Raw genomic sequence first — 114,197 nt, forward strand, 5'->3', positions numbered from 1 at the left:
GCTCGGTCGACCTCGAGGCCGACACCATCGGCCACGACCTGTCCTGGGGCACCTCGGTCTACAGCCGCGTGCGCCCGACGTCGGCGGAGCCCGCCTCGACCGCCGAGGAGTCGTTCCCCGACGCTCTGCCCGACGCGGGGGCGGAGGCCTTCTCGGCCCCGCCGCGCGAGCAGGAGCCGGTGCCGTTCTGACGACGTGGCCCGGGCGCCCGGCGGGCCGGACGCGTCGCGCACGGGCCCGGGATCCGCGCCCGATGCCTCAGCACGTTCTCAGCGGGGAGCGCCGGCCGACCGCATAGACTGCCGGAGATCCCCGCGCAGCACCGCACTCGAGAGGAACACGCGATGCCCATTCTCCGCAGCGGGGAGGCCCGTACGCCCACCAGGTCACGCCTGAGGATCGGGGCGCCCCTCGTCCTCGCCGCCGCCCTGGGCCTGGCGCTCGCCGGGTGCACGCCCGAGGCCGCCCCCTCGCCCACGCCGACCGCCGACGTCGCGACGCCCACGGCCACCGCGTCCGCACCGCCCGCGGCCGCCGTCTACGACCCGAACGCCGGCGCCGAGGCGAACAAGCCGGTCTTCGACCAGACGAACCAGGCGGTCATCGCGGCGAACCCGTCGGCGGGCGGCGCCGACTTCATCATCGCCCTGCGGAACGCCGGGTTCGACGGCAGCGCGATGCAGCTCACCCCCGACATCACCACCGTCGGCGTCAAGGCCGACTCGGTGCAGTTCTCGGTCCGGCTCTCCGACGGCTGCCTCGTGGGCCAGTACGGCCTGGGCAGCTACGAGAGCCAGGTCATGCCCGCGCTCGGCACGGGCGGGTGCCTGATCGGTCAGACCCGGCCGATAGACTTCTAGGCATGGCCGAATACATCTACTCGATGGTGCGCGCCCGCAAGTCTGTGGGCGACAAGGTGATCCTCGACGACGTGACCATGGCGTTCCTGCCTGGCGCGAAGATCGGTGTGGTCGGCCCGAACGGCGCCGGTAAGTCGACGATCCTGAAGATCATGGCGGGGCTCGACACCCCCAGCAACGGCGAGGCCAAGCTGACCCCCGGCTTCACGGTGGGCATCCTGATGCAGGAGCCCGAGCTCGACGAGTCGAAGACCGTGCTCGAGAACGTGCAGGAGGGCCTGGGCCCGATCAAGGGCAAGGTCGACCGCTTCAACGAGATCAGTGCGGCGATGGCCGAGCCCGACGCCGACTTCGACGCCCTGCTCGCCGAGATGGGCACCCTGCAGGAGGAGATCGACGCCGCCGACGCGTGGGACCTCGACTCGCAGCTCGAGCAGGCGATGGATGCGCTCCGCACTCCCCCGGGCGACGCCGAGGTCAAGAACCTCTCGGGTGGTGAGAAGCGCCGGGTGGCGCTCTGCCGTCTGCTGCTCCAGAAGCCCGACCTCCTCCTCCTCGACGAGCCCACGAACCACCTCGACGCCGAGAGCGTGCTCTGGCTCGAGCAGCACCTGTCGCAGTATCACGGCGCCGTGCTCGCCGTGACCCACGACCGGTATTTCCTCGACCACGTCGCGCAGTGGATCGCGGAGGTCGACCGCGGCCGCCTGTACCCCTACGAGGGCAACTACTCCACCTACCTCGAGAAGAAGCGCGAGCGCCTCGAGATTCAGGGCAAGAAGGACCAGAAGCTCGCGAAGCGCCTGTCCGACGAGCTCGAGTGGGTGCGCAGCAACGCCAAGGGCCGCCAGGCCAAGTCGAAGGCACGTCTGGCCCGCTACGAGGAGATGGCCGCCGAGGCCGAGCGCACCAGGAAGCTCGACTTCGAGGAGATCCAGATCCCGGCGGGGCCCCGCCTCGGCACGCAGGTGATCGACGCGAAGAAGCTCCACAAGGCATTCGGCGAGCGGGTCCTGATCGACGACCTCAGCTTCACCCTCCCCCGCAACGGCATCGTCGGCGTCATCGGCCCGAACGGCGTCGGCAAGACCACGCTCTTCAAGACCATCGTCGGCCTCGAGCCGCTCGACGGTGGCGAGCTTCAGGTCGGCGAATCGGTCGACATCTCGTACGTCGACCAGAGCCGCACGGGCATCGACCCGAACAAGACACTGTGGGAGGTCGTGTCCGACGGGCTCGACTACATCCAGGTCGGCAAGACCGAGATCCCGTCCCGCGCCTACGTCTCGACGTTCGGCTTCAAGGGGCCCGACCAGCAGAAGAAGGCCGGTGTGCTCTCCGGCGGTGAGCGCAACCGTCTGAACCTGGCGCTCACGCTCAAGCAGGGCGGCAACCTGCTCCTGCTCGACGAGCCGACCAACGACCTCGACGTCGAGACCCTCTCGAGCCTCGAGAACGCGCTCCTGGAGTTCCCGGGCTGCGCCGTCGTGATCACCCACGACCGGTGGTTCCTCGACCGCATCGCCACGCACATCCTGGCCTACGAGGGCACGGAGGCCGACCCGGCCAACTGGTACTGGTTCGAGGGCAACTTCGAGGCCTACGAGGAGAACAAGATCGAACGCCTCGGCCCCGAGGCGGCGACCCCCCACCGGGCGGTGTACCGCAAGCTGACGCGCGACTGATGCCCAGGCTGCACGTCCCCACGGCCCTCCGCTGGAGCGACCTCGACGCCTACGGTCACGTCAACAACGTGGCCGTGGCGCGCATCCTCGAGGAGGCGCGCATCGTCGTGTTCTGGGTCGACCCGGATGCGGGCGACTCCGCTGCCGACACCGCGGTGCTCGACGCGCTCCACGGGTCCGAGACGCAGAGCGTCCTCGCGCGTCAGGAGATCGAGTACCTCCAGCCGATCCCCTACCTGCGTCGACCGCTCGACGTGCAGCTCTGGTTCGCGCACATCGGGGGCGCGAGCATGGAGCTGTTCTACGAGATCCACAGCCCCGTGGGGTCGGAAGAGGACGTGCTGTTCGTGCGCGCCTCGACCACCCTGGTGCTCGTCGACGCGTCGACGGGTCGGCCCATCCGGGTCTCCGAGGAGGCTCGTGCCGCGTGGTCGGGGTACATGGACGAGCCGATCGCGTTCCGCCGACGCTTCTGATCGCCGGCCGGGCCGATCAATCGCCCCAGTGCGTGGGGCGCACGAACCCCTCCGGCAGGACGGTGGACGAATCGCCGCGGGCGCTGTTGACCTGCATCTGCGTCAGGTAGACGGCGCCGTCGAGATCGGCGCCGCTGAGGTCGGCGTCGCGCAGGTCGACACCGAGCACGTCGCACAGCCGCAGCTGAGTCCGGCTGAGGTCGGCGGCGATCGCGACGCTGCCCCGGATGCTCACGCCACGGAGGTCCGCGCCGGACAACGAGGCTCCCATCAGATCGCTGCCGGGTCCGAGCGGACGGCCTCGACGACGAGGCGCCGGGGGATGGTGCCGCCGCGCGATCTCGCTCGCCGTCACCAGCAGCGGCCGGACCGCGTCGTACTCGGCGTCCACATCCAGACCGGCGAGGGTGTCCGGATCCTCGTCGCTCAGCCGCAGGACGCGGTCGAACGCCGCGATCCACGGTGCCGCGTCCTGGTCGCCCTCGACCAGCGTGATCGCCTCGTCGAGGTACCAGAGCAGCTCGTGGAGCCGGCGGACGAGGGGGAACGCGGAGAACATCGCCGTGCGCGTCTCGGGGTCGTCGCGCCAGGAGCGCCCCGCGAACGTCCGTCGGGAGACCTTCTGCCCCGCACCGAAGCAGTCGAACACGGTGCAGCCCTTGAAGCCGCTGTCCCGCAGGTGCGGATGGATGCGGCAGCCGTCACCGTCGTCGAGGTTCACGCACGGGTCTCCGGCGGGCTTGTCGACCGGGAAGTCGGTCGACCTCGCGAACGCGAGAGCCACGCAGCAGAGCCCGAAGCACTCGCCGCAGTCGGCGCCGAGGTCCTCGCGACGACCGAGGGCGACCCGTGTCCGTCCTCCCACCGCTACGAGGGGCGCTTGCCCACGCGGATCATGCCCTCCTGGGCGACCGAGGCGATGAGACGCCCCTCACGGTCGAACATCCGCCCCAGCGCGAGCCCCCGCCCCCCGCCCGAGGTCGGCGACTCCTGCGTGTAGAGGATCCAGTCGTCGGCGCGGGCGAACCGGTGCCACCACATGCCGTGGTCGAGGCTCGCCATGGCGAAGTCGGGCCGGGCCCACGCGACGCCGTGCCGGCGCATCACCGGCTCGAGGATGGTGTAGTCGCTGACGTAGGCCAAGGCGGCACGGTGGATGGTCGGGTCGTCGGGCAGAGTCCCCAGCGCCTTCACCCACACGGCCTGACTCGCGACGTGATCCCCCTCGACCGTGACGTAGACCGGGGACGACACGTGGCGCATGTCGAACGCCCTCGTCTCCGCCCAGACCTTCGCGACCGGGTGATCGGTCGCGTCGAGCACCTCGCGCGCGCTCGGCAGCTCCTCGGGCTCCGGCATTCCGGTCGGCATCTCGATCTGGTGCTCGAGCCCCTCGTCCTCGGTCTGGAATGACATGATGCCGGAGAGGATGGGCACGCCGTTCTGGTAGGCCTGCGTCCTCCTGGTGGAGAAGGAGCGGCCGTCGTGGATCCGGTCGACCGCGAACGTGATCGGCTTCGTCGCGTCGCCCGGACGGAGGAAGTAGCCGTGCAGGGAGTGCACCGGCCGGTCGGGCTCGACGGTGCGCGCTGCGGCGACCACCGACTGCGCCAGGACCTGGCCGCCGAATACGCGACCACCCGGCATCTCCTGGCTCGGACCGGTGAAGATGTCCTCCGTGGTGCGGGCTCCGGTGTCGGCGAGATCGAGCGTCGTGAGGAATGCGGCCAATGGGTCGGGCAACAGGACCTCCAGGTGACGTGCCGGTGAGTCGTCTGTGAAGTAGTTTAGACAGCACTGATGGTCCAGAGTCTCTCCCTCGTCGATGCGCCGTCCCTCGGCGACCTCAAGGTCTTCCTCGGTCGCTCCGCACGCGTCGAGAACGGGTCGGTGAGGTTGATCGGCAGCCTCGGTGTGCTCGCCGTCTACACGCCCGTGCTCACCCCCAAGGGCCTGCTCGACTCGTCGCCCACCGTCCTGGGGCTGCGCACCTTCGCCCTCGCCTCGACCGAGGACTTCGACGTCGTGGTCTCGATCCGCGGGCTCCTCGACCGCCTCGCCATGCTCTCCCTCTCGGTCGATCGGGAGGGCGGCCCCATCGAGGTGCCGCTCCCGTTGCCCGACGCGGGCGTCGCCTGGGCGGGGATCAGCCCGCCGCGAGGCGGCTGGCGCCGGGTCGGCACGACCGACCCCCGGCAGCTGGAGGACATCGCGAAGGCCGGCATCTCCGAGATCGCCGACGCGGTCCCGTCGGAGGTCGGAGAGCAGGTCGTCCGGAAGCTCCGCGGTGCGGTGTGGACCCGCCTCATCCCCGACGTGGGCGCCCGCGTGCCTGCGGCGGCGGCCTTCGCCGCCTACAGCCTCGGCTTCCTCCGGCGCGATGACGACGCGGCCGTGTACGAGGCCTCGTCGTGGGTGCGCGTCTCGACCCGCCGGGGGCACGTGCTCGTGCACTGGTGACGCGCAGTCGACCGGCGCGCCGACTAGGTCGGCACCACGAGGGTGGCGAGCGACCGCGGGTCCTCCGCGGCGACGAACGCCGACCACTGGCCCTCCCACTCGTCCCAGTGCCGCTCGTACGCCTCGCCATCGCGCGCGATCGCCCTGCGCCGGCGCTCCACGTCGTCGGTCTCGACCCAGATCGCGAGGTCGCTGAGCGGTGCGCTCGCGCGGCTGAGCGCCCCGCACCCCTCCACGAGGAGGGGCCTCGACGGGTCGACCGAGTGCCACTCGGCGAACTCGTCGCGGTCCCAGTCCCAGCGCTGCCATCGGGGCACTCCCCCGTCGCGGAGCGGGCGCAGGAGCTCGGTCACGACGTGCTCGCTCGCGGCTCGCAGACCGCCCCAGCCGGGGTAGACGTCGTCGAGGTGGACGACCTGCGGCACGTCCGGCCCGGACCAGCGCCGCACGATGGTCGCCGCCAGGTCGGTCTTGCCCGAGCCGGAGGGCCCGTCGATCAGGATCACGACCATGCTCAGCGCACCACGAACGTGAAGGAGCCCACCGCGATCGAGACCAGGAGCGCCGTCGCCCCGACCAGCAGCGCACCGCCGAGGAGCAGCCAGTCCCGCGCGCGGAACCGGGAAGACCTGGCCCACGTCCGGTCCGCGCGGGCGCCGAATCCCCTGGCCTCCATCGCCGTCGCCAGCTTGCTGCCCCGGCGGATGGAGAGCACGAGCAGCGCGAACGCCTGACCGACGAACCGTCGGATCCTCCCGGTGTCGCCCAGGCCCCGCGCCCGTCGGGCCAGCTCGAGCTGGCGCCAGTCGTCGAGGAAGAGCCCGACGAGACGCATCCCCGCCAGCGCGCCGAGCACGAAGCGCGACGGGAGGTGCCAGACCTGCGCCAGGCCGTCGGCGAGATCGGTCGGGTCGATCGTGATGAAGAGCACCACCGCGGGGAGGCCGATGGCGAGGATGCGCAGCGCCGTCGCGATCGCCAGCGCGATCGACCCGTCGGAGACGTGGATCAGGCCCCACTGGACGTACGTCGTGCCGGACGCGACGCCGTACAGCGCGGTCGTCAGACCGGCGAGCGGTGCGGCGATCCAGATCGCGACCGTGCGGCGCAGCAGCACTCGGAAGCCGATGCCGCTCCACGCGATGAAGACGGCCTCGAGCGCGAGCGCGACGAGGGCGGACACCCAGTCGATCGTGACCAGCAGGAGCAGGCTCAACCCGAGACCGGCCGCGATCTTCGCGACCGCGTTGAACGCCGCGAGCCGGGGCGCCCGCACCGAGCCCAGGACCCCGCTCACGCCGCGACCCCCTTCGGCACGACGAGGGCGCCGCCGTCGCGGACCACGAGCTCCTGGTCGGCCAGCGCCCGGATGAAGGCGCGGTCGTGCGTGATGGCGATCACCGCGCATCCCTCGTCGAGGAGGTCGCCGAGCAGCAGCACCAGTTCGGCCCAGGTGCGCGAGTCCTGCCCGAAGGTGGGCTCGTCGAGCACGAGCACGCGCGGGCGCGCGATGAGGGCGGAGGCGACGGAGAGCCGCCGCTTCTGCCCGCCGGAGAGGGTGTACGGGTTGGCGCGCGCGAGCGGAGCGAGCCGCATCCGCTCGAGCATCGCGGAGACCCTGTCGCGGATCTCGGGCTTCGGGAGCCGGAGCGCCTTGAGCGACACCGTCAGCTCGTCCTCGACCGTGCCCGAGACGAACTGGTGCTCGGGATCCTGGAAGACCGTGCCGATGCGCGTGAGGAGCTCACGAGAACGCCAGCGGGCCGGATGCGGGCCGGCGCCCGTCGCCAGCTCGTCCGACGCCCGCACCTCGCCCGCCTCGGGCGGGATGAGCCCGGCGAGGGTGAGCGCGAGGGTCGACTTCCCCGCCCCGTTCGGACCGGTGACCACGAGGGCCCGGCCGGCGGAGAGGACGAGCTCGATGTCGGATGCCACGGGTCGGCCGGGCACGCGGGCCACCGCGAGCGCGCCGGCCGTGAGCAGCTCGGACCGCGCCGTGTCGGCTGCCGGTCGATCGTCGGCGTTCGTGGAGCGCGCCGCTCGTCCGCCGAGCGGGTCGATGCCCGGGACCCAGACGCCGGCGTCGGCGAGCCGCCGCCCCTCCGCGGCGATGACCTGCCGAGCGGGGCCGTCGGCGAGCACGCCGCCCTCGGCGTCCAGCACCACGATCCGCTCGACGACGTCGAGCCAGACGTCGACCCGGTGCTCGATGACGACCAGGGTCGCTCCTGTCGACCGCACCACCCTGTCGACCGTGTCGCGCACCTCGATCACCCCGTCGGGGTCGAGGTTGGCGGTGGGCTCGTCGAGGAGGATCAGGCCCGGCCTCATGGCGAGCACGCCGGCGAGCGCCACCCGCTGCTTCTGACCGCCCGAGAGCTCCGAGGTCGCGTGGTCGAGCGGCAGGTCGAGGCCGACCGCGTCGAGCGACTCCCCCACCCGACGCCAGATCTCGTCCCGCGGCACGCCGAGGTTCTCGCATCCGAAGGCGATGTCGTCTCCGACGCGAGCGAGCACGAGGTGGGCGTCCGGGTCCTGGAGCAGGAGCCCGGCGCGTCCGCGCACCTCCTCCGGACGCACGCCGTCGAGCAGGAGCTCGCCGACCTCGTCGCCCTCCTCCGCGCCGCCGAGCACCCCGGCCATCGCCTGCAGGAGCGTGGACTTGCCCGCTCCCGACGCCCCGAGCACGAGGACCCGCTCGCCCGGCTCGATGACGAGGTCGAGGTCGCGCACGGCCCACTCCTCGCGGCCGGCGTGGCGCCAGCCCCACCCGCGCGCCGACACCCGGGCGGCCGACGCGCGGACCGCGTCGGCGCTCACGCTCGGCGGACCGCCTCGCGTCCTGCGGCGAAGCGGTTGAGGGCGCCGGTGCGGGCGAGGCCCCGCACGATCAGCCACGACCCGAGGCCCGCGATGATCGCACCTCCGATGACGGAGCACACCGCGTACACGACCATGAACACGGTGTCGGCGCCGACGTACCAGGTGATGAGATCGTTCACCGCCATGCCGACGCCCGCGCCCGCGCCCGCCAGGACGGCCACGTAGACCCGGTAGTTGGCGTAGAGGAAGAGCGCGAACACGATCTCGGCCCCGAGCCCCTGAGCGAGGCCGGAGAGCAGAGTCGCGACGCCCCACTGGGTGCCGATGAGCGCCGAGACCACCGCGGCGACGAGCTCGGTGTAGAGCGCCGCTCCCGGCTTCCGGACGATGAGCCCGCCGAGGACCCCGGCGAAGAGCCAGACACCATAGAGGAGGGCCTGGGCACCGGGCAGGAGGGCCTCGAGCGGCGCCCCCACGGGGGCGTAGGCGAGGTTCCAGACCCAGAAGACGAGCCCGGCGGCGACTCCGACGACGCTCGCGACGACGATGTCGACGACTCGCCAGCGGAGCGAGCGGCGTCGACCCGAGCCGAGGCCGGGTCCGGTGGTGGAGGTGATGGTGGTGTGCACGTCGTGCCCCTTCGATCGCGTGATGCGTGGGCACGGGTCGCCGCATCCGCTCGTGTGCGGACACGGCGATGAGGAGAACTGCCTCCCTGCGCTGGCATGACCCAGATCAGGTTCGACGGTCGGAGGTTGAGAACCTCCCTCTCAGCCCGGCTCACCGGACTCCCGTGTTTTCCTGGCGATCCTAGCGCAGGATGCCGCCGACTACTTCTTGGCGGCCTTCACCAGCTTGGCGAGCACGTGGCCGGCGACGAGGACGAACGGGATGCCGACCGCGAGGAGCGCGATGAGGTTCGGCTGGAACCGCACGCCGAGCGACGTGGTGACGTACGCCCCGATCGGGACGCTCACGCCGCCGCCGCCGAAGCCCTCCCCCTCCGCGTCGGCGTCGGACTTCGCCCCCATGTTGCCGTTGCCGCCGCCGAAGCCGAACCACACCAGCGCGACGGGAACGATGGTCGCTCCGTCGATCTCGACCGGAGCCCCGTAGGACGCGTCCACGCCGAGGCGCTTGAGCGGCTCGGTGACCTTCTCGACCAGCTGAGTCATGCATCCACGCTACCGCTGAAGCACCCCGCACGCACGGGCACCCTGAAGCTGTGTGCGCCGTCGGCCGATCCCGGTACGGTGAGCACGCGAGACCCCGAATCCCCTGAGGAGATCAGATGCAGTCCTGGCCCGGTACGGCCTATCCGCTCGGCGCGACCTACGACGGGAGCGGCACCAACTTCGCCCTGTTCAGCGAGGTGGCCGAGAAGGTCGAGCTCTGCCTGTTCGACGAGCAGGGCGAGGAGACGCGGGTCGAGCTCATCGACGTCGACGCCTTCGTCTGGCACGCCTACCTCCCCCAGGTGCAGCCGGGCCAGCGCTACGGCTACCGCGTCTACGGGCCGTACGAGCCGGAGAAGGGGCTCCGCTGCAACCCCAACAAGATCCTGCTCGACCCGTACGCCAAGGCGACGAGCGGCGGCATCGACTGGGACCAGTCGTTGTTCTCCTACAACTTCGGCGACCCCGACTCGCGCAACGACGACGACTCGGCCGGCCACATGACCCATGGCGTGGTCATCAACCCGTTCTTCGACTGGTCGGGCGACCGACGGCTGCGCATCCCCTACAACCAGTCAGTGATCTACGAGGCCCACGTGAAGGGTCTCACAGAGCTGCACCCGGCCGTGCCGGAGGAGCAGCGCGGCACCTACGCGGGAGTCGCGCACCCCGCCGTGGTCGAGCACCTCCGGAAGCTCGGCGTCACCGCGATCGAGCTGATGCCGGTGCACCAGTTCGTCAACGACTCCACGCTCGTCGACAAGGGGCTGTCGAACTACTGGGGCTACAACACCATCGGCTTCTTCGCCCCGCACCACGCCTACTCGTCCACGGGCGATCACGGTCAGCAGGTGCAGGAGTTCAAGGGCATGGTGAAGACCCTGCACGCCGCCGGCATCGAGGTCATCCTCGACGTGGTCTACAACCACACCGCGGAGGGCAACCACCTCGGGCCGACGCTGTCGTTCCGAGGCATCGACAACGCGGCCTACTACCGCCTCGTCGACGACGACCCGAAGTACTACATGGACTACACGGGCACCGGCAACTCGCTGAACGTCCGACAGCCGCACTCCCTGCAGCTGATCATGGACTCGCTGCGCTACTGGGTCACCGAGATGCACGTCGACGGGTTCCGCTTCGACCTCGCCGCGACGCTCGCCCGCGAGTTCTACGAGGTCGACCGACTGTCGAGCTTCTTCGAGCTCGTGCAGCAGGATCCAGTGGTCTCGCAGGTCAAGCTCATCGCCGAGCCCTGGGACGTCGGCCCCGGCGGGTACCAGGTCGGCAACTTCCCTCCGCAGTGGACGGAGTGGAACGGCAAGTACCGCGACACCGTGCGCGACTTCTGGCGCGGCGAGCCGTCGACCCTCGGCGAGTTCGCCAGCCGGTTCACCGGCTCGGCCGACCTCTACGAGCGCGACGGCCGTCGCCCGGTGGCGTCGATCAACTTCGTCACCGCGCACGACGGCTTCACGCTGCGCGACCTCGTCTCGTACAACGAGAAGCACAACGAGGCCAACGGCGAGGACAACAACGACGGGGAGTCGTCGAACCGGTCCTGGAACTGCGGCGTCGAGGGTCCGACCGACGACCCCGCCGTGCTCGCCCTCCGTGCGCGCCAGCAGCGCAACTTCCTCGCCACGCTCCTGCTCTCCCAGGGTGTGCCGATGGTGCTCCACGGCGACGAGATGGGCCGCACGCAGGACGGCAACAACAACACCTACGCGCAGGACAACGAGCTCACCTGGATCCACTGGGAGACGGAGGACGCCCCGCTCGTCGAGTTCACCGCGGCCGTGACCCGGCTGCGCAAGGACCACCCGACCTTCCGCCGATCCACCTTCTTCGACGGACGTCCGGTGCGCCGCGGCGAGGGCGAGCCCCTGCCCGACATCGTGTGGCTGAACTCCGACGCCACCCCGATGGAGCCCGAGGAGTGGGATGCGCCGCTGTCGCGCTCGGTGGGCGTCTTCCTCAACGGGCAGGGCATCCGGGCGCGCGACTCCCGCGGCCAGGCCCTGGTCGACGAGAACTTCCTGCTCTACTTCAACGCCGACGACTCCGACGTCACGTTCACGATCCCGCAGGCCGAGTACAGCGAGGCCTGGGATGTCGTGATCGACACCGCCGGCGCCTCCGCCGACCTCCTCACGGTGCAGGCCGGGGAGACCATCACGGTCGAGCAGAAGTCGATGGTCGTGCTCATCGCCCACAGCGAGCCCGAGCTCGAGCCCGATCACTCCGTGGCGGCCTCGCTCACGGCTCAGGCGGATGCGGTGGTCACCTCCGCGATCACCCTGCCCAACCTCCAGTGAGGAGCACGATGAGCGACGAGGCCCGCATCCCGCGGTCGACGTACCGGCTGCAGATCACGCCGGAGTTCACTCTCACCGACGCCGCGGAGCTGGTGCCGTACCTGCGCCGGCTCGGCGTCGACTGGGTGTACGTGTCGCCGATCCTGCAGGCGGAGGCCGGCTCGCAGCACGGGTACGACGTCACCGACCACTCCCGCATCGACCGCGAGCGCGGCGGCGAGGAGGGCTTCGACGCGCTCGTCGCCGCGGCGCGCGAGGACGGCGTGGGGCTGCTCGTCGACATCGTGCCGAACCACGTCGGTGTCGCGACGCCCGCGCAGAACCCGTGGTGGTGGGACCTCCTCACCTACGGGCGGGAGTCGCGCTACGCCGAGGCGTTCGACGTCGACTGGGAGGCCGGCGACGGCCGCATCCTCATCCCCGTGCTCGGCGACTCCTCGACGGCCGACCTCGTCGTCGAGGGCGACGAGCTGGTGTACTTCGACAACCGGTACCCGATCGCACCGGGCACAGGTGGCGACGATGCCCAGGCGGTCCACGATCGGCAGCACTACCGTCTGGTCGACTGGCGGCTCGAGAGCACCGACCTCAACTACCGTCGCTTCTTCGCCGTCTCCACCCTCGCGGCGGTGCGCGTCGAGGTGCCGTGGGTGTTCGACGAGTCGCACGCCGAGATCCGGCGCTGGTTCGACGAGGGACTGGCCGACGGCCTCCGCGTCGACCACCCGGACGGGTTGGCCGACCCGGGTGGCTACATCAGCGACCTCGCGGAGCTCACCGGCGGCCGGTACGTCCTCATCGAGAAGATCCTCGAGGGCGACGAGCCCCTGCACCCCGACTGGCCCTCCGCGGGCACGACCGGCTACGACGCGCTCGCGATCCTCGACCGCGTGTTCGTCGACCCGGCGGGCGAGGCGCCGCTGACGGCGCTGGCCGACGAACTGCGCGGGCGCCCGCAGAGCTACGCCGACCTGATCCACGACACGAAGCGGGCCGTCGCAGACGGCATCCTGCAGTCCGAGGTGCGGCGACTGGCCCGCGACATCGTGCGGGCAGGCGGCATCGACGCGACCGACGACGAGGCGGTGCTGCACGACGGCATCGCGGAGCTGCTCACCTGCTTCCCCGTGTACCGCTCCTACCTGCCGCACGGCACGGAGGCGTGGACCCAGACGCTCGAGGCGGCGAAGCAGCGCCGCCCCGACCTCGCCGCCGTGCTCGACGACCTCGCCGCCGCCTTCCAGCGCACCGGGACGGCTCCGAGCATCCGCTTCCAGCAGACCTCGGGCATGGTGATGGCGAAGGGCGTCGAGGACTGCGCGTTCTACCGCTACACCCGCCTCACCAGCCTCACCGAGGTGGGAGCCGAGCCGCAGGAGTTCAGCGTCTCCCCCGCCCGCTTCCACGAGCTCCAGGCGCACCGCGCCTCGGTGCTGCCCGACTCGATGACCACGTTGTCCACCCACGACACGAAGCGGTCCGAGGACACCCGTGCCCGCATCAGTGCGCTCGCCGAGATCCCCGGCGAGTGGGCGGATGCGCTGGGTCGGCTCCGCGAAGCTGCTCCCGTGGGAGACGGGTCGTTCGAGAACCTTCTCTGGCAGGCCGTCGTCGGCGCGTGGCCGCTGTCGCGGGAGCGCGCCCACGCCTACGCCGAGAAGGCGGCCCGCGAGGCCGGCGACTCGACGGCGTGGCTCGACGTCGACGAGGAGTTCGAGGCGCGCATGCATGCCGCCGTCGACGCCGCGTACGACGACCCTGCGGTGCGGGAGATCGTCGAGGACGTGGTGGCGCGTCTGCGTGAGGCCGGCTGGTCGAACTCGCTCGGCGAGAAGCTCGTGCAGCTGACCGCCCCCGGAGTACCCGACGTGTACCAGGGCACCGAGCTCTGGGACCGCTCCCTCGTCGACCCCGACAACCGCCGCCCGGTCGACTACCGCGCGCGGGTGACGACGCTCGACCGCCTCGACGGCGGGTGGACGCCCCCGGTCGACGACGAGGGCGCCGCCAAGCTCCTCGTCGTGTCGCGTGCGCTGCGGCTGCGGCGCGACCGTCCCGAGCTCTTCACGGGGTACCGCCCGCTCGTCGCGGAGGGCGAGGCCGCCGACCACGTCCTCGCCTTCGACCGCGGCGGCGCGATCACCGTCGCGACGCGCCTGCCGATCGGGCTCGCCGCCCGCGGCGGCTGGGGCGACACCGAGATCGAGCTGCCGGGCGGCGAGCTCGTCGAGCTCCTCACCGGACGCCGCCTCGACGGCGGCCGCATCCGACTCGCCGACCTGCTCTCGACCTACCCGGTGGCCCTCGTCACCGAACCGGAGGACTGACCCGTGCTGCGCTGCGACTACGACGTGTGGGCTCCCCGCGCGTCCACCGTCTCGATCGTCCTCGACGGCGAGACGCACGAGATGACCCCCGCCGGCGACGGCTGGTGGACGACCGACGTGCCCTGGCGCGGCGGGGTCGACTACGGCTACCTGCTCGACGGCGAGGGCCCCTTCCCCGACCCGCGGTCCCGCCGCCAGCCGTCCGGAGTACACGGCCTGTCCCGAACCGATGATCCTCGCGGCTTCGAGTGGCACGACGCCGGCTTCACGCCGGTGCCGCTCGCCGACGCGGAGATCTACGAGCTGCACATCGGCACCTTCACGCCGGAGGGCACGCTCGAGGCTGCAGCCACCCGGTTCGACCATCTCCGGTCGATCGGTGTCACGCACATCGAGCTCCTGCCCGTCAACGACTTCAATGGCGAGTACAACTGGGGCTACGACGGGGTCGACTGGTACGCCGTGCACGAGCTGTACGGCGGCCCGGAGGGATACCGCCGCTTCGTCGACGCGGCCCACCAGGCCGGGCTGGCCGTCATCCAGGACGTGGTCTACAACCACCTCGGTCCGAGCGGCAACTACCTGCCGACGTTCGGTCCGTACCTCCATGACGCGTCGGCCAACACCTGGGGCGCCTCGATCAACCTCGACGGCGAGGGGTCGACCGAGGTGCGGTCGTTCATCATCGACAACGCACTCATGTGGCTCGACGACTACCGTGTCGACGGTCTGAGGCTCGACGCGGTCCACGCCCTGGTCGACCACGGCCCGGTGCACCTGCTGGCCGAGCTGTCGGCGGCCGTCGACGAGTTCGCGCAGTCGGAGGGGCGCTCGGTCTCCCTCATCGCCGAGTCCGACCTCAACGACCCCGTGATGTTCACGGAGCGCTCCGAGGGCGGCCACGGTCTCACCGGCCAGTGGAGCGACGACTTCCACCACGCCGTCCACGTCAACCTCACGGGCGAGACGATCGGCTACTACGCCGACTTCGAGTCGGTGGGAGCGCTGGCGAAGGTGCTGACCAAGGGGTTCTACCACGACGGCACGTACTCGAGCTTCCGCGAGCGCGACCACGGCGTCCCGATCGACCGCGAGAACACCGCGACCTGGCGGCTCGTGGTGGCCAACCAGAACCACGACCAGATCGGCAACCGCGCCATCGGCGACAGGCTCACGGCGACGCTCGACGCCGACCGCCTGGCGATCGCGGCCGCGCTGACCATGCTCGGGCCCTTCACACCCATGCTGTTCATGGGCGAGGAGTGGTCGGCGACGACGCCGTGGCAGTTCTTCACCTCGCATCCCGAGCCGGAGCTCGGGGAGGCGACGGCGAAGGGCCGCATCGCCGAGTTCGCAAAGATGGGCTGGGACGAGTCCTCGGTGCCCGACCCGCAGGATCCGGCCACCTTCGAGCGTTCGAAGCTCGACTGGTCCGAACCCGAGCAGCCCGAGCATGCCCGGATGCTGGCGCTGTACCAGCGGCTCGCCGAGCTGCGGCCCGACCTCGTCGAGCTGACGTTCGACGACGTGGCCGTCTCCTACGACGAGGACGCCCGCTGGCTGGTGCTGGATCGGGCGCCCTACGTGCTCGTGGTCAACCTCTCGGACTCGCCCGTCGACGTGACCGCGGTGGCTCCGCAGGCGGGCGAGCCTCTGCTCGACACCGCGGCGTTCCTCCGCTCCGCGCCGCTCGCGGCCGAGACGCTCGGCGCTCCGCACTCGGTCGTGGTCGCCCGCCGCGCCTGACCGCCCCGCCTGACCGCGGCTCGAACGGCGAGGAGCGGCCCTTCCCCACACTCCGGGAGGGCCGCTTCTCGCTGTTCGGCGGACTCATCCGGGGACCAACGCCTCCGATCGGCCCAGCGCAGCGCGCCACCCCCACACCTGGGTGGACGTGCCCACGCCGAAGTCCCGGAAGCTCGACGGCAGGCCGGTGGGAACGGGCTCGAACCAGCCGATGACCCGAGCGCCGCCCTCGGTGAAGATCCTGATGCCGGTCAGCCCCTGCTGGATGACCTTCACACCCGCCAGTTCCGCCATGCCCGGGAGACTGTCGCCCACCCAGGGAAGGACGCCGACGACCAGGTTCGTTCGCGAACCCGTGCCGCTGTCCTTCAGGTCGGTGACCTGCAGGCATCCCCATCGCCCGTCGCTCCGCGACACGGCGATCACGTCCCCGATCCGTAGCTGAGTCGCCGACGTCGGGGTGAAGGGGAACGTCGCCGGCCTGCCCATGGAGTCAGTATCGCGCGAGGGACGTCAGCGGCGGGTGCCGTTGCGGTCGGCGGTCTCGCCGGAGCGGGGCGCGCGGACGAGGGACGCCGGACGGACCGAGTCGATCCCGAAGCGCGCCGTGACCTGGTCGATGGTCTTCTCGGCGTCGTGCCACTCCTCGGCCGGCTCGTCGTCGCCGGGGAAGAGCGCGGGCTGCGAGGAGACGCGACCCGCGGGTGCCAGCTGCTCCATGCGCACCCCGATCAGCCGGACCGACCGCCCGGCGAGGTCGATCCCGGAGAACACCTCCCAGGCCTCGTCGAAGATGCGTCGACCGAGGTCGGTGGGTGTCGAGAGCGTGTGGGACCGGGTGATGGTGGTGAAGTCGGAGAACCGGAGCTTCAACGCCACCGTCCTCCCCTCCACGCCGGAGGCGCGCAGGCGGGCGGCGACCCGGCCGGCCTGGGCGAGCACCTCCCGCCTCAGCTCGTCGAGGTCGGACACGTCGGTGTCGAAGGTGCGCTCGTGCCCGACGCTCTTCTCGGTGCTCTCCGTCTCGACCGCCCTGTCGTCGTGACCGAGGGCGAGCTCGTGCAGCTTCGTGCCGGTCGCCTGCCCCACGGCGCGGACGACCGTGTCGAGCGGAGCGTCGGCGATGTCGCCCACCGTGCGCAGGCCCAGCCTCTCCAGCTGCTCCGCGGTGCGGGCTCCGACGCCCCAGAGCGCGCGCACAGGAAGGGGATGCAGGTAGGCGAGGGTCTCGGAGGCGCGGATCACGAGCATCCCGTCGGGCTTCGCCCGGCCGGAGGCGAGCTTGGCCATGAACTTGGTGGCCGCCACGCCGACGGAGCAGGTGAGCCCCGTCTCGGCCAGGACCCGGGCCCGCAGGTCGGCGGCGATCCGGTCGGACTCCCCCAGGAGCCTCCGGGCACCGGACACGTCGAGGAAGGCCTCGTCGATGCTGAGGGGCTCGACCAGGGGCGTCACCTCGCGGAAGAGCCCCATCACCACCCTGGAGTACTCCCGGTATCGGCTCATGTGCGGCTCGACCACGACCGCGTTCGGGCAGAGACGAAGGGCCGCCCCGACCGGCATGGCCGAGTGCACCCCGTACCGCCTGGCCTCGTAGGTGGCGCTCGTGACCACGCTGCGGGGCGAGCGGCCGCCCACGATCACCGGCTTCCCGCGCAGCTCGGGACGCGAGAGCAGCTCGACCGACGCGAAGAACGCATCCATGTCGACGTGCAGGATCGGCGGACTCGGCTCGGGAAGTCCGGACATGCGTCCGAGCATAGACGCCACCACCGACGCCGAGGCGTCCGCGAGCGCGGCATTCATCGCGGACTCAGCGCGGAACCGTGATACTGGAGGCTGCCCTCCCAGCGGGCAGCACGACCGACCGACGGGAACGGCATGACAGCGATCCTCGACCTGAGCATCATCTCAGGCCCTCTGGTGATCGTGGTCTACGCGGTGTCCGCCCTCGTCGCGCTGCTGCTGATCGCGGTGCGGCCGAGCCGCCGCTGGTCTCGGCGCCGCTGGCTGCTCGTAGCGGCCGTCGCCCTCGTCGCCGGCGCGGTCGTCGGGCTCGTCGCGACCTGGATCGTCAGCGACTGGGCGAACGTCTTCGGCGTGGTCCTCTCCGCCGTGGTGCACACCTGGATCGCGGTGGGCTTCGCCGGCATGGCCCTGGCCGCCGCGTCCTTCGTCCGGGCCACCTGGCGTCGCATCGTCGCCTCCGCGCTGGCTCTGCTGCTGTTCGCCGCGACCACCGCGATGAGCATCAACATCGACATCGGCCAGTACCCCACGGTGCGGAGCGCTCTGGGCCTCAGCGCCTATCAGGGCAACCCGCTCCCTCAGATCTCCGCACCTCCCGCCGGGACGGCACGCTCCACGATCGCCACCTGGACGGCCCCGAACGGGATGCCCGACCACGGCACGGTGGGCGAGGTCGAGATCCCCGCCACCGTCTCGGGCTTCCCGGCGCGCCCCGCCGACGTCTACCTCCCGCCCGCGGCGCTCACCGCCAACCCTCCGCTCCTGCCCGTCCTCATCGTGCTGTCCGGTCAGCCCGGCAACCCGGATGCGCCGCTCTCCGCCGCCAAGCTGCAGCGGAGCCTCGACGCCTACGCCGCCCAGCACCAGGGGCTCGCCCCCATCGTGGTCTCCCCCGACCAGCTGGGCAGCCCCCAGGCGAACCCGATGTGCATCGACTCGCCGCTGGGCAACTCGGCGACCTACCTCACGGTCGACGTGCCGACCTGGATCCGCTCGAACCTGCCCGTGCTCGACTCTCCCGACTACTGGGGCATCGGCGGATTGTCGCAGGGCGGGACCTGCTCCATCCAGCTCGGCGCCGCCCATCCCGAGCTGTTCAGCGCCATCCTCGACGCCTCCGGCGAGCTCGCCCCCTCCCTCGGCGACGAGCAGAAGACCATCGATCAGGGCTTCGGCGGCGACAGCGCCGCCTACGAGGCGGCCACCCCGGCAGCCATCATGGCCGCCAAGGCGCCCTATACGAACATGTACGCCGTCTTCGGCGTCGGGGCGAACGACTCGGGCTTCAAGCCGGGCGTACAGACCCTCTATCAGGATGCCCTCGCTGCCGGCATCGACGCCGTCTACGTCGAGGCGCCGGACAGCGCCCACGACGCCACGGCCTGGGCGTACACCTTCCAGCAGGGGCTCGGCCTGATCGCCGACCGCTGGGGGCTGAACCGATGAAGGCCCGCCTCGCCCACCGTCTCCGCGCCGCGGGCCGGTGGGCCCGATCGATCCCGGTGACCTGGACGATCGTCGGACTGGTGCTCGCGGCGACGATCGTGCGGCTGTCGTTGCACGCCGGGCGGATGACGGCTCAGCTCGACACGCTCGTCTCCACCGGCTTCGACACGGTCTTCCTGCGTCACGACTGGTTCTCCCTGCTGTCGTCGGTGTTCTTCGTGCGCACGCCGGGGCTGCTCGTCGTCGTCGCGATCGTGGCCGTGCTGTGCCTCGGCTGGTCGGAGCGCCGTCTCGGCCACTGGCGCACCGTCGTGGCCTTCGTCGTGGTCAGCGTCCTGGGCATCGTGCTCGGGCTCCTGCTCGACTCCCTCGGCGTCGCCGTCCACCTCTACCCGGCCGAGCAGTCCCGCGGCACGCGGACCCTCGATCCGATCATCGCCGTCGTCGGCGTGGTGATGACCGCGACGGCGTTCACGGGTCCGGTGCTCCGCCGCCGCATCCGGGTGATCGGGTTCGTCTCCCTGCTCACGTTCGTGCTGTACTCCGGGCAGCAGTCCGACATCTTCCGCCTCCTGGCGGCCGCGGTGGGGCTGCTCCTCGGGATGCTGCTGGCCGATCGGAGGGTGACCCTCCGCATCCCGCGATCGACCCACCGCGAGGCGAGGACGATCCTCGCGGCCGTGGTCGCCATCACCGGGCTCGGCCCGCTCATCACGCTCGCGGCCCCCGACTCGACCAGCCTGCTCAACCCGCTCGGGCAGCTCTTCCGCGACCCGCTCCGCGACTACCAGCGCGTCGCGGAGCACTGCGCCACGGGCGACTTCAGCCGCAAGTGCGTCGACGCCCTGGCGCTTTCGCGCCTGGACGGCCCGGGCGCCGTCGCCCTCTCGTTCCTCCCCCTCGTCGCCCTGGTGCTCGCGGCCTGGGGCATCCGGCACGGTCGCCGGATGGCGCTCTGGCTGGCCGTCGGGATCAACGTGATGCTCACCCTCCTCGCGGCGGTGTACTACGGCTTCTTCCCCCTGGTGGCGCCGACGGAGACCACGGTCTTCCAGACCTCCGCCGTCGAGCACTACGGCGTCTTCGTCGTCGTCTCGGTGCTGTTCCCGCTCGCGGTGGCGATCGCGCTCGTCGCGAGCCTCCGCCTCTTCCCCAGGGAGGCGGGGGTGCGCACCGCGCTCCGCTTCTTCGCGGTGGCTGCGGGCCTCTTCGTCGTCGTCGCGAGTGCGTACGTGAGCCTCTCGCTCGTCTTCCGCCACCAGTTCTCGCCGACCGCCTCGCTCTCCTCGCTGCTCCTCGATCTGCCGGAGCGGTTCATCCCCGCCAGCTTCCTCTCGTTCGAGCCGGTCGACGTCTTCCCGACGGGACCCGTCGCGATCGCGATGTACCAGTGGGTCGGCACCGTGTACTGGGTGGCCGTGATGGTACTGGCGGTGATCAGCATGCGCCGCGTCCGCCTCGTCCGCGAGAGCAGCGGCCCGGCGCGCATCCGCGAGCTGGTGAAGTCCGGTGCGGGTGGCGACCTGGCGTGGATGGCGACCTGGACGGGCAACGAGTACTGGTTCGCGGCGGACGGGTCGGCGGTGGCCTATCGGGTGGAGGGCAACGTCGCGATCACGACGGCGGAGCCCCTGGCCCCCGCCGGACGTCAGCACGCCGTCGCGCTCGAGTTCGAGCGCTTCTGCATCGAGCACGGCTGGACGTGCGCGTTCTACTCCGTCTCGGACGCCCTCCGCTCCGAGCTCGCGGCCGACGGATGGGAGTCGATGCGGGTCGCGGAGGAGACGGTGGTGCGACCGGGCGAGTTCACGCTGGAGGGCAAGCGGATGCAGGACATCCGGACGTCGATCAACCGGGCGGCCCGGGAGGGCGTGCACGACGTGTGGACGACGTACCCGGCTCTGACACCCGACCTGGCCGCGCAGGTGCGGGAGATCTCCGAGCTGTGGGTGGCCGAGAAGGGGCTCCCGGAGATGGGCTTCACGCTCGGCGGCATCGACGAGCTGGCGGACCCCGAGGTGGCCCTCATGCTCGCGGTCGACGATGACGGTCGCGTGCAGGGTGTGACGAGCTGGCTCCCCACGTTCCGGGACGGACGGCGCATCGGGCTCACGCTCGACTTCATGCGCCGCCATCCCGACAGCATCAACGGCGTGATGGAGTTCCTCATCGCCGAGACGATCCAGCGGGCGACGCAGGAGGACATCGAGTTCGTGAGCCTGTCGGCGGCTCCTCTCGCCGTCGCGAGCGGACCCGAGGCGGCACAGGGCGCCGCGGCGTCGGAGGCCCCGTCCGGCGCCACGGCGGCCTTCCTGGCGTTCGTGGCCCGGGCTCTCGAGCCCGTCTACGGCTTCCGGTCGCTGCTGCGCTTCAAGATGAAGTTCCGCCCGGAGCTCCGCGAGCTGGCGCTCTGCTACCGCGACCCGATCACCCTCCCGTCGATCGGAGCCGCGATCGCCCGCGCGTACCTGCCGACGCTCTCGGCCCGGCACGCGGTGCGACTGCTCGGTCAGATGCAGCGGCAGTAGAGGCGTCCGGCGAGGTCAGAGCGTCCGCTCGAGGAGCGCCACCTCCACGGTGCCGCCCTTCGTGGACTGCCGTCCGACCTCGGTGAAGCCGAGGCGGGCATGGAAGGCCATCGACTCCGGATTGGGCGGGAGCGTGTTGACCTCGCAGCAGACCCTCGCGCGCTCCCCCTCGGCCGCCACGAACGCCTGCTCGTACAGCCCCCGGCCGATGCCCCGGCCGTGCGCCGACGGATCGACGACGATCCGGTCCACGTAGAGGAAGTCGGTCGACCGCTCCGAGAACCAGCGGTAGTTCTCGCTCGCGTAGTCCGCGCCCGGCTCCAGCGCGAGGAGGAAGCCGAGCAGCTCGTCGTCCTCCAGCGCGGCGACGGCGAGGCCGCAGCGCCCGACGAGCGTCCGCAGCTCGGCGATCGTCAGATCGTTGACGGCGGGCACCGCGTCGGTGTTGAGAGCCGCCACGCGGGCGAGATCGTTCTCGGACAGCGGACGGAACACGATCGGCACGGGATCCGAGCGTACCGGGTGGAATACTCTCCCCTGGACTCGTCTTGACGTGATCGAGCCCCGATCGGAGGTCCCCATGTCCCTCACCCCCGCCTTGACCGATGAGACCACCACCTGGCTGCGTCACCAGCGCACCGCCCACCGCGAGTTCGCCACCCGACTCGCTGCGGTGACCGACTGGTCCGCGCCCACGCCCGACACCGAATGGGACGTGGCCGCCCTGGTCCGCCACGTCATCGAGGAGCAGCAGTGGGTGCCCTGGCTGCTCTCCGGTCTCACCACGAAGCAGGCCCGCTCGCGCCTGGACCGCATCGAGGACGACCTCCGGATGGAGTGGCATCGATACTCGCTCGCGGCGACCACGGCCTGGCGCGATGCCCAGCCCGGTTCGCGGGTCAACCTCTCGTACGACACGGTCGACGTCATCGACTACCTCAAGGAGCAGGTGGCCGACGTCACCATCCACTCCTGGGATCTCGCCCGCGCGGTCGGTGCGTCGGAGGAGCTCGACGAGGACCTCGTCGCCGCCGTCTGGACGGTGTTCGAGCCGCAGCGCGACACCCTCGAGGCGAGCGGGCTCTATGCCTCCCCGGTGGCGGTGCCCGACGACGCCCCGCTCCTCGTGCGTCTGCTCGCCGTGACGGGCCGCGACCCGCGATAGCGGCCCGTCACGGGCGCGCGCTCAGCGCGAGGCGTACGCCATCGATCCGGGGAGCCGGAGCTCCAGCGCGTCGGGGTACAGGGCCACGAGCCCGCGTACCGCCGCCTCGAGGCGGCTCCGGAGCCGGTCGACCTCGACGGCGAGATCCTGCGGATGCGCCTCCGTCGCCTCGATGAACACGTTGCAGGCCGCGACCATCTCGTCGAGCTCGCCCCACGCGGAGGAGGCCGCTCGGAGCTCCGCCCGGGCGGCCCGGACGTCCTTCCGCAGCAGGCGGATCGATCGGACAGCCGAGTTGAGGTCGGAGGACGGGTCGGCCCGGTCGAGCGTCAGCGGAGGCGCGGTGAAGTCGTGCGCGAGGGCCCGACGGGCGGCGATCTCGACGATGAGCAGGCGCAGCGCGCTCACCTCGGTGAGGCGCTCGCTGCGCCTGCCTCTCCAGCGCTCGACGGCGAGGGCGATGAGCGCTCCCCCGGCGACGCTGATGGTGGCGATCACGGCCTGGGCGATGAGGACCTGCATGGCTCCACGCTATCGCCGACCACCGACATCCGAGGGATACGAAAAGCGGCTCCCATCAGGTCAATCGATGGGAGCCGCTGATCGGATGCGGTGGGTCGCCTACTCGGCGGAGGCCCGCTCGAGGACGAGCTCGCGCACGCGAGCCGCGTCGGCCTGACCCCTCATCGCCTTCATCACGGCGCCGATGACCGCACCCGCGGCCTGCACCTTGCCGTCGCGGATCTTGGCGAGGACGTCGGGCTGCGCGGCGAGGGCCTCGTCGATCGCGGCGATCAGCGCGCCGTCGTCGGAGACCACGGCCAGGCCCCGCGCGTCGACGACCTCCTGGGGCGACCCCTCTCCGTCGACGACGCCCTCGAGCACCTGACGGGCGAGGCGGTCGGTGAGCGTCCCGGCGTCGACGAGCGCGACGAGCTGCGCGACGTGCTCGGGCGACACGAGCGTGGCGGCGTCGACCTCACGGGCGTTCGCCAGACGCGAGATCTCGCCCGACCACCACTTGCGGGCGGACTGCGGGGCGGATCCTGCGGCGATGGTCTGCTCGACGCTGGCGACGAGACCGGCGTTCGCGATGTCCTGGAACTCGAGGTCGGTGAACGCCCACTCGCTCTTGAGCCGTCGGCGACGGGCCGCGGGCGGCTCGGGCAGAGCGGCACGCAGCTCCTCGACGAGCGCCGCGGAGGGCACCACGGGCAGCAGGTCGGGCTCGGGGAAGTACCGGTAGTCGTCGGCGTCGGACTTGGGCCGGCCCGCGGAGGTGGCGCCGGTGTCCTCGTGCCAGTGCCGGGTCTCCTGGGTGATGGTGCCGCCCTTGGCGAGGATGGCGGCCTGCCGCTGGATCTCGTAGCGCACCGCCCGCTCGACCGAGCGCAGCGAGTTCACGTTCTTCGTCTCGGTGCGGGTGCCGAGCTTCTCCTGGCCGCGCGGCCGAAGGGAGACGTTGGCGTCGCAGCGGAGGTTGCCGCGCTCCATCCGAGCATCCGAGATGCCGAGGGCGATGACGATGTCGCGGATGGTCGCGACATAGGCCTTCGCGATCTCCGGGGCGTCCTTCTCGGCGCCGAAGATCGGGCGCGTGACGATCTCGACCAGCGGCACGCCCGCGCGGTTGTAGTCGACCAGCGAGTACTCGGCACCCTGGATGCGACCGGTCGCGCCGCCGACGTGCGTCAGCTTGCCGGCGTCCTCCTCCATGTGGGCGCGCTCGATGGGCACCGTGATGATCCGGCCGTCGGAGAGCTCCACGTCGACCTGGCCGTCGAAGGCGATCGGCTCGTCGTACTGCGAGATCTGGTAGTTCTTCGCCAGGTCGGGGTAGAAGTAGTTCTTCCGCGCGAACCGGCTCGACTCGGCGATGCTGCAGCCGAGCGCCAGCCCGAGCGAGATGCTGTACCGCACCGCCTGACCGTTGACCACGGGCAGCGATCCCGGGAGTCCGAGGTCGACCGGGGTGATGTTCGTGTTGGGCTCGCCGCCGAAGAAGTTGGGGGCGGAGGAGAACATCTTCGTCTTGGTGTTGAGCTCGACGTGCACCTCGAAGCCCAGCACGGGCTCGAAGCGCTCGAGGGCCTCGTCGAAGTCCATCAGTTCGTCGCGGGCCATCAGACCGCCCCTCCCTCTGCAGCAGCCATCTCGCCCGGGGTCAGGTCGGGCGCCTTCGTCAGGAGCGGAGCCCCCCAGCGCGACTCGAGCAGTCCCTCGACCACGGCGCCGACGCGGTAGAGCTGCGCGTCCTCCCTGGCAGGGGCGAGCAGCTGGAGGCCGACGGGCAGGCCGTCCTCGGCGGCGAGGCCCACCGGGACGGACATCCCCGGGATGCCCGCCAGGTTCGCGGGGATCGTGGCGATGTCACCGAGGTACATGGCCATCGGGTCCTCGGTCTTCTCGCCGAGCCGGAACGCGGTCGTGGGCGCGGTGGGCGACACGAGCACGTCGGCCTGCGCGAACGCCGCCGCGAAGTCGCGCTGGACGAGCGTGCGCACCTTCTGGGCGCTGCCGTAGTAGGCGTCGTAGTAGCCGGCGCTGAGCGCGTAGGTGCCCAGGATGATGCGGCGCTTGGCCTCGGCGCCGAAGCCCACCTCGCGGGTGGCCGACATGACGTCCTCCACGGTGCCGCCCCCGGGCGGGTTCACGCGCAGGCCGAACCTCACCGAGTCGAACTTCGCCAGGTTCGACGACGCCTCGGCGGGCATGATCAGGTAGTACGCCGAGATGGCGTACTCGAGGCTCGGCAGGCTGACCTCGACGATCTCCGCCCCGGCCGACTCGAGAGCGGCCACGGCCTCGCGGAAGCGCTCGAGCACACCGGGCTGGAAGCCCTCTCCGCTCAGCTGTGAGACGACGCCGATGCGCAGTCCCTTGACGTCGCCTCGACGGGCCGCCTCGGCCATCGACGGCCACGGGTCGGTGAGCGAGGTGGAGTCGCGGGGATCGTGACCGGCGATGACGTCGTGCAGCAGCGCGGAGTCGAGCACGGTGCGGCTGCACGGTCCGATCTGGTCGAGCGACGACGCCAGCGCGATCGCGCCGTAGCGGCTGACGCCGCCGTAGGTGGGCTTGACGCCCACCGTGCCGGTGAGGTGCGCGGGCTGGCGGATGGAGCCGCCCGTGTCGCTGCCGAGGGCGAGGGGCGCCTCGAAGGCCGCGACCGCGGCGGCGGAGCCTCCGCCCGATCCGCCGGGGATGCGCTCGAGGTCCCACGGGTTGCGGGTGGGACCGTAGGCGGAGTGCTCGGTGCTCGAGCCCATCGCGAACTCGTCCATGTTCGTCTTGCCGATCGGCACCAGGCCCGCTGCGCGCACCTTCGTCATGACGGTCGCGTCGTACGGCGGTCGCCAGCCCTCGAGGATGCGGCTGCCGCTCGTGGTGGGCATGTCGTTCGTGACGATGACGTCCTTCACGGCGAGCGGGACGCCCGCGAGGGCGTGGAGCTGCTCGCCCGCGGCGCGGCGGCGGTCGATCTCCTCCGCTGCCGCGAGGCTCAGCTCGGAATCGGTGTGCAGGAACGCGTGGACGTCGCCGTCGACGGCGCCGATGCGGTCGAGGTGCGCGCGCGTGGCCTCGACGCTCGACACCTCGCCCGCGGCGAGCTTCTCGGCCAGGGCCGAGGCGTCGAGGCGGATGATCTCGTGGGCGTGCTGCATCACTGCTCCTCACCGAGGATCGCGGTGACCCGGAACCGCGATCCGTCGTGGTCGGGGGCCCCGGCGAGCGCCTGCTCGGTGGTCAGCGTCTCGCCGGGCACGTCGTCGCGGAAGACGTTCTCGAGCGGGATGGGGTGGCTCGTCGCCGGCACGTCGGGCGTGGCGACCTCGGAGACCTTCGCGACGTCGTCGACGATCGAGCGCAGGTCGCTGGTGAGGCTCTGGATCTCGTCGGGTGTCAGCGCGATGCGAGCCAGACTCGCCAGATGGGCGACCTGCTCGGTGGTTATCTCGGACATGCTGCTCCGTGGTCGGGGACGGCTCGGGGACTGAACGATCCTACTCGGCGGGCCCGTCGTCCTCCTGTGCCGGAGCCTCCTCGTGGGCCTCGCCGGCCGCGTCGTCGGCGGGATCGCCGGCCGGGGCGAGCGCATCCGGGCCCTGGGTGACGAGGAGGTGGAACTCGGCCGCGTCGAGGATGCGCAGGCCCAGCTGCTCCGCCTTGGTGAGCTTGGAGCCGGCCCCCGGGCCGGCGGCCACGAAGTCGGTCTTCTTGCTCACGCTCGACGCCGCCTTGCCGCCCGCGTTGATGATCGCCTCCTGAGCCCCTTCGCGCGTGTAGCCCTCGAGCGATCCCGTGGCGACCACGGTGAGCCCCTCGAGCACGCCGCCCGCGCCCACCGAAGCCCCCGGACCCGGATGCCCGGGCGTGGCGAACTGCACGCCCGCGGCCGCCCAGCGGTCGAGGATCTCGACGTGCCAGTCGACCGTGAACCAGTCGATCAGCGCGTCGGCGATGATGCCGCCCACGCCCTCGACGGCGGCGAGCTCGTCGCGGGTGGCGGAGCGGATGGCGTCGAGGGAGCCGAACCAGTCGGCGAGCGCCCGCGCCGCCACAGGGCCGACGTGCCGGATGCTGAGGGCGACGAGGATGCGCCACAGCGGCTTGGTCTTCGCGGCCTCGATGTTGGCCAGCAGCTCGACGGCCGCCGACGAGGGCACGGACTGGGCGTCGCCCCAGAACTCGGGCGAGCCCGGCACGGCCATCTCGTCGAAGGCCGGATCCTTCTTCGTCCGGCGCCGACGGAACGGGGTGACGAGCTTCGGGTCACCGGACTCGGTGAGCTTCTCGAGACCGGTCTCGTTGTCGCGGACGACCGCACGGATGGGGAAGAGGTCGCTCATGGTGAGCGAGAACAGGCCCGCCTCGGTGACGAGCGGCGGGGTGGCCGGCTCGATCGGCTGCGTCAGCGCGGCCGCGGAGACCTCGCCGAGCCCCTCGATGTCGAGCGCGCCGCGCGAGCCCGCGTGCTCGACCCGCCCGCGCACCTGCGCGGGGCAGCTCCGCGAGTTCGGGCAGCGGAGGTCGATGTCGCCCTCCTTGGCGGGGGCGAGCCGGGTCCCGCACTCGGGGCAGAGCTCGGGCATCACGAACTCCCGCTCGGTGCCGTCGCGGAGCTCTACCACCGGGCCGAGCACCTCCGGGATGACGTCGCCCGCCTTGCGGAGCACGACCGTGTCGCCGATGAGCACGCCCTTGGCCTTCACGACGTCCTGGTTGTGGAGCGTGGCCTGGCGGACCTCCGACCCCGCCACCTCCACCTTCTCCATCACGGCGAAGGGCGTGGCCCTCCCCGTGCGGCCGACCGAGACGACGATGTCGAGGAGCTTGGTGTTGACCTCCTCGGGAGGGTACTTGTAGGCCGTGGCCCAGCGGGGGGCACGGCTGGTGGCGCCGAGCTCCGCGTGCAGCGCGAGGTCGTCGACCTTCACCACGATGCCGTCGATCTGGTGCTCGACGGCGGCGCGGTGCTCGCCGTAGTAGCGGATGAACCCGGCGACCTCGTCGATCGTGTCGAACACCCGGTAGTGCGTCGACGTCGGCAGACCCCATCCCTTGAGGAGGTCGTACACCTCGGACTGCGCCGCGACCGGCGGATCCGGCCAGGCGCCGATGCCGTGCACGAGCATCCGCAGCCGTGACAGCCGAGCGTGCATGAGCGCCAGCTGCCGGTCGTTCTTGCCCTCGCGCTTCTGCCTCAGCGATCCGCTGGCGGCGTTGCGGGGGTTGGCGAACACGCGCTCCCCGGCCTCGATCTGACCGCGGTTGAGCTCCTCGAAGGCCTCGACCGGGAAGAAGATCTCGCCCCTGACCTCGACGAGGGGCGGATGCCCCGTGCCCTGCAGCCTCGACGGGATCGACTCGATCTGCAGCACGTTCTGCGTCACGTCCTCGCCGACCACGCCATCGCCGCGGGTGGCCGCGGTGACGAGCACGCCGTCCTCATAGCGGAGGTTGATCGCGAGACCGTCGATCTTGAGCTCGCTGAGGTAGCGCACGGAGGCTCGCCCCGCGTCGCGCTCGACCTTGGCGGCCCACTCGTCGAGCTCCTCCTCGCTGAACACGTTGTCGAGGCTGAGCATCCGCTCGGCGTGGGTGACGGGGGCGAACAGGGTGGTCTCGGCGCGGCCGCCGACGGTCTGGGTGGGGCTGTCGGCGGACTGCAGCTCGGGGTGCAGCCGTTCGAGCTCGCCGAGGCGGCGCACCATCGCGTCGTACTCGGCGTCGGTGACGGTCGAGGCGTCGTTCTCGTAGTACTCGTCGCGCAGCTCGAGGATGCGGGTGGTGAGGCGGTCGGCCTCCGCCTTGGCCGCCGCGAGGTCGGGGGCGGACTCCTCCGGGAGGGCGTCGGTCGTCGTCGCGTCGCTCATCGAGCGGCCTTCCCGCCGACCAGAGCCGGCACGGCGCTGACCGTGCGGTCGATCGTGCACTGGCCGAGGACGCGCGTGCCTACGTACACGACGGCCGTCTGGCCCGGAGCGACGCCGTCGAGCGGGACGGCGGGAGTGATGACGAGCTCGTCGCCCTCCTCCCCCGCTGCGGGGCGGAGGCGGGCGGTCGCGTCGACCGGGTCGCCGTGGGCCCGGATCTGCACCTGGCAGGCGAACTCGGTGGTCGCGTCGGCGGGCGGACGGCCGGCCCAGGTGTAGCGGGACCCGGCCAGCTCGGCCACGGCGAGCGCCTCGCGCGGCCCGACGACCACCTCGTTGCTCACGGGCCGCACCTCGAGCACGAACCGCGGTCGCCCATCGGGCGCAGGGACGCCGAGGTTCAGACCGCGCCGCTGGCCGACGGTGAAGCGGTGGGCGCCCTCGTGGGCGCCCACGACCTCGCCCGCCGCGTCGACGATGGGACCGGGCTCGACGCCCACGCGGTCGGCGAGCCAGCCCGCCGTGTCGCCGTCGGGGATGAAGCAGATGTCGTGGCTGTCGGGCTTGGCCGCCACCGACAGACCGCGGGCGGCCGCCTCGGCACGGACCTCGGCCTTCGAGGGCGTGGACCCGAGCGGGAACATGCTGTGGGCCAGCTGCTCGGCCGTGAGCACGCCCAGCACGTAGGACTGGTCCTTCGCCCAGTCGGCGGCGCGGTGGAGCTCGCGGTCGCCGTTCTCGTCGACGACGATGCTGGCGTAGTGCCCGGTGCACACGGCGTCGAAGCCGAGGCTGCGCGCCTTGTCGAGCAGGGCGGCGAACTTGATGCGCTCGTTGCAGCGCATGCAGGGATTGGGCGTGCGGCCGGCGCGGTACTCGCTGACGAAGTCGTCGACGACGTCCTCCTTGAAGCGCTCCGAGAAGTCCCACACGTAGTACGGGATGCCGATGACGTTCGCGGCGCGCTGGGCGTCCATCGAGTCCTCGATGGTGCAGCAGCCGCGGCTGCCGGTGCGCAGGGTGCCGGGCATGCGCGACAGCGCGAGGTGCACCCCGACGACGTCGTGACCGGCGTCGACCGCACGCGCGGCGGCCACGGCGGAGTCGACCCCGCCCGACATGGCAGCAAGGACCTTCATGGCCTCGAGTCTACGGCGGGCATCCGACAGCGGCCCGGGCGTGTGCGCAGGCCCGTCGGCCCGCCCGGGAGCGCCTTCCGGGTCGTGACACTGCGGCTTTCGTCAGGTGTGTCGCGGCTCCTCTTCAGAGTCACCGGGCAGAATCGGAGTCGATGGCCACCCTGATCGACGAGCCCCGCCAGAGCATGCCCACCCGAGCCCCCCGCCGACGCCGCAGCCCGCGGGTCGGGCTCGCGGTCACGTGCGTCGTGCTCTCGTTGGCGCTGGCCCTGGTGCTCGTCGCGCATCGCTGGATCCCGGACGCCGGTGGCCTCCGGCTCGTGATCGAGTCGGGGCTGCCCTGGCTGGGGCTCGCGATCCCCGTGCTCCTGGTCTTCGCGCTGCTCTCGCACAGCAAGGGCGCGATCGCGGCGACGGTGGTGCCCGCGCTGGTCTGGGCCGTCGTCTTCATCCCGGCCATGCTCCCGCTGTCCTGGACCGGGTCGCCCGCCACCGCATCCGACACGCTCACCGTCGCGAGCCAGAACGTGGAGGCCGACTCGGGGACGGCGGCCGAGTCCGCGACGGCGCTCGCCGCGACGGGCGCTCAGGTGATCGCGCTCCAGGAGATGGACGACGACGCCCGCGCCGAGGTGGACGCGGTCCTCGACGACCGCTACGCCTACTCCTACGGGATCGGCACGGTCGGCCTGTGGAGCTCGTACCCCATCGAGAACGCGCAGATGCTCGACCTCGGGCTCGGCTGGCAGCGCGGCATCGCCGCCGACCTCTCGACGCCGGTCGGGCTGGTGTCGATCTACGTCATCCATGCCGCATCCGCCCGCCCCGACGACCACGCCGACCGCGACACGATGCTCGCGAACCTCGCCGACTACGCCCAGCGCGACCCGAACAGCCGCCTGATCATGATGGGCGACTTCAACGCGGGCGCCTCCGACCGCAACCTCTCGGCGCTCACGTCGCAGCTCTCCGAGCCCAACCAGTCCGGCGGCGGTCTCGGGTTCACCTGGCCCGCGAGCCTCCCGCTCACCCGTCCCGACCACGTCCTCGCCCGGGGCATGGAGGCCACGTCGAACACCACGACCCGCGCCGGCGCCAGCGACCACCTCGCCCTCATCACCACCTTCGCCCTCTGACCCCCGCCCCCGGCGCCGCCCGCGCTCCCGCCCCGCCCCGGGCCGCGCGTCCCGCGCCGCCCGCGCTCCCCGCGCTGAGCGCGCTGCCCGCGCCGAGCGCACTGAGCCAACTCCGGAGATCCGGCTCATCCTGAGGCAACTCCGGAGTTCCACCGGCGTGTCCCGCCGAGAGTCCGGAATTGGCTCGGCTGAACACGGCTGCGCGGCCGCAGACGCAGCTGCAACCCCTGCCCGAGCGAGCAGCGCAGAACCCGCAGCGCCCGCAGCGGGGAGCGGGAGCGGACGCTCAGCGGGGGCCGGCGGCGAGGCCCGCGGCGCGGGCGGAGGCGTACGCGGCGGGGAGCGCGGCGACGAGGGCGTCCACGTCGGCGGCGGTGGTGCCGTGGCCGAGGGTGAAGCGGAGCGCACCGCGGGCGTCGTCCTCCGGGACGCCCATCGCGAGGAGCACGTGCGAGGTCTCCGGCACGCCCGCCGTGCACGCGGAGCCGGTCGAGACGGAGAAGCCGGCCATGTCGAGCAGGAACAGCAGCGAGTCGCCCTCCGCTCCGGGGAAGGTCGCGTGGACGTTGCCCGGCAGGCGGTCGCCGTCGGCAGGATCCGGACCGCGGAGCACCGCATCCGGGACCGCAGCTCGCAGACCCGCGATCAACCGGTCGCGCAGCGCTGCCAGACCCTCGACGAACGAGGCGTGCGACGGCATCGCCAGGGCGCGAGCGGCGGCGGCGAAGCCCGCCGCGCCCACGACGTCCTGTGTGCCCGACCGCGCGCGCTGCTGGGCGCCGCCGTGGATGAGCGGCTCGACCTCCCAGCGCCGCGCCAGCAGCAGGGCGCCGACCCCGACGGGCCCGCCGATCTTGTGCGCCGACACGGAGATCGCCGCCGCACCCGAGGCGTGGAGTCCGACGGGCACGTACCCGTACGCCGAGACCGCGTCGACGTGTACGGGGACGTCGTGCGCGGCCGCCACCTCGACCAGGGCGCGCACGGGCTGGACCGTCCCCACCTCGTTGTTCGCCCAGAGGAAGGTCACGAGGGAGACACGCCCCTCGTGGCGGGCCAGCGCCTCCGCGAGGACCGACGGGGACAGGACGCCGGACGAGTCGATCGGCAGCCACTCCACCTCGGCGCCCTCGTGCCGCTCGAGCCACTCGACCGCGTCGGCGGTGGCGTGGTGCTCCCCCGTCGCCGCCAGCACGACCGGCCGCGGAGCGTCGGCCTGCCGCCGCCAGTGGAGCCCCTTCACCGCGAGGTTGATCGACTCCGTGCCCCCCGACGTGAACGTGACCTCGACCGGGTCTGCGTCGAGCGACGCGGCGACCGCCTCACGCGCCTCCTCGAGGACGCGCCGCGCATCCTGACCCTGGGAGTGGATCGACGACGGGTTGCCGACCAGGTCGAGCGCAGCGACGATCGCCTCCCTCGCCTCGGGGACGAGCGGGGTGGTCGCGGCGTGATCCAGATAGATCGGCATGGGTGCTCCTGACCTCGCCGCAGGGCCCGATTTCGGGCGGCGGCGAGCACCTCACTACTGTAAGTCCATGATCGCGGCCGACCCCCTGGCTCGACTCGGAGTGCGACAGACGTCCCACGGCGGCGAGATCCGCGTGTGGAGCGAGAACGCCACCTCCATCGAGCTCTGCCTCTACGACCACAAGGACCCGAACTGGGTCTTCAAGACCGTGCCGCTCACCCGCGGCGACGGCGGGGTCTGGAGCCGGCGCTCGCGGAGCCTCTCGCCCGGGCGGCGCTACTCCCTCCGCGTCGACGGACCCGAGGGCCCGACCCACGCCTTCGACCCGTCCCTTCCGCTCCTCGACCCCTACGCCCGCGCCATCGCCCGCTCCGGACGGGAGCAGTTCCGCAGCGTCGTGGTCGACGAGGAGTTCAACTGGAACGGGGTGGGCAAGCCGAACACACCGCTCGACCACACCGTCATCTACGAAGGGCACGTCAAAGGCATCTCACGGCTGAACACGCGCATCCCGGAGCACCTCCGCGGCAGCTACGCCGGTCTCGCCCACGACACCACGATCGGGTACCTCAAGAGCCTCGGCGTCACCGCGGTCGAGCTGCTCCCGGTGCACGCGTTCACCTCCGAGCAGCGCCTCCAGAAGCAGGGCCTGGTCAACTACTGGGGCTACAACACCCTCGGCTTCTTCGCCCCGCACGCCGCCTACGCCTCCAAGCAGGCCCAGGCCGAGGGCCCGGATGCGGTGCTCCGCGAGTTCAAGGGCATGGTGAAGCTCCTGCACGAGGCGGGCCTCGAGGTCATCCTCGACGTGGTCTACAACCACACCGCGGAGGAGGGTCGGCTGGGTCCGACCACGAGCCTGCGCGGCATCGACAACGCGAGCTACTACCGGCAGACCAGCCGCGGCGACTACATCGACGTCACCGGATGCGGGAACTCCGTCAACACCTCCGTTCCGGCCGTCTCGAGGATGGTGCTCGACTCGCTGCGCTACTGGGCGAACGAGGTGCAGATCGACGGGTTCCGCTTCGACCTGGCCGCCACCCTCGGCCGCAACGCCGACCACTACTACGACCACGCGCATCCGCTGCTCGAGGCGATCGTGCACGACCCGGCGCTCGCGGACGTGAAGATGATCGCCGAGCCCTGGGACGTGGGCATGGGCGGATGGCAGACGGGCAACTTCCCCGACGGGTGGTCGGAGTGGAACGACCGCTTCCGCGACCGGATGCGCAAGTTCTGGCTGCGCGACGTGAAGTCGATCCGCGAGAACGGCTCCCCCGGCGACGGTGTGGGGATGCTCGCCACCCGGATCGCCGGCTCCAGCAACACCTTCGCGCAGAACCGCGGACCCCTCGCCTCGATCGACTTCGTCACCGCCCACGACGGGTTCACGCTCGCCGACCTCACCGCGTACAACATCAAGCACAACGTGGGCAACGGCGAGAACAACCGCGACGGATCCGACGACAACATGTCGTACAACCACGGCATCGAGGGACCGACGTCGAGCCGCACGATCGAGCAGACCCGGCGGCGCGCGATGCGCAACCTCATGGGGACCCTCCTGCTCTCGGCCGGCGTGCCGATGATCACCGCGGGCGACGAGTTCGGACGCAGCCAGAAGGGCAACAACAACGCCTACTGCCACGACAGCGAGCTCACCTGGCTGAGCTGGGATCGCCGCACCTGGCAGAAGGAGCTGTGGCGCACCACGCAGCACCTGCTGCGCCTGCGCCGCGAGAACCCCGCGCTGCGACCCGTGCGCTACGGCGTCTTCGGCGAGCGGATGCCCGGCGCGAGCCAGATGGACTGGTACGACCTGCACGGCGAGTCGATGTCGGTGGCGGAGTGGAACGCGCCCGAGAACCGCACGTTGCAGTACGTCGCGGCCTCGACACCTGAGCACGAGGAGTTCAACCGCATCCTGCTCGTCATCCACGGCGTGGAGTCCCCCGTCGAGGTCACGCTCCCGCTGCACGAGGGGGTCGAGCACTACGAGCTGCTCTGGGACAGCGCCCAGGAGGCGCCGCCTCAGCACCACCACGACGAGGTGCTCCCCCGGTACGCCCCGGGCTCGGTGATCGAGGTCTCCCCCACGTCCCTGCAGCTCTTTCGCGCCCGCTGACCCCGCCCCGCCCGCTCTCCTCGCCCAACTCCTGATCCGTCACTTTCGGCTAGTCCGCGGCCCCCGCACTAGCCGAAAGTGACGGATCAGGCGGGGAGGGGTCAGTGGGCGGGGGCGAGGCGCTCGCGGCCGACGGGCAGGAGGAGCGCGAGGAGCGCCGCGAGCGCCAGGGCGCCCGCGCCGACCGCGACGGCGGGGATCGCGGCGTCGACGTACCCGGTCGGCGTGAACGACCCGCCCGCCCCGGTGAAGACCGCGGAGAGCACGGCGATGCCGAGCGCGACGCCCAGCTCGCGGAGCGTGGAGTTCGTGCCCGAGGCCTTCGCGTTGTCGGCCGGGCTCATGTTCGCGAGCACGGCCGTCGAGCTCGGCGCGAACACGAGGCTCATGCCCACCCCGGCGAAGAGGAACGCGGGGAGCAGGGTCGTGTACGCGACGTCGGCGCTCATCACGAGCGCCAGCCAGCCGATCCCGATCGCCTGCAGCGCGAGCCCTGCCACGATCAGCGCCCTGGTGCCCACGCGTGGTGCCAGGAGACCTGTGAGCGGCGCGACCACGACCGGGGCCAGCGTCCACGGGATCGTCTGTACGCCCGCCTCGAGCGGACTCGCCCCCTGCACGATCTGCAGGAACTGGATGAGGATGAACACCGAGCCGAAGGCTCCGAAGCTGAACACGAAGCCCACGATGTTCGCGACGCTGAAGCTGCGGTCGCGGAACAGGCGGAGCGGCAGCAGCGGGTTCGAGACCCGCGACTCCCACACCACGAACGCGGCGAGCAGCACGGCTCCCAGCCCCATCGACCCGAGCACCTCGAGGCTCGTCCACCCGGCCTCGTTGCCGCGGACGATCCCGTAGACCACACCCAGCACGCCGATGCCCGCGAGGAGGACGCCCACGACGTCGGCGCGGAGGCGAGCGCCGAACGAGTTCGGGAGCGCCCACAGCACGAGCGGGATCACGAGGACGCCGAAGGGCACGTTCAGCCAGAAGATCGCGTCCCAGCTCCATCCCTCGATCACGGCGCCGCCGATGAGCGGTCCGAGAGCCACGCCGAGGCCCGAGATGCCGCCCCAGATCCCGATCGCGAGCGGGCGCATCCGGTCGCTCACCGAGCCGACGAGCAGCGTCAGCGACAGCGGCATGAGGGCGGCCGCGCCCGCACCCTGGACCGCTCGAGCGGCGATGAGCATCCACGGCTCCGTCGCGACCGCGCAGAGGGCGGAGGCGACGGTGAAGAGCCCGATGCCGCCGAGGAAGACCGTGCGGCGACCGAAGCGGTCGCCGAGCGCGACCGCGAAGAGCATCAGGCCGGCGAAGCCCAAGGTGTAGGCGTTCACGATCCATTCGAGCTGCTCGATCGACGCCTCGAGCGACCGGCCGATGACCGGCAGGGCGCTCGTGACGACGAGGTTGTCGAGCGTCGCCATGAACATCGGCACGGATGCGGCGACGATCGCGAGCCAGACGGGCACGCGCCGCCGGGTCGGGGTCGTCGTGCTCTCGCGTCCTTCGAGCGCGACGTCGGTCGCGGCTTCGGTCGTCGACAAGGTCTTCCCCCTGTGGTGATCGGTCGTAAGTAATCGGATGATCACTTAGCTGAGGCCACAGTAGGTAATCGACTGATAACATGTCAAGCGTGATCGAGAAGCGCTCCAGGATGTCGTCCGACGACCGTCGGGATCTCGTGCTCGCGGCGGCGACCTCGGTGTTCGCGGAGGCCGGCTATCACGGCACGACCACCGACACCGTCGCCCGGGCCGCAGGCGTCAGCCAGCCCTACGTGGTGCGGATGTTCGGCACCAAGGAGAACCTGTTCATCACCGTGCTGACACGGGCGCTCGACCTCGTGATGGAGGCGTTCCGCAGCGCGCTCGCGTCACGCTCCCCCGAGACGAGCGTCGAGACGGCGCTGGGCGACTCGTACTACGAGCTCGCGCAGGACCGCGACGTGCTGCTCTGCCTCATGCACGCCTTCACGATGGGATCGCACCCGGTCATCGGCCCCTGCGCCCGCGACGGCTTCCTGTCGGTCTTCGAGTTCCTCCGCACCGACGGCGGCATGAGCGCCGCCGAGGCGCAGGAGTTCCTGGCGGGCGGCATGCTCATCAACACCGTGCTCGGGCTGCGGATCCCCGACAACGCCGGGGTGAACCCGTGCGCCGCCGAGGTGACGGACGTGGTGCTCGGCTCCTGACCGCGCCCCGGCTCAGTGCGCGACCGCGATGAGCCCGAGCTCGGCCTCCGAGGCGAGGTACGCGTGACGCGGCACGATGCGCACGGTGTAGCCGAAGGTGCCCGAGGACGCCAGCGGCACGGTCCCGGTGTAGACGCGCGCTGCGCCCTCGGCGGACTCGCCCGCCGGGGTCAGGGCGACCGTCGACGTCTCGGTGAGCTCGTCGGCGCTCGTCGCGTGCCCGTAGACGACCTCGACCGACACGTCGTCGGGGCTGAGCTCACCGAGCTGCACCTGCGCGCGCACGTGGAGCTCCTCGCCCACCTGAGGCGTCTCGTCGAGCCCGCCGGACTCGACGTGGACGACGGCGACACCCGGCCATCCGGCCCGGATGCGCTCCTTCCAGGCTGAGAGCTCGCGGGCGTGCTCGTAGTCGTCGGAGGTCATCTGCTCCTCGGCGACCGTCGCCGGCGCGTACAGACGCTCGACGTACTGCCGCACCATCCGCTCGGCCGACAGCTCGGGCGAGAGGGTGGCGAGGGTGTGCCGGATGGACGCCATCCAGTTCGCCGGGATCCCGTCGGCGTCGCGATCGTAGAACCGCGGGGCCACCTGGTGCTCGAGGAGGTCGTAGAGCGCCTCGGACTCGAGGCGGTCGCGCTCCTCGGCGTCGGGTGCCCCGTCGGCGGTGGGGATCGCCCATCCGTTGTCGCCGTCGTAGTACTCGTTCCACCAGCCGTCGAGGATGGAGAGGTTCAGACCGCCGTTCAGCGCCGCCTTCATGCCCGACGTCCCGCACGCCTCGAGGGGGCGGAGCGGGTTGTTGAGCCACACGTCGGTGCCCGGGTAGAGCGTCTGAGCCATGCCGATGTCGTAGTTGGGCAGGAACACGATGCGGTGGCGCACCTCCGGGTCGGAGGCGAACTGCACGAGCTTCTGGATGAGGCGCTTGCCCTCGTCGTCGGCGGGATGCGACTTGCCGGCCACCACGAGCTGGATCGGGCGCTCGGGGTTCAGGAGGATCGCCTTCAGCCGAGCCGGGTCGTGGAGCATCAGCGTGAGCCGCTTGTAGGTCGGCACCCGCCGCGCGAACCCGATGGTGAGGACGTCCGGGTCGAGGAGCCCGTTGAACCACGCCGGCGGGATCGACGCGGGGTTCTGGGCACGCCAGGCCTCCGTGACGCGACGTCGGGCGTCGAGCACGAGCTGGCGGCGCATGCGACCGCGCACGGCCCAGAGCTCGCCGTCGCCGACGGCGGGCGACATCCAGTCGGCGGCCGTCGTGTCCTGGGTGCCGAGCCGCTCGCGGGCGAGCTCCTGCAGAGCCGGGTCGACCCAGGTGGGCGCATGCACTCCGTTGGTGACCGACGTGATCGGCACCTCGGCCTTGTCGAAGCCCGGCCAGAGCCCGTTGAACATGCCCCGGCTCACGTCGCCGTGCAGCACCGACACCCCGTTGGCGCGCTGCGCCAGCCGCAGGCCCATGACGGCCATGTTGAAGACGTCGGGTGACCCGCCCTCGTAGTCCTCGGCGCCGAGGGCGAGGACACGATCGACCTCGAGCCCGGGCAGCATGTCGGTCGAGAAGTAGCGCTCGACGAGGGAGCGGTCGAAGCGGTCGATGCCGGCGGGCACGGGCGTGTGCGTGGTGAACACGGTGCCTGCCCTGACCACCTGGAGCGCCTCGTCGAACGTGAGGCCGTTGCCGATGAGGTCGGAGATGCGCTCGAGCCCCTGGAACCCGGCGTGCCCCTCGTTGGTGTGGAACACCTCCGGCGGCTCGGTGTCGGTGAGCTCGGCCAGGATGTTCAGCGCCCGCACCCCGCCGATGCCGAGGAGCATCTCCTGCAGCAGACGGTGCTCGCCGCCGCCGCCGTACAGGCGGTCGGTGACCGAGCGGAGGTCGTCGTCGTTGTCGGGGATGTCGGTGTCGAGCAGCAGGAGCTTGACCCGCCCGACCTGGGCCTGCCAGATGCGCGCGTAGAGGGCGCGGTCGTCGGGCAGGGCGAGCACGATCTGGGCGGGGCTCCCGTCGGCCTGGCGGAGCACCGACAGCGGCAGGCCGTCCGGGTCGAGGATCGGGTAGCTCTCGAGCTGCCAGCCCTCGCGGGAGATCGCCTGGTTGAAGTAGCCCGAGCGGTAGAACAGGCCCACGCCGATGATGGGCACCCCGAGGTCGCTGGCGGCCTTCAGGTGATCGCCCGCGAGGATGCCGAGGCCGCCGGAGTACTGCGGCAGAGCCGCCGCGATGCCGAACTCCGGCGAGAAGTAGCCGATCGAGGCGGGCTTCGGCCCCTCGAGCTGCTGGTACCAGCGGCCGCCGCCGAGGTAGGCATGCAGGTCGTCGCGGAGGCTGTTCGCCCAGGCGACGAAGCCCGGGTCGGCGGCGAGGCCCTCGAGGCGCTCGGTGCCGGCGGCGCCCAGCACGGCCACCGGGTCGCCCTCGGTGGCGGTCCAGACATCGGGTGAGATGTGGGCGAAGATCTGGCGGGTCGGCTCGTGCCACGCCCAGCGCAGGTTGACCGCGAGCTCGCCCAGAGCCGACAGCGACTCGGGCAGGACGCTCCTGACCGTGAACCTACGGATAGCCCTCACTCGAACCCCTCACTCCTGCGACGGCCAGGCGGCCGTCGGTCGTCGTCGTCGCCGCGCGTCGTGCGGCACCGCAACCCTACGACAGTCCCGTGACGGCGGTGTGAACGGCAGGTACCTGAGCGTTCCTTGCGAGCCCACCCGATGTTGGTACGGTCGGTCTCGTGGCACGAGTCTCAGAGTCGGAACAGCTCCCGTCGTTCTCGCCGGCGATCGGCCGGATCCCCATCCTCGACGAGCAGCCCGTCGTCGACGGCGGCCGCTGGCCCGCGAAGGCCTATGCCGGGGAGGTGCTCCCCTTCAGCGCGACCGTGTTCCGCGAGGGACACGACGCGGTGGGCGCCCACCTCGAGCTCGAGTCGCCCGCGGGCGTGCTGACGGACGTCCCGCTCGCCCGGGTCCACTCCTGGGACGACCGGTACCGGGCGCTCGCTCAGGTGACCTCCGAGGGTCCGTGGCGGTTCCGCATCCGCGCCTTCTCCGACGACTTCGCCACCTGGGAGCACAACGCGACGATCAAGATCGCGAACGGCGTCGACGTCGAGCTGATGTTCACGATCGGCGCCGAGCTGTTCAAGCGCCTCTCGAAGGAGAAGGGGCGTCCCGTCCCGACCAAGGCGCTGTTCAAGACGGTGTCGCAGACCCTCTCCGACAAGCGGCTCCCGGTCGAGGAGCGGCTGGCCCCCATCCACTCGGAGGAGGTCGCCTCCGCCCTCACCTCACGACCGGCCCAGAGCCTCGTGACGTACTCCGAGTGGCATCCCCTCGTCGTGGAGCGCGCCCGCGCGGGCGTCGGCGCCTGGTACGAGCTCTTCCCGCGGTCGGTCGGCGCCGAGCAGGCCGCCGACGGCACCTGGACCAGCGGCACCCTCCGCAGCGCCGCCGAGCGCCTCCCCGCCGTCGCGGCGATGGGGTTCGACGTCGTCTACCTCCCGCCCGTGCATCCGATCGGGTCGGCCTTCCGCAAGGGGCGCAACAACACCCTCGACCCGCAGCCCGGCGATCCGGGCTCGCCGTGGGCCATCGGCGGCGCGGCCGGCGGCCACGACGCCATCCACCCCGATCTCGGCACGCAGGCCGACTTCGCCGAGTTCGTGGCCGCGGCCGCACGCGAGGGGCTCGAGGTCGCGATGGACTTCGCCCTCCAGGCCTCGCCCGACCACCCGTGGGTGACCGAGCATCCGGAGTGGTTCACGACGTTGCCCGACGGGAGCATCGCCTACGCCGAGAACCCGCCGAAGAAGTACCAGGACATCTACCCGATCAACTTCGACAACGATCCGGAGGGCATCCGTCAGGAGGCACTGCGCATCCTGCTGCACTGGATCGCCTTCGGGGTGAGGATCTTCCGGGTCGACAACCCGCACACGAAGCCCGTCGACTTCTGGGAGTGGGTCATCCACGAGGTGAACCGCCGCCACCCCGACGTGGTGTTCCTCGCCGAGGCCTTCACGCGGCCCGCGATGATGCAGACGCTCGGCAAGGTGGGGTTCCAGCAGTCGTACTCGTACTTCACCTGGCGCAACACCAAGGAGGAGCTCACCGAGTTCTTCGAGATGCTCGGCGAGTGGGCGCCGTACTACCGGGCGAACCTGTTCGTGAACACGCCGGACATCCTCACCGAGTACCTCCAGTTCGGCGGACGTCCCGCATACGAGATCCGCGCGATCCTGGCCGCGACGGCATCGCCCTCCTGGGGCGTCTACTCGGGATACGAGCTCGTCGAGAACGTGGCGCGGCCGGGGTCCGAGGAGAACATCGACAACGAGAAGTACGAGTACAAGCCGCGCGACTTCGCCGCGGCCGAGGCCGCCGGTACGTCGCTCGCCCCCCTCATCACCCGGCTGAACGCCATCCGTCGTGAGCACGCCTCCCTGCGCGACGTCCGCACGATCGACGTGCACTGGAGCGACGACGACGCCGTCCTCGTCTACTCCAAGCACCTCGACGCGCGGTTCGCCCCGAGCGGCGAGAGCGACACCGTCCTCGTCGTCGTCAACACCGACCCGCACTCGGTCCGCGAGACCACCGTGCACCTCGACCCCACGCGCTTCGGGCTCGAGGCCGACAGCGAGTTCACCGTGCGCGACCTGCTCACCGGTCAGGAGTTCGTCTGGGGCCAGCACGACTACGTGCGGCTCGACTCGTTCACCCAGCCCGCCCACATCCTCCACGTCCAGCACGAGAGAGGGGACGACTGATGTCGACTCCGGATGCGTCCACCGCCCTCGACCTGCCCGCGATCGACGACGGCGTGCTCGCCGCCGTCGGCACGGGGTCCTACTACGACCCCCACTCGGTGCTCGGTCAGCACGAGGTGCACGCGCCGGGGCTCTCCGACCCGGTCACGGTCATCCGGACGCTCCGGCCGCTGGCCGAGGAGGTGTCGGCCGTGCTGTCGACCGGCGCGCGCGTGCAGCTGACGCACCTGGCGCATGGCATCTGGCAGGGGTTCACGCTCACCGGCCGCGACGACTACCGGATCGAGGCACGCTACGCCGACGGCGGCGTGTGGACGGCCGACGACCCGTATCGCTTCGCACCGTCGCTCGGGGAGGTCGACCTCCACCTGTTCGGCGAGGGACGGCACGAGAAGCTGTGGAAGGTCGTGGGCACCCACGTCCGCGCGCTCAGCGGCGTCCGCGAGGAGGTCGCCGGCACCACCTTCGTCGTCTGGGCGCCGCACGCCCGCGCGGTCCGCGTGATCGGCGACGTGAACGGCTGGGACGGCACGCTCCACGCCATGCGCAGCCTCGGCAGCACCGGCCTCTGGGAGCTCTTCATCCCCGACCTCGGCGAGGGCGGGGCCTACAAGTTCCAGATCCTCACCCAGCACGGCGGATGGGTCGAGCGCGCCGATCCGATGGCCCGCTACACCGAGGTGCCGCCGCTCACGGCGTCGAAGATCGGGCGCGCCCGGCACGAGTGGCAGGACGAGGAGTGGATGGCCACGCGCGCGGCCACCGATCCGCACAACTCGCCCATGAGCGTCTACGAGATGCACCTGGGCTCGTGGCGGCCGGGGCTCGACTACCGCACGCTCGCCGACGAGCTCATCCCCTACCTGACCCAGCTCGGCTACACGCACGTGGAGTTCCTGCCGCTCGCCGAGCACCCGTTCGGCGGGTCGTGGGGCTACCAGGTCACCTCGTACTACGCGCCGACCTCCCGGTTCGGCCACCCGGACGACCTGCGGTACCTCATCGACCGGCTCCACCAGGCCGGCATCGGCGTGCTCGTCGACTGGGTGCCCGCGCACTTCCCGAAGGACGAGTGGGCGCTGGCCCGGTTCGACGGCGAGGCGCTCTACGAGCATCCGGACCCCCGCCGCGGCGAACAGCCCGACTGGGGCACGCTGGTGTTCGACTTCGGGAACAGCCAGGTGCGCAACTTCCTCGTGGCGAACGCGCTGTACTGGCTCGAGGAGTTCCACGTCGACGGCCTCCGGGTCGACGCCGTGGCGAGCATGCTGTACCTCGACTACTCCCGCAAGGAAGGCGAGTGGCTGCCGAACATGTACGGCGGACGCGAGAACCTCGAGGCGATCAGCCTGCTACAGGAGGTCAACGCCACGGCCTACAAGCTCCACCCGGGCATCGTCATGATCGCCGAGGAGTCGACGAGCTGGCCGGGGGTCACGCATCCGACCAACCGGGGCGGTCTCGGGTTCGGCCTGAAGTGGAACATGGGCTGGATGCACGACACGCTCGACTACATCGAGCACGACCCGATGTACCGCCAGTACCACCACGGCGAGATCACGTTCTCGTTCCTCTACGCGTTCAGCGAGAACTTCATCCTGCCGATCTCGCACGACGAGGTCGTGCACGGCAAGGGCTCGCTGCTGTCGAAGATGCCGGGCGACCACTGGCAGAAGCTCGCGAACCTGCGGGCGTACCTCGGCTTCATGTGGGCGCACCCCGGCAAGCAGCTGCTGTTCATGGGGCAGGAGTTCGGACAGCCGTCGGAGTGGAGCGAGGAGCGCGGGCTCGACTGGTGGATCCTCGACCAGCCGGTGCACCAGGCCCTGCTCGGGCTCGTGGGGCAGCTGAACCGCGTCTACCGCGAGAACCCGCCGCTGTGGCGGCGCGACAATGAGCCGGGCGGCTTCGAGTGGATCGACGGCGGCTCGTCGAGCCAGAACCTCGTGTCGTTCCTGCGCTGGGACGACGAGGGCAACCCCGTCGCCGTGCTCATGAACTTCTCGGGCCAGCCGGTGGGACCGTACCGCGTCGCGCTCCCCGTGGAGGGCGTCTGGGACGAGCTCATCAACACCGACGCCGCGGAGTTCGGCGGCTCGGGCGTCGGCAACTTCGGCTCCGTCGTGGCCGAGCCCGTCCCCTGGCAGGGTCGCCCCTTCTCCGCCGAGCTCACCCTCCCCCCGCTCGCCGCCCTCTACCTCCGCCCCCGCCCCTCCCCCGCCGCCCCCTAGTAGCCCGTCGCGTAGCCCGTCGCGCCGGCGCTGCGCCGAACCGGGTCGTGAGCCAACTCCGGAGATTCGCGCCCCTGCGCGGCAACTCCGGACTTCTCCCGGCGTGGCGCGCGAGATCTCCGGAGTTAGCTCAGCCCGCGGGGGCGGGGGCGGGGACGCGGCGGCGGCGCGGAGAGAGGAGGCGATCACGGTCGCGGGAGGCGGCGGCGTGACGGCGCGTCCCGCGGTCGAGGGCGGCGCACACAGGAGTGGCCCACACTCCGCCGCATCTCGCCGCAGGGGCGGCGGCGATCACGCTCGCGGGAGGCGGCGGCGTGACGGCGCGTCCCGCGCCCGAGGGCGGCGCACGCAGGAGCCGCGCGCACTCCGCCGCGTCTCGCCGCAGGGGCGGCGGCGAGAAGAAGGGCTAGAACAGGAGCCCGGCCAGACGGGTGCGGGCCTTGGCGACGCGGGGGTCGTCGGTGCCCACGACCTCGAAGAGGTCGAGGAGGCGCGCACGGATGCGGTCCTTGCCGGCCTGGTCCTGCTTCGGGAAGAGGTCGAGGAGCCGTCCGAAGGCGTCGTCGATGTGACCGCCCGACACGTCGAGGTCGGCGACGAGGAGCTGCGCGTCGAGGTCATCGGGGTGCGCGGCGGCGTCGGAGCGCACGTCGTCGAGGGACACCCCGTCGAGGCGCTTGAGGAGCTGCACCTGCGCGAGCCCGGCCACGGCGAGGGAGTCGCGGGGGTTCTGCGCGATCGCGGTCTGGTACTCGGCGATGGCGGTGTCGTAGTCGCCGGTGGAGATCGCCTCGTACGCCTCCGCGTGGTGGGGCGGCAGCGGCTCCTCGACCGGCTCGGCAGCGTCGCCCTCGGCGGGCCCACCCTCCACGGGCACGGTGCCCGTGACGCCGTTCTGCTGCGCGAGCTGGAGCACCTGCTCGATCACGTCGCGGATCTGGTCCTCCGGGTACACGCCCGCGAAGAGCCCGACGGGGCGACCGCCGATGATCGCGGCGACCGTCGGGATCGACTGAGCCTGGAAGGCCTGCGCGATCTGCGGGCTGGCCTCCACGTCGACCCGCGCGAGGACCAGGCGCCCGCCGTAGGAGGCGACGACGCGGTCGAGCACGGCGGAGAGCTCCTGGCTGGGCTCGGCCCAGGGCGCGGCGAGGTCGACGAGGACCGGCACCGTGTTCGACAGCTCGACGATCTGCGGGAAGTTCGCGTCGGACGCGCTCACGATGAGCGAGGACGCTCCGCCGGCGCCCTCACCGGCGGGCCCGCCGGCCGTGGGAGCCGGAGCCTGTGCCCGCGACACCAGACTCGACAGGTCGACGGCGCCGCGGAGGTTGCCGGGCAACGGGGGCGTCATGCTCATGGGAGCTCCTTCGCGGAGAGAAGGCCCTGGGTGAACCCGAGCAGCTGAGCCTTGGCGTCGGGCGTCCCCTGGGGCGGGACGTAGAACAGCAGCTGGTAGTCGTAGGTGGCCTCGGTGCCCTTGCCGGTCTCGGTCACGTTCGAGAGCGCCTTCACCGCGCCTTCGGGCTTGATCGTGGCGCCCGCCTGGACGGGCTTGACCGTGGTGGTCTCGCCGATGTCGACCGCGACCAGCGCGCCGGAGTCGCTCGTGGCCAGGGCGATGCTCTCCCCCTGGGCCGCGACGGAGGCGAACTCGATCGCGGCCGTGGCGGAGAGCCCGGACTTGGTCGTGTTCTTGTAGTCCGCGCCGACCTGCGAACGCAACGTGTCGCCGGTCGGGTCGATCATCGACGCGTACTGGCTCGAGTCGCCGTTCAGCAGGATGTCGGAGTACGCCGTCTTGATCTGGTCGGGTGTCATCGCCAGGAGCTTCGACTCTGGGCCGAGCCGTGTGGTGCCCACGGTCGCCGCTGCGACCTCGGGCAGCGTCGTGTTCGGCTCGAGCGCGATCTCGTAGTAGACCTTGTAGTCGGCCCGCGGAGTGTCCTGGGTCAGGAAGAGCGCGACCGGCGGGACCGACGGGTCGTCTCCCCCGACGATCGCGAACGCGGTGCGCGGCCAGGAGTCGGTCGCCTGGGGCAGCAGGACCTGGACGGGGTTCGCGGGGATGGGCTGCGGTGCGGCGTACTCGGGGAAGCCGGCGCGGATCGCGTAGGTCGCCGCGCGGAGATCGAGCGCGGGGCCCTCGAAGCGCGAGGTGAGCAGGTCGCGGTTGGCCGAGGCGTCCGCCTCCGCGGCGACCGAGGACACGTCGGCCAGGATGGCCGCGAACTGGTCGCTCGTCACCACGGGCTCGGGGGTGTCGTCGTCCGGCACGGCGGTCGGCGCGGGCGTGGCGTCGATCGTCTCCACCGGGGTCGGAGCGGCCGCCTCGGGCTGGGGCCAGTAGTCGGGCGAGCATCCGCTCAGCACGAGGGCGGAGGCCAGCGCGATCGGGACGCCGACCGCCATGGGCGCCTTGAGCGAGCGCCGGCGTCGGGCGACGCTCGACTCGATCGCGTTGGTCCGCGACGAGGAGAAGCGCTTGCCCTTGGGCAGCGCCGGCGGCTTCCGCCGTGGCCCGTGCGAGCGGCGCATGTGGATGAGGCCGAGGATGAGCAGGACGATCCCGGCCAGGAGGAACACCAGTCCGGCGACCAGTGTCGGCCCGACCCACGGCGTCGCGTTGGAGACCGGCCACGAGATGGTGACCTCGGCAGGAGCCGGGTCGGTGCCGTTGGAGGCGAGGATCACGGAGTACCCCTCCGGCAGGTTGAGGGTGCGGTAGAGCGTCCCCTGCGAGGTGAAGCGCTCGAGCCAGAGATCGCTCGCGGCCGGGTCGGCGGATCCGCTCGCGACGTTCTCGGCACCGTCGGGGTCGGCGGCGACCGACTCGACGACGAGACCTCGACCGTCGGCGCCCGCGCCGATGCGGTCGTAGGCGGAGCCCTGCAGCCACGCCTCGACGTCTGCGGTGCGGCCGTAGGCGGCGAAGACCTGCCCGCCGTTCCCGCTGCTCACGGTGAGCGTCTGAGCGCCGTCGTGGGAGCGCAGGGCCTCCGAGTCGATGACGGCGTAGTTCACACCGTCATCGGTCTGCACGGTCGACTCGACGGTCGACGGAGGCAGGAACACCGTGCGCTGAGCGACGCCGTATCCGATCAGCGCCGTGGCGATGATGAAGGCGAGGATGGCCAGAATGAAACGCACGTATCAGCTCCCGAACGAGGACAATCCACGATAGCCGACGCCGGGGGCCTCCCCGCACAGGATGCACCCAGGATTCATGCAGGTCGATGCACCGTGGCGGGCCGCGCGTCCCCCCTAGGATTGAGCGACACTCGATGCATCGATCCGGCGGGAGCAACCGTGAAGATCCAGAACGCGTTCACGCTGGGCCTGGTCGCCACGCTGGGCGTGGGTGTCGGGCTGCTGATCATCGGGGCGGTCGCGTCGCTCGCGACCATCCTGACCTACGTCGGCGTCGCGCTCTTCATCGCCCTCGGCCTCGACCCGATCATCACCTGGCTGGAGCGCAAGAGGTGGCCCCGCTGGCTCGCGCTCGTGACGGTGCTCATCGTGGTGCTGGGGATCGTGACCGGGCTGGTCTTCGCCGTGGTGCCGATCATCGTCGAGCAGACATCGCAGCTGATCACCACGGTGCCCGAGGTCGTCAACCGCGTGCTCGACGAGCGCTGGCGCGAGAGCCTGACCCAGCAGCTCGGCGGATTCATCGACATCAACGAGGTCTACAACGCCGTCGTCAGCTACTTCCAGGACACGAGCAACATCACGGCGCTCGCGGGCGGCGCGCTCCAGGTGGGCATCGGCATCGCCAGCGGGGCCTTCGGCGTCGTCATCGTCCTCATCCTCACGCTGTACTTCACCGCCTCGCTCAACAGCATGAAGCGCGCCGCGTACCGGCTCGTCCCGGCGAGCCGGAGAGAGCGCTTCGCCGACCTCGCGGAGCAGATCACGCACTCGGTGGGCCGGTTCGTCGTCGGTCAGATCAGCCTCGGCCTCATCAACGGCATCCTGAGCTTCATCTTCCTGAGCATCATCGGTGCGCCGTTCCCCGCGGTGCTCGCCTTCCTCGCGGGCATGCTGTCGGTCATCCCGCTGGTGGGCACCATCTCGGGATCGGTCATCATCGTGCTGGTCTGCCTCATCCCCGGACTGTCCACCGGGAACGGGCTGATCCCCGGCCTCAGCACCCCGATCCTCGCCCTGGTCGCCGGCATCTACTACATCGTGTACATGCAGGTCGAGGCGTACGTGCTCAGCCCGCGCATCATGAACCGCGCGGTCTCGGTGCCGGGCGCCCTCGTCGTCATCGCGGCCCTCGCCGGCGGAACCCTCCTCGGCGTGCTCGGCGCCCTGGTGGCCATCCCGATCGCGGCCTCGATCCTGCTCATCATCAAGCAGGTCGTCATCCCCCTCCAGAACGAGCGCTGACAGGACGGGCACTTGCCCGAACGAGCGCGGGTCGCTCAGTCGGGCAGGTGGTAGACCGTCGGCAGCGGAAGCGGCACGGCGGGGTTCACCCGGGCGACGATCTCGTCGAGCACGCGCCGCGTCTGGTTCTCCCCCACCCAGAGGTGCTTCCCACCCTCCACCTCGACGAGCTCGATGTCGGAGACGCCGGAGAACCGCTCGCGCGCCTCGGGCGGGCGCAGGTAGTCGTCGAGCTCCGGGATGAGCGCCACCAGGCGCTTCCCGTTGCCGTCCCACGCCGCGACCTCCGCGGCCGACGTGCGGTGGAGCGGGGGCGAGAGCAGGATGGCGCCGTCGATCTCGTGTCGGGCACCGTACTTCAAGGCCAGCTCGGTGCCGAACGACCAGCCGACGAGCCACGGATGCGGGAGGCCGCGCTCACGGACGAAGGCCATCGCGGCGTCGAGGTCGTGTCGCTCGCCCTCCCCGTGGTCGAACGAGCCCTCGCTGGTCCCTCGGGGCGACGAGGTGCCCCGGGTGTTGAACCGGAGGACGGCGAGGTCGGCGAGGGCAGGAAGCCGGGCGGCCGCCTTCCGCAGGATGTGGGAGTCCATGAACCCGCCGCCCGTGGGCAGCGGGTGGAGGGTGACGAGAGTCGCCACGGGCGGGCGGCCGTCCGGGACCGCGAGCTCACCCACGAGCGTGAGCCCGTCGGCGGTGTGCAGCTCGACGTCCTCCCGCACGGCGGGGAGCAGCGTGGTGCTGCGGATCTCGATGTCGGCCACGTCAGACTCCGATCTTCCAGCAGTGGGCGTGCCAGTGGCGTCGTCCTGCGAGGTCGCTGGCGTCGCCGAGCACCCCGTCGGCCCGCCACGCGACGAGGTGCGCGGTGCCGGGCTCGACGGCCCTGCCGCATCCGGGACAGACGTACTCCTTGACGGCGGACGCACCCGAGACGGGTTGGACGTTCCACTCCACCCCGCGCCGGACCTCCACACGGCGCCATCCCGCGACGAGCCGCTCCAGCCGCTCGTCCGGATCGTCGCCGGTCGGGCGAGGACGGTGGCGGCGGGGCATGACCTCAGTCTACGAAGTCGGCGCCGGGTGCGGGCCGAGCGGCCCAGCCGGCCGCCGTCACTCGTCGTCGTCGCCGACAGCCTGGTAGAGGCGTGCCTCCTCCTGGTCGAGCATCGTCTGCGCCCGCGCGAGCACGCGAGAGGGGTAGTCGCCCCGTGAGCGGGCGTCGAGCAGTGCGCCGCGCTCGGCCTTCAGGACCTCGAGACGCAGCTCCCGGTACTGGCGATGCGGCGTGCTCGCGTCCTCGTCGCTCTCGCGGGCGTTCTCCCACACCGACTCGCTCCGCAGCTGCGCGTCGGTGCGGACGCGGTCGATGACGGTCGGGTCGACGGACTCGCCGCTCGGCAGCTGCACGCTCTCGGCCCGGAGCGTCTCCTCCCCGGCCTCGCGCAGCTCGTCGACGAGGGTGGCGAACGACTCCTCGTCGGCCGCCTTGTCGACACCCCGCACCCCAGACAGCCGGATGACGGCGGGGAGCGTCATCCCCTGACCCAGCAGGGTCACCACGGCCACGGTGAACGCGATGAGGATCAGCTGCGCCCGGAACGGGGTGTTCTCCGGAAGGCTCTGCGCCGCCGCCACCGTGACCACTCCGCGCATGCCCGCCCAGGTGAGGACGAGACTCCCCCGCATCCCCACCGGACCCTCGTGCGGCGGCCCGGCGGCGCGCCGACGACCGGCCCACCAGCGCTGGACGAACAACAGCGGGGCCACGAAGCCGAAGCGGATCCCGAGCAGGGCGAGCGCCGCCAGCACCCCGAAGAGGATGGCGCCCGTCGCGTCGAGCGACGCCGCGCCGTGGTCGCGCACGACGGCCGTCGTCACGATCTCCTTCAGGGCCAGGCCCATCAACAGGAAGACGCCGTTCTCGAGCAGGAAGTTGATGGTGCGCCAGTTGAGGCGCTCGCTGAGCCGCGTGACCGCGGTGAACCGTCTCGCGCCGTGATGGCCCGTGTAGAGCCCGGCGACGACGACGGCGAGCACCCCGGAGGCGTTGAGCACCTCGGTCGGCAGGTACGCCACGAACGGGATCGTGAACGACAGCGCCGTGTTGAGGACGCTGTCGCGGAGGCGGGAACGCACGAAGACGGCGAGGAACCCCACCACGAGTCCGATCGCCACGGCAATGCCCGCGGAGGTGAAGAAGTCGACGACCACTCCCCCGAAGGCGACGCCGCCGCTGATCGCGACCGTGGCCGAACGCAGGAGCACCAGGGCGGACGCGTCGTTGACGAGGCTCTCGCCCTCGAGCGTGGCGATGAGGCGGGGAGGCAGCCCGAGCCGCTTGCCGATCGAGGTGGCGGCCACCGCATCCGTGGGGCTGATCACCGCGCCGAGCGCGATCGCCGCGGGGAACCCGATCTCCGGGACGATCGCCCAGAGCCCGAGTCCGATGATGAACGCGCTCGCGAAGACGAGCACCACCGACAGGACGGTGATCGAGCCGATGTTCTTCCTGAAGTCGACCAGCGGGACGTTGATGGCCGAGGAGTAGAGCAGCGGCGGGAGGACGACCGCCAGCACCCACTCCGACGGGATGGTGATCGGCGGGACCCCGGGGATGAGGGAGACGCCGAGACCCACGATGACCACGACGAGCGGCGTGGCCAGCCGGAGCTTCGGCGCCAGCGCGGCGAGGGCGACGATGACGATCAGCCCGATCACTGCGATGATCTCCGGCCGCATGCCGCCACTCTAGCGAAGGGATGCGGTCGTCAGGCGACCCGGGCCGTCGTCAGTACCAGCCGCGCTCCTCCGACGAGGCCCACGCCTCGCAGGGGGTGCCGTACCGGCCGCTGATGTAGGACAGGCCCCAGGCGATCTGCGTGGCGGGATTGGTCTGCCAGTCGTCGCCGAACGCGGCCATCTTGCTGCCCGGGAGGGCCTGGGGGATGCCGTAGGCGCCACTCGAGGTGTTCTCGGCCGAGGGGTTCCAGCCCGACTCCCGGTTCCAGAGCGCGAGCAGGTAGTAGTACTCCTGAACGTCCCAGCCGTGGGCGAGCACGGCCTGATATCCCGCATCCTTCGGCGTGCCGGGCTCGGGCGGGCCGGGCTGCGGGACCGAGAGGGCACGGCAGTCGGCCGGTGCGCCACCGGACCCGGTGGAGGACGAGGAGCCGGAACCGCTCGTCACCGCCACCGGCGCGACCACGGGCTCGGGGGCCGGGGGCTCGGTGACCTGGTATCCGTCGCGCGACACGGTCGAGGAGGCGGATCCGCTCGTCGCGAGGGACTGCGACGCCGAGCTGCCGACGGCGTTGTCGGGGGCGTAGTAGGCGGCGTTGGCGAGGGATGCGGTGCGCGGCTGCAGCGCGAAGAGCCCGACGAAGGCGGCGGCGACGCCGAAGGCCACCACCTGCAGTCCGATCCTCACACCCGGATGCACGTCACGCTTGAGCGACACGTCAGTACCATCCCGAGGCGTCGGAGTGCGCGAGAGCGCTGATCGGGTCGCCGTAGGCGCCCGCGATGTAGTTGAGGCCCCACGTGATCTGCGTGGCGGGGTTGGTCTGCCAGTCGGCGCCTGCCGAGGCCATCTTGCTGCCGGGCAGCGCCTGGGGGATGCCGTAGGCGCAGCTGGACTTGTTGAGGGCGTTGAGGCGCCAGCCCGACTCGCGTGACCACAGCGCCACGAGCGCGTCGTACTGCGCGCCGGTCCACCCGCGAGCGGCCGCGAGCTCGAGCGCGATCGCCTTCGCACCCTCGGGGTCGGCCGTCACGTCGGGGGTGGGGCAGGACGAGTCGCTGCTCGCGGAGCCGCTGGAGGACCCCGTGGTGGGCGTGGAGGCCACGACGGGCGGCGGAGGCGGAGGCGCGACGACGCTGTAGGCGTCGCGCGAGACGCTGGCACCGGCCGCGCTGTCGACGGCGATCACCTGCCCGTCGGGGGTGTAGTCGGCGAACGTGCCCTGGAACTGGGTCGCCGACGCCACCGTGTTGGGACCGGAGACGAAGACGAAGGCGCACGCGGCGACGGCCGAGAGACCCACCACCTGCAGACCGACCCGCTGCGCGGTCGACCGTCTGGAGGGCCGACGCGTCGTCACCGGGGCCGGAGCCGCCGCTGCCCTGGCCGACACCGTGGTCGAGCCCGGTCGAGCGGCCGTCGCGGTGGTTCGGTGAGCGGCGCCGCCTCGTCCCGGACGGGACGTGGAGCGTGCGTCTTCCAGTCCATGCTTTCCCACGATCGGACAATCCTAGCTCACGAGGCCGACCCTGGCCCAGCCCGCGTCCAGGCTACGAGGTACGGGCAGCGCGGCGCGCGGCCTGCTCCACCGGGTCGGGCACGGGAAGCGACTCGAGCAGGCGCTTCGTGTACTCGTGCTGCGGCGAGCCGAGAACCTCGGCGGCATCGCCCTCCTCGACGAGCTTCCCGTGATACAGCACCGCGATGCGGTCGGCGAGGAGGTCGACGACGGCGAGGTCGTGGCTGATGAACAGGCAGGCGAAGCCGAGGCTCGACTGGAGCTCGGCGAACAGCTCCAGCACACGGGCCTGCACCGACACGTCGAGGGCCGAGGTCGGCTCGTCGGCGATCACGAGCTTGGGCTCGAGCGCGAGCGCACGCGCCAGGCTCACCCGTTGGCGCTGGCCGCCCGACAGCTCGTGCGGGAACCGGTCCCCGTACGCGCGGGGCAGTTGCACGGCCTCGAGCAGCTCGTCCACGCGAGGCCTCGCCTGCGCCGTCGATCGCGCCCTTCCGTGGATGACCAGGGGCTCGGCGACCGCATCCGCGATCGTCAGCAGCGGGTTGAAGCTGGCCGCCGGATCCTGGAACACGAAGCCGATGTCGGCGCGCAGCGGCTTGAAGGCGCGCTCGGAGAAGCCCACCATCTCCGTCCCGAGGACCTTCAGGGATCCCCCGGTCGCTCGGGTCAGTCCGCCGATCGCGCGACCGATCGTGGTCTTGCCCGAGCCGCTCTCGCCGACGAGGCCGAGCACCTCACCGGGGGCGATGCGGAACGAGACCCCGTCCACGGCGCGGAACGCCCTGCGTCCGAAGCGGCCGGCGTATTCGATCTCCACCCGATCGGCCTCCACGACCGGGGTCGCGCTGCTCACCGCGCGGCGGCGTTCCTGGGTGCGAGCGCCGACCCGGGGCACGGCGGCGAGCAGCGCCTTCGTGTAGTCCGCCTGCGGCGACGCGAACAAGGTCCGCACGTCCGCCTGCTCGACCACCTCGCCGTCGTACATGACCGCCACCCGGTCGGCCAGGTCGGCGACCACACCCATGTTGTGCGTGATCAGGACGATCGCCGTGCCGAGCTCATCGCGGAGCCGGCGCAGCAGGTCGAGGATCTCGGCCTGCACGGTGACGTCGAGCGCCGTCGTCGGCTCGTCGGCGACGATCAGCCCCGGACGCTGCACGAGCGCGCACGCGATCACGATGCGCTGCTTCTGGCCGCCGGAGAACTGGTGCGGGTAGTGGTCGACGCGGGTCTCCGGATCCGGGATGCCGACGACACGCAGGATGTCGATCGCCCTCCGCTTCGCCTCGGCGCGCGAGAGGCGACCGTGGGCGCGGAGGCCCTCCGCGATCTGCCAGCCGACGGTGTACACGGGGTTCAGCGCCGTGGAGGGCTCCTGGAACACCATGGACACATCGCGGCCGCGGAGCTCCCTGAGCCGGCTGCCGGTCACCGCCACGACGTCGACGGAGCCGTCGGAGGCGGTGCTGAGGACCACGGCGCCGGACACGGCGGCCGTCTCCGGGAGGAGGCCCAGCATCGTGCGCGCCGTCACGGTCTTGCCGCTGCCCGACTCGCCCACGATGGCGAGCACCTCGCCGCTCTCGACGGCGAGCGAGACCCCGTGGACGGCGCGGACCTCTCTCGATCCACCACGGAACGTGACCCGGAGGTCCTTCACGTCGACGACGCTCATGCGCCTGCCTCCTTCGTGTCGGCCGCACCGGTGGCCATCGTGGCGTCGGAGCTCGACGCGGCGGCGGATCCGGCGGAACGGTCATGGCGCCGGGAGCGTCTCGACGCCCGCCGACCCCGCAGGCGCGGATCGGACAGGTCGTTCATGCTCTCCCCCACCAGCGTGATGCCCAGCACGGAGACGACGATCGCCAGTCCCGGGTAGAGCGCCGTCCACCAGATGCCGCTCGTCACGTCGGACAGCGCCTTGTTGAGGTCGTAGCCCCACTCGGCCGCGGCCGTGGGCTCGATGCCGAAGCCGAGGAAGCCCAGACCGGCGAGCGTGAGGATCGCCTCCGACGAGTTCAGCGTGAACAGCACGGGGAGCGTGCGCGTGGCGTTCCGCAGGACGTGGCGGAACATGATCCGCGGGGCCGAGGCGCCCAGCATCCGCGCCGACTCCACGTACGGCTCGGCCTTGATGCGCATGGTCTCGGCACGGATCACGCGGTAGTACTGCGGGATGTAGATCACCGTGATCGACAGGGCCGCCGCGGTGATCCCGCCCCAGAGGCTGGACTGGCCGCCGCTGATCACGATGGAGAGCACGATGGCGAGGAGCAGCGAGGGGAACGCGTAGATCGCGTCCCCGATCACGACCAGGACCCGGTCGAGCCACCCGCCGATGTAGCCGGACACGAGGCCCAGCAGGATCCCGATGACGATCGAGAACACCACGGCCATGACGATCACGAGGAGCGCCGTCTGCGCTCCCCAGATCACCCGGGAGAGCACGTCGTAGCCGCCCACGGTGGTCCCCATCGGGTGCGCCGCGCTCGGCGGCTGCTGCGCGCCGAAGGCGCCGTCGGCGTCGCGGAGCTGCGCGAAGCCGAACGGGGCCAGGAGCGGCGCGAAGATCGCCATGAGCACGAAGATCGCGGTGATCACGAGACCCGCGATCAGCATCCCGCGCTGCAGGCCCGAGCTCTGCCGGAGCTGCTTGATCACGGGGATGCGGTGCCACAGGTCGGGCCGCTCCGGAACGGCGGCCGAGATCGGCTCGGGCTTCATCAGGTCTGCGCCTGCGGAGTCGAAGCTCATGTCAGTACCTCACCCTCGGGTCGATGAGCGCGGCGAGGACGTCGACGATGAAGTTCGTCACCGCGACGATGACCGCGAGGAGGGCGACGATGCCCTGCACGGCGACGAAGTCCCGGGCGGCGAGATAGGCGGCGAGCTGGAACCCGAGCCCCTTCCACTCGAACGTCGTCTCGGTGAGCACGGCCCCGCCGAGGAGCAGGGCGATCTGCAGGCCGATGACGGTGATGATCGGGATGAGCGCCGGCTTGTAGGCGTGCTTGCGCACGAGCCGCGCCTCCGAGACGCCGCGGGAGCGCGCCGCCTCGACGTAGTCGGTGGACAGCGTGCCGATCACGTTCGTCCTGACCAGACGGAGGAAGACCCCCGCCGTGAGGAGCCCGAGGGCGATGCCTGGGAGCACGGCGTGGGCGAGGACGTCGCCGATCGCGGCGGAGCTGCCCGAGGCGATGGCGTCGATGAGGTAGATGCCGGTGTGCACGTCGGCGGTCTGCATCGCCAGCTCGGTCCTCGTCGACGCTCGACCGGCGACGGGGAGCCAGCCCAGCCAGACCGAGAAGACGAGCTTCAGGAGCATGCCGGCGAAGAAGACCGGGGTGGCGTAGCAGAGGATCGCGAAGATGCGGAGCACCGCATCCGGCAGCCGGTCGCGGAAGTAGGCGGCGAGCATGCCCAGCGGGATGCCCACGATGAACGCGACGATGAGCGCGTAGAAGGCCAGCTCGAGCGTGGCGCCGCCGTAGGTGAGCAGCACCTCGGTGACGGGCCGGTTGTCGGAGATCGTGTTCCCGAAGTTGCCGGTGAACACCTGCCCGAGGTACTCGACGTACTGCACGAGCACCGGACGGTCGTACCCGGCCGCGTGGATGCGCTCCTGCAGCTGATCCGCGGTGAGCCGGCCGCCCTGGGCGGCGGTGATCGGATCGCCGATCGTGCGCATCAGCAGGAACACGAGGGTGACCAGGATGAAGATGGTCGGGAAGATCAGGAGGAAGCGGACCAGGATGTAGCGGCCGAGGCCGCCGTCGGCGCTCCTGGGCCGGGGTGCGACCACCGACGGCGCGTCGGTGGGGAGCATGCTGGTGGTCATCGGGGCCAATCGTCGAAGGAGCCGTGCTCGTCGAGCGGGCTCTGCGGGGCGTGAGGCACGGGAGCCGACCGGAGGGACCGGTCGCTCCCGTGCGCTCTGCGAACCCGACGCGCAGGAGCGACCGGCGACCGGCCGCCCCTGTGCGTCGGTGGGCTGACTCTACGGGAGCGTCAGCCCTTGGTCAGCGGCGCGTAGCGGAACTTGAACGACGCGTCGAGCGTGACGCCGCCGATGTCCGTCCCGGCCACGGCCACCTGCGCGCCCTGCAGGTACGGGACGGTCGACAGGTCGCCCGCCTCGAGCTGCTGGATCTGCTCGATGAGCTTCGTGCGCTCGGCGGCGTCGGGGGTCGACGCCTGCTGCAGGATGAGGTCGTTCACCTGCTGGTTCGAGTAGTGGTTCGACAGGAAGTTCTCGGTGAGGAAGAACGGCGTGAGGTAGTTGTCCGCGTCCGAGTAGTCGGGGAACCAGCCGAGCTGGTACGCCGGGTAGAGGTCGGCGGTGCGGTCCTTCGCGTACTGCACCCACTCCGTGGACTGGAGGTTCACGGTGAACAGGCCCGACGCCTCGAGCTGGTCCTTGATCAGCGCGTACTCGTCGCCCGAGGAGGGACCGTAGTGGTCGGGGCTGTACTGCAGGTTGAGCGTGATGGGCTCGGTGACGCCGGCCGCGGCGAGGGTCTGCTTCGCCTTGTCGACCGAGGGTCCGCCGTTGCCGTCGCCGTAGGTCTCCTTGAGCACCTCGGTCGAGCCGGTGAGGCCCGCGGGGACGAAGGAGTACAGCGGGGTGTAGGTGCCCTTGTAGACCTGCTCGGCGATCTCGTCGCGGTCGATCAGGTCGGCCACCGCCTGACGGACCGCGAGGGCCTTGGCGGGGTCCGCCTCCGGCGTGGTCGCGCCGAACGGCTGGGTGTCGAAGTTGAAGACGATGTAGCGGATCTCGCCGCCCGGGCCGTCGTAGACCTTCACCTTGTCGTTGCCCTGGAGGTCCTCGACGTCGGTCGCGGAGAGGCTCCGGAACGCCACGTCGATGTTGCCCTCCTGCACGTCGAGCTTCAGGTTCGACGAGTCGGCGTAGTACTTGACGTTGATCGGCGAGGCCGCGGGGTCCAGCAGACCCTGGTAGTCGGCGTAGGGCTCGTACGAGATCAGGTTGTTGAAGTCGTAGCTCGAGATCGTGTACTGGCCGGCGAAGGCGTCACCGTCCACGATCTCGGTGTCGGGGGTCACGGCGTCGGCCGAGAAGACCTCCTCGTCGACGATCGGGCCGGCCGGGCTCGACAGGATCTGCGGGAAGACCTGGTCGTCCGGGCTCTTGAGGGTGAAGACCACGGTGGTGTCGTCGGGGGTGGCGACGGAGTCGAGGTTGTAGAGCAGCGACGACGGACCGTTCGGGTCGGCGATCTTCAGCTGGCGGTCGAAGGAGAACTTCACGTCGGAGGAGGTGAGGTCGTGGCCGTTGGCCCACTTCAGTCCGGGCTTGAGCTTCACCGTGTACTCGGTCGGAGCGGTGAACTCGGCACTCTCGGCGATGTCGGGCTCGACGTCCGGGCTGCCGTACGGCGTGTTCATGAGGAACGGGAAGACCTGGTTCATCACGGCGAACGAGCCGTTGTCGTACGAGCCGGCCGGGTCGAGGGTCGTGACCTTGTCGGTGGTGCCGACGATGATCGTCTCGCCGGACCCGTTGGTCGACTCCGCGGAGCCGCCGTTCGAGCAGCCTGCGAGGACGAGCGAGAACGCGACGCCTCCCGCGGCGACGACGAGCGCGCGGCGGGCGATCGTGGAAGCGGATGTCATATCCGTCATACCTCCTGAAGGGTTCGCGCGCCGCGACGATGCGACCACGGCACGCGCGTGCTGTGTGCTTAGGAGATACATAGGACCATGGCCACCGAACGGGGGCAAAACCGCGTAGGGATTTCTTTACGCGATCGAAACACCGACGCGCGAGATCCGCGCTCCACGCGCATCCGTTGCGCGGGTGTGGAGGAATCCGGCGTCAGCGGACGGCGAGCATCACGTCGACCACGGCGTCGAGGAGCGCGTCGACCTGCGCCTCGTCGTAGCCGCCCCGCTTGGAGCGGAAGGTGATCGTGCGGACGTCGGTCACCGACAGGTCCGCGCCGGCGCGGAAGTACTGCACGAGGTGGTACGCGAAGGCGTCGACGTCCTTCGGGTGGTAGCCGATGCGGAGGAAGCCCGCGCGGGTGAACTTCTGGCCGTCGGGCCGCTCGATCCGGTTGAGGATCTCCCGCGCCCGCGATCTCGCGTTCGCGAACCAGGCCTCGTCGCCGGCCTTCGTCCACGCCTGGTCGCGCTCGCGCAGCGCGAAGGCGTCCTCGAGGCGTTCGAGGGCCGCGTCGACGGCGGGAGGGAAGTACCCGCCCTTGCGCATGGTGAAGGCCGTCCGGCGCACGAGGTCGCTGGAGATGGCCGGGCCGCCCCCGGAGGCGCGGGTGTCGTACGCCTCCCGCGCGCGGGCGAGGAACTCGTCGACCTCGTCGGTGTCGTATCCGAGCTTGGAGCCTCTGGTATGCGGGAAGGGGCTGCTCACGGCTCTATTGTGCCATTCGCGACGAACGGATCCTGAGCATCCCCCAGCCGCTCTCGTCTCAGCGCGTGATGAGGACGTACAGCACGTACGCCACCGCGGCCGACGGGAGGATCGAGTCGAGGCGATCGAGGAGGCCGCCGTGGCCCGGGAGCCACGAGCTCATGTCCTTGACGCCGATGTCCCGCTTGAGGAGCGATTCGCAGAGATCGCCCACCGTCGCCGTGAGGGAGATGAGAAGCCCGAACAGGAGGCCGAACCACCACGGCTCCCCCAGCAGGAAGACCGAGAGCAGCACTCCCCCGACTACCGCGATGACCACCGCTCCCGCGAAGCCCTCCCAGGTCTTCTTGGGGCTGATCGTCGGCGCCATGGGATGCTTGCCGAAGTTCAGGCCCGTGGCGTACGCACCGGTGTCGGTGAGCACCACCACGGCGATGAAGGCCAGCACCCACCACTGCCCGCCGTCCTTCGACAGCAGCAGGATGGCGGTGCTGCCGAGGAACGAGACGTAGACCTGCACGAAGGTGCCCACGGCGAGATCGCGGGCGAGCCCCACCCCGGCCGCCGCCGGTCTCCGGAGGGCCGCCTCGGCGAGACGCCAGAGCGCGATCAGCACGACTCCGCCGAGGAACACCAGCCACTGCCCGGGGGCCTGCCAGTAGTACGCGGCCGGGACGACGGCGATCGCGGTGAGCATCGACGGGATGCGGGGCACGTGCACCGACGTCGCCTTGCGGAACGCCATGATGAGCTCGAGGGTGCAGAACGCCGTCACCGCGGCGGCGAGCACCATGAAGACCTCTTTGATGAGCACCAGGCTCACCACGAGCACCGCGCCCATGGCCACGCCGATGAGGATCGCGTAGAGCAGGTTGCGACCGGTGCGCGCGGTGATCTTCTGGTTGGCCTCCTCGAACCGTTCGCGGCCGGCCTTCACCTGGGCCTGGAACTCGTTCCGCGAGAGCGGACGCCCGCGCCGACCCGGGTTCGGGCGGGACGGCTCTGTCTCGTCGGCCATGCGGTCGGGAAGCTCGAGGTCAGACCTCGAGCAGTTCCGCTTCCTTGCGCTTGAGCGCCTCGTCGATCGAGTCGACGTACTTCTTGGTCAGCGACTCGAGCTCCTTCTCGCCGCGAGCCACCTCGTCGTCGCCCACCTCGCTCTTGAGCGCGTCGAGGTCGTCCTTCGCCTTGCGACGGATGTTGCGGATGGAGACCTTGCCGTCCTCGGCCTTGGTGCGCACGATCTTCACGAACTCCTTGCGGCGCTCCTCCGTGAGCTCGGGAAGCGTGACGCGGATGAGCGTGCCGTCATTGGTGGGGTTCGCCCCGAGGTTCGGCTGGTCGCGGATGGCCTGCTCGATGTCGCGCAGCGCGCTCTTGTCGTACGGGGTGACGACGAGCGTGCGGGCCTCGGGGTTCTGCAGCGACGCCAGCTGCGCCAGCGGCGTGGGCGTGCCGTAGTACGAGACGAGGATCTTCTGGAAGAGCGCGGGGTTGGCCCGGCCCGTCCGCACGGTCGCGAAGTCTTCCTTGGCCACGTCGACGGCCTTGCTCATTCGCTCGGTCGCGTCGGACAGCACATCGCTGATCACGGGGAACTCCTTAGGTCTTGCGTCTGTCCAGTCTAGGGTGCGCGCTCAGTCCGAGTTCGACACGAGCGTGCCGATGCGGGCTCCGAGGATCGCCTTCTCGACGTTGCCCGCCGGCTCCATCCCGAAGACGTGCATGGGCATGCCGTTGTCCATGCAGAGGCTGAAGGCCGTCGAGTCGACCACCTTGAGTCCCTGCTGGAGGGCCTCGTTGTAGGTGACGGTCGTCAGCTTCGTGGCGTCGGGGTTGGTGCGGGGGTCGGCGTCGTAGACGCCGTCGACGCCGTTCTTCGCCACGAGCACCTCGTCGGCGAGGATCTCGAGCGCCCGCTGCGCGGCGACCGTGTCGGTGGAGAAGTACGGCAGTCCGGCGCCGGCGCCGAAGATGACGACGCGGCCCTTCTCGAGATGCCGGATAGCCCGCCGTGGGATGTAGGGCTCCGCGACCTGGGTCATCGAGATCGCCGACTGCACACGCGTCTCGGCGCCCGCCTGCTCCAGGAAGTCCTGGAGAGCCAGCGCGTTCATCACGGTGCCCAGCATGCCCATGTAGTCGGCGCGTCCCCGGTCCATGCCGCGCTGCGACAGCTCCGCGCCGCGGAAGAAGTTGCCTCCGCCGACCACGATGGCGATCTCGACCTGCTCGGAGGCCCGCGCGATCTCGCGGGCGAGCGACGACACGACGTCGGGGTTGACCCCGAGCGCTCCCCCGCCGAACGCTTCTCCGGAGAGCTTCAGAAGGACCCTTCGCTTGCTCGGCTCTGGCATGGTCTGACGGTTCTCCTCTTCGTGATGTGATCTCAGGCTACACACGACGAAGGGGGTCCGGATCGTGAATCCGAACCCCCTTCGTCTGACGTGTCTGACTAGGCGCCGACCTTGAACCGGGCGAAGCCGGTCACGGTCAGGCCCGCGTCGGAGAGGACCTTGCTCACGCTGAGCTTGTTGTCCTTCGCGTACTCCTGGTCGAGCAGGGCGACCTGCTTGAAGAACGCGCCGAGGCGACCCTCGACGATCTTCGGCAGGGCGGCCTCGGGCTTGCCCTCGTTGCGGGAGATCTCGGTGACGATCTCGCGCTCCTTCTCGACGACGTCGGCCGGCACCTCGTCGCGCGAGATGTACTGCGGGTCGGCGAACGAGATGTGCTGAGCGATCGAACGAGCGGTGTCCGCATCCGACCCGGTGTAGCCCACGACCACGCCGACCTGGGGCGGGAGGTCCTTCGAGGTCTTGTGCAGGTAGATCGCGAACGCCTCGCCCTTGACCAGGGCCACGCGACGGAGCTCGATCTTCTCGCCGAGGATCGCGGCCTCGTCACCGATGAGCTCGGCGACGGTCTGGCTGCCCGCGGGGGCGGCCAGGGCCTCGTCGACGGTGGACGCGCCCGACGCGGCGACCGCGTCGAGGACCTTGTCGGCCAGCGCGACGAACTTGTCGCCCTTGGCGACGAAGTCGGTCTCGCACGCGAGCTCGATGAGCGTCGCGGTGCCGTTGCCGTTCTCCTTCGCGGCCACGAGGCCCTCGCTGGTGGAGCGGTCGGCACGCTTCGCGTTGCCCTTGGCGCCCTTGAGGCGGAGGATCTCGACCGCCTTCTCCATGTCGCCGTCGGCCTCGACGAGAGCGTTCTTCGTGTCGACCATTCCGGTGCCGAGACGCTCGCGGAGCGTCTTGACGTCAGCCAGGCTGATGTTTGCCATGGTGCTTGTTACTCCCTAGAAGTGTGGGGTGATTACTTGGCGGGACGCTTCTCGGCCTCGGTCGCCTCGGCCTCGATCTTCGCCTCGGTCTCGGCGTCGCTCTCGACGTGGTGCTCGGGGACCAGGTTCGGGTCGGCCTCGGCGTCGTGCGCGGCGGCCACGGCGTCGGCGTCGTTCTCCTCGGTCGGCGTCTCGGCGGCGATGACCTCGGCCACGGCCTCGGCGTCCTCGGTGCCGGTGACGAGACCGTCGACAGCCTCGATGCGCTCGGCCTCGCTGGCCGGCGTCTCGGAGGCCTGGAGGAGCTCGCGCTCCCACTCGGCCAGAGGCTCGGCGGGCTCGCCCTCCTCGGGCTTCTGGTGACGCTGGATGAGACCCTCGGCCGCGGCATCGGCGACGATGCGGGTGAGCAGCGCGACGGAGCGGATCGCGTCGTCGTTGCCCGGGATCGGGTAGGCGACCTCGTCGGGGTCGCAGTTGGTGTCGAGGATGCCGATCACCGGGATGCCGAGCTTCTTCGCCTCGTCGATGGCGAGGTGCTCCTTCTTGGTGTCGACCACCCAGAGCGCCGACGGGGTCTTCGTCAGGTTGCGGATGCCGCCCAGCGACTTGTGGAGCTTGTCGAGCTCGCGGCGCTTGATGAGCAGCTCCTTCTTGGTGAAGCCGCTCTTCGAGCCGTCCTCGAAGTCGAGCTCCTCGAGCTCCTTCATGCGGGCGAGGCGCTTGGAGACGGTGCTGAAGTTGGTCAGCAGACCGCCCAGCCAGCGCTGGTTGACGTAGGGCTGGCCCACGCGGGTCGCCTGCTCGGCGATGGACTCCTGCGCCTGCTTCTTGGTGCCGACGAAGAGGATGGTGCCGCCGTGGGCGACCGTCTCCTTGACGAAGTCGTAGGCGCGGTCGATGTAGGCCAGCGACTGCTGCAGGTCGATGATGTAGATGCCGGAACGCTCGGTGAAGATGAAGCGCTTCATCTTCGGGTTCCAACGGCGGGTCTGGTGCCCGAAGTGCACGCCGCTGTCGAGCAGCTGGCGGATGGTGACGACGGCCATGGCCGGTCTCTCCTCATGTCGCGGCACGCGCGACACGTCGGTCGAGCGCACCTGATCGGTTGTCATCGCGGCGACGATCGTCGCGATCCTGGTGCCCCGCGCATCCGCCGCACGATCAGACCGAGGCCTGGTCACGCGGACCGAATGGATGCTGGTTGGCTTGCGCCGAGAGGGCACGCGAAGTCACCCCGACTCGCGGGGTGCACGACGACTATACCATCAGGATGCGGTGGTGGCCTTCTGAGCGTCCGCTCGCTCGCGGCGCCGCTGACGGGCGGGCGAGAGGTCGTCCATGCTCTCGAGCGAGCGTCCCTTCGTCTCCGGCACGGCGAAGAAGACGAACACGAACGACAGCACCGCGAAGAGCGTGTACAGGCCGTAGGTGAAGCCGAGCGAGAAGCCGGACAGACCGGGGAACGTCTCCGTGATCGCGAAGTTCGCCAGCCACTGAGCCGCCGCCGCGACACCGAGGGCCTTGCCGCGGATGCGGTTCGGGAAGATCTCGCCGAGCAGCACCCACACGATCGGGCCCCAGGTCGCTCCGAAGAAGACGACGAAGAGGTTCGCGCCCGCCAGGGCGATGATGCCCCAGGCTCCGGGGAGCGTCGGGGCGGCGCCGTCGACGCCGGGGACGGCCTGGGTGAAGGCGAGCGCCATGGCGCCCAGGGAGACCGCCATGCCCGCCGAGCCGATCAGCAGCAGCGGGCGGCGCCCCACCTTGTCGACCAGGAAGATCGCGATGAACGTGACCGCGACGTTGATGACGCTGGTGACGACGGAGATGATGAACGACGTGTTCGCGTTCCCGATGTCGAACCCGACGGAGTTCCAGAGCGTCGTGGAGTAGTAGAAGATCACGTTGATGCCGACCAGCTGCTGGAACACCGACAGCAGGATGCCGATCCACACCACGGGCATGAGGCCCAGGAGCTTGCCGCGGAGCGATCCGGTGCGCGCGTACTCCTTGTCCTTGGCGATCGAGTCCTCGATCTCCTTGAGCGCGTTGTCGACCTCGGAGTCGGTGGTCACCGAGGCGAGCACCCGGCGGGCGTCGTCCCGACGGCCCTTGCCGGCCAGGTAGCGCGGCGACTCGGGCAGACGCAGCGCGAGGATGCCGTAGATGGCCGCGGGGATCACGGCGACCGCGAACATCCACCGCCAGGCGTCGCCGTTGAACCAGAACGGCTCGTTGGCGCCGCCCGCCGCGCCCGCGATCAGCGCGTTCGAGAGCAGAGCGGCGAAGATGCCGAGCGTGATCGCCAGCTGCTGCAGCGAGGCGAGGCTGCCGCGGACGGCCTTCGGTGCGATCTCCGAGATGTACGCCGGCGCGATCACCGAGGCGATGCCGATGCCGAGACCGCCGAGGACACGCCAGATGATGAGGTCCCACGTCGCGAAGGCGAACGCCGAGCCGACGGAGCTGATGAGGAACAGGGCGGATCCGATGAGCATGACGGGGATGCGGCCGATCCGGTCGGCGATGCGTCCTGCGAACCAGGCGCCGATGGCGCAGCCGAGGAGGGCGCACGCGACGACGAAGCCGGACAGCAGCGGCAGGTCCGTGAGGCCGAAGTCGGCCTCGATCGCCTGCACGGCGCCGTTGATCACGGAGGAGTCGAAGCCGAAGAGGAACCCGCCGAGGGCCGCGGCTATCGACAGGGCGAGGATCTTCCGGCGCAGCTTCTTCTCGAGCGCTCCGGCAGGACGCGCCGAAGCGGTCCCCGTCTGCTGCGACCCTGCAGTCGAATCGGACATCTGACCACTCCTAGCTCGGCCTCACGGCCGTCCTGCTCGCGTTCGCACGGTGCCAGTGGCGCCGCTCCCCCACAGAGTCGATCTTGGCACCATCTGTCCACCGCTGTGCACTCCGGCGCGCAGAACGTGCACGGAGGGCCGATCGTGGGCGCATGCTCCGTCTCGCCCTCGCGCTCCTGCTCGTCCCGGGTCTCGTCCTCGTCGCCCCCACCTCGGCGTCCTCCTCGGTCGCCGCTCCGGCGTCAGCGCGCGTCTCCGCTCCGGCGCGCGCGTCCGCTCCGGCGCGCGTCTCCGCTCCGGCGTCGGCGGTCGCCCGCGCAGGGCGGGTGGCGGTCGGTCGCGCGGGGTGGGCGTGGCCGGTGCCGGGCCCGCCGGTGGTCGCCCGAGGCTATGAGGCACCGGCGACGCGGTACGGCGCCGGGCACCGCGGGATCGACCTGGAGGTGGGCGTCGGAGGCGAGGTGCGCGCTCCGACCGACGGCACGGTGGCCTTCGTCGGTCAGGTCGCGGGCCGACCGGTGGTCGCCCTCGAGCACGACGGCGGATACCGATCCAGCCTCGAGCCGGTGTCGTCGTCGCTCGCGGTGGGCGACAGGGTGGCGCGCGCGCAGCCGATCGGCGTCATCGCCGACGGCGGACACTGTGCGGGATGCCTGCACTTCGGAGTGCGCCTCCGAGGCGAGTACCTCGACCCGCGCGCGCTCATCGTCGGCATCCCCCGCGCCGTCCTGCTTCCCGCCTAGTCCGTCCCGCCCGCCCCGCGCGACCCACCACTCCCGCCGTCTCCCCTGTTCGCGGAAGTCGCCTCGGATCCTCCGACAACCGTCCTCCCTCGCCCCGACCGCGCAGACGGGTATCCAACCGCCCGCCGGCGGACGCCGCTCGATGGCACGTCGACACCTGATTCGTTCAACCTCCCGCATATTCGCCGGGCTCAACCGGATTCGGTGTCGAGCGTCCGCCCATCCCCCCGACGGCGCGACATCCGACCATCCGCGGGCAGCACGGCGGACGCCGATCGACGGCGCCTCATCACGAAATACCCTGCGACCCCAGCCATATTCGGCGGAGTCGGCCCGAAATCCGTGACGAGCGTCCGCCCCTCTCCCCGACCGCGCGACACCCGACCATCCGCCGGCGGCACGACGGACGCCGATCGACGGCGCCTCATCACGAAGTACCGTGCAACCCCGGCCGTATTCAGCGGGGTCACCCCGAAATCCGTGACGAGCGACCGCCGCCCTCGCCCCCACCGCGCGCCATCCGACCATCGCGGGCGGAACAGCGAACGCCGATCGACGACGCTTCATCACGGAATACGGTGCAACCCCCGCCGTATTCAGTGCAGTCACCCCGAAATCCGTGACGAGCGTCCACGCCTCGCCCCGACCGCGCGACATCCGACCATCCGCCGACGGCACAGGGGACGCCGATCGACGGCGCCTCATCACGGAATTCCGTGCAACNCATCCGCCGACGGCACAGGGGACGCCGATCGACGGCGCCTCATCACGGAATTCCGTGCAACTCTCGCCGTATTCGGCGGGGTCACCCCGAAATCCGTGACGAGCGTCCACGCCTCGCCCCGACCGCGCGACATCCGACCATCCGCCGACGGCACAGGGGACGCCGATCGACGGCGCCTCATCACGGAATTCCGTGCAACCCCCGCCGTATTCGGCGGAGTTGCCCCGGAATTCGTGACGAGCGTCCGGCCCCTCGCCTCGAATGCACGTGTCCGCCGGGGGGCGCGGCCGGCGCGGACTGGCGGCTCGACACCGACGACGGGAGGCCTCCCGCGTATTCGGCGCACTCGGCCGGAATCGGTGTCGGAGCGGCGGGGCCTAGGCGCGCGGGTGGGCGGTGCGGTAGGTGTCGCGGAGGCGCTCGATGGTGACGTGCGTGTAGATCTGGGTGGTGCCGAGGCTCGCGTGTCCGAGCACCTCCTGCACGCCGCGGAGGTCCGCGCCGCCGTCGAGCAGGTGCGTGGCGGCGGTGTGCCTGAGCGCATGCGGCCCGGACGGCCCCGACCCCGGGACGTCCGCCAGCAACGACGACACGAGACCGTACACGGTCCGGGTGCCGAGCCGTGCCCCGCGCGCGCCCAGGAAGAGCGCGTTCTCCACCCGCGAGGTGCGCTCGCCCGCGGTCCCCGCCGAGGCCCGCTCCAGGAGGACACGTCTGCCCCTGGCGAGGTAGTCGGCGAGGGCGTGCTGCGCCGGCCGCCCGAACGGCACCACCCGCTGCTTCGACCCCTTGCCCGTCACGCGGACGGTGCGCCGATCGAGGTCGAGGTCCTCCAGATCGATGCCGACCAGCTCCGAGACGCGAAGCCCCGAGGCGTAGAGAAGCTCGATCACCGCGACGTCGCGGACCGCGACGGGGTCGCCCTCTTTCGCACGAGCCTGGACCGTGTCGAGCACCCCGTCCATGGCGCGCACGCCGAGCACCCGCGGGAGGGTCCGATCGGGGCGAGGAGCCTTGAGCCGCGCCGACCCACCGCCCACCTCGCGGCCGGTGCGGTCGAGCCACGCGGCGAACGTCTTCGCGCTCGCCGAGCGCCGGGCCAGCGTCGCCTTGGCGAGCGAGCGCTGCGAGCCGTCCCAGAGCCAGTCGCGCAGCAGCGCGAGGTCGATCCCCGAGGTGTCACTCACCCCTCGCCCAGCGGCGAACCGCTCGAGGTCGGCGAGGTCGGATCCGTACGCCCGCACGGTCTGCGGCGAGTACCCGCGTTCCAGCCGGAGGTGCTCGGCGTAGGCCTCGCGCGCATCCCGGAACAGCATGCCTCCATGCTGCCCCACAGGGAGGCGCTCGGACTCAGGCCCGGTCGGGGTGGCGCGAGAAGGCGGCGATCCGGCCCTCGTCGTCGAGAGACTCCATCCGATCCACGAAGGCGGCGTCGAAGCCGGAGACGACCGCGTAGTCGCCGATCGGGATGGTCGAGTGGACGATGCGGTCGTCGTACACCTGCACCAGCGAGAACGACTGCCCGCCGTCGACGCCGCTCAACGCGCCGGCGGCGCCCGTGAGGTCCATCGTGTAGCAGGTCGCTGCGGCGACCGACACCGGCACCCCCGCGAACAGGCTCGTCGTCGAGTAGTGCAGATGGCCGCCCAGCACGGCCCGGACGTCGGTCCCGCGCAGCACGTCATCGAGCTCGTGCTGGCGCTGCAGCTCGAGGATCGGCATGAGCGGCAGAGTGGTGGGGATGGGCGGGTGGTGGAGCGCGACGATGGTGCCCTCGGGGGCCGGCTCGGCCAGCTCGGCCCGCAGCCACTCGAGCTGCGACGCCTGGAGCTCTCCGTGGTGGTACCCCGGCACGCTGGTGTCGAGGGCGATGACGCGCAGACCGCCGATCCGGACGCTCGTGACCACCGGGTCGGTGCCCGGCTCCTCGTCGAGGAGCTCGGTGCGGACCCGGGACCGGTCGTCGTGGTTGCCCATGACCCAGAGGACCCGTGCCCCGAGCCGCTCGGCGGCGGGGTCGACGATCGACCGGATGCGACGATACGCGTCGGCCTCGCCGAGATCGGCGATGTCGCCGGTGAAGACCAGCAGCTCGGGCCGGATGCCGGAGCGGTCGAACTGCTCGAACAGCCGGGTGAGCGTCGCGTCGGTGTCGACCGCGCCGTAGAGCGGCTTCCGATCGGCGAGGAAGTGCGTGTCGCTGATGTGGGCGATGGTGTGAAGGGGCCGACCGTACTGAGCCATGCCCCCAGTCTCCCATCCGCCCCACCCGGGTTCGAGGACCGGACATCAGGGTGAGCGGTTGTTCCCCGTCTGTTCACGCTCGGACCCACCCGGTCGCGCTCTCGCGGACCCGACCGCCGAGCGCCAGGAGCCCGAGCGTGGCCGCCACGGTGCGCGGCGCGAGGCCCGTCCTCCGCGCGAGCTCGTCGGCGGCACGCGCCGAGCGCGGGCTCAGGGCATCGAGCACCCGCACCGCGTCGGGATCGTCGGCCATCCCCTCGAGCAGGGTGGGCTGCTCGGTCGGGAGCCGTCCCAGCGCCAGCTCTGCCACCTCGTCTGCGCTCGTGACGCAGGCCGCGTCGTACTCGCGCAGCAGGCGGTGGCATCCCGCGGAGAGCGCGCTCGTGGCGGGCCCCGGCACCGCGCCGAGCGGACGTCCCAGCGCGGCGGCGTGCCCCGCGGTGTTGAGCGAACCGGATCGCCTGCCCGCTTCGACGACCACCACCGCCTGCGAGCAGGCCGCGATCAACCTGTTGCGCTGGAGGAACCGCCAGCGTGTGGGGGACGCGCCGCACGGGAGCTCGGCGACGACGGCGCCGTACGCGGCGATCCGCGTCAGCAGGTCGCGATGTCCGGCCGGGTAGGCGCGGTCGACACCGCCCGCGACGAAGGCGACGGTGGTGCGCTTGACCGCGAGGGCCGCGCGGTGCGCCGCGGCGTCGATCCCGTAGGCCGCCCCGGAGACGACCGAGAAGCCGCGGTCTCCGAGTCCGCCCGCGATCTCGATCGCCATGTGCTCGCCGTAGGCGGTGGAGTCGCGCGAGCCGACCACCGCCACGCTTCCGCCCGGCGGCTCGAGGGCGGCGAGCCTTCCGCGCACCCAGAGCGCGAGGGGCGCGTGCCGTCCGAGGTCGTCGGCGCCCGAGGGCCACGCGGCGTCGCCCGGGAGGACGAGCCGGGCGCCGAGCCGCGCCGCGGAGGTGAGCGCGGACACGACACCGCGTGCCGACAGCCGGGGCGACCAGCGCTCGATGCCCGCCGCGACCTCCGCCGCGCCGACGTCGAGTCGGCCCCCGCCCGCATCGAGCCAGCGTTGCGGGTCGGCTCGTTCGAGCAGGAGCGAGAGCGCCCGATCGGCCCCGCACGCGGCGACCACGTCGCCCGCGACACCGTCTCCGGGTTCGCAGAGGACCGACCAGGCGGCACGGGCGAAGGCCGAGGACACGGCCTCCTCGTCGTCGGGCGAGTCCGGACGCGCAGCGGTCACCGCGTCGCGGACCATCGCCGCGTCCAGCTGGTAGACCGTCATGCGATCGCCCGCCTCAGGAGGTGCGCCCGCCCGATGTGGTCGAGCCCGGGACGCTCGACGCCGTCGAGGTCGGCGAGCGTCCACGCGACGCGGAGCACGCGGTCGTAGCCGCGCATCGTGAGGCTCCCACGCTCGAGGGCGCGGTCGATCGGGGCCGTCACCTCGTGGGAGAGCCGGCGTGACCCGCTGCGGAACCAGGCGCCGGGGACGTGGGCGTTGACCCGCCACGGCGTCGAGTCGAGGCGGACCGCAGCGGCGGCGCGCGCGTCGAGGACGCGCTGCCGCGCGTCCGCCGAGGTCACCCGGGGCGGCGCATCCGCCTGCGTGCGGATGGCCGCGGCCGTGACGCGATCCACCCGCAGCTGCAGGTCGACCCGATCGAGGAGCGGCCCGGACAGCCTGCCCAGATACCGCCGCCTCATGATCGACGTGCAGGTGCAGTCGAGGTCGCGACTGCCGAACGATCCGCACGGACACGGGTTGGCGGCCAGCACGAGCTGGAACCGCGCCGGGAAGTGCGCGACCGCCGTGGCCCGGCTCACAGTCAGCGTGCCCGACTCGAGCGGCTGCCGGAGGGAGTCGAGCACCGCGGGGGCGAACTCCGGCGCCTCATCGAGGAAGAGGATGCCGTGCGTGGCGCGCGCCGCCGCACCCGGGCGGATCACCCGGCTGCCCCCGCCCACCAGCGCCGCCGCCGACGCCGAATGGTGCGGGCTCTCCAGCGGAGGCCGGCGGATGAGCCCGTGCTGGGGCGTGCCCGCGAGGGAGAGCACGCTGGTGACCTCGAGCGCCTGCTCGTGATCGAGGTCAGGCAGGATGCCCGGGAGACGCTGAGCGAGCATCGTCTTCCCCGCGCCCGGCGGCCCGATCATCAGGAGATGGTGGCCGCCGGCAGCCGCCGTCACGAGCGCCTCGACCGCCTCGGCGTTGCCGACGACGTCGGCCAGGTCGAGCGGGGTCGCGACCTCCTCGACGGGAGGCGGCAGCACCAGGGGCTCCGTCTCCCCCGCCTCGAGGTCGGCACCATGACGGATCAGTGCTTCGCGGAGGGAGGCGACCGTCTCGATCTCGACGTCGTCGACCAGCCGCGCCTCGTGCTCGTTCCCGGTCGGCACGACGAACCGACGGCAGCCCGCCGCGCGCGCGGCCACGATCGCCGGGAGCACCCCGGTCATCGGCCGCAGTCGCCCGTCGAGACTGAGCTCGCCGAGGTGCACCACCCCATCGATGACCTCCGGTCGCACGACGCCCTCGGCGGCCAGCACGGCGACGGCGATCGCCAGATCGTACGTCGAGCCCGTCTTGGGCAGCGAGGCCGGGGAGAGGTTGACGACGATCTTCTTCGTCGGGAGCGGGCAGCCGTCGTTCGCCGCGGCCGCGCGCACCCTGTCCTTCGAGTCGGACAGCGCCGTGTCGGGCAGGCCGATCAGCTGGAAGCCGGGGATCGCGTCGGCGATGTGCGCCTCGACCTCGACGACCGCGCCCGTGGCGCCCAGAAGGGCGACCGACAGGGTCTTCGCCACCATCACGACACCTCGACCAGGCGCTCGATGCGTGCCTGCGAGCCGGGCCAGAGCACGCCGACGACGTCGACGCGCATCCGTCTGAGGCGGTGCTCGGGATGCGCCAGTCTCCAACGCCTGCCGAGCTGATGCAGACGGACGAGCTTCTCGCTGTCGACGGCCTCGAACGGGTGGCCGAACGCGCTGCTCGATCGGGTCTTCACCTCGACCACGACCAGGGTGTCGCCGTCGCGGGCGACGATGTCGATCTCGCCGATCTCGCACCGCCAGTTGCGGTCGAGGATCTCGAGCCCCTCGGCCACGAGATGGTCGGCGGCCGCCTGCTCGCCGCGCCGCCCGAGTGTGTCTTTCGCTCTCATCGGTACCTCCGCGACCAGGGTCGCGGAGTGCGTCGGCGTGCGGGCGGAGCAGACGCGATCTGTTCAGATCAGGGCAGCATCGCCCGCCTGTGCAGGAGCGGACTCACTCGTCGAGAGCGAGCTCCTTGGGCAGCTCGAACTCCTTGGAGGAGAGCTCCTCGACGTTGACGTCCTTGAAGGTGAGCACGCGGACCGACTTGACGAAGCGGTCGGAACGGTAGACGTCCCACACCCACACGTCGTTCATGGTGAGCTCGAAGTAGAAGTCGTGCTCGGTGTCGCGACGCGCGAGCTCGACCTCGTTCGCGAGGTAGAACCGCCGCTCCGTCTCGATCACGTACTTGAACTGGGACACCACGTCGCGGTACTCGCGGTACAGGGCCAGCTCGACCTCGCGGTCGTAGTCGTCGAATTCGTCCTCGTCCATCGTCCGCTCAGTCTACGTCGAGCACGGCGGACACGAGCGGCTCGCCGACGCGCATCGCGTCATCCTGCCGACCGTCGTCGTCGAAGCCCGGGAGCGCCACCACCGAGGCCCGCTCCTCCTCGGCCCGGAGCCAGGTCAGGCGGTGGAGATCGGTCGTGCCCAGGCGCGAGATCGCCTCGCGGTGCTCCTCGCTGCCGTAGCCCTTGTTCCGCGACCAGCCGTAGCCCGGATGCACGGCGTCGTGCTCGATCATCATTCGATCGCGAGCCACCTTCGACAGCACGGAGGCGCCGGCGACGCTGGCGCAGGTCTGGTCGGCCTTGATCTTTGTGTGCACCGTCAGCCGATGCGGGACGGCCCTGCCGAGGTAGTCGTAGTTGCCGTCCAGGACGATCGGCACCTCGTCGACCGCGACGCCGAGCATCCGCAGTTCGTCGAGAGCACGGTGGGCCGCCATGCCGAGGGCGGCCATGAGACCGTAGCGGTCGATCTCCTGCGCCGAGGCGAAGCCGATCGCGTGGGCGACGCTCCAACGCAGGGTGACCGGCTCCAGCTGCTCGCGCCGCGCCTCCGACAGGAGCTTCGAGTCGCGCAGCCCCTCCGGCATCCGGCGCCTCTTCGTGAGGTCGACGACGCACATCCCGACGGCCAGCGGACCCGCGATGGCGCCGCGGCCGACCTCGTCGCATCCGATCACCAGGCCCGACGGCGACTCGAGCTTCCGCTCGAAGCGGAGCGAGGGGACGGGGGGCGTCATCCGCCCCCTCCTGCGGGGTCGGGCACCGACTGGAAGACCGAGCTGTGGTTGTCGAGCCAGGTCCAGTGGTCGATCGGCCAGGTGACGATGATCGCGCGGCCGACGACGTCGTCGATGGGCACGAACCCGCCGCCGGGCTTGTCCTGGTTGTAGCGGGAGTCGGCCGAGTTGTACCGGTTGTCGCCCATGACCCACAGCGACCCCTCGGGCACCGTCACGTCGAACGGCTGCTGCGAGACAGCGGTGACGCCCTGCGGCAGCTTCAGATAGGAGGACTCGTCGAGCGGGACCCCGTTGACCTCCATCTGGCCGAGCGCGTTGCAGCAGGTCACCTCGTCGCCCGGAAGCCCGATGACGCGCTTGATGAGGTGGTCGTCCGCATCGTCCGGAGCCAGCCCCACACCCTCCAGCACCCAGTCGAGCGCCGCGACGATCGGGTTCTTCGCCGGCTCGGCCTTCACGGGCAGCCAGCCGCCCGGATCCTTGAACACGACGACGTCGCCGCGCTCGATCGGCATCAGTCCCGGCTCGAGCTGGTTCACCAGGATGCGGTCGTTGATCTGGAGGGTGTTCTCCATCGATCCGGAGGGGATGTAGAACGACCGGACAAGGAACGTCTTGATGAGGACGGACGCGAGTAGCGCGATGACGAAGATGATCAGCAGGTCACGCAGGAAGATCCAACCGCTGCGCGGCTTGCGCTTCCTCGTACCCGTGTCGCTTTCCCCCGCAGATGGCGACGAGGGGACTGAAGTGTCTGTCATTTAACCGCCTGAGCTCCCGGACCACTGTAGTGGCCGGGAGCTCAGAAACCGATCCGTCGCACGCGCTGCGTGCGGCGTTTTCGGAGGTTACGCGTCGCGCTTCTCCTTGATCTTGGCCTTCTTGCCACGGAGGTCGCGCAGGTAGTACAGCTTGGCCCGGCGGACGTCGCCGCGGGTGACGACCTCGATGTGGTCGATGATCGGCGAGTGCACGGGGAACGTGCGCTCGACGCCGACCTGGAAGCTGATCTTGCGGACGGTGAAGGTCTCGCGCACGCCCTCACCGGAGCGGCCGATGACGACGCCCTGGAAGACCTGCACGCGGGAGCGGTTGCCCTCGACGATGTTCACGTGGACCTTGACGGTGTCGCCGGCGCGGAACTCGGGGATGTCGCTGCGCAGCGACGCTGCGTCGACGGAATCGAGGATGTGCATGAGTGTTCGCTCTCTGTACTCGCCACGGGTCGGGTACGGATGGGGGAAGGATGGGAGTGCGCGCCTACCCGTCTACGGCTCCCCCGTTGGCAGAGCCTGGCGGCGGCACAAGCGTCCATTCTGCCACAGCCCCGCAGCGGGGCGCAAAGCGGCCATGGCCCCGCGCGGAGGCCAGAAGGAGCCGAAAGGACTAGACGCGCGGCGGCGCCTGGGGCTGCGACGTCTCGATGACGATGTACTCGCCGTCGGCGCGCGGGGATCGCGGACGCCCCGTCAGGCGGGACGCCTGCTCCTCGTACGACGCGAACGCCTGGCGGACGCGACGCCTGGTCTCGAGCACGAGCTGGATGATGCCCGACCAGAAGAGCGCGATCAGCGCGACGACGGCGAGCACCGACAGCAGCCCCGTCGCCGACGTGTAGAAGCCGTTCGCGATGATGAGGCCGTGCAGCACGGCGAGGAGCCCGACGTCGATCCAGGAGACCGCCCGCTGCTCGCGGACGCCCTTGCGGGCGAGGATGAGTCCGGCGGTGACGAGCATCCCCACGGTGAGCATCCCGGCGAAGAAGATGATCCCCAGGAGCTCCCAGCCGGAGGCTGCGAAGATGGCCCAGCCGATGAGGAGCCAGGTGGGCAGGATGACGGCCGCAGGGAACTGCCAGTAGTAGAACGCCCGTCGCACCAACACCCTTTCAGGGTAGGCGCAGACTCCGGGCGTTCGCTGTGACCCGGATGGGTACAGTCATAGGGTGCCCTGAGCACCGGCACGGAAGGAGCACGGATGATCGAGCTGAAGACCCCCGCGGAGATCGAGGAGATGCGTCCCGCGGGCGAGTTCGTCGCCTCGGTGCTCACCGAGCTCGCCGCGCGGGCCACCGTCGGCACGAACCTGCTCACGCTCGACCGCATCGCGCACCAGATGATCCGCGATCGCGGCGCCGAGTCCTGCTACATCGACTACCACCCCTCGTTCGGCGCCTCTCCGTTCGGCAAGGTGCTCTGCACCTCGGTCAACGACGCCGTGCTGCACGGACTCCCCTTCGACTACGTGCTGCGCGAGGGCGACGTCGTGAGCCTCGACTTCGCGGCGTCCGTGAACGGATGGGTCGCCGACTCGGCCCTCACCGTGATCGCCGGACGTCCACGCTCCGAAGAGGACGTGCGACTCATCGAGGTCACCACCGAGGCGCTGGCCGCCGGCATCGCGGCCGCCCAGCCCGGCGGACGGATCGGCGACATCTCCGCGGCGATCGGGGCCGTCGCCACGGCGGCCGGGTACGGCGTCAACACCGACTTCGGCGGGCACGGCGTGGGCCGCACCATGCACGGGGATCCGCACGTGCCGAACCAGGGACGCCCCGGACGCGGGCTCCCCCTCCGGCCCGGTCTCGTGATCGCGATCGAGCCGTGGTTCCTCGAGACCACCGATCGCATCTACACCGACAAGGATGGCTGGACGCTCCGGTCCTCCGACGGATCGAACGGCGCCCACATGGAGCACACCGTCGCGATCACGGAGGAAGGCCCGGTCATCCTCACCGCGCGCGGCTGAGGGCGGCTCAGTCCGTCGAGTCGTCGTCCTCCGCCAGCAGCTCGGGGCGCACGCGGCGGGTCCGCTCGACCTGCTGCTCGCGGCGCCAGGCGGCGATCGCGGCGTGGTTGCCGCTCAGCAGCACCGGAGGGACCTCCCGCTCGCGCCACACCGCGGGCTTGGTGTAGCTCGGGTACTCGAGCAGGCCGTCCTCGTGCGACTCCTCGACGAGGCTCTCGGGGTTGCCGACCACACCCGGGATGAGGCGCCCGATCGCCTCGATCATCGCCATGGCGGCGACCTCTCCCCCGTTCAGAACGTAGTCTCCGAGGCTCACCAGCCTCACCTCGACGCGTTCGGCGACCTCGTCGAAGACCCGCTGGTCGATGCCCTCGTAGCGACCGCATCCGATCACGAGGTGCTGCTTCGCCGCCAGCTCGTGCGCCATGGCCTGGGTGAACAGCTGCCCGGCGGGGCTCGGGAACAGCACGACCGTGCCGGGGTCGTGGGCGGGAGTGCCCCCGAGCAGCTCGTCGAACGCCTCGCCCCACGGCTCGGGCTTCATCACCATCCCCGCGCCGCCGCCGTACGGGGTGTCGTCCACGGTGCGGTGCCGGTCGTGGGTGTGCGAGCGCAGATCGTGCGCGACGACCTCGAGGATCCCCGCCTGCCGCGCCCGCCCCAACAGCGAGATGTCGAGCACCCCGAAGAACTCCGGGAAGATCGTGACCACGTCGATGCGCATCCGACCAGGGTAGCCGCGGGCCGCGGCGCGCGATGACCGTCGCGGTCGTCATGATCGCGGAGCGGAAACGCAGAAAGGTCGCCTGTGAGCGGACACGAGGCGACGGGGGCCTCGACGACGCTCACAGGCGACCTTTCGAACGTCAGTGCTCGGGGTCGGGCTCCGCGGATGCCTCGCCGGGGGTGGGCTCCGGGTCGTCGTCCGGGATCTCCTCGAACAGGCCCGCCGGAGGGGTCACGGTGACGACACCGGCGTCGAGGTCGACGCTCGGGACGATCTCCTTGACGAACGGCACCATGACCTCGCCGTCGGCGGTCTTCACGATGAGGAGGTCCTGGGCGGGCAGGTGCTCCACGAGCTTCACCGTGCCGACGGCGACGCCGTCGCGCACGACGGAGAGGCCCACCAGCTGGTGGTCGAACCACTCGTCGTCGCCCGGGGCGTCCGCCTCCGGGTCGAGGTCGATCCAGAGGATCGCCTTGATCAACGACTCGGCCGCGGTACGGTCGGTGACCCCCGTGAAGAAGCCGACCGGATGCTGGTTGTACCAGCGCAGCTCGGCCAGCTCGAGCGTCTTGCCGTGCCAGGGCGAGTCGGCCGGGACCTGGAGGGAGAACACGGCGCCCGGCACGAACCGGCGCTCCGGATCGTCGGTGAACAGCTCCAGCTTGATCGCGCCCTTCAGCCCGTGGGCCTTCGTCAAGCGACCGACCCGGAGCTGGGTCTTCTCAGTAATCGGTGTCCACCACGTCGACGCGCACGCGACGCCCATCGGCGAGCGCGGTGACGAGGGTGCGCAGGGCCTTCGCCGTGCGTCCGGATCGACCGATCACGCGACCGAGGTCCTCGGGGTGCACACGCACCTCGAGGACCTCGCCGCGCGGGGAGCTCTTCGTGACCACGGTCACCTCGTCGGGGTTGTCGACCATCCCCTTGACGAGGTGCTCGAGAGCAGGAGCGAGCAAGGTCAGGCCTGGTCTTCGGTGGACTCGGCGGCCTCGGTGTCAGCAGCCTCGTCGGCGGGAGCGGTCTCCTCGACCGGAGCGGCCTTGGGCTCGCTCTTCGGCTTCAGGACGGGCTTCTTCTTGTCGTCGGCGACGAACGCCTCCTTGCCCTTGGGGGCCTCGACGCGCGACTCGGTGGGGCCCTCACCGGTGAAGGTGCCCCAGTCGCCGGTGAGCTTGAGGAGGGCCTCGACCTGCTCGGTGGGCTGAGCGCCCACGCCGAGCCAGTACTGGGCACGCTCGGAGTCGACCTCGATCAGCGAGGGCTGCTCGGTCGGGTGGTACTTGCCGATCTCCTCGATGACACGACCATCGCGCTTGGTGCGCGAGTCGGCGACGACGATGCGGTAGTAAGGCGCGCGGATCTTGCCCAGGCGCTTGAGACGGATTTTGACGGCCACGGTTCTCCTGTTGGATGTGTGAAGCGGACGAACTGACTGCCGTGGGCGTGGGGGCACACTCGGCGGAAGCTCAACGATGTGTGACGCCGCCAGATAGAGGGTCGGGCGGGCGCACACTCGACTGACTATTCTGACAGATATCGGCGTCCGGGCGGTAATCAGCCCCTGGCGGGCACGGAGAGGGAACGCGTCCATGAAGATCGACTTCGCGCCGTCGGAGCGCTCGACGCTCGGCATCGAGTGGGAGGTCGCGATGGTCGACCGGACCACCGGCGACCTCGTGTCCGTCGCCACCGAGGTGCTCACCGCGCTCCAGGGTCCGGACGGGGAGCCGCACCCCCAGATCACCAACGAGCTGCTCCTCAACACCGTCGAGCTGGTGTCGGGCGTGCACCATCGGGTGTCGGATGCGGTCGACGACCTCCAGGGACAGCTCGCCGAGGTGCGTGCCATCACCGACCCGCTCGACGTCGAGCTGATGTGCGCCGGATCCCACCCGTTCGGCCAGTGGTACGACCAGGAGGTCACCGACAAGGAGCGGTACCACAAGCTCATCGACCGCACCCAGTGGTGGGGCCGGAACATGATGATCTGGGGCATCCACGTCCACGTCGGGATCGACGCCGCTGACAAGGCGCTGCCCATCGTCGACTCGCTCCTCAACTACTACCCGCACCTGCAGGCGCTGAGCGCCTCCAGCCCGTTCTGGGGCGGGGTGAGGACCGGCTACGCCTCCAACCGGGCGTTGATGTTCCAGCAGCTCCCGACGGCGGGCCTGCCCTACCAGTTCGGTGCCTGGGCGAACTACGAGGAGTACGTCGACGACCTCGTCCGCACCGGGGTCATCAGCGACCACAGCGAGGTCCGATGGGACGTCCGTCCGTCACCGAAATGGGGCACGGTCGAGATGCGCGCCTGCGACGGGCTCTCGAGCCCCGAGGAGATCGGCGCGGTCGCCGCGTTCATCCAGTGCCTCGTCGACGACATGAGCGAACGGCTCGACGCCGGCGAGGACCTGCCGACGATGCAGCCCTGGTACGTCCGCGAGAACAAGTGGCGTGCGGCCCGGTACGGCATGGAGGCGGAGATCATCCTCAACGCCGCGGGCGACGAGGAGCTCGTGACCGACGCCGTGCGCCGGGAGCTCGCCCGGCTCGCCCCGGTGGCGGAGCGGCTCGGGTGCTCGGCCGAGCTCGGGAACGTGGAGCTCATCCTGTCGCAGGGGGCGAGCTACCAGCGGCAGCTCGCGGTCGCCGAAGCCAACGGGGGGAGCCTCCAGGCCGTGGTGTCGTCGCTCACCCGCGAGCTGCGGCACGGGCTGGGGGCGTAGGGACCTCGGCACCGGCCCGGTCGGGGGCACCGGCCCGTCCGGGCCACTTCGGCTAGCGGCGTGAGGTGGTTGTCGGTCTTCGTCTCGAGTCGCTTCCAGGCGCCTGCGGCGCCCGCCAGGCCCAACCAGCGACTCGAGACGAAGACCGACAACCACCTCCCGCCTCTGTCCTACGGAGAGGGCGGGAACGGATCTCCCGCTCGACTCGGGTTTACGGGCGGGAGAGGTGGGAGAGGGGCACGGGTCTTCCCTCTGAGTCGCTGGTTGGGCCTGGCGGGCGCCGTAGGCGCCTGGAGGCGACTCAGAGGGAAGACCCGTGCCCCTCTCCCGCCGCTGTCAACGAAGAAGTGCGGATGGAAGCACGTCCCGCAGGACTAGAGGGAGTCGCGCCAGCGGACGAGGGACTCGGCGGCGGCGAAGTCGAGGTCGGGGGCGGTGATGCTGAGGGTGAAGAGGGTGACGCCGGCCTCGAGCTGGGCGTCGAGGGGGGAGTAGTCGCCACCGCTGTCGGCACGGACCGCGGTCGAGATCTCGATCTCGCTGCGATCGCGGCCCTCCTTCGCGCACCATTCGTCGAGCACCGCGAGCTTGCGGTTGAGGGTCTCCACGTCGCTGAACGAGTGCCAGATGTCGGCGTGCTTCGCCACGAGGCGGAGCGTCTTCTTCTCGCCGCCGCCGCCGATGAGGACGGGGATGTGGCGAGTCGGCTGCGGGTTCAGCTTCGACCAGCGCGACTCGATGCGGGGCAGGTCCTCGGCGAGGGCGTCGAGACGCGAGCCCACCGTGCCGAAGTCGTAGCCGTACTCGACGTAGTCGCGCTCGAACCAGCCCGAGCCGATGCCGAAGATGAGGCGCCCGGTGTCGCCGTCCTTCTTCGAGATGTGGTCGACCGTGCGGGCCATGTCCGCCAGCAGCTCCGGGTTGCGGTAGCTGTTGCAGGTCACGAGGGGTCCGAACTGCACGCGCGAGGTCTGCTCGGCCCACGCGGCGAGCATCGACCAGCCCTCGAAGTGCGTCCCCTCGGGATCGCCCGACAGCGGGAAGAAGTGATCCCAGTTGAAGAGCACGTCGATCCCCATGTCCTCGAGCCGCACGACGGCGTCGCGGATCTCGGCGTAGGAGGAGTGATGCTGGGGTGCAAGCTGCACCCCGACGCGGACTGGGCGTGAAGGAGTCGTCATGCCCTCACGCTACTCCGGCGAGGAGGTCAGTTCTGCTCGCTGCGTCCGAGCCGCCAGTAGCCCATGAACGCGACCGCCTTGCGGTCCATCCCGCGCTCGGCCACGAGGTGCCGGCGCAGCAGCTTGATGACGCTCGCCTCCCCCGCGAGCCAGGCGTAGAGCGGTGCGTCGTCGAGGGCGGCGTGGCCGGCGTCGTCGCTCGGCACCTCCCACAGCAGTCCGGCGTCGACGTCCACGTCGTCGAGGTCGACCTCGGAGTCGAGCGCCTCGAGGAGCCCGTCCACCTTGTCGCGGACGAGGGGCGAGAGGGCGTCGCCGTGCTGTCCCCCGTCCCGCGCCAGGACGATCACCTCGAAGCCCGGGTGCGTCGGCAGGGCGACCGCGTCATCCGGATGCGGGACCTCCACGAGGGCGCAGCCCCGCGCATCCGCCGGCAGCGCCTCGAGGATGTTCGCGATCGCGGGAAGGGCGGTCTCGTCGCCGGCCAGCAGCACCCGACCCGAACGCCTCGGCGGGAGGAAGTCGACGCCGCCGTGGAACCCGTCATAGGCCGCGTTCGGGCCGAGGACCACGATCGAGTCGCCCGGCTCCGCCGAGGTCGCCCAGCGGGAGGCCGGGCCGGTGACGCCGTGCAGGACGATGTCGACGTCGATCTCGCGCTGCTCCTGTCGCACCGCGCGGATCGTGTAGGTGCGGATGGGGTTCCGCAGCTCGTCGGGGAGCTCGCGCCACTGCGCGTACCAGTCGTCGCCCATCGGGACGGGAGCGAGCCCCACCCCCTCCAGCGGGAAGATCAGCTTGATGCGCTGGTCGAGGCCCCTGTCGGCGAACTGGTCGAGCTCCGGTCCGGCGAAGGTGAAGCGGACGAAGCTCGGCGAGATCCGACGGCGGCGGACCAGCGTGACCTCGTGCAGGCGGAACGGCGCGGTCGGGGTCTGGGTGCTGAGCCGGGGCATGTCGATAAGGGTAGCCTAAGCTTCCCCGGTCGGCCTGGGAGTCCGGAAGGAGACGCTCGCCCGGAACGGGCGATGCGTCAGCGCAGGAAGCGCTGCAGCGCCTCGAGCTCCTCCGGCGAGGGGTTCTGCAAGCCGTTCGGCGCCTTCGCGCCGAGCCCGAAGCCCGCGCCCGACTTCTCGGGCTCCGCCCCCACAGGCTTCACCCCGGACGCCCGTGCCGCGTTCTCGGCCGCACGCTTGGCCGGGTTGCCCGACCGCGAGCCGCTGCCGCCCTTCTTCTTGGCGTTCTTGCGCGATCCACCGCCGAAGGAGGCGCCGGGCACCGGCCCCATGCCGGGGATGTTCGGCATGCCGCCCTTGGCCACGGTCTTCATCATCTTCGCGGCCTGCTCGAAGCGCTGCACGAGCTGGTTGACGTCGGTCACCGTCATGCCGGAGCCCTTGGCGATGCGCAGCCGACGGGATCCGTTGAGGATCTTGGGGTTCGTTCGCTCCTGCTTCGTCATCGACTGGATGATCGCCTCCGTGCGGACGATCTCCTTCTCGTCGAAGTTCTCGAGCTGCTGCTTGAGACCACCGGCGCCGGGGAGCATGCCGAGCATGTTCTTGATCGAGCCGGCCTTCCGCAGCTGCTGCATCTGCTTCAGGAAGTCGTCGAGCGTGAAGGAGTCGGTCGCGAACTTCTCGGCGACCTTGCGCGCCTCCTCCTCGTCGAACGCGCTCTGCGCCTGCTCGATGAGGGTGAGGATGTCACCGAGGTCGAGGATGCGGCTCGCCATGCGGTCGGGGTGGAAGGGCTCGAAGTCGTCGAGCGACTCCCCCGTCGAGGCGAAGATGATCGGACGGCCGGTGACGCTGGCCACAGAGAGCGCAGCACCACCGCGCGCGTCGCCGTCGAGCTTCGAGAGCACGACGCCGGTGAAGTCGACGCCCTCCTGGAAGGCACGGGCGGTCGCGACGGCGTCCTGGCCGATCATCGCGTCGATGACGAAGAGCACCTCGTCGGGGTCGACGGCCTTGCGGATGTCGGCGGCCTGCTTCATCAGCTCCGCGTCGACGCCGAGACGACCGGCCGTGTCGACGATGACGGTGTCGTACTGCTTGTCGACCGCGTACTTGATCGAGTCCTTGGCCACCCGGACCGGGTTGCCGACGCCGTTGCCGGGCTCGGGAGCGTAGACGGCGACACCGGCCTGCTGGCCGACGACCTGCAGCTGGTTCACCGCGTTCGGCCGCTGGAGGTCGGCGGCGACGAGCATCGGGGTGTGACCGTCCTTCGCGAGCCACTTCGCCAGCTTGCCGGCGAGCGTGGTCTTTCCGGCGCCCTGGAGGCCGGCGAGCATGATCACGGTCGGCGGCTTCTTGGCGAACTCGAGACGGCGCTGCTGCCCGCCGAGGATCTGGATGAGCTCCTCGTTGACGATCTGCACCACCTGCTGCGCCGGGTTGAGCGCGCGGTTCACCTCGTCGCTCAGGGCGCGCTCGCGCACCTTCCCAGTGAAGTCCTTGACCACCTCGAGCGCGACGTCGGCATCGAGCAGCGCACGCCGGATCTCCCGGACGGTCCCGTCGACGTCCGCCGCGGACAGCTTGCCCTTGGTGCGGAGGTTTCTGAAGGTGTCGGCGAGCCGGTCTGACAGGGATCCGAAGGTAGCCATGATCCGGCCATTTTAGCCGGGATGGCGGTCGCCCTCCTGCGGCGGGGCTCGGTGTCCGCCGAGAGCGCACGAGGAAAGGTAGTTATCGCGTGCTAATGAGCTAGGCTAACTACATGACCACCTCGCCGTTCCCCGCATCCGCTCGGTCCGGCCTCTCGCTCAGCACCGAGCTGCGGACCACGACGATGCGCCTCAGCCGTCGCATCCGCCAGGAGCGGGCGGTCGACGAGCTCAGCGATCCTCAGCTCACGGTGCTCGCCTACCTCACCCGCAATGGGGCGACGTCGCCGACCGCGCTCGCCGACTTCGAGCACGTGTCCCCGCCGTCGATGAGCCGGACCATCAACGGTCTCGTGGCGCGCGGCTTCGCCCGGCGCTCCCCCGTCGGCGACGACGGACGGCGGCTGCTCATCGAGGCGACCGAGGCGGGCCGCGACGTCGTCGAGGAGACGCGCCGTCGCCGCGACGCCTGGCTTGACGGCCGCCTCGCGGAGCTCGACGGCGACGACCTGGCCACGGTGCGCCGGGCCGTCGAGATCCTCGGGTCGATGATGCACTCGTGAGCGCGATGTTCCGCTCGCTGGCGAGCGTGGACTACCGGATCTGGTTCGCCGGCGCCCTCGTGTCGAACATCGGCACGTGGATGCAGCGCACCGCGCAGGACTGGATCGTGCTCACCCAGCTCAGCGACCACGACGCGGTCGCCGTCGGCATCACGATGGCGCTCCAGCTCGGCCCGCAGCTGCTGCTCGTGCCGCTCTCCGGCCTGGTGGCCGATCGCTTCGACCGCAGGCGGACCCTGATGGTGACCCAGGGTGCGATGGCGCTGCTCGGCGCCGCCCTCGGCGTGGTGCTCCTGCTCGGGATCGCGCAGCTGTGGACGGTGTACCTCTTCGCGCTGCTGCTCGGCATCGCCTCCGCGTTCGACGCCCCGGTGCGCCAGACGTTCGTCTCGGAGCTGGTGGGCGGATCGAACGTGGCGAACGCGGTCGCGCTCAACTCCGCGTCGTTCAACGCCGCACGCACCATCGGCCCCGCCGTGGCCGGTATCCTCGTCGCGGCGATCGGCGCCGGTTGGGTGTTCATAGTGAACGCCGCCTCCTTCGCCGCGGTGCTCACGTCGCTGTTCTTCATCCGGCCGTCCCGGCTGTTCCGCACCCCACGTCCGCCGCGGGCCAAGGGTCAGCTGCTCGAGGGCTTCCGGTACGTCCGCGGCCGGCCCGACCTCCTGGTGATCTTCGCGATCGTCTTCGTGATCGGGACCCTCGGGTTCAACTACCAGATCTTCACCTCGACGATGACGACCATCGAGTTCGGCGAGGGGTCGACGGCCTTCGGCGTCCTGACGTCGATCATGGCCATCGGATCGGTCGTCGGCGCCCTGGTCACGGCCAGCCGCGACCGCCCGCGCATCCGCACCGTGGTGCTCGCCAGCGGCGGATTCGGACTGGCGGCGCTCGTCGCGGCGGTCATGCCCACGTACTGGTCGTTCGCCGCGGCGACGATCTGCATCGCGTTCTGCGGACAGCTCATCATGACCATGGCGAACGGCACGGTGCAGACCACCACGTCGCCCGCCATGCGCGGCCGCGTGATGGCGCTCTACATGGCGATCTTCATGGGCGGCACCCCGATCGGCGCCCCCATCGTGGGCTGGGTGGCGGATGCGCTCGGCCCGCGCTACGGCCTCGGCCTCGCCGCGATCGCCGGGTTCGCGGCGTTCGCGCTCGGCGCCGTGTGGCTGCGGCGCCGCCGCGCCGCCGACCTCCCGACGGGCGCGCTCAGCGTCGACGACGTGCGCGACGAGCTCGCCGCCGACGAGGCCGAGGCCCGCGCCGCCTAGCGCACTGGGCGTGCCGATTCCTCGTCCCTTTCAGGAAGGAGTTCGCGCGGGTCGGGGTTGGATGGAGGCATGAGAGCGATCGTGTACTCGGAGAGTGGGACGTCGGATGTGCTGCGGCTGGAGGAGCGCCCGGTGGGAGAACCGGGGCCGGGAGAGCTGCGGGTGCGCATCGCGGTGTCGGGGGTGAACCCGACCGACTGGAAGAACCGGAGCGGAGGCGGCTCCGGCACCAATGAGCTCGACGAGCAGACTCCCAACCAGGACGGCGCCGGGGTGGTCGACGCCGTCGGCGAGGGGGTCAACGGGTTCGCGGAGGGCGACCGGGTCTGGCTGTACCTGTCGGCGTACCAGCGCCCCTCGGGGACGGCTCAGGAGTACGCCGTCGTGCTCGCCCGCCACGCGGTAAGACTTCCGGACGGCGTCTCCTTCGACGTGGGGGCCTCGCTCGGCGTGCCCGCGATGACCGCGCATCGGGCGCTCACCGTGCACGAAGGCGGCCCGACGAGGCTCGCGCACGGAGCGCTCGAGGGGCGCACGGTGCTGGTCGCCGGGGGCGCAGGTGCCGTCGGGCACGCCGCCATCCAGCTCGCGCACTGGGCGGGGGCCACGGTGATCACGACCGTCTCCTCCGCCTCGAAGGCCGCGCTCGCCGCCTCGGCGGGAGCCGATGTGATCGTGAACTACCGCGAAGAGGATGCGGCTGCCCGCATCCGCGAGGCCGCACCCGACGGGGTCGACCTCATCGTCGAGGTCTCCCCCGCGCGCAACGCCGCGCTCGACGCGGAGGTGCTCGCTCCGCACGGCAGCGTGGCGGTGTACGCCACCGACGGCGGCGGTGTCATGGAGCTCGACGTACGGGCGCACTTCGTGCTCAACGCCCGCTACCAGTTCGTGCTGCTCTACACCGTCGGCCAGGAGGCGCTCGATGCCGCGGCGGAGGACATCACCGCCGCGCTCCTCGATGACGCGCTCCCGGTCGGCGAGGAGGCCGGCCTTCCGCTCACGCGGTTCGCGCTCGAGGACACCGCCGCCGCCCACGATGCCGTCTCCGACGGCACGGTCGGCAAGGTCCTGGTGGACGTCGCCGACCTCTGACCGACCTCTCACCGTTTCGCCACACTGGTGGCGTTTCGCCACCTCGTGCGCATGGCGAAACGCCAGCAGTGTGGCGAAACGGAGGTCTCGACGCTAGCCGACGAGGTTCTGCGCGAAGACGTGGGGCGTGAAGCCGGTGAGGTCGTTGATCCCCTCGCCCTGGCCGATGAGCTTGATGGGGATGCCCGTCTTCTCCTGGACGGCGAGGACGAACCCGGCCTTCGCCGAGCCGTCGAGCTTCGTCAGCACGAGCCCGGTGACGCCGGCGTGCTGGATGAACGCCTCCGCCTGGGCGAGGCCGTTCTGCCCCGTGGTCGCGTCGAGCACCAGGAGCACCTCGGAGATCGGCGCCTGCTTCTCGACCACGCGCTTGATCTTGCCGAGCTCGTCCATCAGACCGCCCTTGGTCTGGAGGCGGCCCGCGGTGTCGATGATGACGATCTCGGTGCCGTCGTTCTTCGCCTTCTCGACGGTCTGGAAGGCGACCGACGCGGGATCCTGTCCCTCGTGCTGCGGCCTGACGATGCCTGCGCCCGCTCGCTCGGCCCACGTGGCCACCTGGTCGACGGCCGCGGCACGGAACGTGTCGGCCGCGCCGATGAGCACCGAGCGGTCGTAGGTGCGGAGGAACCGCGCGAACTTGCCGATCGTGGTGGTCTTGCCCACGCCGTTCACGCCGACGACGAGCACCACGGCGGGGCGCTCGCTCAGCTTCAGCGTCGTGTCGAAGGCGGAGAGCTTCTCCTCGATCGTCTCCCGGAGCATCCGCTGCAGGTCGCGAGGATCGGTCGTCGAGTAGCGCTGGACCTTCGCCCGCAGGTCGTCGACCACCTGCTCGGTGACGTCGGGCCCGAAGTCCGCCTTGATCAGGGCGTCCTCGAGGTCGGTCCAGGTCTCGTCGTCGATCGTCCGCTTGGCGAACATGCCCCGCAGAGCGGAGCCGAGCGACCAGCGCTCGGCCATCAGGCGAGCTGCTCGGCGACCGCGCGCGCCGAGGGGTTCGTCGCCGTCGTGCCGTCGGGGTAGATCACGGTGGGGACCGTCTGGTTGCCGCCGTTGACGGAGGCGACGAGCTCGGCCGTGCCGGGAACCTCCTCGATGTCGACGACCCGGTACCCGATGCCCTCGGCGTCGAGCTGCTTCTTCAACCGCGCGCAGTAACCGCACCAGCTCGTGCTGAACATCGTGATGGTGCCGTCGGCGGGGAGGTAGTCGGAGAGGGAGGCGGTCGTGGTCATGATCCCAGGGTACGTCTGCTCGGCGCGGTCTCTGTCGGAGTGCTCGTGCGAGATCAGGCGTCGCCGTCGAACATCGACGTGACCGACCCGTCCTCGAACACCTCGTTGATGGCCCGCGCGATCAGCGGGGCGATCGGGAGGATGGTGAGGCGATCCCAGCGCTTCTCCTCCGGAAGGGGCAGGGTGTCGGTGACGACGACCGAGTCGATGAACTCGCTCTGCAGGATGGTCGTGGCGGGGTCGGAGAAGACGGCGTGCGTGGCGGCGACGACGACGCCGATCGCGCCGTTCTTCTTCAGCGCCTCGGCGGCGGCCACGATGGTGCGACCGGTGTCGATGAGGTCGTCGACGAGGAGGCAGACCCGCCCGTTCACGTCGCCCACGATCTCGTGCACGCTCACCTGGTTGGGCACCCGGGGGTCGCGGCGCTTGTGGATGATCGCCAGCGGGGCGCCCAGCTTGTCGCTCCAGATGTCGGCGACGCGCACGCGGCCCATGTCGGGCGAGACGACCGTGAGCGTCGAGGGGTCGAGCGACTTCCGCATGTGGCCGAGGAGCACCGGCATCGCGAACAGGTGGTCGACCGGTCCGTCGAAGAAGCCCTGGATCTGCGCGGCGTGGAGGTCGACCGACATGATGCGGTTCGCGCCCGCGGCGAGGAACAGGTCGGCGACGAGACGGGCGGAGATCGGCTCGCGGCCGCGGCCCTTCTTGTCCTGCCTGGCGTAGGGGTAGAAGGGGGCGACCACGGTGATGCGCTTGGCCGAGGCCCGCTTGAGCGCGTCGACCATGATGAGCTGCTCCATGAGCCACTCGTTGATGGGCGCCGTGTGCGACTGGATCACGAAGGCGTCGGCACCGCGCACGCTCTCGCCGTAGCGGATGTAGAGCTCGCCGTTGGCGAAGGTACGAGCCTCGGTGTCGACCAGATCGGTGCCCAGCTCCGAGGCGATCGCGGCGGCCAGCTCGGGATGTGCCCTGCCGGAGACGAGGACGAGGCTCTTCTCACCGGACGCCTTGATGACGGACACCTATTCTCCGCTCTCCTCCGCAGCCTGAGCTGCGGCGGTTCCGGGGCGGTTCTGGACGACCCAACCCGCGATGTTCCTCTGTGGGGCGACGTTCACCGCGAGAGAGCCGGCGGGCACATCCTTGCGCACGACCGTCCCAGCTCCCGTGTAAGCGCCGTCACCAATCCTAACGGGGGCGACGAACACGTTGTGCGAGCCCGTGCGGACGTGGTCGCCGACGACGGTGCGGTGCTTCTCGACGCCGTCGTAGTTGGCGGTGATGGTGCCCGCCCCCACGTTGGCCCCCACCCCCACCTCGGTGTCGCCCACGTAGCTGAGATGCGGCACCTTGCTGCCCGCGCCGATGTGCGAGTTCTTCGTCTCGACGAAGGTGCCGATCTTGCCGTCGGCATCGAGCACCGTGTTCGGGCGGAGGAACGCCCAGGGGCCGACGGTGGCGCCCGCGCCGACGACCGCGAGCGTGGCGTCGGCGCGTCGCACCGTGGCGTTCTCGCCGATCTCGCAGTCCACGAGCGTGGTGTCGGGACCGACCACTGCTCCGGTCGCGATGCTCGTCGCGCCCTTGATCTGGGTGTTGGGCAGGATCGTCACGTCGGGCGACAGGGTGGCCTTGAGGTCGATCCAGGTCGTCGCCGGGTCCTGCACCGTGACGCCGGCCAGCTGCCAACCGCGCACGATGAGGGCGTTCAGCTTGGCCGCCGCCTCGGAGAGCTGGGCGCGGTCGTTGACCCCGGCGATCTTCCATGCTTCGTCGACGACCACGGCGGAGACGTCGGAGCCGGCACGCCTCAAGAGGCCGATGACGTCGGTGAGGTACTTCTCGCCCTGCGCGTTCTCGGTGCTCACCTTCGCGAGCTGATCGCGGAGCTGGGCGACACCGAAGACGTAGACGCCCGCGTTGATCTCGCGCAGCGCGAGCTCGGAGTCGGTGGCGTCCTTCTGCTCCACGATGCGGTCGAGCAGCCCGTCGCCGGTGCGCACGATTCGCCCGTAGCCCGTGGGATCGGCGAGCTCGGCCGAGAGGATCGTCGCCGCGGCGGCGCTCGCCCGGTGCCTCCGCACGAGGTCGGTGAGGGTGTCGGCGTCGAGCAGGGGAACGTCGCCGTTGACGACGAGCACGTCGCCGTCGAAGCCCGCAGGAAGAGCGTCGAGCGCCTGCTCGACCGCACGGCCGGTGCCGGGGATCTCGTCCTGGTCGACGGTGACCGGGTTCTCGAGGTGCTCCTCGACGACCCCGACGATGCGGTCGCGCTCGTGGCGGACCACGGTGACCACCTGCGCCGCGTCGAGCGCGTTCGCCGTGGCGAGCACGTGTGCCAGCATCGGCAGGCCGGCGATCTCGTGCAGCAGCTTCGGCGTGGCCGACCGCATCCTCGTGCCCTGCCCCGCCGCCAGTACGACGACCGCCAGTCTCTCGTCCACCACGCGTGTCTCCTCCCGGGACGGCTGCCTCGTGGGGCCGCCCCTGTGTGCTGTCGCGGGCTCCGCCTCCAGGACTCGAACCTGGACCTCACAGCTCCAAAGGCTGTCGTGCTGCCATTACACCAAGGCGGAACGCATCCGACCGACCGGCCCGACGCAGCCACAAGTCTGCCACGGGCGTCCGCCCGCATCGGGCCCGCTCGCCATCTGTGGACGAACTGCGGATGCGTCGCGCCTGGGGAGGAGGCGGGCTCGCCGCGATAATGGTCAGATGGCCACCCCCAGCTCTCGTGACGCCGTCGACGACATCGTCGAGGCGTGGGAGCGGGAGCGCCCTCAGCTGGACTTCTCGCCGCTGAAGATCCTGTCGCGGGTGACCCGGCTCGCGCGGCAGCTGGAGCGAACCCGGCGTGCCTCCTTCGGCGTCGCCGGACTCGAGACGTGGGAGTTCGACGTGCTGGCGGCGCTCCGGCGTGCGGGGGCTCCGCACGAGCTCTCCCCCAAGGCCCTGCTGGAGCAGACCGGCGTGTCGAGCGGCACCATGACCAACCGCATCGACGGGATGGTGCGGCGGGGCCTCGTCGAGCGCCGCGGCGACCCGAACGACGGGCGCGGCGTCCTGGTGTCGATGACCGCGGATGGACGTGCTCGCGTCGACGCCGCGATCGCCGACCTCGTCGCGGCCGAGGCCCGGCTGCTCTCAGGCCTCAGCGCCGCGGACCAGGAGCGGCTCGCCGCTCTGCTCCGCCGCCTCGCCCTCGACATGGGCTGATCGGCTCTCGGAGGGCCATCCGGCTCGGAGGACGACGCGGCGCTGGGCCTGTGCTCAGGAGGGACCGGCCAGGAGGGCTGCCTCGGCGGCGGCCGCTGCTCCCTCCCGCCACGGCTCACCGTGTCCGGGGAGCACGGTGCCGGCGCCCGTGAGCCCGATCGCCGCCACCGATTCGAGGGCCCGGCCCGAGTCGGCGGTGGCCGCCCCGGCGACGATCCGCGGGCCGACGGCACCCGTGTAGGGATCGAGGGTCACGAGGGCGTCGCCCGAGAGGACGGCGTCGGATCCGGGGAGATGCAGGGCGACGTGCCCAGCCGTGTGGCCGGGGGTCGCGAGCACGCGCGGGCGCCCCGGCAAGGCCAGCGCGCCCGTCTCGTCGCGCAGGACGTGGAGGTCGACCGAGGGGACCCCGCGGACCGCCAGCGCGCCCGCGACCGTCATCTCGAACAGGACCGGCAGCGCCCTCGGGAAGCGCAGCGGATACTGCAGGCGCATCCGCTCGTGGAGGTACCGGTACGGGTGGCGCGCGATGTACGCGTCCGCCGGGTCGACGAACGGCTCGAGGAGCCGGGTGTCGAGGAGTCGGCGGGCCATGCCGACGTGGTCGAAGTGGGCGTGGGTGAGCACGACCGCTCGGATGTCGGCGGTGGTCCGTCCGAGATGCTCGAGCGCCTGCACGAGGTACGGCCAGGTCGCCGGGAGCGCGGTGTCGACGAGGGTCAGGCCGTCCTCGTCCTCGAGCAGGTAGCAGTTCACGCCCGCGTGCTCGAGGCGGTGCACGCCGGGAACGACGTGAGCGGTGAACGCTGCTCGCGGGCGTGCATGCATGTCGGCCTCCCCTTCCGCGCGGCGACGGGTCGACCGCCCCGCCCCCTCACGGTCGCATCGCCGAGGGAGACGGGACACCCCCTCGCGGGCATCCGAGGATCGTGCTTACGCGAGCAGCTCGGCGAGCTCGAGCCAGCGGGTCTCGAGGTCGGCGAGCTGGGTCTCGAGGGCGGTGAGCTCCGCCGTGAGGGTGCCGAGGCCGACGTAGTCGGACTGGTCGAAGTCGGCGATCACGAGGTGCTGCTTCTCGATCTGCCCGGTGAGCTTCTCGATGCGGCGCTCGATCGACGACTGCTCCTTCTGGGCGTTCCGGAGGTCGGCGCCGGCCAGCGCAGGCGGCGCGGTGGTGGTGGAGCTGGTCGCAGCGGCCGGCGACACGCCCCCGGTCGCGATGGCCCGCTCCTCCTCGGCGCGGAGGCGCAGGTACTCGTCGAGCCCGCCGGGGAGGTGACGGAGTCGGTGGCTCATCACGGCGTACTGCTGGTCGGTGACGCGCTCGATGAGGTAGCGGTCGTGCGAGACGACGAGGAGCGTGCCCGGCCAGGAGTCGAGGAGGTCCTCGATGGCGGCGAGCATGTCGGTGTCGAGGTCGTTCGTGGGCTCGTCGAGGATGAGCACGTTCGGCTCGTCGAGGAGGATGAGCAGCAGCTGCAGGCGGCGCTTCTGGCCGCCCGACAGGTCCTTCACCGGGGTCGACAGCTGAGCGCTCGAGAACCCGAGCCGCTCGAGGAGCTGACCGGGGGTGAGCTCCTTGCCGCCGGCGACGTAGGAGGTCCGGTATCGCCCGATCACCTCGCGCACCCGGTCGTCCCACACGTCCTTCAGCTCGTCGAGCTGCTGGGTGAGCGACGCGATCCGCACGGTCTTGCCGTGCTTGACACGACCGCTCGTCGGCTCGAGCGCACCCGACACCAGGGCGAGCAGCGTGCTCTTCCCCGCTCCGTTCACTCCGAGGATGCCGGTGCGCTCGCCGGGTGCGATGCGCCACTCGACGTGCTCCAGGATCGTGCGACCCCCGAGCTCCACCCCGGCGTCGACGAGGTCGACGACGTCCTTGCCCAGTCGCGCGGTCGCCATCTGCGTGAGGCTGACGGAGTCGCGCACCGGCGGCTCGTCGGCGATGAGCTCGGCGGCGGCGTCCATCCGGAACTTGGGCTTCGACGTGCGGGCAGGCGCGCCACGACGGAGCCATGCCAGCTCCTTGCGCATGAGGTTCTGCCGCTTCGCCTCGCTGGCCGCCGCCATCCGGTCGCGCTCCACACGCTGCAGGATGTAGGCCGCATAGCCTCCCTCGAAGGGCTCGACGAGACGGTCGTGCACCTCCCAGGTCGCCGTGCACACCTCGTCGAGGAACCAGCGGTCGTGCGTGACGACGACCATCGCCCCGTCGGAGGCGGACCAGCGGCCCTTGATGTGCTGCGCGAGCCAGGCGATGCCCTCGACGTCGAGGTGGTTCGTGGGCTCGTCGAGGAAGAGCACGTCCCAGTCGCCGACGAGGAGCGCCGCGAGCGCGACCCGGCGGCGCTGGCCGCCGGAGAGCCCGCCGATCGGCGCGAGCCAGTCGATGCCCCCGAGGAGGCCCGCGATGACGTCGCGGACGCGCGGATCCCCGGCCCAGACGTGCTCCTCCACGCCGCCGACGACGGCGTCGGCGACGCGCTGCTCGTCGTCGAGGATGTCGCTCTGGTCGAGCACGCCGAGTCGCACATCCCGTCGACGGGTGACCCGGCCCGAGTCGGGCTCCAGCCGTCCGGCCAGCATGGCGAGGAGCGTCGACTTGCCGTCGCCGTTGCGGCCGACGATGCCGACCCGGTCGCCCTCGTTCAGGCCGAGGGTCACCGAGTCGAAGACGACCTTGGTCGGATACTCGAGGTGCAGCGCTTCCGCGCCCAGCAGATGGGCCACCGAACGACCTTACCCGCTCGACTCGGGCACTCCCTCCGCGCCCAGCACGGTCGACGGCACCGGGCGCGGATACGATGGGCCGGTGACAGACGAGATCGAACGGATCATCCGAGCGGGCATGACCGAGACGCCGGACTTCCCCTCCGAGGGGATCCTGTTCCGCGATCTGTCGGGCCTGTTCGCGGATGCGGACGGGCTGCGGGCCGTGTCCGCCGCGCTCGTCGACGGCGTCGACGCCGAGACCGTCGTCGGGGTCGAGGCGCGCGGGTTCGTGTTCGGCACCGCCGCCGCCGTCGCCACGGGCAAGGGGATGCTCGCGGTCCGCAAGGCGGGCAAGCTCCCCGGCGAGGTGCTCGCCGAGAGCTACGACCTCGAGTACGGGGTCGCCACGATCGAGGTGCACCCCGACACGCTCGCCCCGGGCACGCGGGTGGTGATCGTCGACGACGTGCTCGCCACCGGCGGCACGCTGGCCGCGACGATCCGGTTGATGCGGCGCGCGGGGTGGGTCGTCGCCGGGGTCGCGGTGGTCATCGAGCTCGAGGCGCTGGGTGGGCGCAGCGCGCTCCCCGCCGACGTCGAGGTGCGCTCGCTGCTCCGCCTCTGACGCGCGGCGCGATGCATGCGCGCACCGACCCAGCGGTTTTCGCTGCCATTTCTGCGTTTGCGCGTGCCCAGTGGGCGCGCGAAAGGTCAAAGAGGCAGCGAAAACCAGGACGGACGGAAGGACGGACGGGCGGGGCGGTCAGTCGGCGATGAGGCGGGCGCCGGCGACGGGGCCGGTGACGCGCACGGCCTCGTGGCGGGCGGCGCTCAGTGCGACCTGGAGCTCGAGCGCGCCGTCGATGTCGGCGGCGAGGAACGCCACCGTGGGCCCGGAGCCCGACACGATGCCGGCGAGAGCGCCGTTCGCCTCGCCCAGCTCGAGGATGCGCGACAACGACGGGTCGAGATGCAGCGACGCCGCCTGGAGGTCGTTGTGCAGCGACTCCGCGAGCATGTGCGGATCGCCCGCCCGGAGCGCCTGGAGCACGTCGGAGTCGACGACCGGCTGACCCCGCGAGGGGAAGATGTCCTGGGCGTGACGCTCCCGATGTCGGTCGAGCTCGCGGTACACCTCGGGGGTGGACAGGCCGTTCGGCGGGAGGACGAGGACCCAGTGGAACTGGCCCTTCGCCAGCGCCGGGCTGAGCTGGTCGCCCCGCCCGGTGCCCACCGCGGTGCCGCCGGTGAACGCGAACGGCACGTCGGCGCCCAGCTCCGACGCGAGGGACAGCAGCTCCTCGCGCCCGACGTCGGTGCCCCACAGCGTGTCGCAGGCGAGGAGGGTGGCCGCGGCGTCGGCCGACCCGCCGCCCATGCCCCCCGCGATCGGCACGTTCTTGTCGATGTGCAGACGGACGCCCTCGCGGTAGCCGGTGCGACGGGCGAGCAGTCGAGCCGCCCGGATGGCGAGGTTCGAGCCGTCGGTCTCGAGGCCGGCCGTGTCGATGTGACCGCCGAACGTCACCGAGAAGTCGGACGCTGCGGTCGCGTAGACGTCCTCGTAGAGGGACACCGCCTGGTACGCGGTGGCGACGTCGTGGTACCCGTCGTCGAGCACGGCGCCGACCTTGAGGAACACGTTCAGCTTGCCGGGGGCCCGCACGTGAACCGTCCGTGGCAGGCCGCTCGTGGTCATGGATCCAACCTAGTCCACGCCGCTGACGGCCCCGTCCACGCCCCGGTGAGCGCACCCGGGGAGCTCGCGGATGACGCCGTTCAGCGGCCTCCCGGCAGCAGACGCAGAGCGTGCTCGACCACGACGCCGGGGGCGTCGCGCTGGATGGAGTGCCCCGCTCCCGGGACGATCTCGTAGGCGACCCGGTCGCTCAGCCGAGCGATCCGCTCGCCCTGCTCGACCGAGAACATCGCGCCCTGCCCGGGATCGGCGCCGAGGATCACGACGGGGACCTCTCCCCCGCCGAACAGCGCCTCGAGGTTCCACTCGCCGGCCCGAGCCGCGTTGCCCCGGATCGTCGCCTCCACCGTGAAGGGACTGACCACACTCGCGGCCTGCACCTTCTGGAACGCGTCGTCGGCGTGCCAGAGCGGATGCTGGCGCGCGAGCTCCTCGGCCGAGGGGGGCTCGAGGTCCGCGAGGATGCCCTCGACCAGCGCGTCGACGTCGGCCGCCGCGATCACGAGCGGCGGATCGACGAGGAGGGCCGCCCGTGTCCAGTTCGCGTCGGTGGCGAGGGCCAGCGCCGTCACGGCACCGCCGAGCGAGTGCCCGACGACGAGGTCCCAGGTCCCGGATGCCGGGCGCGGCACCGCGAGCACATCGGCCGCGTAGGACTCGAGCGCGTAGTCGGTCGTCCGCGGCGAGGACCCGTGACCGCGCAGGTCGGCGGCCGTGACGGATACGCCCCGCTCGGCCAGGAGCGACGCCACCTGCCACCAGGTGCCCGCGGAGGAGGTGATGCCGTGGAGCAGGAGCACCTGCGGGCCCACGGCAGGACCCCAGTGCACCGTCGCGAGGGCGACGGGCGCGACGCTCACGCGCCGGCCTCCACCCGCGCGAGCGACACGAAGTCGTCGACGTCGAGCTGCTCTCCGCGCGCGGTCTCGGGCAGGCCCGCGGCGGCCAGGGCGGCCGCCGCACGCGAGGAGTCGCCGAAGACCGGGATCAGCGCCTGCCGGAGCATCTTGCGCCGCTGGCCGAATGCGGCGTCGACCATCTCGAAGGTGCGCTTCCGGAGCACCTCGTCGCCGAGCTCGTCCTCCGGCGAGCGCCGCTCGAACCCGACCAGCACCGAGTCGACGTTCGGCACCGGCCAGAACACCTGTCGACTGACCTGGCCGGCGACGCGCCACCGGCCGTACCAGGCCGCCTTGACGCTCGGCCCGCCGTAGACCTTCGAACCCGGCTCGGCCGCGAGCCGGTGCCCCACCTCGGCCTGCACCATGACGACGCCCGACCGGATCGACGGGACGTGCTCGAGCAGATGCAGGAGGACGGGCACCGAGACGTTGTACGGGAGGTTCGCGACGAGCCGCGAGGCGGGCTCGGGCAGCGACACCACCCTCAGCGCGTCGTCGGCGATGACGGTCAGGCGCGATGCGTCGGCGAGCTGGGCGACCGTGATCGGGAGCTGCTCCGCCAGGCGGCGGTCGATCTCGATGGCCACCACGCTCGCGCCGGCCTCCAGCAGCCCCAGGGTCAGCGAGCCGAGCCCCGGGCCCACCTCGACGACGACGTCGCCCGGCTCGACGCCGCCGACGCGCACGATCTTGCGCACGGTGTTCGGGTCGTGGACGAAGTTCTGCCCGAGCTTCTTCGTGGGCGTGACGTCGAGCAGCTCCGCGAGATCGCGGATCTCGGCCGGACCGAGCAGCGCGGACGGCTCGTCAGGATGCTTCGACCGGGTCATCTTCCCACCGCCCGTAGACCAGCTCGGTGTTGGACGAGATCTGCGCGGCGAGCATCGACGCGTCGGTGCCGAGGTGGTCGGCCATGAAGCGCAGCGTGTGCGGCACCAGGTACGGCGCGTTCGGGCGGCCGCGGTACGGCGCGGGCGTCAGGTAGGGAGCATCGGTCTCGACCATGACCAGCGACCGCGGCGCCACCTCGAGCGCCTCGCGGAGGTTCGACGCGTTCTTGAAGGTGATGTTGCCCGCGAACGACATGTACCAGCCGTTCTCGGCGCACACCCGCGCCATCTCGGCATCGCCCGAGTAGCAGTGGAACACCGTGCGCTCGGGCGCCCCCACGCGCAGCAGCGTCTCGATCACCTCGCGGTGGGCGTCGCGGTCGTGGATCTGCAGGGCGATCCCGTTCTGCTTCGCGATCTCGATGTGCGCCTCGAACGACCGCTGCTGATGCGCGCGGCCCTCGTCGGAGGTGGTGCGGTAGAAGTCGAGACCCGTCTCCCCGACCGCGCGCACGCGGGGCCACGTCGCGAGCTCGGCGATCTCCGCGAGCGCGGCGTCGAGCCCGCCCGCCTCGGCGTACTCCGGGGCATCGTTGGGATGGAGGGCGACCGCGGCGAGCATCCGAGGCTCTCGCATCGCCTGCTCGGCGGACCAGCGCGAGGTCTCGAGGTCGGTGCCCACCTGCACGACGCCCTTGACGCCGACGCTGGAGGCCCGGTCGAGCTGCTCGGTGTAGTCGAGCGGCTGGTCGCCGTCGGCGACCTCGAGGTGGGTGTGGTTGTCGTAGACGGGGACCGTGAGAGCGGGCGGCAACGGCGGGTAGGAGGTGTCGCGTCCGCTGTCCTCGCGGAACCGGACGTGGGACGTGGACTTCTCGCCCGGCCTCACGAGGCCGCCTCGACCTCGATGCGCGGGAAGAGCGCCTCGAGTGTCGTCACGCGCCCCACCGCCTCCCACTCGTGGGCGGCGCGGATGGGCTGAGCGTCGACCGCATCCTCCCGCCCGAGGGCGGCCCAGAGCTTCGCGGTCGCCTTGGGGAGCACCGGCGCGAGCAGGATGGCGAGCGTGCCGACGCCGTGCACCGCCGTGTGCAGCACAGTGGCGAGACGCAGCGCGCTCTCGGGCTGCTTCGCGAGCGCCCAGGGCTCCTGCTCGGTGATGTAGCCGTTGAGCTCGTCGACGAGCTGCCAGATCGCGCCGATCGCCTCGTGGACGGCGAGCCGCTCGATGGCGGCATCGGCGCGAGCGGTGACCTGCTGCTCCGTGTCGCGGATGCGCTGGTCGGATGCGATGAGCTCCCCCGCCTCCGGGATCCGGCCGTCGAAGTAGCGGTTGACCATCGCGACGACCCGCGAGGCGAGGTTGCCGAAGCCGTTGGCGAGCTCGGCCTGGTAGCGCGCGGAGAGGTCCTCCCAGCTGAACGAGCCGTCCTGCCCGAAGGTGATGGCACGCAGGAAGTAGTACCGGAACGCGTCGGAGCCGAAGGTGTCGGTGATCTGCTCCGGCGCGATGCCGGTGAGCTTCGACTTCGACATCTTCTCGCCGCCCACGAGGAGCCAGCCGTGGCCGTACACCTGGGTGGGCACGTCGAGGCCGGCGGCCATCAGCATGGCGGGCCAGATGACCGCGTGGAAGCGCGCGATGTCCTTGCCGACGATGTGCGTGGCGGGCCAGCGGCGCGCGAACTCCGCGTCGTCCTCCCCGTAGCCCACGGCGGTGATGTAGTTGAGGAGGGCGTCGAACCAGACGTAGATGACGTGCGACTCGTCCCACGGCACCTTGATGCCCCAGTCGAAGGTCTGTCGCGAGATGGAGAGGTCGGTGAGCCCGTGCTTGACGAACTGGATGATCTCGTTCCGCACGCTGTCGGGCTGCACGAACTCGGGCCGTGACTCGTAGAGGTCGAGCAGGCGCTGCCCGAACGCGCTCATGCGGAAGAAGTAGTTGCGCTCCTTGAGCAGCTCGACGGGCTTGGAGTGGATGGCGCAGACCAGCTGCCCCTCGTACTCGCCCGTCCCGTCGACGAGGTCGGTGAGCTGCTTGTACTCCTCGCAGCCCACGCAGTAGTAGCCCTCGTAGTCTCCGGTGTAGATGTGACCGTCGTCGTAGAGCTTCTGCAGGAAGCGCTGCACGTTCTTCTCGTGCCGCTCCTGGGTGGTGCGGATGAAGTCGTCGTTGGAGATGTCGATCGTCTCGAGCAGCGGCTCCCACGCCTCGGCGACGAGCTTGTCGGCCCACTGCTGCGGAGTCACGCCGTTGGCCGTGGCCGTGCGCAGGATCTTCTGGCCGTGCTCGTCGGTGCCGGTGAGGAACCAGGTGTCGTCGCCCGCCTGACGGTGCCACCGCGCGATCACGTCGGCCGCGACCTCGGTGTAGGCGTGGCCGATGTGCGGCACGTCGTTCACGTAGAAGATCGGTGTCGTGATGTAGAACGAGGACCCGTCGGACATGCCCACCATCCTAGAGGCGGGGTGCGATGCCGCCCGCCGATGTGACGGCTCGAGCCACTCAGGAGGTACGGGCCGCGAGCGCGGCCTCGTAGAGGGAGCGGCGGGACAGGCCCGTCGCCTCGGCGACCTCGGCCGACGCGTCCTTCAGACGGCTGCCTCCCGCGACCAGCGCCAGGACCTGCGCGAGCGCGTCGTCGGCGGAGGCGACGGCCTCGGGAGCGCCGCCGACGACCAGCACGATCTCGCCGCGCACGCCCTCGGCGGCCCACGCGGCGAGCTCGGCGAGGCCGCCGCGACGCACCTCCTCGTAGAGCTTCGTCAGCTCGCGTGCCACGGCCGCAGGACGGTCGGCCCCGAACACCTGCGCCAGATCGGTGAGCGACTCCGCCAGGCGGTTGGGCGACTCGAAGAAGACCAGGGTCCGCTGCTCCACGGAGAGCGCCTCCAGCGCCTTCCGACGTTCCCCGGGCTTCCGCGGCAGGAAGCCCTCGAACGCGAACCGGTCGGTCGGGAGCCCGGAGAGCGCCAGCGCCGCCGTCACCGCGGACGGCCCGGGCACGATCGTCACGCCGACCCCCGCCTCGATGGCGGCGGACACCAGCGCGTAGCCGGGGTCGGACACGGTCGGCATCCCCGCATCCGTCACCATCACGACGTCGCCGTCGCGTGCCTGCTCGACGAGGGAGGCCGCGCGCTCCCTCTCGTTGTGCTCGTGCACGGCGATGAGGCGCGGCCGGTTCTCGACCTCGAGTCCGCGCAGGAGGCGCTGCGCCACCCGGGTGTCCTCCGCCGCGACCACGGTCGCGGACTCGAGCAGCTCGATCAGGCGCAGCGAGGCGTCCTTGAGGTTGCCGATCGGGGTGGCCGCGAGGATGAGCATGCTCTCAGTGTGTCACCAGGGCCACCTCCGGGACCGGCTCGCGGGCCGCCGCTAGCATGTCCTGGTGACCGACGCCGCGGCCTCCGACCGCCCCACCCCCGCACCCGAGGTCTGGGACGGTCCGCGCGGCTCGCGCCTCGACGACTGGTGGCTCCGCCTCATGGGCACACCGAGCCGCCAGCGGCTCTGGCGGTGGGCGGGCCCCGTCGCCGTCACGCTCCTGGCCGCGGTGCTCCGACTCGTCGACCTCGCGCATCCGCACTCCCTCGTCTTCGACGAGACGTTCTACGTCAAGGATGGCTGGTCGACCTGGAACCTCGGCTACGAGGCGAGCTGGCCCGCCGACCCCGACGGCCGCTTCGCCTCGGGCGAGACCGACATCTTCCAGACCTCCGGGTCGTTCGCCGTGCATCCGCCCCTCGGGAAGTGGATCATCGGCGCGGGCATCGCGCTCTTCGGCCCCGACAGCTCGTTCGGATGGCGGTTCTCCGTCGCCGTCTGCGGCATCCTGCTCGTCCTCCTCACGGCCCTCATCGCGACGAAGCTGCTGAAGAGCACCCTGCTGGGGACGATCGCCGGGTTCCTCCTGGCGATCGACGGGCACGCCATCGTGATGAGCCGGGTCGGGATCCTCGACGGCATCCTCGCCCTGTTCTGCCTGGCCGGCGTGGGCGCCGTGCTGATGGACAGGGAGTGGCACGCGAGACGCCTCGCCGCCGCCGTCGCCGCCCGCGAGGAGGCGACGGGGAAGCCGCCCTCCTGGGGGCCGACCCTCTGGTGGCGACCGTGGCTGCTCGCCGCCGCCCTCGCCTTCGGCTTCGGCTCCTCGATCAAATGGTCGGCCGCCTACTTCCTCGTGGCGTTGTTCGTGTACCTGATCGTCGTCGACGCGCTCGCCCGCCGTCGCCTCGGCATCCCCTTCTGGTTCTCGAGCGCGGTGCTGAAGCAGGCCCCGGCGACGTTCCTCGTGATGGTGCCGCTGGCCGTGGCGAGCTACCTCGTCACCTGGATCGGCTGGTTCGCCACCTCGGGCGGCTACTACCGCGACTGGGCTCAGACGTCGGGGAAGCCGTGGGAGGGCGCCCTGTCGTGGGTGCCCCTCTCGGTGCAGAACTGGTGGCATCTCGAGACGGCGATCTACAACTACCACGTCAACGAGCACTCGCCGCATCCCTATCAGGCCAACCCCCTCAGCTGGCTGTTCCTCGTGCGGCCGACCCAGATGTACGTGCAGCAGGCGGATCCGAGCCAGTGCGGCGGTCAGGTCTGCTACGAGAACATCACCTCGATCGCGAACCCGATCATCTGGTGGTGCGCGACGGCGGCCGTCCTCTACCTGGTCTACCGCGTCGTGCGGTTCCGCGAGTGGCAGGTGGGGCTCATCCTCATGGGCATGGTCGCCGGCTACCTGCCGTGGCTGATGTACACCGAGCGCACGGTGTTCCAGTTCTACACGATCGTGTTCGAGCCCTACATGATCCTGGCGCTGACGTTCGTGATCGGCCTCGCGCTGGGCTCCCGCGGCGATCCGAGACCCGCCCGCACGCGGGCGCTGTGGATCGTCGGCTCCTTCCTCGCCCTGTGCGTGCTGGTCAGCGCGTTCTTCTGGCCGGTGTGGACGGGCATGCCTATCCCGGCCTGGTTCCTCAGCCTGCACTACTGGCTGCCCACCTGGCGCTGAGCGCGATGCGATCTCCGAGCTGGACGCCGGGCGTCCTCGTCGCGGCCGCGGCCGCGCTCCTCGCGTGGCTGCTGCACCTGGCGCTCCCCGTCCTGCCGATGCTCACGATCGCGGTCGCGCTCGGGATGGTCGTCGGGCAGATCCCCGCCACGCAGCGGCTGCTCGACGGCGTGCTGAAGCCCGGGATCGCACAGGCCTCCCGGCGGCTGCTCCGCCTCGGGATCGTGCTGCTCGGTCTGAAGCTCAGCCTCGTCGACATCCTCGGACTCGGATGGGAGACCATCCTCGCGATCGTCCTCATCGTCGTGATCACCTTCACCGGCACCCTCCTGCTCGGGCGGCTGCTGCGCCTCCCGGGCACGCAGCCGCTGCTCATCGCCGCCGGCTTCTCCATCTGCGGCGCCTCCGCGATCGGGGCCATGAGCGCGATCGCCCGGAGCAAGGACGAGGACACCGCGACGCCGGTCGCGCTCGTGACCCTGTGCGGGACCCTCGCCATCGCCGTCCTGCCCGCGCTGCGCTACCCGCTCGGGCTCGACGACGAGCAGTTCGGGCTCTGGGTGGGGCTGAGCGTCCACGACGTCGGTCAGGTGGTCGCGACCGCGCAGATCGCGGGCAGCGTCGCGCTCGCCAGCGCCGTCGTGGTGAAGCTCACGCGGGTCCTGACGCTGGCGCCGATGGTCGCGATCGTCGGGCTCGTCGAGCGCGCGCGCGACCGTCGAGGGGCGGCGGCGCCGATCGACGCTCCCGAGACCGCGACACCTCAGGGCAAGCGACCGCCCATCGTCCCCCTCTTCATCGTCGGGTTCCTCGCCGCCGTGCTGGTGCGCACCCTCGTCCCTCTTCCGGATGCCGTGCTCACCGGCGCGGACGTGCTGCAGAACGCCCTGCTGGCGGCGGCGCTGTTCGGCCTCGGCACGAGCATCCGCTTCGCGCGGCTCGCTCGGACCGGATGGCGAGCGCTCATCGTCGGCCTGGCGTCGTGGGCGCTCGTCGCGCTGCTCTCGCTCGCCGCGGTCGGACTGTTGACCGCGGGGAGCTGAGCCCGACGCCCCTCGGGCGGCCTCAGTGGGCGATCTTGAGCCCGATCACACAGGCGACGATCCCGAGGACGAGGAGGGTGCGCACGAGGGAGAACCCCTCCCCGCCGAACACCATCCCGACGAGCACGGTGAGCGACGCTCCGATGCCCACCCAGACCGCGTAGGCGGTCCCGGTCGGGATGGAGCGCATCGCGAAGGCCAGGCCGGCCATGCTCGCGACGATGCCCACCCCGAACACGACGCTCGGCCAGAGGCGGGTGAAGCCCTCCGACCTGCCGAGCGCGGTGGCCCAGACGGCCTCGAGCACTCCGGAGACGATGAGAACGATCCACGCCATGACGGCTCACTCCTCGTGAGTCAGTCTTGTCGCGCTCCGGGTACTGCTCCCTCGTCCGGAAGGCCGCCCTCCGGCCCTGGCGCCCAGTGTGTCACGGCGCGCTGGGCAGCCCCTGTGCAGCGCATCCGGCAGCGTCGGGCGCCGTCGGTAGACTCCACGAGTGACCGGTATCGACGCGGCGGCGCCCTGGTCGGCGCGCCTCGGCGTGCTCGGACCGGTCAGTGCCGCGCCCGTCGACGGGACCGCGCTCGTCGAGGCCTCCGGACCCCGGGCGAAGGCCCTCCTCACGGCGCTCCTGCTCCCGGCACCGCGTGCGGTGACGGCCGACCGGCTCATCGAGCACGTCTGGCAGGACGACCCGCCTCGCGGCGCGAAGGCGGCCCTGCAGACCCTGGTGTCGCGGACGCGCGCCGCGCTCGGCGATGACGTCGTCGAGTCCACCGTCTCGGGCTACCGGCTCGGCGTCGACCGGGGGCTGACCGACCTCGGCCGGGTGGAGCTGCTCCTCGAGCGCGCCCGCTCGGAGTACGAGGGCGGCGCCGTCGTCGAGGCGAGCGCCGCGGCGTCCGCAGCCCTCGCGCTGTGGCGCGGCGAGGCGGGCGCCGACCTGCCGCCGGGCGTCCTGGCCGACGAGCTCAGCGCGACGGCCGCCTCCCTCCAGGACGACCTCGAGACGCTGATCGTGCGCACCGAGCTCGAGCTCGGTCACGGCGACGAGGCGGAGGCTCCTGCGCGGCGGCTCTGCGAGCGCCACCCGTTCGACGACACCGCCCACCTCCTCCTCATGCGCTGCCTCGATGCCGCGGGACGGTCGACGGATGCGCTGGCGGTCTTCGCCGAGTTCCGTGGTCGTGTCGCCGACGCCTTCGGGTCGCAGCCCGCCGTCGAGCTGCAGCAGCTCAACCTCGACCTGCTCGACCGCGAGGCCGCGCCCCGCAGAACGCCCCGGGCCGACGACGACCGACGCCCGGCGCCGCCGCCGTCCTCCCGCAGACGTCTCGTGCGCGGACTCCGCGCCGCGCCGAACCCGCTGCTCGGCCGGGATCGCGCGCTCGACGAGATCGAGGCGCTCCTCGCCGCGTCCCGCGTCGTCACGGTGCTCGGCCCCGGCGGCATCGGCAAGACCCGCGTGGCGCAGGAGATCGCGCACCGGCATGCCGAGCTGTGCGACGCCGTCGTGGTGGTCGAGCTCGCCGGCGTGCGCACGGGCGACGACGTCGTCTTCGCGCTCGGGACCGCGCTCGGCATCAGGGAGGTCACCGGAGGCCGACGACTCGGCGACGCCGTGGTGCGGACCGACCTCGGCGACCGGATCCGCAGCACGCTCGACGGTCTCGACGCGGTGCTCGTGCTCGACAACTGCGAGCACATCATCGATGCCGCCGCCGAGTGGGCCGCGGCGCTCACGTCCGACCTCCCGCGCCTCCGGATCCTCGCCACGAGCCGCACCCCGCTCGCGATCTCGAGCGAGCGCGTGTTCGCGCTCCCTCCGCTCGGCGTGGAGAGCGGCAGCGACGGCGCGGACGCCGCGGTCGAGCTCTTCCTCGCCCGCGCGACGGCGGCGAGGCCGGACGCGAGCCTCCCCCGCGACGCCGTCGCACGCCTGTGCGCCCGACTCGACGGGCTGCCCCTGGCGATCGAGCTGGCCGCCGCGCGCATCCGCAGCATGCCGCTCGACGAGGTCGAGAGGCGGCTGTCGAACCGATTCGCCCTCCTCACCACCGGCGATCGAGCGGCGCCTCAGCGCCACCGCACGCTCCTGGCGGTGATCGAGTGGAGCTGGAACCTGCTGAGCGACGCGGAGCAGCGCGCGCTGGCCCGGCTGTCGGAGTTCGCCGACGGGTTCGGCCTCGGCGCCGCCGCCGTGGTGCTCGCGGAGGACGACGGCACGCCGGGGTCGGCGCTGGGCGAGTTCGCCACCCAGGACCTCCTCGACGCGCTGATCTCCCAGTCGCTGGTGCTCGTCACGGAGCGCGACTCCGCGCTGCGGTTCCGGATGCTCGAGACCGTCCGCGAGTTCGGACGGCTCCAGCTGGGCCGACGCGGCGAGCTCGAGCTCGCGCGCGACCGCATCCTCGCGTGGGCCGCCGGCTTCGCCGAGTCGACCCTCGGCGACCTCTCCGGCCGGACCCAGATCGAGGCGTTCCGCCGGGTGTCCCTCGACGAGGACAACCTGCTCGACGCGCTGCGCCGCGCGATGGCCGCCGAGCGTCCCGACGTCGTGGTGCGCGTGTTCGCGATGCTCGGGTACTTCTGGTCGCTGAGGAGCGCCCACAGCGAGGTGATCGCGCTCTCCCCCGACGTGTTCGACGCCATCCGGCGCTTCGACCCCGACGAGGCGAGCGCCGACTTCGCCGTCTTCGCGCTCGTGATCATCGCCGCCACGATGGTGATCGCCCAGGAGCGCGTCGGCGTCGTCGCCGTCGGGAGGCTGCGGCGTCTGGTCGACGCGCATCCGCCCACCGACCCCCTGACCGCAGCGATGACCGGCCTGGTCCTCTCGGCCGGCCGGCTGGATCGCGTGGAGGCCGTCGCGCGGGAGGCCCTCGACTCGGCCGACCCGCACACGGTGCTGCTCGGTTCGCTCGCTTCGGCAAGCAGCGCGGAGAACGACGGGCGCTCCGAGGAGGCGGAGAGGCTCGCCCGCCGGGCCGTCTCGACGGCGGTGTCGCTCGGCGACACGTGGGGTGAGTCGATGGCCTCGCTGCTGCTCTCCCAGCTCCACAGTCAGTCCGGCCACCCGGCCGAGGCGATCGACTGGGCGCACCGCGCCCGCCGCGGGATGCTGCTCCTCGGTGCCGAGAACGACCTCAGGCAGCTCGACTGGATGATCGCGATCAATGACGTGGCTCTCGGCGACCTGGACGAGGCCGAGGGCCTGTTCGAGGAGGTCCTCACCTCATCCGGCAGCCACGACGAGGTCGAGCTGCGCTCGATCGGCCTGGCCGGCCTCGCCGAGATCGCCCGCGCCCGCGGCGATCGCGCCGGAGCGCTCGACCTCTACCGCCGTTCGCTCAGCTCCTACGGATCGGCTCGGGCGAAGGCCTCCCCGTGGTTCCGGCTGGGCCTGGCCTCCACGCTCGCGACCATGGCGGACGACGACCTCGCCGATCCGGGGGACTCCGCCATCCTGGCACGGCGGCTGCGAGCGCGGACCCTCGCGAGCCTGCGGTCGTCCCGCTCCTTCGTCGACCGCCCCGTCCTGGGATCGAGCGCCGTCGGGCTCGGCACCTGGATCGGGGCCCAGCGGTTCCCCGATCCGCCGCTTCCGGGGTCGGATCGGGTACGCCGTCCTGCGACGTTCGACATCGGACTGGGCCTCCGCCTCGTCGCTCTGGGCGAGGTCCTCGGCGCCCGGCAGGACGCGCCGTCGCTGCGCGTCGCGGAACGGCTCGACGGATTCCGGGCGGCCGTGGGCGCCCCGGCCGTGGAGGAGGCGCGCTCCTGGGCCGCCGCGATCCCTGACGCCGAACGGCCCGAGCTCGTCGCAGCACTGCTGCGCGAGCCCGGGCCGTGGTCGCCGTCGATGCGGTGACCGTGGGCTACGCCTTCTTCATGTAGGCGCGGACGGTGAGCGGCGCGAACACCGCCACGATGACGGCCGCTCCGAGGAGCGCCAGCCAGGCATCCGCCCCGAAGGCGCCGCTGTTGGTGAGGTCGCGGACCGCGGAGACCAGGTGCGAGACCGGGTTGACGTTGACGAAGCCCTGCAGCCACGTGGGCATGGTGTCGGGGTTCACGAACGCGTTCGACAGGAACGTCAGCGGGAAGAGCACCAGGAAGGAGATCCCCTGCACGCTCGACGCGCTGCGGGCGATGACGCCGAAGAACGCGAAGATCCAGCTCAGCGCCCACGAGCAGACGATGACGAGGAGCCCCGCCACGATCACCGAGACGATGCCGCCCTCGGGGCGGAATCCCATGATGAAGCCCATCACGAACACGAGCGTGGTCGCGATCGCGTAGCGCACCGTGTCGGCCAGGAGCGCCCCCGCCAGCGGTGCGATCCTCGCGATCGGGAGGGACTTGAACCGATCGAACACGCCCTTGTCCATGTCCTCGCGCAGCTGGATGCCCGTGACGACCGACGTGGTGATGACCGTCTGCACCAGGATGCCGGGGATGATGATCGGCAGATAGCTCGCCACGTCGCCGGCGATGGCCCCGCCGAAGATGTAGGTGAACATCAGTGTGAAGATGATCGGCTGCAGGGTGACGTCGATCAGCTGCTCCGGTGTCCGCCGGATCTTCAGCAGGCCGCGGTAGGCCATCGTGAACGAGTTGCGGACGGTCTGCCCGAGGCTGACGTGGTTGACGAGCCTGCGCTCGGTGCCGGGGGTGATGGTGAGGGTGCTCATGCGCGGCTGACCTCCAGTTCGCGGTCGATGGCGGCATCCGGGTCGGATGCGCTGTCGTCGTCGGTCGCCGGGCGACCGGTGAGGGTGAGGAAGACCTCGTCGAGGGTCGGCTTCTGCACGGAGAGCTCGGTGACGCCGACGCCCTCCGCCCGGAGCCGGATCAGGAGGTCGGTGACGGTGTCGGCGTCGGCCATCGGCGCGGTGATGCGTCCTGCCTCCGGCGAGAGCACCGCCTCGACCCCGAGCACGTCCGCGATCGCGCGACGGGCGGCGTCGGCTTCGTGGGGATCCGACAGCGTCAGCTGCAGCGAGGAGCTGCCGACCGAGGCCTTCAGCTCGTCAGCGGTGCCCTCGGCCACGACGAGACCGCGGTCGATGACCGCGATGCGGTCCGCGAGCTGGTCGGCCTCGTCGAGATACTGGGTGGTGAGCAGGACCGTGGAGCCGGTCGAGACCAGCCGACGGATGGTGTCCCACATCTGCGAGCGCGTGCGCGGGTCGAGACCCGTGGTCGGCTCGTCGAGGAAGATCAGCGGCGGCTGTGCGATGAGGCTCGCCGCCAGGTCGAGGCGGCGGCGCATGCCGCCCGAGAAGTTCTTCAGCGGACGCTTCGCCGCCTCGGTCAGCCCGAACTCCTCCAGCAGCTCCTCCGACTTCGCCTTCGCCGCCCTGACGCTGAGTCCGTTCAACCGGGAGAACAGCACGAGGTTCTCGGTGGCCGACAGCGTCTCGTCGACGGAGGCGTACTGGCCGGTCACGCCCACCAGCTGGCGGACGACCTGCGCCTCGCGCACCACGTCGTGACCGAACACGGTCGCGCTCCCGCCGTCGGGCCGCAGCAGGGTGGCCAGCATGCGGATGGTCGTGGTCTTGCCCGCTCCGTTCGGGCCCAGGACGCCGTACACGGTCCCGGTGCGCACCGTGAGGTCGACGCCGTCCACCGCCCGGTTCGTGCCGAACGTCTTGACGAGCCCATGGGCCTCGACGGCCCAGTCCGTGGTGGTCACGGTCTCTCCTTACGTCTCCCGCCGACCCCGGTCGGGTCGACGTGGACCACCCTCCTCCCCGCCGCTGACGCCGCACTCACGCGCCGCTGACACGGGTTCGGATGCGTGTCAGCGACCCTTCGTCGAGCGATCCTCTCCTTTTGCTGATAGATTCTCAGCCATGCTGAGAATGACTCGACTCCTTGCGGGCGCGACGGTCGCCGGCGCCCTGGCCGTCGCCTCGGTGGGCTTCGCCGCCACCGCGGACGCCACACCCGTTCCGACCCCGGAATGGGCCGACCTCAAGGCGGGCACCATCGTCACGGCCATGGCCGCGACCGACCCCGGCGTCGTCTACACCGTGAGCAGCAAGACCGGTGCGGTGACGAAGATCACCGACGGCGTGCCCGACAGCACGTGGGGTTCGGCGGGTTCGATGGTCTCTCCGCAGGACATGATCGCCCTGCCCGACGGAACCGTCGTGACCGCGAACGGCAAGGCGGGAACGCTGACCCACTTCGACGCCGACGGCAACGCGGTCAGCATCAAGCTCGAAGTCTCCGCTGAAGCCCAATCCCTGACCTATCTGGACGGCTTCGTGTACGTCGCAGACTACGCGAACAAGCTGATCTCGAAAGTCGACCCGATCGCGAACGCCGTCACGGAGGCGTCCTTCGCCACGGTGTCGTCCAATCCGATCCGCATCACGACCGATGGCACTTCTCTGTACGTGCAGAACGGTCAGGAGATCTCCAAGATCGAGAAGGACAAGAGCAAAGCGCAGAGCTTCATCGCGCTGCCCTTGGGGTCGTTGATCGGCTCGATCGTGGCCACCTCGACGGGGAGCGTCGTGGCCGCCGACGGGAACGATCCTCCTGGCCTGATCGTCTACTCCGCCGACGGCAAGACGAGCAAGAAGATCACGACGACCACATACGTGAACGGCCTCGCCATCGACTCCCACGACAACGTGTACGGGTCCTCTACGAACTCGAACCAGGTGGTCATGCTCCCCCGCGGATCGTCGTCCTTGTCGACGCTGACGACCCTGGTATCGAAGAACCCCGTCAAGCCCGTCGCCATCTCCGTCTCCGACGACGGAGTCCTCTACGCGGCCGGCTACGAGACCGGGCTCGTGTCCGCCGTCCCGCTGCTCGCCACGATCTCCTCAGCACCGCTCTCGGCTTCGGTGACCGTCGACACGTTCTTCACGAGCACGATCACCACCGCGGGCGGAGCCGATCCGGTGACCCTCCGCGCCACCGCCCTCCCTCCAGGCATGGAGCTCTCCGGCGGCGTCCTCTCCGGCCGACCCACCACGCCGGGCACGTACACCTTCGACATCGTCGCCGTCACCCCGGCGGGCGAGTCCGCCGCCCAGGCGCAGACGATCGTCGTCACGCCGGCCGTCGCACCGCCCACCCCCGGCCCGACCTCGAGCAACGGGGGCAGCTCGAACACCGGTGCCACAGGCTCGGGTGGAAGCGGGCGAGCGACTCTCGCCTCGACGGGTGCGGATCTGGTCCCGTTCGGGGCGGCCGCCGGCCTGCTCCTCGTCGGAGGCATGATCGCCGCCGGCGCGGCGGCACGACGGAGAAGCGCCTGACGCGTCTCGAGGCGATTGAGGCCCCTTGCGCCGTGATCGTGACGGTTCGCGTAGGGGGCCTCCTGCGTGCCGATCACGTCGCGACAGCCTCTGGCTTCAGTTGAGCCGGGCCATCAGAGGGACTCGAAGTGCCACCCCGCTGGACAATCTGATACATTCTCACCATGATTCGAGCACGACTCACTTCTGCGATCTTCGCCACCGGTCTAGCCGTCGCCGTGTGCTGCGCTCCTTCCCTGGCCACGGCAGCACCGATCGCCGTCGATCCGTTCTACGAGGTCACGACCACAGGCGCTGCCACCGATCTCGCCGTGCAGGACCCGTTCGGCAACGTGTACGTGATGGTCGTCACCCCAGCCGGTGCCGAGATCAGGAAGATCGGCTCGGACGGGGTGCTGATCGACACGTTCGCGCTCCCCGCGGGGGCACAGCCTTCCGACATGGCGGTCGACGCGCTGGGCGACGTGTACGTCTCCGATTCCGGGACGGGTGCCATCTCTCGGATCACTCCGGATGGAGTCATCAACAACGCATTCAGCGCGTCGCCCGACGGCAAGGCTCGGGCCCTGAGCATCATCGCCGATGACGCCACGCTCTACGTTCTCGGAGCCTCGACGAGCATCTACGAGATCGGCTTCTCCGGCGTCGTGAACCCCGCGTTCACCTTCTCGACTCCCACCACGACCAACGCGATCGACGTCGACCGCAACCGCAACGTCTACGCCGCATCGATGGACGGGCGCGTGATCGTGCTCGCGCCCGACGGCAAGAAGACGACCTGGATGCTCGACGCCAGCCCCAACCTGACCGACATCGAGGCTCGCAACGATGGGTCATGGGTGGTGTATGGCGACCTCCGACACAAGATCATCGAGCGCACCGTCGCCGACGACATCAACACGACGACGTTGCCTTCGGCGATCGACGACATCGCCATGGACTCCGCCGGATCGATCTACTTCGTCGACCAGGCGGGTGCCCTCATGACGCTCCCCCACGGCGGGTATACGCCGCAGCAGGTCGGAGCCTTCACGACGACCGGCACCCCGTCCGCGGTGCGGGTGGGTGCCACGCAGACCCTCGTCGCAGCGTGGGGCACGAACCCGACCGTCGCGACCATGCCCTTCGTCCCCTCCGTATCGTCTGCGCCGATCACGGCGACGATCGGAGAGGGCGAGACCTTCACCTCGACGATCACGACCGCGGGCGGCCTCGGCTCTGCGAGCGTGAAGTCTTCAAACCTGCCGACGTGGTTGACGCTGACGAACGGGGTGCTGTCCGGAACCGCGACGGCTCCCGGCAACTACGTCTTCGACGTGGTCGCGAGCAACGACCTCGGCGACTCGAGCGCGCAGACCCAGACGATCGTCGTGACGCCGGCCGTGGCGCCCTCCCCGACGCCCAGCCCGACCTCCGGCGACACGACTGGAGCAGGCGGAAACGGGGGTTCCACGACCGCTGGGGGCAGCTCAGGGGCCGCCGCCGGGGGACGAGGGGCGCTCGCGTCCACGGGGAACGACGGCGCCGTCGCGCTCGCGAGCGCCCTCGTATCCGGAGGGATCGCGCTCATGGGAGTGGCGGCGATGGTGTTCGCGCGACGCCGACGTCCGGCCCGAACGAACGGCTGACGGCCGCACGAACCCGCCCCGCGGCCAGCCCCGCTCAGGTGAGCTGGGCGCGGAGGGCCTCGGCGGAGGTGACGGGGAGGCGGCAGACGAAGTCGAGGCAGCGATAGGCGGTGGGGAGGTGGTCGATCGTGGAGCGGGCCTCGAGCAGCGCGAAGCCGTTCGCGGCGAGCTCCGTCGCCTGCGAGTCGGTCGCCACGACGACCGTCGCGTGATCGAGGGTCCGCGCCACGTCGAGGACGCCGCCGGAGGACGATCGCGTCGACTCCTCGGAGGGCATCACCACGACCACCTGCTCGTGGGCGCCCTGGAGGCGCGCCACGACGTCGAGGAGGGCCCCGAACGCGATCGGCTGCGACGCCGCCGCGGCGGCGAGGGGCGCGACCAGCGCGACGGCCGCCGAACGGTAGCGAGAGTCGCCCGTGAGGTCGTAGAGGGTGAGCGCGGCGGAGGCGGTGGCGCTGCGGCCCGACGGGTACGCGCCCTCCGACGGGTCGGGACTCACGGCGAGCCCGCGCGCGGCGAGCACGGGGTCGCCGGAGCCCGGGGCGGAGAGACCGGCGTCGATGACGCGATCGACGAGGGTGCAGGCGGCGTCCGCGTAGCGCATCGACCCGGTGACGCAGGCCAGCCGCGCCAGCCCCTCGGCGAGCATGCCGTGGTCCTCGAGGGTCGACACGGCGGACGATACGGCCCCGCCCAGCGACGCGCGCACGAGCACCCCGTCGCCGACGACGTGATGGGTCAGCAGCCAGTCGGCCGCCTCCGACGCCGCCGACACGAGCTCGCGCTGGTCCAGCACGAAGCCCGCGTGGGCGAGCGCCCCGACGGCGAGTCCGTTCCACCCTGTGAGGACCTTGCGGTCGAGCGCCGGAGGATCCTGGCGAGCGCGGTCGTCGGCCGTGAGCGCGTAGTAGCCGCCTTCGGTGCGGACGCCGTCGACCGTGCTCTCGGAGTCCTGCGCAGAGGCGAACACGCCTCCGTCGACCCTGAGCACGTCGAGGAGGAACCGTGCGATGCCGATGGCCGTCTCGCGGGCCCAGTCCTCCCCCGTGCGGGCCGCCGCCGACGTGTAGGCGTCGAGCAGGACGGCGTTGTCGTAGAGCATCCGCTCGTAGTGCGGCTCGCTCCAGTCGGCACGGGTGGCGTAGCGGAAGAACCCGCCTTCGAGCCGGTCGCGGAGCGGAGACGCGGCCATCGCACGCAGCGTGCGCACCGCCAAGGCGACGCCCGGACCCGCGCCCGACCCATCCGACCGCAGCAGGAATCGGAGCACGGGAGCGACCGGGAACTTGGGCGCGGTCCCGAACCCGCCATGGGCCGTGTCCTCCGCCGCCGCGAGCGCGGCCGTCGCCGACGCGATCTCGACCGAGGGCAGCTCTTCGCCACCGGGTGCGAACGCCTCCCCGGCCGATGAGAGAGCCGCCGACAGCTCCCCCGCGATGGTGTCGACATCGGCGCGGCGCTGCGTCCAGGCCTCGGTGACGGCCTGCAGCACCTGCCGGAACGAGGCGCGCCCCTGCACGGGTACGGGGGGCCAATAGGTCCCGGCGTAGAACGCCGCGTCGTCCGGCGTCACGAAGACGTTGAGCGGCCAGCCGAGATCCCGAGTGAAGGCGCCCGCGGCGGCCAGGTGCACGGCGTCGACGTCGGGATGCTCCTCCCTGTCGACCTTGATCGCCACGAAGTGCTCGTTGAGATACGCCGCGAGCTCGGGATCGGAGAACGACTCCCGCGCCATCACGTGGCACCAGTGGCAGGTGGCGTATCCGATCGAGACCAGCACCGGCACGTCGCGCTCCCGGGCAGCGGCGAACGCCTCCTCGCCCCAGGGATACCAGTCGACCGGATTGGCGGCGTGCGAGCGCAGGTACGGGCTGATCGCCTGCGCCAGACGGTCGGCCACGGGGCTCAGTCCCCCCGGACGACGGCGCGCTCGCCCGCCGGGACGCGCACGTGGAGTCGGTTGGATGCGGGTGGCAACGGGCACACGTACCCGTCGGCGAACGCGCAGTTGGGGAGGTAGGCGCGGTTGAAGTCGACGATCGCGGCTCCGTCGTCGCCCTCGACGCGGATCCGCAGGAAGCGGAACCCGTAGGTGTCGACGCCGTTCGTGGCGTCGCCGAACGTGGCGAACTTCTCCGGGCCCTCGCCGGTCACGACGAAGGACGCCGACTCGCCGCCGATCTCGAAGCGCACGTGCCCGGCGACGGCCGTGTCCTGGACGTAGCCGTCGATGGCCTCGATGCCGACCGAC

General features: G+C 71.0%; 101 protein-coding genes, 1 tRNA gene, 1 pseudogene and 2 riboswitches (2 of these 105 cut by a window edge). Of the genes and pseudogenes, 30 read left to right on the forward strand and 73 right to left on the reverse strand.

From position 1 onward, the window contains the following. The 4 genes from IEX69_RS17415 to IEX69_RS17430 all read left to right on the forward strand — a co-directional run. Positions 1-191: the 3' end of a single-stranded DNA-binding protein gene (locus IEX69_RS17415; RefSeq protein ID WP_085019025.1), read on the forward strand. 280 nt of this gene lie to the left of the window's left edge; the window shows 191 of its 471 coding nt (coding positions 281-471); the start codon falls outside the window, past its left edge; it ends in the stop codon at positions 189-191. Between the two features lie 153 nt (positions 192-344). Then, positions 345-860 (forward strand): DUF6993 domain-containing protein, encoded by a 516-nt coding sequence (locus IEX69_RS17420; RefSeq protein ID WP_085019024.1) that lies wholly within the window; start codon positions 345-347, stop codon positions 858-860. Between the two features lie 2 nt (positions 861-862). Continuing rightward, positions 863-2,545 carry an energy-dependent translational throttle protein EttA gene (ettA, locus tag IEX69_RS17425; RefSeq protein WP_085019023.1) on the forward strand — a complete coding sequence of 561 codons (1,683 nt, stop codon included), beginning with the start codon at positions 863-865 and terminating at the stop codon, positions 2,543-2,545. Further along, on the forward strand, positions 2,545-3,021 hold the full coding sequence (locus IEX69_RS17430; protein ID WP_085019022.1) for an acyl-CoA thioesterase: 477 nt from the start codon (positions 2,545-2,547) through the stop codon (positions 3,019-3,021). The genes ettA and IEX69_RS17430 overlap by 1 nt, the downstream gene beginning before the upstream one ends. A 16-nt stretch (positions 3,022-3,037) precedes the next feature. Here the strand turns inward: IEX69_RS17430 and IEX69_RS17435 are convergent, their stop codons facing one another. Next, a complete protein-coding gene (locus tag IEX69_RS17435; RefSeq protein WP_085019021.1) occupies positions 3,038-3,886 on the reverse strand; it encodes a pentapeptide repeat-containing protein in 849 nt (282 codons plus the stop codon). Between the two features lie 2 nt (positions 3,887-3,888). Then, positions 3,889-4,764, reverse strand: coding sequence for an acyl-CoA thioesterase (locus IEX69_RS17440; protein WP_157127122.1), 876 nt, complete (start codon positions 4,762-4,764; stop codon positions 3,889-3,891). 57 nt (positions 4,765-4,821) lie between these two features. On the opposite strand from IEX69_RS17440, the gene IEX69_RS17445 reads away from it, so the two are divergent. Beyond that, positions 4,822-5,481, forward strand: coding sequence for a DUF8185 domain-containing protein (locus IEX69_RS17445; protein WP_085019019.1), 660 nt, complete (start codon positions 4,822-4,824; stop codon positions 5,479-5,481). 23 nt (positions 5,482-5,504) lie between these two features. On the opposite strand, the gene IEX69_RS17450 is transcribed toward IEX69_RS17445, so the two are convergent. The 5 genes from IEX69_RS17450 to IEX69_RS17470 all read right to left on the reverse strand — a co-directional run bounded on the left by IEX69_RS17450 (position 5,505) and on the right by IEX69_RS17470 (position 9,479). After that, positions 5,505-5,993, reverse strand: a complete 489-nt coding sequence (locus IEX69_RS17450) for a nucleoside/nucleotide kinase family protein (protein ID WP_085019018.1) — start codon at positions 5,991-5,993, stop codon at positions 5,505-5,507. A gap of 2 nt (positions 5,994-5,995) precedes the next feature. Next, positions 5,996-6,778: an energy-coupling factor transporter transmembrane component T family protein gene (locus tag IEX69_RS17455; RefSeq protein ID WP_229756448.1), complete on the reverse strand. Its 783-nt coding sequence runs from the start codon at positions 6,776-6,778 to the stop codon at positions 5,996-5,998. Then, positions 6,775-8,301, reverse strand: a complete 1,527-nt coding sequence (locus IEX69_RS17460; protein ID WP_229756449.1) for an ABC transporter ATP-binding protein — start codon at positions 8,299-8,301, stop codon at positions 6,775-6,777. The genes IEX69_RS17455 and IEX69_RS17460 overlap by 4 nt, the downstream gene beginning before the upstream one ends. Next, the gene (locus tag IEX69_RS17465; protein ID WP_085021384.1) at positions 8,298-8,933 is read right to left on the reverse strand and encodes an ECF transporter S component; all 636 of its coding nucleotides are present in this window, start codon (positions 8,931-8,933) and stop codon (positions 8,298-8,300) included. Before IEX69_RS17465 ends, IEX69_RS17460 begins: the two co-directional genes overlap by 4 nt. Positions 8,934-8,999: 66 nt before the next feature. Next, positions 9,000-9,109: riboswitch (TPP riboswitch) on the reverse strand. A gap of 25 nt (positions 9,110-9,134) precedes the next feature. Continuing rightward, a complete protein-coding gene (locus IEX69_RS17470) occupies positions 9,135-9,479 on the reverse strand; it encodes a spore germination protein GerW family protein (protein ID WP_085019016.1) in 345 nt (114 codons plus the stop codon). Positions 9,480-9,595: 116 nt separating this feature from the next. On the opposite strand from IEX69_RS17470, the gene glgX (IEX69_RS17475) reads away from it, so the two are divergent. The 3 genes from glgX (IEX69_RS17475) to treZ are packed head-to-tail and all read left to right on the forward strand — an operon-like array spanning position 9,596 to position 15,870. Then, entirely contained in the window at positions 9,596-11,797 is a 2,202-nt protein-coding gene (gene glgX / locus IEX69_RS17475; RefSeq protein WP_085019015.1) for a glycogen debranching protein GlgX, read from the forward strand. Positions 11,798-11,805: 8 nt separating this feature from the next. Next, positions 11,806-14,124, forward strand: coding sequence for a malto-oligosyltrehalose synthase (treY, locus tag IEX69_RS17480; protein WP_085019014.1), 2,319 nt, complete (start codon positions 11,806-11,808; stop codon positions 14,122-14,124). A 3-nt stretch (positions 14,125-14,127) separates the two neighbouring features. Beyond that, the gene (gene treZ / locus IEX69_RS17485; protein WP_229756450.1) at positions 14,128-15,870 is read left to right on the forward strand and encodes a malto-oligosyltrehalose trehalohydrolase; all 1,743 of its coding nucleotides are present in this window, start codon (positions 14,128-14,130) and stop codon (positions 15,868-15,870) included. Between the two features lie 84 nt (positions 15,871-15,954). Here treZ and IEX69_RS17490 read toward each other — a convergent pair whose 3' ends face one another. Both IEX69_RS17490 and IEX69_RS17495 read right to left on the reverse strand, forming a co-directional pair. Further along, on the reverse strand, positions 15,955-16,359 hold the full coding sequence (locus IEX69_RS17490; protein WP_085019013.1) for a hypothetical protein: 405 nt from the start codon (positions 16,357-16,359) through the stop codon (positions 15,955-15,957). A 24-nt stretch (positions 16,360-16,383) separates the two neighbouring features. Then, positions 16,384-17,619, reverse strand: a complete 1,236-nt coding sequence (locus IEX69_RS17495) for a DNA polymerase IV (RefSeq protein WP_085021382.1) — start codon at positions 17,617-17,619, stop codon at positions 16,384-16,386. 132 nt (positions 17,620-17,751) lie between these two features. Between IEX69_RS17495 and IEX69_RS17500 the strand changes: the two genes are divergently transcribed. Together IEX69_RS17500 and IEX69_RS17505 are read left to right on the forward strand one after the other, a co-directional pair. Continuing rightward, positions 17,752-19,065 carry an alpha/beta hydrolase gene (locus tag IEX69_RS17500; protein WP_085019012.1) on the forward strand — a complete coding sequence of 438 codons (1,314 nt, stop codon included), beginning with the start codon at positions 17,752-17,754 and terminating at the stop codon, positions 19,063-19,065. Further along, positions 19,062-21,593 carry a bifunctional lysylphosphatidylglycerol flippase/synthetase MprF gene (locus IEX69_RS17505; protein ID WP_085019011.1) on the forward strand — a complete coding sequence of 844 codons (2,532 nt, stop codon included), beginning with the start codon at positions 19,062-19,064 and terminating at the stop codon, positions 21,591-21,593. Before IEX69_RS17500 ends, IEX69_RS17505 begins: the two co-directional genes overlap by 4 nt. Positions 21,594-21,608: 15 nt before the next feature. Here IEX69_RS17505 and IEX69_RS17510 read toward each other — a convergent pair whose 3' ends face one another. Continuing rightward, the gene (locus IEX69_RS17510; protein WP_217348680.1) at positions 21,609-22,097 is read right to left on the reverse strand and encodes a GNAT family N-acetyltransferase; all 489 of its coding nucleotides are present in this window, start codon (positions 22,095-22,097) and stop codon (positions 21,609-21,611) included. Between the two features lie 76 nt (positions 22,098-22,173). Here IEX69_RS17510 and IEX69_RS17515 point away from each other — a divergent pair, with 76 nt between their 5' ends. Continuing rightward, positions 22,174-22,758, forward strand: a complete 585-nt coding sequence (locus IEX69_RS17515; RefSeq protein ID WP_085019009.1) for a TIGR03086 family metal-binding protein — start codon at positions 22,174-22,176, stop codon at positions 22,756-22,758. A gap of 21 nt (positions 22,759-22,779) precedes the next feature. Here IEX69_RS17515 and IEX69_RS17520 read toward each other — a convergent pair whose 3' ends face one another. The 6 genes from IEX69_RS17520 to mnmA all read right to left on the reverse strand — a co-directional run bounded on the left by IEX69_RS17520 (position 22,780) and on the right by mnmA (position 30,274). Further along, positions 22,780-23,280, reverse strand: coding sequence for a hypothetical protein (locus IEX69_RS17520; RefSeq protein ID WP_085019008.1), 501 nt, complete (start codon positions 23,278-23,280; stop codon positions 22,780-22,782). Between the two features lie 99 nt (positions 23,281-23,379). Continuing rightward, complete coding sequence (gene gatB, locus IEX69_RS17525; RefSeq protein WP_085019007.1) at positions 23,380-24,882, reverse strand: Asp-tRNA(Asn)/Glu-tRNA(Gln) amidotransferase subunit GatB; 1,503 nt, start codon at positions 24,880-24,882, stop codon at positions 23,380-23,382. Continuing rightward, positions 24,882-26,423, reverse strand: a complete 1,542-nt coding sequence (gatA, locus tag IEX69_RS17530) for an Asp-tRNA(Asn)/Glu-tRNA(Gln) amidotransferase subunit GatA (protein ID WP_085019006.1) — start codon at positions 26,421-26,423, stop codon at positions 24,882-24,884. The genes gatB and gatA overlap by 1 nt, the downstream gene beginning before the upstream one ends. Next, a complete protein-coding gene (gene gatC, locus IEX69_RS17535) occupies positions 26,423-26,722 on the reverse strand; it encodes an Asp-tRNA(Asn)/Glu-tRNA(Gln) amidotransferase subunit GatC (protein WP_085019005.1) in 300 nt (99 codons plus the stop codon). Before gatC ends, gatA begins: the two co-directional genes overlap by 1 nt. Positions 26,723-26,762: 40 nt before the next feature. Next, positions 26,763-29,135 carry an NAD-dependent DNA ligase LigA gene (gene ligA, locus IEX69_RS17540; RefSeq protein WP_085019004.1) on the reverse strand — a complete coding sequence of 791 codons (2,373 nt, stop codon included), beginning with the start codon at positions 29,133-29,135 and terminating at the stop codon, positions 26,763-26,765. Continuing rightward, the gene (gene mnmA / locus IEX69_RS17545) at positions 29,132-30,274 is read right to left on the reverse strand and encodes a tRNA 2-thiouridine(34) synthase MnmA (protein WP_085019003.1); all 1,143 of its coding nucleotides are present in this window, start codon (positions 30,272-30,274) and stop codon (positions 29,132-29,134) included. The genes ligA and mnmA overlap by 4 nt, the downstream gene beginning before the upstream one ends. Positions 30,275-30,426: 152 nt before the next feature. Between mnmA and IEX69_RS17550 the strand changes: the two genes are divergently transcribed. After that, positions 30,427-31,410 (forward strand): endonuclease/exonuclease/phosphatase family protein, encoded by a 984-nt coding sequence (locus tag IEX69_RS17550; RefSeq protein ID WP_085019002.1) that lies wholly within the window; start codon positions 30,427-30,429, stop codon positions 31,408-31,410. A 286-nt stretch (positions 31,411-31,696) separates the two neighbouring features. On the opposite strand, the gene IEX69_RS17555 is transcribed toward IEX69_RS17550, so the two are convergent. Next, positions 31,697-32,881 carry a cysteine desulfurase family protein gene (locus tag IEX69_RS17555; RefSeq protein ID WP_085019001.1) on the reverse strand — a complete coding sequence of 395 codons (1,185 nt, stop codon included), beginning with the start codon at positions 32,879-32,881 and terminating at the stop codon, positions 31,697-31,699. 67 nt (positions 32,882-32,948) lie between these two features. On the opposite strand from IEX69_RS17555, the gene glgX (IEX69_RS17560) reads away from it, so the two are divergent. Then, the gene (glgX, locus tag IEX69_RS17560; RefSeq protein WP_085019000.1) at positions 32,949-35,009 is read left to right on the forward strand and encodes a glycogen debranching protein GlgX; all 2,061 of its coding nucleotides are present in this window, start codon (positions 32,949-32,951) and stop codon (positions 35,007-35,009) included. 101 nt (positions 35,010-35,110) lie between these two features. Here glgX (IEX69_RS17560) and IEX69_RS17565 read toward each other — a convergent pair whose 3' ends face one another. Further along, the gene (locus tag IEX69_RS17565) at positions 35,111-36,559 is read right to left on the reverse strand and encodes a DHA2 family efflux MFS transporter permease subunit (protein WP_085018999.1); all 1,449 of its coding nucleotides are present in this window, start codon (positions 36,557-36,559) and stop codon (positions 35,111-35,113) included. Between the two features lie 80 nt (positions 36,560-36,639). Here IEX69_RS17565 and IEX69_RS17570 point away from each other — a divergent pair, with 80 nt between their 5' ends. Then, the gene (locus tag IEX69_RS17570) at positions 36,640-37,206 is read left to right on the forward strand and encodes a TetR/AcrR family transcriptional regulator (RefSeq protein WP_085018998.1); all 567 of its coding nucleotides are present in this window, start codon (positions 36,640-36,642) and stop codon (positions 37,204-37,206) included. A 12-nt stretch (positions 37,207-37,218) separates the two neighbouring features. Here the strand turns inward: IEX69_RS17570 and glgP are convergent, their stop codons facing one another. Beyond that, complete coding sequence (glgP, locus tag IEX69_RS17575) at positions 37,219-39,780, reverse strand: alpha-glucan family phosphorylase (RefSeq protein ID WP_085018997.1); 2,562 nt, start codon at positions 39,778-39,780, stop codon at positions 37,219-37,221. A 161-nt stretch (positions 39,781-39,941) separates the two neighbouring features. Here glgP and IEX69_RS17580 point away from each other — a divergent pair, with 161 nt between their 5' ends. Continuing rightward, on the forward strand, positions 39,942-41,978 hold the full coding sequence (locus IEX69_RS17580; RefSeq protein ID WP_229756451.1) for an alpha-1,4-glucan--maltose-1-phosphate maltosyltransferase: 2,037 nt from the start codon (positions 39,942-39,944) through the stop codon (positions 41,976-41,978). Further along, on the forward strand, positions 41,978-44,209 hold the full coding sequence (gene glgB, locus IEX69_RS17585; RefSeq protein WP_085018996.1) for a 1,4-alpha-glucan branching protein GlgB: 2,232 nt from the start codon (positions 41,978-41,980) through the stop codon (positions 44,207-44,209). The genes IEX69_RS17580 and glgB overlap by 1 nt, the downstream gene beginning before the upstream one ends. 406 nt (positions 44,210-44,615) lie before the next feature. Here glgB and IEX69_RS17590 read toward each other — a convergent pair whose 3' ends face one another. Then, positions 44,616-45,569: a tetratricopeptide repeat protein gene (locus tag IEX69_RS17590; RefSeq protein WP_085018995.1), complete on the reverse strand. Its 954-nt coding sequence runs from the start codon at positions 45,567-45,569 to the stop codon at positions 44,616-44,618. Continuing rightward, positions 45,566-47,359: a DUF8094 domain-containing protein gene (locus IEX69_RS17595; RefSeq protein WP_085018994.1), complete on the reverse strand. Its 1,794-nt coding sequence runs from the start codon at positions 47,357-47,359 to the stop codon at positions 45,566-45,568. Before IEX69_RS17595 ends, IEX69_RS17590 begins: the two co-directional genes overlap by 4 nt. 159 nt (positions 47,360-47,518) lie before the next feature. Between IEX69_RS17595 and IEX69_RS17600 the strand changes: the two genes are divergently transcribed. Beyond that, the gene (locus IEX69_RS17600) at positions 47,519-48,604 is read left to right on the forward strand and encodes an AI-2E family transporter (protein ID WP_085018993.1); all 1,086 of its coding nucleotides are present in this window, start codon (positions 47,519-47,521) and stop codon (positions 48,602-48,604) included. A 35-nt stretch (positions 48,605-48,639) separates the two neighbouring features. Here the strand turns inward: IEX69_RS17600 and IEX69_RS17605 are convergent, their stop codons facing one another. The 16 genes from IEX69_RS17605 to IEX69_RS17680 all read right to left on the reverse strand — a co-directional run bounded on the left by IEX69_RS17605 (position 48,640) and on the right by IEX69_RS17680 (position 65,356). Next, complete coding sequence (locus IEX69_RS17605; RefSeq protein WP_085021380.1) at positions 48,640-49,359, reverse strand: alpha/beta hydrolase; 720 nt, start codon at positions 49,357-49,359, stop codon at positions 48,640-48,642. A 10-nt stretch (positions 49,360-49,369) separates the two neighbouring features. Then, the gene (locus tag IEX69_RS17610) at positions 49,370-49,660 is read right to left on the reverse strand and encodes an Rv1322 family protein (protein ID WP_085018992.1); all 291 of its coding nucleotides are present in this window, start codon (positions 49,658-49,660) and stop codon (positions 49,370-49,372) included. Between the two features lie 57 nt (positions 49,661-49,717). Then, a complete protein-coding gene (locus tag IEX69_RS17615; RefSeq protein WP_085018991.1) occupies positions 49,718-51,346 on the reverse strand; it encodes a cation:proton antiporter in 1,629 nt (542 codons plus the stop codon). A 49-nt stretch (positions 51,347-51,395) separates the two neighbouring features. Then, on the reverse strand, positions 51,396-52,064 hold the full coding sequence (locus tag IEX69_RS17620; protein WP_157127120.1) for an aggregation-promoting factor C-terminal-like domain-containing protein: 669 nt from the start codon (positions 52,062-52,064) through the stop codon (positions 51,396-51,398). Between the two features lies 1 nt (position 52,065). Continuing rightward, entirely contained in the window at positions 52,066-52,845 is a 780-nt protein-coding gene (locus IEX69_RS21170) for an aggregation-promoting factor C-terminal-like domain-containing protein (RefSeq protein WP_157127119.1), read from the reverse strand. A gap of 52 nt (positions 52,846-52,897) precedes the next feature. Continuing rightward, positions 52,898-54,544, reverse strand: a complete 1,647-nt coding sequence (locus tag IEX69_RS17630; protein WP_085018989.1) for an ABC transporter ATP-binding protein — start codon at positions 54,542-54,544, stop codon at positions 52,898-52,900. After that, on the reverse strand, positions 54,541-55,593 hold the full coding sequence (locus tag IEX69_RS17635; RefSeq protein ID WP_085021378.1) for an ABC transporter permease: 1,053 nt from the start codon (positions 55,591-55,593) through the stop codon (positions 54,541-54,543). The genes IEX69_RS17630 and IEX69_RS17635 overlap by 4 nt, the downstream gene beginning before the upstream one ends. A 31-nt stretch (positions 55,594-55,624) precedes the next feature. Further along, positions 55,625-56,698, reverse strand: a complete 1,074-nt coding sequence (locus IEX69_RS17640) for an ABC transporter permease (RefSeq protein ID WP_373284504.1) — start codon at positions 56,696-56,698, stop codon at positions 55,625-55,627. Positions 56,699-56,880: 182 nt separating this feature from the next. Then, complete coding sequence (locus tag IEX69_RS17645) at positions 56,881-58,509, reverse strand: ABC transporter substrate-binding protein (protein ID WP_085018987.1); 1,629 nt, start codon at positions 58,507-58,509, stop codon at positions 56,881-56,883. A gap of 202 nt (positions 58,510-58,711) precedes the next feature. Continuing rightward, on the reverse strand, positions 58,712-59,266 hold the full coding sequence (locus tag IEX69_RS17650; RefSeq protein ID WP_085018986.1) for a DivIVA domain-containing protein: 555 nt from the start codon (positions 59,264-59,266) through the stop codon (positions 58,712-58,714). A gap of 58 nt (positions 59,267-59,324) precedes the next feature. Continuing rightward, positions 59,325-60,284, reverse strand: coding sequence for a phosphatidate cytidylyltransferase (locus IEX69_RS17655; protein WP_085018985.1), 960 nt, complete (start codon positions 60,282-60,284; stop codon positions 59,325-59,327). 19 nt (positions 60,285-60,303) lie between these two features. Continuing rightward, on the reverse strand, positions 60,304-60,858 hold the full coding sequence (gene frr, locus IEX69_RS17660) for a ribosome recycling factor (RefSeq protein WP_085018984.1): 555 nt from the start codon (positions 60,856-60,858) through the stop codon (positions 60,304-60,306). A gap of 45 nt (positions 60,859-60,903) precedes the next feature. Further along, positions 60,904-61,623: a UMP kinase gene (gene pyrH / locus IEX69_RS17665; RefSeq protein WP_085018983.1), complete on the reverse strand. Its 720-nt coding sequence runs from the start codon at positions 61,621-61,623 to the stop codon at positions 60,904-60,906. A gap of 98 nt (positions 61,624-61,721) precedes the next feature. Next, positions 61,722-62,552 (reverse strand): translation elongation factor Ts, encoded by an 831-nt coding sequence (gene tsf, locus IEX69_RS17670; protein ID WP_085018982.1) that lies wholly within the window; start codon positions 62,550-62,552, stop codon positions 61,722-61,724. Positions 62,553-62,584: 32 nt separating this feature from the next. Further along, entirely contained in the window at positions 62,585-63,601 is a 1,017-nt protein-coding gene (gene rpsB, locus IEX69_RS17675; RefSeq protein WP_085021377.1) for a 30S ribosomal protein S2, read from the reverse strand. Between the two features lie 219 nt (positions 63,602-63,820). After that, a complete protein-coding gene (locus tag IEX69_RS17680; protein ID WP_157127118.1) occupies positions 63,821-65,356 on the reverse strand; it encodes a sugar porter family MFS transporter in 1,536 nt (511 codons plus the stop codon). A gap of 152 nt (positions 65,357-65,508) precedes the next feature. On the opposite strand from IEX69_RS17680, the gene IEX69_RS17685 reads away from it, so the two are divergent. Continuing rightward, positions 65,509-66,099 (forward strand): murein hydrolase activator EnvC family protein, encoded by a 591-nt coding sequence (locus IEX69_RS17685; protein ID WP_085018981.1) that lies wholly within the window; start codon positions 65,509-65,511, stop codon positions 66,097-66,099. 1,101 nt (positions 66,100-67,200) lie between these two features. On the opposite strand, the gene IEX69_RS17690 is transcribed toward IEX69_RS17685, so the two are convergent. The 10 genes from IEX69_RS17690 to IEX69_RS17735 all read right to left on the reverse strand — a co-directional run bounded on the left by IEX69_RS17690 (position 67,201) and on the right by IEX69_RS17735 (position 75,308). Next, entirely contained in the window at positions 67,201-68,139 is a 939-nt protein-coding gene (locus IEX69_RS17690) for a tyrosine recombinase XerC (protein WP_085018980.1), read from the reverse strand. A 34-nt stretch (positions 68,140-68,173) separates the two neighbouring features. Then, positions 68,174-69,067 (reverse strand): phosphodiesterase, encoded by an 894-nt coding sequence (locus IEX69_RS17695; protein WP_085018979.1) that lies wholly within the window; start codon positions 69,065-69,067, stop codon positions 68,174-68,176. Between the two features lie 73 nt (positions 69,068-69,140). Continuing rightward, entirely contained in the window at positions 69,141-70,355 is a 1,215-nt protein-coding gene (gene dprA / locus IEX69_RS17700) for a DNA-processing protein DprA (protein ID WP_085018978.1), read from the reverse strand. Then, complete coding sequence (locus IEX69_RS17705; RefSeq protein WP_085018977.1) at positions 70,352-71,884, reverse strand: YifB family Mg chelatase-like AAA ATPase; 1,533 nt, start codon at positions 71,882-71,884, stop codon at positions 70,352-70,354. Before IEX69_RS17705 ends, dprA begins: the two co-directional genes overlap by 4 nt. Continuing rightward, positions 71,881-72,237 carry a YraN family protein gene (locus tag IEX69_RS17710; RefSeq protein ID WP_085018976.1) on the reverse strand — a complete coding sequence of 119 codons (357 nt, stop codon included), beginning with the start codon at positions 72,235-72,237 and terminating at the stop codon, positions 71,881-71,883. The genes IEX69_RS17705 and IEX69_RS17710 overlap by 4 nt, the downstream gene beginning before the upstream one ends. A 103-nt stretch (positions 72,238-72,340) precedes the next feature. Continuing rightward, positions 72,341-72,664 (reverse strand): DUF2469 domain-containing protein, encoded by a 324-nt coding sequence (locus tag IEX69_RS17715; protein ID WP_085018975.1) that lies wholly within the window; start codon positions 72,662-72,664, stop codon positions 72,341-72,343. Between the two features lie 7 nt (positions 72,665-72,671). Beyond that, positions 72,672-73,421 (reverse strand): ribonuclease HII, encoded by a 750-nt coding sequence (rnhB, locus tag IEX69_RS17720; RefSeq protein WP_085018974.1) that lies wholly within the window; start codon positions 73,419-73,421, stop codon positions 72,672-72,674. Continuing rightward, complete coding sequence (lepB, locus tag IEX69_RS17725; RefSeq protein WP_085018973.1) at positions 73,418-74,185, reverse strand: signal peptidase I; 768 nt, start codon at positions 74,183-74,185, stop codon at positions 73,418-73,420. Before lepB ends, rnhB begins: the two co-directional genes overlap by 4 nt. Before the next feature lie 87 nt (positions 74,186-74,272). Continuing rightward, positions 74,273-74,620 carry a 50S ribosomal protein L19 gene (gene rplS, locus IEX69_RS17730; RefSeq protein WP_085018972.1) on the reverse strand — a complete coding sequence of 116 codons (348 nt, stop codon included), beginning with the start codon at positions 74,618-74,620 and terminating at the stop codon, positions 74,273-74,275. Positions 74,621-74,810: 190 nt separating this feature from the next. Further along, a complete protein-coding gene (locus IEX69_RS17735; protein WP_157127117.1) occupies positions 74,811-75,308 on the reverse strand; it encodes a hypothetical protein in 498 nt (165 codons plus the stop codon). A gap of 93 nt (positions 75,309-75,401) precedes the next feature. On the opposite strand from IEX69_RS17735, the gene map reads away from it, so the two are divergent. Beyond that, on the forward strand, positions 75,402-76,172 hold the full coding sequence (gene map, locus IEX69_RS17740) for a type I methionyl aminopeptidase (RefSeq protein WP_085018970.1): 771 nt from the start codon (positions 75,402-75,404) through the stop codon (positions 76,170-76,172). A 7-nt stretch (positions 76,173-76,179) separates the two neighbouring features. On the opposite strand, the gene trmD is transcribed toward map, so the two are convergent. From trmD to rpsP, 4 genes are all read right to left on the reverse strand, one after another. Next, entirely contained in the window at positions 76,180-76,896 is a 717-nt protein-coding gene (gene trmD, locus IEX69_RS17745) for a tRNA (guanosine(37)-N1)-methyltransferase TrmD (protein WP_085018969.1), read from the reverse strand. A 142-nt stretch (positions 76,897-77,038) separates the two neighbouring features. Then, on the reverse strand, positions 77,039-77,668 hold the full coding sequence (rimM, locus tag IEX69_RS17750) for a ribosome maturation factor RimM (RefSeq protein ID WP_085018968.1): 630 nt from the start codon (positions 77,666-77,668) through the stop codon (positions 77,039-77,041). Next, complete coding sequence (locus IEX69_RS17755) at positions 77,625-77,861, reverse strand: RNA-binding protein (protein WP_085018967.1); 237 nt, start codon at positions 77,859-77,861, stop codon at positions 77,625-77,627. Before IEX69_RS17755 ends, rimM begins: the two co-directional genes overlap by 44 nt. Positions 77,862-77,863: 2 nt before the next feature. Next, positions 77,864-78,301, reverse strand: a complete 438-nt coding sequence (gene rpsP / locus IEX69_RS17760) for a 30S ribosomal protein S16 (protein WP_085018966.1) — start codon at positions 78,299-78,301, stop codon at positions 77,864-77,866. A 193-nt stretch (positions 78,302-78,494) separates the two neighbouring features. On the opposite strand from rpsP, the gene IEX69_RS17765 reads away from it, so the two are divergent. Next, entirely contained in the window at positions 78,495-79,631 is a 1,137-nt protein-coding gene (locus IEX69_RS17765; protein WP_085018965.1) for a glutamate--cysteine ligase, read from the forward strand. Between the two features lie 374 nt (positions 79,632-80,005). Here the strand turns inward: IEX69_RS17765 and IEX69_RS17770 are convergent, their stop codons facing one another. The 3 genes from IEX69_RS17770 to ffh all read right to left on the reverse strand — a co-directional run bounded on the left by IEX69_RS17770 (position 80,006) and on the right by ffh (position 83,426). Then, a complete protein-coding gene (locus tag IEX69_RS17770) occupies positions 80,006-80,812 on the reverse strand; it encodes an LLM class F420-dependent oxidoreductase (RefSeq protein ID WP_085018964.1) in 807 nt (268 codons plus the stop codon). 26 nt (positions 80,813-80,838) lie between these two features. Then, positions 80,839-81,768: a siderophore-interacting protein gene (locus IEX69_RS17775; RefSeq protein WP_085018963.1), complete on the reverse strand. Its 930-nt coding sequence runs from the start codon at positions 81,766-81,768 to the stop codon at positions 80,839-80,841. A 77-nt stretch (positions 81,769-81,845) separates the two neighbouring features. After that, positions 81,846-83,426, reverse strand: coding sequence for a signal recognition particle protein (gene ffh / locus IEX69_RS17780; RefSeq protein ID WP_085018962.1), 1,581 nt, complete (start codon positions 83,424-83,426; stop codon positions 81,846-81,848). Between the two features lie 113 nt (positions 83,427-83,539). On the opposite strand from ffh, the gene IEX69_RS17785 reads away from it, so the two are divergent. The 3 genes from IEX69_RS17785 (at position 83,540) to IEX69_RS17795 (ending at position 86,364) form a co-directional block, all read left to right on the forward strand. After that, on the forward strand, positions 83,540-83,989 hold the full coding sequence (locus IEX69_RS17785) for a MarR family winged helix-turn-helix transcriptional regulator (protein ID WP_085018961.1): 450 nt from the start codon (positions 83,540-83,542) through the stop codon (positions 83,987-83,989). Between the two features lie 5 nt (positions 83,990-83,994). After that, the gene (locus IEX69_RS17790) at positions 83,995-85,269 is read left to right on the forward strand and encodes an MFS transporter (protein WP_085021375.1); all 1,275 of its coding nucleotides are present in this window, start codon (positions 83,995-83,997) and stop codon (positions 85,267-85,269) included. Positions 85,270-85,338: 69 nt separating this feature from the next. Next, entirely contained in the window at positions 85,339-86,364 is a 1,026-nt protein-coding gene (locus IEX69_RS17795; RefSeq protein WP_085018960.1) for an NADPH:quinone reductase, read from the forward strand. 93 nt (positions 86,365-86,457) lie between these two features. Here IEX69_RS17795 and ftsY read toward each other — a convergent pair whose 3' ends face one another. The 5 genes from ftsY to IEX69_RS17820 all read right to left on the reverse strand — a co-directional run bounded on the left by ftsY (position 86,458) and on the right by IEX69_RS17820 (position 90,187). Continuing rightward, entirely contained in the window at positions 86,458-87,327 is an 870-nt protein-coding gene (gene ftsY / locus IEX69_RS17800) for a signal recognition particle-docking protein FtsY (RefSeq protein WP_085018959.1), read from the reverse strand. Beyond that, entirely contained in the window at positions 87,327-87,602 is a 276-nt protein-coding gene (locus IEX69_RS17805) for a mycoredoxin (RefSeq protein WP_085018958.1), read from the reverse strand. Before IEX69_RS17805 ends, ftsY begins: the two co-directional genes overlap by 1 nt. Positions 87,603-87,655: 53 nt before the next feature. Next, positions 87,656-88,633: a ribose-phosphate diphosphokinase gene (locus IEX69_RS17810; protein WP_085018957.1), complete on the reverse strand. Its 978-nt coding sequence runs from the start codon at positions 88,631-88,633 to the stop codon at positions 87,656-87,658. Next, a complete protein-coding gene (gene glmU, locus IEX69_RS17815; protein ID WP_085018956.1) occupies positions 88,634-90,058 on the reverse strand; it encodes a bifunctional UDP-N-acetylglucosamine diphosphorylase/glucosamine-1-phosphate N-acetyltransferase GlmU in 1,425 nt (474 codons plus the stop codon). A gap of 57 nt (positions 90,059-90,115) precedes the next feature. After that, positions 90,116-90,187: transfer RNA gene (locus IEX69_RS17820), tRNA-Gln, on the reverse strand. Between the two features lie 139 nt (positions 90,188-90,326). Here IEX69_RS17820 and IEX69_RS17825 point away from each other — a divergent pair. Beyond that, complete coding sequence (locus IEX69_RS17825) at positions 90,327-90,827, forward strand: MarR family winged helix-turn-helix transcriptional regulator (RefSeq protein ID WP_085018955.1); 501 nt, start codon at positions 90,327-90,329, stop codon at positions 90,825-90,827. Positions 90,828-90,881: 54 nt separating this feature from the next. On the opposite strand, the gene IEX69_RS17830 is transcribed toward IEX69_RS17825, so the two are convergent. The 3 genes and pseudogenes from IEX69_RS17830 to IEX69_RS21250 all read right to left on the reverse strand — a co-directional run. Beyond that, on the reverse strand, positions 90,882-91,655 hold the full coding sequence (locus IEX69_RS17830) for an MBL fold metallo-hydrolase (RefSeq protein WP_085018954.1): 774 nt from the start codon (positions 91,653-91,655) through the stop codon (positions 90,882-90,884). Positions 91,656-91,760: 105 nt separating this feature from the next. Next, positions 91,761-93,035, reverse strand: a complete 1,275-nt coding sequence (locus IEX69_RS17835) for an ABC-F family ATP-binding cassette domain-containing protein (RefSeq protein ID WP_444542120.1) — start codon at positions 93,033-93,035, stop codon at positions 91,761-91,763. Between the two features lie 56 nt (positions 93,036-93,091). Beyond that, positions 93,092-93,560 (reverse strand): annotated as a pseudogene (locus tag IEX69_RS21250) (ATP-binding cassette domain-containing protein); the annotation flags it as partial. 82 nt (positions 93,561-93,642) lie between these two features. On the opposite strand from IEX69_RS21250, the gene IEX69_RS17840 reads away from it, so the two are divergent. Next, a complete protein-coding gene (locus tag IEX69_RS17840) occupies positions 93,643-94,167 on the forward strand; it encodes an adenine phosphoribosyltransferase (RefSeq protein WP_268235441.1) in 525 nt (174 codons plus the stop codon). A gap of 138 nt (positions 94,168-94,305) precedes the next feature. Here IEX69_RS17840 and IEX69_RS17845 read toward each other — a convergent pair whose 3' ends face one another. The 6 genes from IEX69_RS17845 to rsmI form a co-directional block, all read right to left on the reverse strand. Further along, positions 94,306-95,241 carry a 4-(cytidine 5'-diphospho)-2-C-methyl-D-erythritol kinase gene (locus tag IEX69_RS17845; RefSeq protein ID WP_085018952.1) on the reverse strand — a complete coding sequence of 312 codons (936 nt, stop codon included), beginning with the start codon at positions 95,239-95,241 and terminating at the stop codon, positions 94,306-94,308. An 80-nt stretch (positions 95,242-95,321) separates the two neighbouring features. Further along, positions 95,322-96,101, reverse strand: a complete 780-nt coding sequence (locus IEX69_RS17850; RefSeq protein ID WP_085018951.1) for an alpha/beta fold hydrolase — start codon at positions 96,099-96,101, stop codon at positions 95,322-95,324. Continuing rightward, positions 96,098-96,973: a 16S rRNA (adenine(1518)-N(6)/adenine(1519)-N(6))-dimethyltransferase RsmA gene (gene rsmA / locus IEX69_RS17855; RefSeq protein WP_085018950.1), complete on the reverse strand. Its 876-nt coding sequence runs from the start codon at positions 96,971-96,973 to the stop codon at positions 96,098-96,100. Before rsmA ends, IEX69_RS17850 begins: the two co-directional genes overlap by 4 nt. Then, on the reverse strand, positions 96,951-97,862 hold the full coding sequence (locus IEX69_RS17860; RefSeq protein WP_085018949.1) for a TatD family hydrolase: 912 nt from the start codon (positions 97,860-97,862) through the stop codon (positions 96,951-96,953). Before IEX69_RS17860 ends, rsmA begins: the two co-directional genes overlap by 23 nt. Next, the gene (gene metG / locus IEX69_RS17865; protein WP_085018948.1) at positions 97,859-99,424 is read right to left on the reverse strand and encodes a methionine--tRNA ligase; all 1,566 of its coding nucleotides are present in this window, start codon (positions 99,422-99,424) and stop codon (positions 97,859-97,861) included. The genes IEX69_RS17860 and metG overlap by 4 nt, the downstream gene beginning before the upstream one ends. 58 nt (positions 99,425-99,482) lie before the next feature. Then, positions 99,483-100,304, reverse strand: coding sequence for a 16S rRNA (cytidine(1402)-2'-O)-methyltransferase (gene rsmI, locus IEX69_RS17870; RefSeq protein WP_085018947.1), 822 nt, complete (start codon positions 100,302-100,304; stop codon positions 99,483-99,485). A gap of 64 nt (positions 100,305-100,368) precedes the next feature. Between rsmI and IEX69_RS17875 the strand changes: the two genes are divergently transcribed. Together IEX69_RS17875 and IEX69_RS17880 are read left to right on the forward strand one after the other, a co-directional pair. Continuing rightward, positions 100,369-101,985, forward strand: a complete 1,617-nt coding sequence (locus IEX69_RS17875; RefSeq protein ID WP_085018946.1) for a dolichyl-phosphate-mannose--protein mannosyltransferase — start codon at positions 100,369-100,371, stop codon at positions 101,983-101,985. Positions 101,986-101,990: 5 nt separating this feature from the next. Further along, on the forward strand, positions 101,991-103,028 hold the full coding sequence (locus IEX69_RS17880) for a YeiH family protein (RefSeq protein WP_085018945.1): 1,038 nt from the start codon (positions 101,991-101,993) through the stop codon (positions 103,026-103,028). A 22-nt stretch (positions 103,029-103,050) separates the two neighbouring features. Here IEX69_RS17880 and IEX69_RS17885 read toward each other — a convergent pair whose 3' ends face one another. Next, a complete protein-coding gene (locus IEX69_RS17885) occupies positions 103,051-103,365 on the reverse strand; it encodes a DMT family transporter (RefSeq protein WP_085018944.1) in 315 nt (104 codons plus the stop codon). Between the two features lie 14 nt (positions 103,366-103,379). Then, positions 103,380-103,446, reverse strand: a riboswitch (guanidine-III (ykkC-III) riboswitch). Positions 103,447-103,525: 79 nt separating this feature from the next. Here IEX69_RS17885 and IEX69_RS17890 point away from each other — a divergent pair. Continuing rightward, positions 103,526-106,900 (forward strand): AfsR/SARP family transcriptional regulator, encoded by a 3,375-nt coding sequence (locus tag IEX69_RS17890; RefSeq protein ID WP_085018943.1) that lies wholly within the window; start codon positions 103,526-103,528, stop codon positions 106,898-106,900. Positions 106,901-106,907: 7 nt separating this feature from the next. Here IEX69_RS17890 and IEX69_RS17895 read toward each other — a convergent pair whose 3' ends face one another. Next, a complete protein-coding gene (locus IEX69_RS17895) occupies positions 106,908-107,723 on the reverse strand; it encodes an ABC transporter permease (RefSeq protein WP_085018942.1) in 816 nt (271 codons plus the stop codon). Next, positions 107,720-108,730 carry an ATP-binding cassette domain-containing protein gene (locus IEX69_RS17900; RefSeq protein WP_085018941.1) on the reverse strand — a complete coding sequence of 337 codons (1,011 nt, stop codon included), beginning with the start codon at positions 108,728-108,730 and terminating at the stop codon, positions 107,720-107,722. Before IEX69_RS17900 ends, IEX69_RS17895 begins: the two co-directional genes overlap by 4 nt. A gap of 160 nt (positions 108,731-108,890) precedes the next feature. Here IEX69_RS17900 and IEX69_RS17905 point away from each other — a divergent pair, with 160 nt between their 5' ends. Next, a complete protein-coding gene (locus IEX69_RS17905; RefSeq protein ID WP_157127115.1) occupies positions 108,891-110,315 on the forward strand; it encodes an NHL repeat-containing protein in 1,425 nt (474 codons plus the stop codon). A 164-nt stretch (positions 110,316-110,479) separates the two neighbouring features. After that, positions 110,480-111,943, forward strand: a complete 1,464-nt coding sequence (locus tag IEX69_RS17910) for a hypothetical protein (RefSeq protein WP_157127114.1) — start codon at positions 110,480-110,482, stop codon at positions 111,941-111,943. A 34-nt stretch (positions 111,944-111,977) separates the two neighbouring features. Here IEX69_RS17910 and IEX69_RS17915 read toward each other — a convergent pair whose 3' ends face one another. Both IEX69_RS17915 and IEX69_RS17920 read right to left on the reverse strand, forming a co-directional pair. Further along, positions 111,978-113,846 (reverse strand): thioredoxin domain-containing protein, encoded by a 1,869-nt coding sequence (locus tag IEX69_RS17915; RefSeq protein ID WP_085018938.1) that lies wholly within the window; start codon positions 113,844-113,846, stop codon positions 111,978-111,980. A gap of 5 nt (positions 113,847-113,851) precedes the next feature. After that, positions 113,852-114,197: the final stretch of a DUF1684 domain-containing protein gene (locus IEX69_RS17920; RefSeq protein ID WP_085018937.1), read on the reverse strand. It continues 368 nt past the right edge of the window; 346 of the gene's 714 nt are visible here — the last part of the coding sequence; its start codon lies beyond the right edge, outside the window; it ends in the stop codon at positions 113,852-113,854.

Source organism: Cnuibacter physcomitrellae (assembly GCF_014640535.1).
Classification (GTDB): Bacteria; Actinomycetota; Actinomycetes; order Actinomycetales; family Microbacteriaceae; genus Cnuibacter; species Cnuibacter physcomitrellae.

What these genes read in the sequence shown, in the direction of transcription:
- IEX69_RS17420 (WP_085019024.1), top strand. Translation starts at nt 345, where the DNA reads ATGCCCATTCTCCGCAGCGGGGAGGCCCGTACGCCCACCAGGTCACGC.
- ettA (WP_085019023.1), top strand. Translation starts at nt 863, where the DNA reads ATGGCCGAATACATCTACTCGATGGTGCGCGCCCGCAAGTCTGTGGGC.
- IEX69_RS17430 (WP_085019022.1), top strand. Translation starts at nt 2,545, where the DNA reads ATGCCCAGGCTGCACGTCCCCACGGCCCTCCGCTGGAGCGACCTCGAC.
- IEX69_RS17445 (WP_085019019.1), top strand. Translation starts at nt 4,822, where the DNA reads ATGGTCCAGAGTCTCTCCCTCGTCGATGCGCCGTCCCTCGGCGACCTC.
- IEX69_RS17450 (WP_085019018.1), bottom strand. Translation starts at nt 5,993, where the DNA reads ATGGTCGTGATCCTGATCGACGGGCCCTCCGGCTCGGGCAAGACCGAC.
- IEX69_RS17470 (WP_085019016.1), bottom strand. Translation starts at nt 9,479, where the DNA reads ATGACTCAGCTGGTCGAGAAGGTCACCGAGCCGCTCAAGCGCCTCGGC.
- glgX (WP_085019015.1), top strand. Translation starts at nt 9,596, where the DNA reads ATGCAGTCCTGGCCCGGTACGGCCTATCCGCTCGGCGCGACCTACGAC.
- treY (WP_085019014.1), top strand. Translation starts at nt 11,806, where the DNA reads ATGAGCGACGAGGCCCGCATCCCGCGGTCGACGTACCGGCTGCAGATC.
- IEX69_RS17490 (WP_085019013.1), bottom strand. Translation starts at nt 16,359, where the DNA reads ATGGGCAGGCCGGCGACGTTCCCCTTCACCCCGACGTCGGCGACTCAG.
- IEX69_RS17495 (WP_085021382.1), bottom strand. Translation starts at nt 17,619, where the DNA reads ATGTCCGGACTTCCCGAGCCGAGTCCGCCGATCCTGCACGTCGACATG.
- IEX69_RS17500 (WP_085019012.1), top strand. Translation starts at nt 17,752, where the DNA reads ATGACAGCGATCCTCGACCTGAGCATCATCTCAGGCCCTCTGGTGATC.
- IEX69_RS17505 (WP_085019011.1), top strand. Translation starts at nt 19,062, where the DNA reads ATGAAGGCCCGCCTCGCCCACCGTCTCCGCGCCGCGGGCCGGTGGGCC.
- IEX69_RS17515 (WP_085019009.1), top strand. Translation starts at nt 22,174, where the DNA reads ATGTCCCTCACCCCCGCCTTGACCGATGAGACCACCACCTGGCTGCGT.
- IEX69_RS17520 (WP_085019008.1), bottom strand. Translation starts at nt 23,280, where the DNA reads ATGCAGGTCCTCATCGCCCAGGCCGTGATCGCCACCATCAGCGTCGCC.
- gatB (WP_085019007.1), bottom strand. Translation starts at nt 24,882, where the DNA reads ATGGCCCGCGACGAACTGATGGACTTCGACGAGGCCCTCGAGCGCTTC.
- gatA (WP_085019006.1), bottom strand. Translation starts at nt 26,423, where the DNA reads ATGCAGCACGCCCACGAGATCATCCGCCTCGACGCCTCGGCCCTGGCC.
- gatC (WP_085019005.1), bottom strand. Translation starts at nt 26,722, where the DNA reads ATGTCCGAGATAACCACCGAGCAGGTCGCCCATCTGGCGAGTCTGGCT.
- ligA (WP_085019004.1), bottom strand. Translation starts at nt 29,135, where the DNA reads ATGAGCGACGCGACGACGACCGACGCCCTCCCGGAGGAGTCCGCCCCC.
- mnmA (WP_085019003.1), bottom strand. Translation starts at nt 30,274, where the DNA reads ATGAAGGTCCTTGCTGCCATGTCGGGCGGGGTCGACTCCGCCGTGGCC.
- IEX69_RS17550 (WP_085019002.1), top strand. Translation starts at nt 30,427, where the DNA reads ATGGCCACCCTGATCGACGAGCCCCGCCAGAGCATGCCCACCCGAGCC.
- IEX69_RS17555 (WP_085019001.1), bottom strand. Translation starts at nt 32,881, where the DNA reads ATGCCGATCTATCTGGATCACGCCGCGACCACCCCGCTCGTCCCCGAG.
- glgX (WP_085019000.1), top strand. Translation starts at nt 32,949, where the DNA reads ATGATCGCGGCCGACCCCCTGGCTCGACTCGGAGTGCGACAGACGTCC.
- IEX69_RS17570 (WP_085018998.1), top strand. Translation starts at nt 36,640, where the DNA reads ATGTCAAGCGTGATCGAGAAGCGCTCCAGGATGTCGTCCGACGACCGT.
- glgB (WP_085018996.1), top strand. Translation starts at nt 41,978, where the DNA reads ATGTCGACTCCGGATGCGTCCACCGCCCTCGACCTGCCCGCGATCGAC.
- IEX69_RS17590 (WP_085018995.1), bottom strand. Translation starts at nt 45,569, where the DNA reads ATGAGCATGACGCCCCCGTTGCCCGGCAACCTCCGCGGCGCCGTCGAC.
- IEX69_RS17610 (WP_085018992.1), bottom strand. Translation starts at nt 49,660, where the DNA reads ATGCCCCGCCGCCACCGTCCTCGCCCGACCGGCGACGATCCGGACGAG.
- IEX69_RS17615 (WP_085018991.1), bottom strand. Translation starts at nt 51,346, where the DNA reads ATGCGGCCGGAGATCATCGCAGTGATCGGGCTGATCGTCATCGTCGCC.
- IEX69_RS17630 (WP_085018989.1), bottom strand. Translation starts at nt 54,544, where the DNA reads ATGAGCGTCGTCGACGTGAAGGACCTCCGGGTCACGTTCCGTGGTGGA.
- IEX69_RS17635 (WP_085021378.1), bottom strand. Translation starts at nt 55,593, where the DNA reads ATGAAGCCCGAGCCGATCTCGGCCGCCGTTCCGGAGCGGCCCGACCTG.
- IEX69_RS17640 (WP_373284504.1), bottom strand. Translation starts at nt 56,698, where the DNA reads ATGCTCCCCACCGACGCGCCGTCGGTGGTCGCACCCCGGCCCAGGAGC.
- IEX69_RS17645 (WP_085018987.1), bottom strand. Translation starts at nt 58,509, where the DNA reads ATGACATCCGCTTCCACGATCGCCCGCCGCGCGCTCGTCGTCGCCGCG.
- IEX69_RS17655 (WP_085018985.1), bottom strand. Translation starts at nt 60,284, where the DNA reads ATGGCCGACGAGACAGAGCCGTCCCGCCCGAACCCGGGTCGGCGCGGG.
- pyrH (WP_085018983.1), bottom strand. Translation starts at nt 61,623, where the DNA reads ATGCCAGAGCCGAGCAAGCGAAGGGTCCTTCTGAAGCTCTCCGGAGAA.
- tsf (WP_085018982.1), bottom strand. Translation starts at nt 62,552, where the DNA reads ATGGCAAACATCAGCCTGGCTGACGTCAAGACGCTCCGCGAGCGTCTC.
- rpsB (WP_085021377.1), bottom strand. Translation starts at nt 63,601, where the DNA reads ATGGCCGTCGTCACCATCCGCCAGCTGCTCGACAGCGGCGTGCACTTC.
- IEX69_RS17680 (WP_157127118.1), bottom strand. Translation starts at nt 65,356, where the DNA reads ATGTCCGATTCGACTGCAGGGTCGCAGCAGACGGGGACCGCTTCGGCG.
- IEX69_RS17685 (WP_085018981.1), top strand. Translation starts at nt 65,509, where the DNA reads ATGCTCCGTCTCGCCCTCGCGCTCCTGCTCGTCCCGGGTCTCGTCCTC.
- IEX69_RS17690 (WP_085018980.1), bottom strand. Translation starts at nt 68,139, where the DNA reads ATGCTGTTCCGGGATGCGCGCGAGGCCTACGCCGAGCACCTCCGGCTG.
- IEX69_RS17695 (WP_085018979.1), bottom strand. Translation starts at nt 69,067, where the DNA reads ATGGCTCAGTACGGTCGGCCCCTTCACACCATCGCCCACATCAGCGAC.
- dprA (WP_085018978.1), bottom strand. Translation starts at nt 70,355, where the DNA reads ATGACGGTCTACCAGCTGGACGCGGCGATGGTCCGCGACGCGGTGACC.
- IEX69_RS17710 (WP_085018976.1), bottom strand. Translation starts at nt 72,237, where the DNA reads ATGAGAGCGAAAGACACACTCGGGCGGCGCGGCGAGCAGGCGGCCGCC.
- IEX69_RS17715 (WP_085018975.1), bottom strand. Translation starts at nt 72,664, where the DNA reads ATGGACGAGGACGAATTCGACGACTACGACCGCGAGGTCGAGCTGGCC.
- rnhB (WP_085018974.1), bottom strand. Translation starts at nt 73,421, where the DNA reads ATGACGCCCCCCGTCCCCTCGCTCCGCTTCGAGCGGAAGCTCGAGTCG.
- lepB (WP_085018973.1), bottom strand. Translation starts at nt 74,185, where the DNA reads ATGACAGACACTTCAGTCCCCTCGTCGCCATCTGCGGGGGAAAGCGAC.
- rplS (WP_085018972.1), bottom strand. Translation starts at nt 74,620, where the DNA reads ATGCACATCCTCGATTCCGTCGACGCAGCGTCGCTGCGCAGCGACATC.
- map (WP_085018970.1), top strand. Translation starts at nt 75,402, where the DNA reads ATGATCGAGCTGAAGACCCCCGCGGAGATCGAGGAGATGCGTCCCGCG.
- trmD (WP_085018969.1), bottom strand. Translation starts at nt 76,896, where the DNA reads ATGCGCATCGACGTGGTCACGATCTTCCCGGAGTTCTTCGGGGTGCTC.
- rimM (WP_085018968.1), bottom strand. Translation starts at nt 77,668, where the DNA reads ATGGGCGTCGCGTGCGCGTCGACGTGGTGGACACCGATTACTGAGAAG.
- IEX69_RS17765 (WP_085018965.1), top strand. Translation starts at nt 78,495, where the DNA reads ATGAAGATCGACTTCGCGCCGTCGGAGCGCTCGACGCTCGGCATCGAG.
- IEX69_RS17770 (WP_085018964.1), bottom strand. Translation starts at nt 80,812, where the DNA reads ATGACGACTCCTTCACGCCCAGTCCGCGTCGGGGTGCAGCTTGCACCC.
- IEX69_RS17775 (WP_085018963.1), bottom strand. Translation starts at nt 81,768, where the DNA reads ATGCCCCGGCTCAGCACCCAGACCCCGACCGCGCCGTTCCGCCTGCAC.
- ffh (WP_085018962.1), bottom strand. Translation starts at nt 83,426, where the DNA reads ATGGCTACCTTCGGATCCCTGTCAGACCGGCTCGCCGACACCTTCAGA.
- IEX69_RS17785 (WP_085018961.1), top strand. Translation starts at nt 83,540, where the DNA reads ATGACCACCTCGCCGTTCCCCGCATCCGCTCGGTCCGGCCTCTCGCTC.
- IEX69_RS17790 (WP_085021375.1), top strand. Translation starts at nt 83,995, where the DNA reads ATGTTCCGCTCGCTGGCGAGCGTGGACTACCGGATCTGGTTCGCCGGC.
- IEX69_RS17795 (WP_085018960.1), top strand. Translation starts at nt 85,339, where the DNA reads ATGAGAGCGATCGTGTACTCGGAGAGTGGGACGTCGGATGTGCTGCGG.
- ftsY (WP_085018959.1), bottom strand. Translation starts at nt 87,327, where the DNA reads ATGGCCGAGCGCTGGTCGCTCGGCTCCGCTCTGCGGGGCATGTTCGCC.
- IEX69_RS17805 (WP_085018958.1), bottom strand. Translation starts at nt 87,602, where the DNA reads ATGACCACGACCGCCTCCCTCTCCGACTACCTCCCCGCCGACGGCACC.
- IEX69_RS17825 (WP_085018955.1), top strand. Translation starts at nt 90,327, where the DNA reads ATGGCCACCCCCAGCTCTCGTGACGCCGTCGACGACATCGTCGAGGCG.
- IEX69_RS17830 (WP_085018954.1), bottom strand. Translation starts at nt 91,655, where the DNA reads ATGCATGCACGCCCGCGAGCAGCGTTCACCGCTCACGTCGTTCCCGGC.
- IEX69_RS17835 (WP_444542120.1), bottom strand. Translation starts at nt 93,035, where the DNA reads ATGGTCGTCGTCACGCACGACCGCTGGTTCCTCGACGAGGTGTGCACG.
- IEX69_RS17845 (WP_085018952.1), bottom strand. Translation starts at nt 95,241, where the DNA reads ATGACCACGAGCGGCCTGCCACGGACGGTTCACGTGCGGGCCCCCGGC.
- rsmA (WP_085018950.1), bottom strand. Translation starts at nt 96,973, where the DNA reads ATGACCCGGTCGAAGCATCCTGACGAGCCGTCCGCGCTGCTCGGTCCG.
- metG (WP_085018948.1), bottom strand. Translation starts at nt 99,424, where the DNA reads ATGTCCGACGGGTCCTCGTTCTACATCACGACACCGATCTTCTACGTG.
- rsmI (WP_085018947.1), bottom strand. Translation starts at nt 100,304, where the DNA reads ATGCTCATCCTCGCGGCCACCCCGATCGGCAACCTCAAGGACGCCTCG.
- IEX69_RS17880 (WP_085018945.1), top strand. Translation starts at nt 101,991, where the DNA reads ATGCGATCTCCGAGCTGGACGCCGGGCGTCCTCGTCGCGGCCGCGGCC.
- IEX69_RS17885 (WP_085018944.1), bottom strand. Translation starts at nt 103,365, where the DNA reads ATGGCGTGGATCGTTCTCATCGTCTCCGGAGTGCTCGAGGCCGTCTGG.
- IEX69_RS17895 (WP_085018942.1), bottom strand. Translation starts at nt 107,723, where the DNA reads ATGAGCACCCTCACCATCACCCCCGGCACCGAGCGCAGGCTCGTCAAC.
- IEX69_RS17905 (WP_157127115.1), top strand. Translation starts at nt 108,891, where the DNA reads ATGCTGAGAATGACTCGACTCCTTGCGGGCGCGACGGTCGCCGGCGCC.
- IEX69_RS17910 (WP_157127114.1), top strand. Translation starts at nt 110,480, where the DNA reads ATGATTCGAGCACGACTCACTTCTGCGATCTTCGCCACCGGTCTAGCC.